Raw genomic sequence first — 115343 nt, 5'->3', positions numbered from 1 at the left:
CACTGCTGCGCAATACCACCCGATCGAGCGTCGTGCCCTTCCTTCGCCCGGCGGCCAGACCAAGGCCAACGCCAACGATGGTCGACACGAGCATGGCGACGAATGCCAGTTCCAATGTTGCCGGCAACTTGCTCAGCACGAGGTCGAAGGCGGGCTGGTGATAGATGTAGGACGTGCCGAAGTTTCCGCTCAGCACGTTTTTCAGGAACAGCCCGTATTGCTGCCAGATCGGCAGATCGAGGCCGAGTGCAATGGTTGCGCGCCTGATGTCCTCAGGCGTTGCAGTTTCGATGTTGACCACATTGAACACGGGATTGCCAACGCTGTGGATTCCGATGAACCCTATCAGCGACATGGCAAAGAGAAGCATCAAGGCTTGTAAAAGCCTCGACGTGGCGGAGGAGATAAGACCCATGGATATCACTCCGTCGCTGCGATCGTCTGCATGGCTGTCGTCCAGCCGCGGGGGTGAATCACATAGGATCCAACTTTCGCGCCATAACCGACGATGTGATGGAAATGATAAAGCGGGATGATCGGCTGATCCTTCATGACAAGCTCGGTTGCCTGTGCAAGCGCATCATCGCGCTTGCCGCCCTCTTCGATATCTTCCGCCGTCTCAAGCAGCGCATCAAAGGACGGATTGCGATAGCGACCGAAGTTCAATGCCCCTGTGCCGCGTTCCTTGTCAGGCGACGCGACGACGGCACGCAGGATGATGTCGACAGCCTCTCCTGAGGTGCCGCCGTACCAGGCAGCATATTCGCCGGCTGCCCGTTTCGTGTTGAACACCGAGAACGGGGAAGCCTGCGGCTGGACAGAAACGCCGATTCGCGCCCAGCTTTGCGCAACCGCCTGCAAGCTTTCCCCATCCCCCGGATAACGTCCGGCTGGTCCTGCCAGCACGACGTTGAAACCATTGGGGTAACCGGCCTTTGCCAGAATAGCTTTTGCAGCGTCGTAATCGGGCGCTTCCGCCTTCAAACTCTCCGAGGTGCCTGGCAGACCTTCAGGAAAAAACTGTGACGCGGGAGACCCGTATCCGGAGAGGATTTTCTCGACAATCACCTTGCGGTCGGTGGCAAGCGCGAGCGCTCGTCGGACATCGATGTTGCGGAACGGATTGGGGATTGCGGTCCCAGACTTGTCGGTGACGCCCGAGACATTTTGCTTCTCGACATCGAATTGCAGAAAGTTGATGCGAGCCGCACTCGTGCTGGCGACATCCGCGCCACGCTGTTTCAAGGCCGCGACGTCTCTTGCGGGAACAGAGTCTGCAACATCGACATCTCCGGTCGACAGCGCTGCGACACGAGCAGCCGGGCTTTCCATGACCCTGAAAGTGACCGCAGGCCATGCGGGGCGACCAGCCCAATGCTGATCGTTGCGTGTCAGGCGCAACATCTCTCCGGAACTCCAGCTTTCGAACTTGTAAGGCCCGCTACCGACCGATGCTCGCCCGGAGTTAAGCTCTTCAGTCGTCTGGAAACCGCTTGCGGGCCGATGCATGATGAAGACTGATGACATCAGCAACGGAAGGTTGGGGATACGCCCATCAGTTTCGATGACAACGGTGAGCGGATCTTTTGCGGATACCGCTTTGATGCCGGTCACGTAGGAACGGTAGCCTCCGCTCGGAGGTTGGAGATAGTTGCGGATGCGCTCGATGGAATAGACCACATCATCTGCGGTGAACGAAGACCCATCATGAAAGCGTACCCCTTCCCTCAGCTTGAACTCCCATCTTGTTTCCGCGGTCATGGACCAGGACACAGCAAGCCCCTCTTTCAGCGCGAGCTTCTCGTCCTGATAAACAAGGCGCTCGTAAATGTGCGAGAGGAGCGACGTGTTTTCGTTCAGGTTTGCGAAATGTGGATCAAGCGTCATCAACTTGTATGAAGTGGCGATCCGCAAATCCGACTGGGTCGGTGCCTGCGCCAGAGCTGCAGCCCCACTAAGGACCGCGAGCGACAAAATGGTTGCCCGAAGCGCGAATGGACGAAAAGCGTATGCGAGTTTCATGTGCTAGTTCCCTTTTTGTGGTTGGAGATGGACAGCCGGGACCAGCGCTGCGGTGGACCACAACGTCGGACGACGGCGAATTCTCTGAATCGTTCGCCCAGCGAAATCGGCGAGTTCGCTGGGCGTCTTCAGTTAAGTTCGGGTGTTATTGCCCGACACACTTCCCTATTGCGGAAGCTGCCCTAGTTATCGTCACAAGCTTCGTGAGGTTAGGCACTTCACGAGCGCGACCGCGATGTTCGTCTGCGAAGACACAGGAACGGAGGAATTCAGTGCCGGAAATGTCGAGCCTGGACACAAAAGGTCTTGAAATTAAATCTGTTATCGCGAAAGCAGACAAAGTTCTGCTATTGTCGGAATCAGCCATGATCCGAGCTCCATACCAGCTTGATTGCGGTTAGGTTGCCTCCGGTGCGGTAACACCGGACGCAGCCGCTTAATGAGTTAGTTTATACAAGGCAACTTACAGATGTGCAACCGAAATCATCATGGCATGGTGATATGAAGGGAATTCAGTGCAAGCTCGCGCGAGTTGCTTTGGGATGGGGTGTCATCGAACTTGCCAGCAAAGCAAAAGTCTCAACCCAGACGATAACCCGGCTAGAGAGAGGTGATCAGCTCCGACCGGCTACTCTCGAGAGTATACAAACAGTTTTAGAAGAGGCTGGAATTGAGTTTATCGACCAAAATGGCGGTGGCGTTGGGGTGCGGTTTAAGGACCCCACATGACAGCTTCCAAAAACTCACTGATTACGCTCGATCCGCGACACGCTATCGGTGATGTAGTAATAGCCGAACCATGACGATCTCACGAAATCCTTCATCGCCGTCCACGAAACCGTTTGGGATGGACCCGACCTTTTGGAAGCCTTGGTTTCGATAAAAATTCAATGCCGATCTGTTGTCTTCGCGAACGGCCAGCTCGATTTGTGAAATCTGCTCTGCTCCTGCGTATTTGAAGACCGCATCCAGGAGGCTCGTGGAAACGCCTGATCCCCTGAAGGATTTTCGAACGTAGACCATTCCAAGAACTGCCCGATGCCGCATCTTGGGTTGCTCAAATCGCTTCAGGCTCATCAGCCCGACGGGCTCGTTCGTATCGAACGCCACAAACATCGGTCTGTCCATTCGCTGTCGCCAGTCAACATCAGCGAACGCGCTCCACTCTTCGAAAGTGCTTGCGAAGGCATCCGGCTCTCTTTGGAGTGACTCAAGACGTATGCGACGGAAGTCCTCGATATCTGCCAGTGAAATCTGCCGGATCAGCAATGGCGCGACTGACATGCCGCCTCCTCCCTCAGACTAAGCCCACTCCCATTGCGGGGAGCGTGCTGTTATCTCCCCGTTTTCAAGATGCCTGCACATCTTCGTCCAGATCGGGTCGCCAGTGAAAAATGACAGGTCGCCGGCTGCCTCCTCCAATGTTTGTTCTCCATAGGCGGCTGCAACGGCTAGCCCATGTTCTGCATACTCTGTTTCCAGGAGGGGAAGGGCACTGGCAGGCTTCAGGACGCGATGGCTCCACATGCCGGCACGCCGGTCGTTACGCATCGACACCAACAGCGCACGATCATTTTCTGCGTCGAGAGAAGTTCCGACCAGATAGCGCATGAGAGGATAGTAGACTGTTTGTCGACTGCCGCCGAGCAATCTTACTCCAGGCAGTATCGACGTGACGAGCGCCATCATCATCAGATTTGGAACCAATCGTCGCTGGCGGAGCGCCCTTGCAATGGCTTCCGGGTTAAACGGAATGGTGAAGCCTGGCGCCGCGGACCCGAACAAAATGCCCTCATGGAGATGAAGAGGAACGATACGTCCGTCCAGAATTCCCCAGAAGAAGTCCGTGGTCCGCCTGATCCAGCCCGCCCAATGACCAGCATTCAGATCGACCATCTGACCAAGGATCTTTTCGGCGACCATGCCTTCGCCAATGAAGCGCCGGGAAAGCCACGAATCCGGATCCTCGAAATGATCAGCAATGAGATCGCCTACATCCATGTCATTGAATTGCAGCAATTGCAGAGAGAGCGGGAAGGATCGCCTCCAAAGGACCTGGTTCGCAGCCATGATGGCCTCGGCGGCTGTTGGAAAAGCGGCGTCAGGCAAGTGCTCCTTCAGCCACTCAGCCTGGTGGTTGGTGGAGGTCGCTTCGTCGGGCTCGAGCTTGATCTGGTAGGGCCCGTTACGGCCGCACAGGCTGGTTGAACTCATGCGTCTGCGGGACAACCCAAACACGTTCGCAAGCGCTCCCCCGGTATAGAGCCACCCGGGTCCCTTGTTCGCCGTCTCGATGAACTTTACGGTCGAGCAGCCAAAGTAAATGTGCCAGCGTCTACGATGACTGCTCAATCCGAGCGCGCTGAACAGATGCGTGTAAAAAGCTTCTGCATCCACCATCAAGAAGCAGTGCGGGCCGCTCTGTATGACGGGCAATTCCGAGATCTGCCTCGCAGCATCAAGCGCCTGGTCCTCACTCGCCCCGGACCGAAGCGCGACACTTTTGACAAGCGCCTGCAATCGGCCCATGGCGTCGTTGCGCACGGAGCATCGTCCTGTTTCAACCGTGTCGTAGGCTGCATGTGCGTAGTCAGTCAGCGGCCGCCGCCAGTACCCGGACAGCTCCGGCATCAAAAGCGTCATCGCTGCCCTGATCTGCGCAGCGGATACAAAAACCTCTCCTCTGGATGCGCGGTTCTTTGCCATGAACCCTCACGCTATCTTTCTGCCGCCCATGGTGGCGCACTTTGAGGCGAGCGCCATTGCCATCGGCAAGGAAGCTGTTCGTCTGCATGGTCGGTGAGTACCAGCGGCAGTTGCTCGTAAGAAAACTCATTCGGAATTGCTGGCGCAATCAGCAGCGCGATAAAATCCGTAAGCGAACGCCGCGAATTCGATGAGACGATGGTGTAGAAATTTCCACTGTTCCAGGTTGCCACGCTGTAGCGAAAACAAGCCTGCAATGCACGTGTGGTCGTTTCCATATCCACCTGGAAATCGACCATCGTGTTGAGGACTTCACGCCTTTTCTCGGCGATCTGGGCAGGTGCGAAAAACCGGGCTTTGAACGCCTCGTCTTTTTGACGCTCGCGCTTCGCGTACTCTTTCGGGTCGGGATGACGCAGTTTTTGGACCTGAACCAGTACACCGGTGGGCTTAACAACGCTTGCCACGAAACGGGTCTGATTATCTCGGTCATTCCCATACATTTGAAACGTCGTATCTTCGAGTAAGATGTCAAAGCCGTTGCGGAATGGCTCAAGGTCCCTATCGGAGGAATAGCGTTCGTCGGTGAGTTCAAAGAACGGGCCTTCGAAAAAGTGAGCATGTTCGCTGCCACGTTTTTCAAAAAAGCACACGCGGTTTCCGACCGTCGGACTGCAGTTGAGAGTTTTAATCCTTCCATCTCCAAGCTTTGCGAGCGATCGTGAAAGGCTTCCAGCCCCAGCGCCCAACGTGTACAAAGTCGCCGCTCTGTTCTCCCGAGCCCAGGCGTTCAGACAAAAACGAAATGACGCAGCCGCGATCCGGCATTCCTCTTCGAGACGGAATGGAATGCTGGCAAAATAATGGTTCTCAAACTTGCCCCACAGACGCCGATGAGTGTCCGCATAGGTCAGGCAATCGAGATCAAATTGCAGAAGATTGGGATCTGCGACGGGTGCTCCATACTCTGGTGCGCCCTCCAGCCCGCGCGATGTCTTCTCGAAGAAGTTCGTGAATTCGTTCAGTCGAGGTGCTCGTCGCCATGCGTCGATTATCGCGCTTTCGATCACTGCACTGTCCTCTCTTCTTACCGAAATGACATGCGCTATCCGTCGGCCGCATGCGTCAGCAACGCTTTGCAATCATACGGATCACGATAGTTGGTTCAGGAGAGATGACCTTCAGGGGCGAGTTTGTGCAATCTGTCAAATTTGCCAGATTGACAGATGCCAGAAGTGCCGGCCGTTTCGGATCCGCCCAATATTGGTTGTCCGCCGGACTTTAGGAGAATTCAGGCGAACAGAAAGGTGACGAATGACGGGGCTTAAATTTCGATGAGTTCGAAAAAGCTGGCTCTCGCAATCGCCTGGTAGGTTGTCGCAGCCCCCAACTTACGTCTCGCCGAGCCAAGATAGAGACGAACTGTCCGTTCAGACAATTGGAGAGCGAAAGCAATTCTCTTCGGTGTGATACCTCTCGCCAGAAGTTGGAGACACTCCTTTTCCCGCCTGGACAGGTCTCGGCAGGTTTGGGCATGCGCACCGGTCACTGTTTGGAACTGTTCATGCATGTAGTGCGACAAGAGCATGAGATCGTGTTTGGTCGACGTACGCAGATCGCTCCACTCTTGTCCGAAAACGGCCGAGGTGGCGGAGACAAGACTGCGCGACCCTGATGACCCGCGGACCGGAACCGTCATTCCACTCGGGCCGATCCCCATATCCAGGGCCTCATTGAAGAATTTCCGGGTGTGGTCAGAGGCCCGGTCGAGCGATGACCAATCCACGGGCTGAAAACCGGACCTGTAGATTTCGACAACGGGATCTATCCTGACGTAACGTCTCTCGATGTAGCGCGACGTCCACTCCTCAGGGTATGTGGTGCTGTATGACAGATAGCCTCGCCCCAGGGTCGACATTTCAACGGAGAGGAAAGTCAGATGAGAAAATCCGTAGACGTCGCGGATCCCGGCGATACGGCTCTCGAATTCGGGCTTGCTGTCGGCTTCGCGCAAAGCGGAAATTGACCATGACAGCTTCTGTAGCTGCGCCTCACCCATGCACCTGTCACCCTCGCGCGTTTCAGGTGCGCACCTCATGACATGACGCTCTCCCGATTTTCGATCTGGAGAACAGACACCTGTCGACGTCGCCTACGCAATTGTAGGATCCAACATAATCACCAATTTCGAGCGGCAACTCGAGATGCCAGTCAAGCTCACCTTGTGGACAGAGGTCAAATCTCCCACCGGCCACGCGCCTGCAGACCGGCAGAGTTTTGTAAATTACAACACGGCTACATTTCGCGCATTGGACTTCCCGGTCTTGCGATCCTGGCCGAGCTCGTAACTCACCTTGTCGCGCGGCCGGAGGGAGCCGCCATGTATCGGGTTCTCACAGGAAATGAATGTATAGATCTTGCGACAGAACGTGAACAACAGACGGGGCTGCCGAAGCAGCGCGATCCCGCTCTCGTTTGATGGCGTCCTGGCCTGAAGCTGGATCTTCCACGATCAACCCGTGAAGGGTCCGCTAGCGAGCTGCGGCCGCTTGGCTTCGCCGATGCGGTGATCGCGCCCATCCTCCGGCCTTTTGGGGAGCCATCGAGCGGGAATTGGCCTGCTCCTTATGGAGCCCTCTCACATGTCTCACGATCTCGCACTTGCACAAGCTCACGCCTTCCAGCTTTCCCGTGACCTCATGGTCCCGGTCGTCGTCTTCGAAGTCGACGGCGAGTACGGTGTCCTGCCCTCCGACGAGATCGACGCCAGCGACGACCTCGAGATTATTCATGAATTTCATCCTTGGGCGGCTCATTGAGCCGCCTTGCCGACCCGGCTGCCGCTTGCGAGCTGGCGGCCGCAAGGGAGGCTTCGCCGCGCCTGGGCTCGAAACTTGTCGAATCCTACAATTGCCAGACGCGCCCTTGCAGCCTTTGCTCTTCGCGGCGGGGCTGAAGCTGCCCCGCAAAATGCGGAAAGGAAACGACGAGAGGTCGGTCGCGCCGCGACCGGTAAGACGATGAAGCGAGAAGAGTTGGAGGCGCTGCGCGCCAGGGTCAGTTGCGAGGTCATACTTGAGTAGGCCGGTTTCGAAGTCGACATGAAGGAAAGCTCGCGTCGCGCGGTCAAGTACCGGCATGGCGGCGACATCATCATCGTGACGCATGACGGACGAGGTTGGTTCGATCCACGCAGTGACCGGAAAGGCGATGTTTTCGGTCTCGTCATGTTTCTGGACAAGATTGGCTTCCGGCCTGCCGCGGGGGTGGTTGCTTCACTGGTCGGTTTTCGACTTTCCCGCCCAGCATGGAAGTCTCCAGGGTCGTCGGGGCCGGTAAAAGATATTGGCGATCGCTGGCGTAACCGGCGCGCGCCATCACCCGCCTCCGGCGCCTGGCGCTATATGTGTTGGGCGCGCTGCATTCCAGCAGCTATCGTCCGGCAGGCCATCCGAGAGGATGTCCTGCGGGAAGGACCGTTTGGAAGCATGTGGGCGGTTCATCTTGACAGCCATCAGCGGGTGGTTGGCTGGGAAGAGCGAGGACCAGAATGGCGCGGGTTTTCCAGTGGTGGCTCCAAGGTTCTTTTCCGGCTCGGCCCGATCAATGCCAACCGCCTTTGTGTGACCGAGGCCGCCATCGACGCAATGAGCCTCGCAGCGATCGAGGGTTCGCGTGAGGGAACTCTCTATATCAGCACAGGTGGCGGGTGGTCTCCGGCGACAGACGCTGCGCTCTGCGAACTTGCGCTGCAGCGGGGAGGTACACTGGTCGCCGCAACGGATGCCAATTCGCAAGGGGACGTCTACGCAGAGCGATTGCGTGCGCTCGCCGTGGCGACTGGCTGCGACTGGCAGAGGCTGCGTCCGCCAGCCGAGGACTGGAACGAGGTCCTGAAAGCCAGGGAAAAGGAGAAACGGGAAGGAGGACGGAAAAAGGTGAGGCCTGCCGCATGCGTGCCAGCCGCATCAAGGGAGGCTCCGCCCGGCATCCGCCGGCCCTTGACCCGGCCGGGCACCGACGCAGCCAGGCGGGACGGGTCATGAAGGACTGAAGAGGATGGTGAGGTCGAAACGACATTACTGCCTTCGGTCCTCAAACCTAGAAAGGATCCAGCAGATGACCTCGATATCCCTGCCCCGCAAAGTGTTTCAGGGCGTTGCTAGGCGCGCCGACATGTTCCGCCTGTTCGACCGGCACGCCAAACGCTCCAATCGCTTCAACGGTGATCAGTCTGCCACCTATGCCGGCGAATGGTTCGAGATCGACGAGAGCTCCTACTCCTACATGCTCGACATCCTGCCGCCGCTCTGGATGCGTGGACCAGTCTTCGCGATGCGTGAGTTCATGACCGGTTCGGTGACCTCGGTATTCTATGAGGTTCCGATCGATGATACCGTCCGCTACTTCCACGCATATTGCGATCTCTCCGATCCGAACGCGGTCGAGGTGATGCGCTCCGCGATCCTCAATCGCGAAACCCGCCCTGTCCGGGCGATGAGTCGCGACGAACGCCTCGAGCATATCTGGAGCATCACCGCGGACGACTATCGCGGCTATGCAGGCAGCCGCTGGCCGAAGCCAATGCAGGGCCATCGCACGGTCATGATCTATGGTGGCAAGGAAGGCTCCTTCCTGAAGCTGCTTGAGATGCTCAGTGATGACGAGATCGCGGCAAAGCTGCCAGTGCATCTGCGCAACCTTCCCTCCACCCTGGCGGCCTGAGCCAGACCTCATCTTCGCAAACTCTACGCAGCAGCCGGTCAGCTTCGACCGGACGATGGCGCTCGTCCCTATTCCAAAGGAGACTTTCCCATGAGCAACGATCCCTTTACCTTCGATATGTTCGGCAGCTCTGCCCTGTCCTCCGGGCTCGGGCTTGGTGTGACCGCGTTTGGCGGCTTCTCTCCAGATGCTGCCAATGACGACGACCCGGATCCCATTCCGCCCGCACCACCACCTGCCCTCCCCGTCGCTGCCACCCCCGTGCGGCGAGCAGGGTCTCGGGCAAACTTCTATCTTGACGGCGACCGCGACCTGGGCGCCACCTGGAAGGATCGCGCCCGCGCGAATGTCGCGGCAATCCTAGTTGCCGATGGCATTGCCAAGCAGGACCGGCCGGCGACACCAAAGGAGCAGGCCCAGTTGATCCGCTTCACGGGCTTCGGCGCCAGCGAACTGGCGAACGGCATGTTTCGTCGGCCGGGCGCGGTCGATTTCCGTGAGGGCTGGGACAATCTCGGCTCTTCCCTCGAGACGGCGGTATCCGAGGCAGACTATGCGTCCCTCGCCCGCTGCACCCAATATGCGCATTTCACGCCCGAGTTCATCATCCGGGCGATCTGGGCCGGGATCGTAAAACTCGGCTGGCGCGGCGGCCGGGTGCTGGAGCCCGGAATTGGGATTGGCCTGTTTCCGGCTCTGATGCCTGAGCCCTATCGCGATGCTGCTTACATCACTGGTGTCGAACTCGACCCGGTCACGGCCCGCATTGTCGCCCTGCTTCAGCCGAAAGCTCGTATCATCAACGGCGACTTCGCCCGCACCGATCTGGCGCCGATCTACGATCTCGCCATCGGCAACCCGCCCTTCTCCGATCGCACTGTCCGATCGGACCTAGCTTATCGGTCGCTCGGTCTACGCCTACACGACTATTTCATTGCAAGGTCGATCGATCTCCTTAAGCCCGGCGCGCTGGCTGCCTTCGTGACCTCCCATGGCACGATGGACAAGGCAGACACGACGGCGCGCGAGCATATCGCGAAGTCCGCCGATCTGATCGCAGCAATCCGCATGCCAGAGGGGAGCTTTCGCCGCGACGCCGGTACGGATGTCGTGGTCGACATCCTGTTCTTCCGAAAGCGGATGGCCGGCGAGCCCGAAGGCGATCAGATGTGGCTCGATGTCGACGAGGTCCGACCGGCCACGGATGACGAAGGTGCGATCCGTGTGAACAGGTGGTTCGCCCGGCACCCGGATTTCGTGCTCGGCACCCACGCGTTAACCTCCGGGCCGTTCGGTGAGACCTATACGTGCCGGCCACGCGGTGACGATCTTGAAACCGCCCTCGCGGCTGCCATCGAGCTTTTGCCGGCCTACATCTATGACGGCGAGCCTACGCCCATCGACATCGATCTGGAGGACGAGCTCGCAGAGATCGTTGATCTGCAGCCGAAGGGCGGGCCTGTCCGCGAGGGCAGCTTCTTCCTCGACCGCTCCAAGGGCCTGATGCAAGTGCTCAACGGCGCGGCCGTGCCGGTTACTGTCCGCAAGGGCCGGTCGGGCGATGGGATTTCTGAGAAGCATATCCGGATCATCACCAAGCTGGTCCCGATCCGTGATGCCGTGCGCGACTTGCTGAAGGCGCAGGAAACCGACCGGCCATGGCGCGATCTTCAGGTCCGGCTGCGCATCGCCTGGTCGAGCTTCGTGCGTGATTTCGGGCCGGTCAACCACACCACCGTCTCGATCCATGAAGACGTGGAGACCGGCGAGGTCAAGGAGACCCACCGCCAGGCGAACCTGGCACCGTTTCGCGACGATCCGGATTGCTGGCTGGTCGCCTCGATCGAGGATTACGATCTGGAGACCGACACGGCAAAGCCTGGTCCAATCTTCTCCGAACGCATGATAGCGCCGCCTGCGGCGCCGACCATCACATCGCCGGCAGATGCGCTCGCCGTCGTGCTGAACGAACGCGGCCATGTCGATATCGACCATATCGCCGAGTTGCTCCATCGCGATGCCGCTGACGTGGTCGACGAGCTGGGCGAGGCCGTGTTCCACGATCCTGCCGATGGGTCCTGGAAAACGGCGGACGGATATCTCTCGGGTGCAGTGCGCACCAAGCTCGCGGTGGCGCAGGCCGCGGCCGAACTCGATTCGGCCTACGAGCGCAATGTCCGGGCTTTGACCGATGTGCAGCCGGCCGACCTTCGCCCCTCCGATATAACCGCGCGTCTCGGCGCGCCATGGATCCCGGCCGCCGATGTCGTCGCCTTCGTCAAAGAGAAGATGGACGCCGATATCCGCATCCACCATATGCCGGAACTTGGGTCATGGACGGTGGAGGCCCGGCAACTCGGCTACAGCGCCGCCGGCACATCGGAATGGGGCACAAGCCGCCGCCATGCCGGCGACTTGCTCGCCGATGCGCTCAACAGCCGTGTTCCCCAGATCTTTGACACCTTCAAGGATGTCGACGGAGAACGGCGGGTGCTTAATGTCGTCGATACCGAGGCCGCCCGCGAAAAACTGCAGAGGATCAAGCAAGCCTTCCAGGACTGGATCTGGACCAATCCCGATCGCACCGACAGGCTGGCCCGTGATTACAACGATCGTTTCAACAACATCGCTCCAAGGGCTTTCGATGGTTCTCACCTAAAACTACCCGGCGCCTCTGGCGCCTTCGTTCTTTATGGACACCAGAAACGCGGCATATGGCGGATCATCGCCGACGGGGCCACCTATCTCGCCCATGCCGTCGGTGCCGGCAAGACGATGACCATGGCCGCCGCGATCATGGAACAGCGCCGGCTCGGCTTGATCGCTAAGGCGATGCTGGTCGTACCCGGCCATTGCCTGGCGCAGGCTGCCCGGGAATTCCTGGCGCTCTACCCGAGCGCGCGGATCCTGGTCGCTGACGAGACGAATTTCACCAAGGACAAGCGTGCTCGCTTCCTGTCGCGGGCTGCGACCGCGACCTGGGATGCGATCATCATCACCCATTCGGCGTTTCGCTTCATCGCTGTCCCCTCTGCCTTCGAACAGCAGATGATCCAGGACGAGCTCCAACTCTATGAGGATCTGCTGACCAAGGTCGACAGCGAGGACCGCGTCTCGCGCAAGCGGCTCGAGCGGTTGAAGGAGGGATTGCAGGAACGGCTCGAAGGCCTCGCCACCCGCAAGGATGATTTGCTGACGATCTCGGAGATCGGCATTGACCAGATCGTCGTCGATGAGGCGCAGGAATTCCGCAAGCTCTCCTTCGCCACCAACATGTCGACGCTGAAGGGCATCGATCCCAACGGCTCGCAACGTGCTTGGGATCTCTATGTGAAGTCCCGCTATATCGAAACGAAGAACCCCGGCCGCGCGCTGGTTCTCGCGTCGGGCACGCCAATCACGAATACGGTAGGCGAGATGTTCTCGATCCAGCGCCTGCTTGGCCATGCGGCTCTTTCTGAACGCGGCCTGCACGAATTCGATGCTTGGGCATCCTGCTTTGGCGATACGACGACCGAACTCGAAATCCAGCCGTCTGGCAAATACAAGTCGGTCAGCCGCTTCGCCAGCTTCGTCAACGTGCCCGAACTGATCGCCATGTTCCGCTCCTTCGCCGATGTCGTCATGCCGGAGGATCTCCGGCAATATGTGAAGGTGCCCAACATCTCGACCAGGCGGCGTCAGATCCTGACGGCCAAGCCGACGGCGTTGTTCAAGAGCTATCAGCAGATGCTCGATGGACGGATCAAGGCGATCGAGAAGCGCGAGGGGCCGGCAAAGCCAGGTGACGACATTCTGCTTTCGGTGATCACCGATGGTCGCCATGCCGCGATCGACCTGCGCTTCGTGATGCCGGCGGCCGGGAACGAGGCAGATAACAAGCTCAATCTCCTCGTGCGCAATGCCCACCGGATATGGACGGAGACCGGCGAGGCCATCTATCGTCGCCCTGACGGCAAGGAGTTTGATCTGCCAGGCGCCGCCCAGATGATCTTCTCGGATCTCGGCACGATTAATGTCGAGAAAACCCGCGGCTTCTCGGCCTATCGCTTCATCCGAGACGAACTGATCCAGCTTGGCGTGCCCGCCGCGCAGATCGCGTTTATGCAGGACTATAAAAAGACCGAGGCCAAGCAGCGGTTGTTTGGCGATGTCAGGGCGGGCAAGGTCCGCTTCCTGATCGGATCGTCGGAGACCATGGGGACCGGCGTCAACGCTCAGCTACGGCTCAAAGCCCTCCACCATCTCGATGTGCCATGGCTGCCGTCGCAGATCGAACAGCGGGAAGGCCGGATCATTCGCCAGGGCAACCAGCACGACGAAGTCGATATCTTCGCCTATGCCACCGAGGGATCACTCGACGCCTCCATGTGGCAGAACAATGAGCGCAAAGCCCGCTTCATCGCCGCCGCGCTCTCCGGCGACACCTCGATCCGTCGGCTGGAGGACGTTGGCGAAGGGGCCGCGAACCAATTCGCCATGGCCAAGGCGATCGCATCCGGCGATGAGCGTTTGATGCAGAAGGCCGGTTTGGAGGCCGATATCGCTCGGCTCGAACGTCTGCGTGCCGCGCACGAGGACGACCAATACGCCGTCCGCCGGCAGATGCGCGACGCCGAGCGCGAGATCGAGGTCTCGACGCGGCGCATACGTGAGATCGGCGAGGACATCGCACGCCTCCGGCCGACCAACGGCGACGCCTTCACGATGGCGGTGCTCGGTCAGAACCATACCGAGCGCAAGGAAGCCGGTCGCGCACTGATGAAGGAGATCCTCACGCTGCTTCAGCTCCAGCAGGAGGGCGAGGTGCATCTGGCGACGATCGGCGGCTTCGATCTGGTCTATGAAGGGGAGCGTTTTGGCAAGGGCGATGGCTATCGTTTCGAGACGCTGCTCCAGCGCACTGGCGCCGACTATGAGGTCGATCTCTCCATCACCGTCACGCCGCTTGGCGCGATCTCGCGTCTGGAGCATGCGCTTGATGGTTTCGACGAGGAGCAGCGGCAATATCGCCGCCGATTGGACGAGGCCGGACGCCGGCTGAATTCGTATCAATGGCGCACTGGTGGCGCATTCCAGTTCGCTGACGAGCTTGGCGCGAAAAGGAAGCGGCTTCGCGAGATCGAGGAAGAACTGGCTGCTTCGGCCATTGCTGAAGCAGACCAGATCGCCGCATGACGAACGTAAGCCCAAGCGTGTCTTGCGGCTTAGTCCTGCTCCCGCCATAGCTTTCATCAGATGGCGGGGGCAAATACTTGAAATCCCTGACCCTCGATAGTATCTGAGGATCACTTCCCGTTCAGATGATGTCCTGCCACCGCTCTTGCGGTGGCTTTCGATGTCGTCCGGGATCAGTAAAAGGGCGCTCCCCTCGTGGGTTGAGCGCCCTTTTTGCGTTTCTGTATCCAGCCGAGGTTTTCACGTGCTGCTTTGGCCGCGGCGTGCGCGCGCCGATCTTTCAACAGAGAAGCGGAAGAGCAGGAGGAGAAAGGAACCGGTCGCCGATCTGTTCTCCTGCCGCCGCTGTCGCTCAACCGCCACCTGCGCCATCCCGGCCACTCGACCTTCGCAGGGCCCAAAAGCCCCGCTTGTTCTTCGCGACAGGGATGCTCGGTTGCAGTTGCGTCAGTCCGGCCGATCGGCGGGCCTGGAGGTGTCTTCGAGAAAAATGAAGACAGGAAGGGCTGGCAAGGCGCCGGTCCGGAATTCTCCTGAAAGGACTCATCCCATGCAGATCATGAAGGTTGACCCACGCGCTCTGAAGGAAAACCCCGACCGGATGCGCCAGTCGAAGTCGTCGCCGCAGGCGGACGCGTTGATGCTGGCGACGATCAAGGCCGTCGGCATTGTCCAGCCGCCGGTGGTTGCACCCGAAACGGATGGCGGAAACGGCTACATCATCGATGCCGGCCATCGCCGCGTCCGGCTCGCTATTGCCGCCGGTCTCGAAGAAATCGAGATCCTGGTTGTCGATGCGGCGAGCGATAACGGAGCGATGCGTTCGATGGTCGAGAACAGCGTTCGCGAGGCTCTTAACCCCGTCGACCAATGGCGCGGCATCGAACGGCTGGTTGCTCTCGGCTGGACCGAAGAAGCGATCGCGGTTGCTCTTGCCCTCCCCGTCCGCCAGATCCGCAAGCTGCGCCTGCTCGCCAATGTCCTGCCGGCCATGCTTGAACAGATGGCCCTTGGCGATATGCCGAACGAGCAACAGCTGCGCGTGATTGCGGCTGCCAGTCAAGTGGATCAGAAGGAGGTCTGGAAAGCCCACAAACCTAAGAGGGGTGACAACGCGCCCTGGTGGCAGGTTGCCAATGCGCTGACCAAGAAGCGTATGTATGCCAAAGATGCAAGCTTTGGCGATGATCTCGCTCAGGCCTATGGCGTTGAATGGGTCGAGGATCTCTTCGCGCCGGCCGACCAGGATGGCCGCTACACCACGAATGTCGAAGGGTTCCTCGGTGCCCAGCACGAGTGGATGACGAATAATCTGCCGAAGAAGGGCGGGATCGTCGAGGTCAACGGCTGGGGCCAGCCGGAACTGCCGAAGAAGGCCTCTCAGGTCTACGGCAAGCCGTCGAAGTCCGACCACACGGCGATCTATCTCGATCGCGACGGCAAGGTTCAGACGGTGCATTACCGCATGCCGGAGATGGCGAAGCCCAAGGGGATTGCTGGCGACGGACCGATCGCCGACGGCGGTACTGCTGATGCAATCATCGCGCCGAAGGCCCGGCCGGATGTGACCCAGAAGGGTCATGACATGATCGGCGATTTCCGCACCGATGCCCTGCACGATGCACTCGGCCGCGCGCCGATCGAGGACGATATGCTGATGGCGCTGATGGTGCTGGCCTTTGCCGGCCAGAATGTCCGCGTCGACTCCGGCGCGGATGGGACTTTTTACGGCGGCAAGCGCTTCTCGCGCCATGCGGTCGGACTGTTTGACGAGCATGGCAAGCTCGCCTTCGATCAAGACACCCTGAGGGTCGCGGTTCGCTCCGTGCTGATCGACGTTCTCTCTTGCCGCCGCGGCATGTCAAACAGCGGCATGATCGCGCGCATCGCCGGCGACGCGATCGGCGCCGACGAATTCCTGCCAAACATGGGTTCGGAAGACTTCCTCTTATGCCTGTCGCGCCAAGCGCTGGGAGCATCTTGCGCCGAAGCATCGCTACAGCCGCGGCAGAAGGTTCGGGAAACCCGAGCAGCGCTCGTCGAGCATTTTGCCAACGAGCATTTCGTTCACTCATCGGGCCGCTTCGCGCCGCCGGCCGATGAGCTGCTTGAATGGATAAGGGCGGGTGCTGCCACCGATGTCATCGTCGCTCGCTCACGCAACGATGAGGATGATGCCGACGACGTCAGTGAAGAGCAGGCAGGGCAGGTCGATGACGATGTCGGCCATGACGATCCGGAGCATGCTGGCGTCACACCCGAGGAAGAATACGACCACGACTTCGACCAGAGGGCAGCAGCATGACCGCCGCTTTCCCGGTTGCATCCACCCCCGATATTTCGGGGGTGGAGTTTGCCACCAGCGCGGACGGTCTACCCGTCGCCCGCATCGGTGACCTGGTCCTCGCCATGGTCACATCACCCAGCGGCTTTGCTTTTCTCACGAGCGCGGTCTTCGTTCGTCGGCCACTCGCTGAGCTGACGCGCGCCGACTTCATCGGGCACGATGGCCGCGTGGCCGACGAGACCGAGTTTCGGATGCGTGTTGTCGAGACGGCCGGGCACAAGCGTGATCTGGCTGCGCTGAATCGCGTGCAGACCCGCATGTCGGCGAGCACGCCTTGGGGGGCATCGCAGATGGCAGTCGTTTATTCCAATGGCGTCATCGCCTATAGCACGGCCGGCCACGGTGGTTTTCACCTCTCTGCCGACCGAAATGCCAAAATCCATCCGCTGCTGCGAAAGGACACACCATGGTACGAGGAAGATTGCGAATGGGCGATCGTGGCCTTCAGCTTTCCGGAGCTGTTCACCGGTTACGAGCGGTCCACTGCCGAGAAGACCATTCGCAATACCTGGCCGCATGCGTGGGAGGCAATCCACGGCTGCGAACTCGCCGAGGGCGAGAGTTGGGCCAAGGATCGCCGGGCTTTCGATGAATGTCATGCCGCGGACCACGTCGTCATATCAGCGATCTTCTCCGATCAGCACCCCGGCATGACCGAGGTCGTGGCAATCGTCGGCTGTGACCGAAGTGCTGCCAAGGATGAGCGTCGCTTCCTTGTACCGAGCGACGAGTATGCCGGGCGCGGTCAGTTCGGCTTTGTCATCGATCTCGCCCGTCATGCTGAGTATCATGGGCCGTCCTCCTTTATCGGCTGGCGAAGCCGAGGGAGCGTACCATGATTGACGTCCGCGCATCGATATCGCTGGCGAAAGCCGTCAGTGCACGGCGCGAAATCCTGCGCCATCTCGATTGTCTCACTCGGCAGATTGCGGTGCGTGCCGGACGGCAGGCGACGACGTTTGAGGTCCTGAGCCGGGCGCGTCGCCGATCCGGTCCTCGTCCCTTTATATCTGGAACTTGCGGAACCTCTTTGCCTTCGAACGACTGGGAGAACTCGACGCGGTCGCATGTAGACTGGCGGTTCGAGGGCAGCGCATCTGTGAGCTCGTGCATTGGGGCGATGCGCCTGTTCCATCTCGCGGGATAGGTCGGTCTGAGATCGGGTAGCTTGCCCGTCATTTTGACTTGGGGCTGACGTTCTCATGGGTGGCATACTTTGCCATATCGTCCGTTTACTGCTTGCATCTGATATCGGACCCGTGCCGGACTGCCCTTCTGTTTCGCTGCGGTCTGAACCGACGGCCGGTGGGTTCAAGGCCGCTTGCGCGCCGCGGGGCGGCCGCCCCAGCCTCCCTGCGCAAGGGCAGGCTCGCGGCCTCAAGCAGGTCAAAACCTGCTGGTCCGCAAACCTGCACTGCTGGCTCAGCCGGACCGGACCTGTGAAGCCACCCGTCCCTTGCCGGTTCTTGAGTGCCCGCATCGAAGGGCAGACCGGCACGGGCCGGAACCGCTTCGCCAGCCACGGAAGGAACAGACATGGCCAAGCCTACCACCCCCAATCGCCCCTACGCCAGATCGGCGCAATTTCGTCGCGGCACCTCCCTCGAAATGGTCCGCCACACCTGCCCCGACGCCATTCAGGCGCAAAAGATCGCCGAAAGCTTCGGCACGGCCATCGTCGACAGTGACGGCATCCGCAGCCTGCATGAACGGCTTATCGTCTCGACCGCTGACAGCCTCTCCGAAGGGCTCGGCGAGAAGGCCATGCAGATCCATCTGCAGCGCATCGTCGGAGCTTTTGTCGGATCGGCGCACGGCGCCGGACAATTCTACTCCCGCGCGGTCACCGAGGCGCGCGACGCAACCGCGAAGGCAGCAAATGATGCCCGTGACGAGGACCTAGACGGTCCGGTTGGCTATGACAGCGCCGCCCAGCGAAAGCGGGAATTCGCAGCCGACATGGGCATCCAAGCCCACGCGCTGCGGATGGCAGCCGAAGGCGCGGTGGCCGCCTACAAGCAGGTTGTCTGCGAAATCTGGAAGCCGTTCGACAGACCGGTCGAGAACCCGGGTACTTCGCTCGACCGCGAGGCGGCCGAAGCTCAGATGGCGGCCTTCGGGTGACAGCATCACTGGCGGGGGCGACCCCGCCCTTCTTCTTGCTCTTAGCCTGGCGCCCGCGTGCGCCGGCCTTTTCCAAGTGGAGAGGAAGCTTGGGACACGCCTGTCGCGGTCCGTCCCGTGCGGCGGTCCTGCAGGAGCCGGGCGCCCATGCAACGGCTTTGCCGTCCTCCACGCTGTTGCGGCCGTTCCGGTGCATGGTCTCGATCACCGGCCCCCGTCTCCGGACCTCCGTGACGGACCGCGGCGGGCGCGGTCTTGAGAAGAGGAGAATGAAGTCATGGTCAGGAAAACGGATAGCGATCGCATCGACATTTATACGCGCATTACCGACCGGATCGTTGAAGATCTCGAAAAGGGCGTCCGCCCCTGGATCAAGCCATGGAGCGTTGCCAACATTGATGGTCGGATCACTCGGCCAGTGCGCCATAACGGCCTGCCCTATTCCGGGCTGAACGTGCTCCTCCTCTGGTCGGAGCAGGTTTCGCGCGGCTTCTCCAACTCGATGTGGATGACCTTCAAGCAGGCGCTCGAACTGGGTGGCGTTGTGCGCAAGGGTGAAACGGGATCGATGGTTGTCTTTGCCAGTCGATTCACCAAGTCGGTTGTCGACGGAAAAGGCCATGACGTAGAGCGTGAAATCCCGTTCCTGAAGGCGTATTCGGTGTTCAACATCGAGCAAATTGATGGTTTGCCTGAGACCTGTTATGCCGCGCTGACTACGGTACTGGATCCTGTCGAGCGCATTGAAAGCGCCGATCGCTTCTTCAAAGCGACGGGCGCAGTCATCCGGCACGGCGGCAACCAGGCCTACTACTCGTCTGTCATGGACTATATCCAGATGCCGCCCATTGAGGTCTTCCGCGACGCCGCCGGATACGCAGCCGTCCTCAGCCACGAGGCGACGCACTGGACTGCGGCTAAACATCGTGTCGGCCGTGACCTGTCGCGTTACGCAAAGGACCGGACGGAACGCGCACGTGAAGAGCTCATCGCGGAGCTGGGCAGTTGCTTCCTTTGCGCTGACCTTGGCATCGCGCCGGAGCTCGAGCCTCGGCCAGATCATGCATCCTATCTGCAGTCATGGCTCTCGGTCCTTGCCAACGACAGGCGGGCTATCTTCCAGGCTGCGGCGCATGCGCAGCGTGCTGTGAGCTTCCTGCATTCCTTGCAACCGAAAGCTGATCTGCAGGCTGCGGCGTGACGGTCAGGCGCGGTCGGCACCACCTGTGGCGGCCGCGGTATCCTCATCATGTGGGTCCCGATCTTGCTGATCCGAGAGACCTTGAGCGATGTCAGCATCCAGCCTTCCCCATATCGACGGCTTTGGAGCGTCAGGTTTGGGTTTACGGGATGGTTTGCGCTCAATGATGAACGGCTTGGCCTGCTGACGCATTGATCCTCCAGATGGCGATTCGCGAGCTCAACCATATCGCACAGCCCATGGCGGACAAGCCTGCCAATGTTCATAGGGTGGTCGTTTCCCCCGGTCTACGTATGCACTGACGACGGCGCAGGTCCGGGGGTGGTGCTGGATGCCATTCGTGTCAGGGTAAATGCGGCGGGACGCCTTTGCCATATCCCTTCACGTCGGAGTTTCCGGCAGCCCATCTGCGGGCTCGATGAGGCATGTCTGACCGGAGACCGGCTGCGCCTCGATCGTCTTCCCGCAACGACAGTCTTCAGATTTCTTACCCCGGACCCCTTACGGCCTCCTCCTCGCCCACTAACAAATCTGCGACTTGCCGCCCTCCATTTCATTGCGGCCCCAATCGCCACCCCAACGCGCAGGCGCGCTGGGGACCCCGGCGGGGTGCGGTCCGATCGTCACCGGTCTGTTCGACAGCCATCGAGGCCGCGATGGGCGCGGCCCGAACAACGAAAGGAACATGACAATGGCTACCATCGGCACCTTCACCTCCATCGAAAACGGCTTTACCGGCTCCATTCGCACCCTCGCCCTCAACGTCAAGGCACGCATCGCCCGGGTGGAGTACCCATCCGACAAAGGCCCGCAGTTCCGCGTCTTCGCTGGAAGCGTTGAACTCGGCGCCGCCTGGCAGAAGACCTCCGAGCACGGCCGCGACTACCTCTCGGTCAAACTCGACGATCCGAGCTTCCCTGCCCCGATCTACGCAACGCTCACCGAGGTCGAAGGCGAGGATGGCCTCCAGCTCATCTGGTCGCGCCCGAACAGGGACTGATCAACACAACGAGGCTCCGCCACCGGCGGAGCCTCGATCAGCAGAAACAGCATTGCGGGAACGGGTGTATTTCGATCGTTTGGTAACGCCGATGGCTGCCAACCGCTTGTCCCCGGCCTCGCGGCTTCTGGATCGAACCATCAGGAAGCAGATATGCGAAATCCCGCTCGATTAACATCAATCTGGCAACTTCGGTCACGCTTTCGCGCACGGTGGTGGAATTTACTGTTGCGCGGACCGTCAGATCGCCGCAAAGGGTTGTTTTAATGAGACTTGTCGACTTACAAACCGTGATCGACGTCGATCAAGTCCGGAAATTGAAAGAACAGCCATGACGACACAGCTCTCTCTCCCGCGTGACCGAATTTCCGTGCTCCTGCTCGAAGGTGTCAGCCAGACCGCCGTGGATTACTTTTCGTCCTCCGGCTATACCAATCTCATCCATCTGCCCAAGGCACTCGATGCCAACGACCTCAAGCGCCATATCGCAGATGTCCACATCATCGGTATTCGTTCACGCACCCAATTGACCGAAGAGATTTTCGAGTCAGCCAAGAAGCTCATCGCCGTCGGCTGTTTTTCCGTCGGTACGAACCAGGTTGATCTCGACGCAGCACGGCGTCGCGGCATTCCTGTGTTTAACGCCCCTTACTCGAATACCCGCTCGGTTGCGGAACTGGTGATCGGTGAAATCATCATGCTGACGCGACAGATATTTCCGCGTTCAGCCTCCGCCCACCAGGGCGGCTGGGAGAAATCGGCAGCCGGAAGCCGCGAAGTTCGTGGCAAGACTCTCGGCATCGTTGGCTACGGCAATATCGGCTCGCAACTGAGTGCGCTTGCCGAAGGCATGGGCATGATTGTCCGTTATTTCGATCTTTCCGACAGGCTGCGCCGCGGCAATTCCGAATCGATGGACTCGCTGGGCGAACTGTTGGAGATCTCGGACTATGTCTCGATGCATGTTCCTGAGACGGCGTCGACCAACAACATGATCACCGAGACCGAACTGCGCCGCATGAAGAAGGGCGCCATCTTCATCAATAACTCGCGCGGCACGGTGGTCGATCTCGACGCACTTGCGACAGTTCTGAAGGATGGCCATCTGGCAGGTGCTGCCGTCGACGTGTTCCCCAAAGAACCCGCATCGAACAACGAACGTTTCGAAACGCCGCTGCAAGGTCTGAACAATGTGATTTTGACACCTCATATCGGTGGTTCTACCGAAGAGGCCCAGGAGCGCATCGGTGGGGAGGTTTCAAGAAAGCTCGTCGAATATTCCGACATCGGCTCGACAATGGGTGCCGTCAACTTCCCGCAGGTGCAACTGCCAGAACGTCCGAACGGTACGCGTTTCATTCACGTGCACGAAAACCGTCCTGGAATGCTTATCCGGCTGAATGAGGTCTTTTTCTCGCGCGGCCTCAATATCGTCGGTGAATTCCTTCAGACCCATGGTGACACGGGTTACGTTGTCATCGAAGCCGAGGGAACGTCCGAACACGCCAACGATGTTCTCCACGCTCTGCGCGAAATTCCCGGAACCATCCGCGCGCGATTGCTTTACTGAGGGATAAGCCCGATCGGTCTGCCTTTGGCAGGCCGCTCGCACCTAGCACCATGGTTCTCTGCGGCCGCTCCACGTGCGTGCAAGTCCTTCGAAGACGAGGATGTCGCCCAGACTGCGACCGTCGCGGACAAGAACCCGAAGCTTACGTCCGTATCGGTCTTGATCTCTGCCCGGCAGGGCATGCAGTTCGAACGGTCCGGCATTTATCAGGGCAATAAGCCGCTGCGTTGCGAGGACACCTCGTGCGCGTTCCGCTTCGCATCTTGGCTCGCTGATCTCGGGTGTATCGATATCGGCGATCCGGATCTTCTGACCGTTCCACCAGATCGTGTCGCCATCGACAACGCATGTCTTACGATTGTCGGCATCGCATTTTTGAACGATTTGCGTCAACCTGGGCTTGTCGTTGCTCGCGTTTGCATTTGTGGCAGCAACGACAAAACCGGTTGGAATGGCAATCGCTAGCGTCATCGAGACACGGTAGGTGTCGCACCATGCCCGGCCTGTGCCAGGCGTCCGAATTTTCATTCTGCACTCCGGTCGTTTTTCGCCATTACCTTAGTAACCGGGTTCTGATTTGAGCAACACCGTTGAATAACCGCGGCTTCTTTTTTGCCGAAGAAGGTCGAGGAAAAGTTCGACGGCGTCGTTCTCTGTTTCAAAATGATGGACAATCATCTGCCCCCTTGTTCCGATGCGACCCCATCTGCGTGTGAGCGAGGTTTGCCCGAACAGGTTTGGTTCGATAGACATTGCGTAAAAGCGGGCCATGTTCTTCGCCCGGTTGGTTCTTTCGACATAAAGCTGGTAGCGTTGAGTGACCATGTCTGCATGATCGCGCTTCACGGAATCCCCGTCCAACGAGTGTTTTGAATCGGTCGTGTCCGACCGATTCATTCTGGTGATGTGAGATTACGAACCGGCCTGTAAATCACCGCCCCCTGGACCGTTGGCTACCGATTAAATCGCCTGCCCTGCAGACGGTCTTTCATGTCCTTGCGTCTGAACCAGATTGCACGCCCGCACCGGAGCGGTGGATTGCCCGCTGTGAATACGATCTGTTCGTCTGAGCGCATTCGAAGAACCTCGTGGGGCAGGATGAGTGGCCGGGCTGCAAGTTGCTTCGATCTGGTTCTTGAAGAACCTCGGGATTGAGAGTTGCGACTGATGTGGTCGGTTTCGACTGTCGTCATACCGCAGCGTTTCGAGACGTATTCAGCAGTTTCGGGATCGTTGATGGCCGCGAAAGAAATCCAGCTGGCACTCTCAAACCATTTGCTGGAAGCATCGCGCCCACCATATGTTTCGCGAAGTTGTCCAATCGACTGATAGATCATGGTCAAGGTAATGCCGTATTTACGACCGGCGTCTCGAGCCGTCTCCAGAATGTGCATGTAGCCGAGCCTGGCGACCTCGTCGAGAAGAAACAGTGCGCGGCCTTCAATCGCGCCATCGCGATTGTAGATGGCATTGAGGAATGACCCGATCACGACGCGCGCCAACCCGGCATGTTTTTCAAGTGTCTTCAGGTCGATGTTGATGAATACGTCGGTCTTTCCCGTGGCAAGGTCACTTGCAGAGAAGGCTGAGCCCGACACGAGGGCGGCGTAGTTCGGGTAGGAAAGCCAGTGTGTCTCCTTGATCGCATTTGCATAGACACCGGAGAACGTTTCAGGGGTCATGTTGACGAACGCTGCCACGTTCTCCCTGACGAAATCCGACTGAGAGCTTTCGTAGATGTCGCGCAGTCGAAGCCGCAGTTTGGGTTCTGGTTCCGAGAGGTTGAGCCTGACCTGGCGGAGCGTCTGATATTCCCGAGGGGTTTGGCCGGAAAGGCAAACATCGGCAATCATTGCTGTCAGGAGCTGAAGACCGGATGCGCGGAAGAAGTCGTCGCGAACCCCGCTTACGCGACCGCTATCACTCATGATCCACGATGCGACCGCAGCTATGTCTTCCTCCCTCGTGCCGCCGTACTTGCCGACCCAGTCGAGTGCGTTGAAACCTGTCTCAGGTTGGCGCGGATCCAGGATGCTGACCCGCCGGCCTGCTTCTTCACGATGTTTCGAGACCATGGGTGCGACTTCGTTTGAGGGGTCAAGCACGATAAGCGGGCCTTCCCACTTCAACGCCGTTGGGATCGTCACCGACGTCGTCTTGTAACCGCCCGATCCGGCAAAGACGATGCCGTGCGACGATCCGAACGAGCCGTCGAAACAGAGGAGGGGTGGCTTGCCGCCTGCGCCCCATGTCTCTTTCATATCTGCACGGAAAGAAATGCCGGCAACACTGTCGCGGTCCACGCGATATCTCTCGCCGACCACGACGCCGCCCGTGTCTGGAAACAGGCTGGAAGCTTCGGCAAGTTTCATCCAGTCGGCATCGCCATACACGGCACGTTTTCCGATGATTCGTTTTGGTGAGGAACGCGCAAAGGCGTGGTTCCCGACCATCCCCACGCGTGTCGCAAAGCAGCCCGCCATGAACGCGGCGGCCGCGCCAATCATGATCGATGAATCCAGGTAGGTTATTGTCGATCTTCCCGCTGGCAGCCGGGAGGAGAGCTCTGCAAGGCGCACGCCTTCCCGGATGAAAGCTGTCAGGACGATCGCGACGTTTCCGATTGCAACACCAACACCTGCGACGCGGATGCTTGCCGATCCCGCCGACGCAAATAAAAAGATGATGCCGAGTGCCGCAGCCGCCACGTAAGGTGCTGCACGCCCTGCCCTTCCCAAAGCAAACTTTGCTGCCTCAGTCTTCCCCAACCCGGCAAGCCATGTCTCGATGCCTGTCATGGCAAATACGGTCGCGCTCATCATGGCAACGGGCAGGATGATGAGAACGATCCTATTCGCGTTCATGACCGAACGCCTCTAACCCGATCGCTGTCAACCTTGCACGCTCGCTGTCATCGGATTTCAGCCGCTCTCGCACTTCGATCAGCGCACCAAGCAGAAGCGCGCGGTTCTCGAAACGAAGGCCTGCCTTGACGATCAGGCCCCCCAGTTCGATTTTCTCTCGGGTGTCTTTCTTCCGCGCGTCCGTGGCTGCTTTCCTGATCATACGCTCAATCCCCGCCAATGCTGCCCGAAGCCGCGCTAGTCTTGACCGTCTCGGCTTGCCCGCTGCTCGATCCGCGGTGCGCCGATCCTTTCCGTTCGAGCCTGCCATGCCTGGCTTCGCGAAAGCTTCTAGCCAGATCCTCGAAGGCCGCCAGAAGGTCTGAGTCTTCGATTTCGATCTCAGCGATACCCGCGCGAAGCGCAATGCGTCCGATGCGCTCTGCTTGCCTTGTTTCAGCTTGCTTGAGCTGTTCCTGGAGTTTTGCGATTTCTTCGCGAATTCTGGAGGAAGGCTTTTTCATTCCGCATGTCCCCTCTGCTGAACGTCGATACTGCAAGCAGAGGTTTCCAGATTGGTGCGCGTGGCGCACTACGGTTAATCCTACAATCGCCAAGGGCGACGCTCTGGTCGATGATCCCGACCGTTCCGAAGGAGCGGATCCGAAGGGCGCAATTATACGTCGCTGATGCGACGCTTTGCTTCTCGGCCCTGGCGGGGCCTTCCGCTCCTGACGAACACCTTGGTTTCGTTGCGTTGAAGGAGCTCGTCCGGTAATGGCCGTCCCGCATTTCTCAGTCAGCATCGTTGCACGCGGCTCTGGCCGCAGCGCCGTGCTGTCGGCGGCCTATCGGCATTGCGCCAAGATGGACTATGAGCGGGAAGCCCGCACGATCGACTACACCCGAAAGCAAGGTCTGCTGCACGAAGAGTTTGTGATACCCGCCGACGCACCGGAATGGCTCCGGTCCATGGTTGCCGACCGGTCGGCGTCCGGCGCGTCAGAGGCGTTCTGGAACAAGGTCGAGGCGTTCGAGAAACGCTCCGATGCGCAGCTCGCCAAGGATGTCACCATCGCCTTGCCGATTGAGCTTTCAGCCGCGCAGAATATCGAACTGGCCAGGGACTTTGTTGCGGTGCATATCACGGCTCAGGGCATGGTTGCCGATTGGGTCTTCCACGACCCGCCTGGCAATCCGCACATCCACCTTATGACCTCGTTGCGACCGCTGACCGAGGGCGGCTTCGGGTCGAAGAAGGTGGCGGTCACCGGCCCTGACGGCAACGTGCTGCGCAACGAAAGCGGCAGGATCGTTTATGAGCTATGGGCCGGTGGGATCGGTGACTTCAATGCGTTTCGAGACGGCTGGTTCGCCTGCCAGAACCGGCATCTGGCCCTTGCCGGTCTCGATATCAGGATCGATGGCCGGTCCTTCGAGAAGCAGGGCATCGATCTGACACCGACCATCCATCTCGGCGTCGGCACGAAGGCGATCGAGAGGAAAGCTGAGGGCGGGGAGCAGAAAGCCGCACTCGAACGGCTGGAGCTGCAGGAAGAGCGGCGGGCGGAGAATGCTCGTCGGATCCAACGCAATCCGGAGCTGGTGCTCGACGTGATCACGCGGGAAAAAAGCGTGTTCGACGAACGCGATGTCGCGAAGATCCTCCATCGCTATATCGACGATGCGGGCCTCTTCCAAAGCTTGATGGCACGCATCCTGCAGAACCCGGAAACCCTTCGGCTTGACCGCGAACGGATGGACTTCGTGACCGGGGTCCGGACGCCGTCAAAGTACACGACACGCGAGCTGATCCGTCTCGAGGCTGGGATGGCCAACCGGGCGATCTGGCTCTCGCAACGGTCGTCGCATGGCGTCAGGCAGCCGGTGCTTGAGGCGACGTTTGCGCGCCATGAGCGGCTGTCGGACGAGCAGAAGGCCGCCATCGAACATGTCGCCGGCGGTGAGCGGATCGCTGCGGTTATAGGCCGTGCAGGCGCCGGCAAGACGACGATGATGAAAGCCGCCCGCGAGGTGTGGGAGGCGGCCGGCTATCGTGTCGTCGGCGGGGCACTTGCCGGCAAGGCGGCCGAGGGCCTGGAGAGGCAAGCCGGTATCGTCTCGCGCACGCTTTCGTCCTGGGAACTCCGCTGGAACCAGGGCCGCGGGCAGCTCGACGACAAGACGGTGTTCGTGCTGGACGAGGCCGGCATGGTGTCGTCTCGCCAGCTTGCCCTGTTCGTTGATGCGGTGACGAAGACCGGCGCCAAGCTTGTCCTGATCGGAGATCCCGATCAACTACAGCCGATTGAGGCAGGTGCGGCATTCCGGGCGATTGCCGATCGCGTCGGTTACGCTGAGCTGGAGACGATTTATCGCCAGAAAGATCAGTGGATGCGTGATGCCTCTCTCAATCTGGCGCGCGGAAACGTTGCGTCCGCGCTGAATGCCTATGAGCAGGCTGGGTTGGTGCAAGCTCACTGGACACGGCAGGACGCGATTGAAGGTCTGATCGAGAGCTGGAACCAGGATTTTGATCCGGACAAGACCACCCTCATGCTCGCTCACCGTCGTCGTGACGTCCGTGAGCTGAATGAACTGGCGCGGGCGAAGCTGGTGGAACGCGGCATTATCGGAGAGGGCTTCGCGTTCAAGACCGAGGATGGTCAACGTCACTTTGCCCCCGGCGACCAGATCGTCTTCCTGAAAAACGAGGGCAGCCTCGGCGTCAAGAACGGCATGCTGGCCAAAGTCGTTGAAGCGGCACCTGGTCGCATCGTGGCCGAGATCGGCGACGGGGAGAACCGCACACAGGTCATCGTCGAACAGCGGTTCTACGCCAATGTCGATCATGGTTATGCGACCACGATCCACAAGTCCCAGGGCGCTACCGTCGACCGTGCAAAAATCCTCGCATCAAGCACGCTCGATCGTCATCTGACCTATGTCGCGATGACGCGACATCGCGACGTAGCAGAGCTCCATGTCGGCATGGAAGAGTTCACCAATCGGCGCGGTGGTATTCTGGTCGAGCATGGTGTGGCGCCCTACGAACACAAGCCCGGGAACCGCGACAGCTATTTCGTGACCCTCGAGCATCGGGACGGACAGCAGCGCACCATCTGGGGCGTCGATCTCAAACGTGCCATTGAGGTCGCTCAGCTCAGCATCGGTGATCGCATCGGTCTGAAGCACGATGGATCGGAGACCGTCACATTGCCGGATGGCACGACGGCCGAGCGTAACACCTGGAAGGTCACGCCCATCAGGGAATTGGCAATGGAGCGGCTGACTGAGCGGCTTGCGCGCGATGGGTCAAAGGAGACGACCCTCGACTATGCACATGCATCGTCCTATCGCGCCGCGCTGCAGTTTGCTGAGGCGCGTGGCCTGCATCTGATGAATGTTGCGCGTACGATATCCAGAGACCGGCTCGCGTGGACGGTCCGGCAGAAGCAGCGACTGATCGACCTCACCGCACGGCTCAAGGCACTCGGCGCAAAGCTCGGCCTCGCCCGAGGCCGTACCGACATCTTCATTCCGAACATAGCCAAGGAGGAAAAGCCCATGGTGGCCGGAATTACCAACTTCCCGAAGTCCATGGATCAGGCAGTCGAGGACAGGATCGCTACCGACCCTGCTTTGAAGAAGCAGTGGGAGGAGGTGTCCATGCGCTTCCATCATGTTTTTTCCAACCCCGAAGCTGCCTTCAGGGCCGTCGACGTTGATACCATGTTGCGGGATCAGGAGACTGCCGCGAAGACAATTGCAAGGATGGCTGCTGAGCCCGAAGCCTTCGGCACTCTCAAGGGCAAAACCGGCCTGCTCGCAAGTCGTGCTGACAAGTCCGACAGGGATCGGTCGCTCAACAATGTCGCGCCGCTCGCCGACAGCATCAGCGATTATCTTCGTCAGCGTGGCGAAGCTGAACGCCGCAACCACGCACAGGAGCTTGCCGTTCGTGAGAAGGCCGCTCTGGAGATCCCCGCCCTGTCTGCCAATGCGAAGAACGTTCTCGAACGCGTGCGGGATGCCATCGACCGAAACGATCTGCCATCGGGTCTCGAATATGCGCTTGCCGATAAGATGGTGAAGGCCGAACTCGAAGGTTTCGCTAAGGCGGTTACGGAGCGTTTTGGAGAGAGGACCTTCCTGCCACTTGTTGCGAAAGACGCCAATGGCGAGGCTTTCCAGCGCGTCACTTCAGGCATGAATGCCGCGCAGAAAAGCGAGGTGCAACAAGCCTGGAATACGATGCGGACGGTGCAGCAGTTGTCGGCCCATGAGAGCAGTGTGACGGCCCTCAAGGAGGCTGAAGCGCTGCGTCAGACGAAGTCTCAGGGGCTCACCTTGAAATGAATGTGCGTCATCGACACAGAGTGCTACAGCGCATGAAACGACGCGTCTGGTTCTATCGGATAGGCAGCGTCAGTCTCTTTACGCTTGGCTGCATTATGCTGCTCGGAGGTGCTGGCTTTCGGGTCAATCTGACGCCGAGCGAGCCTATCGGGATTTGGCGGATCGTCGAACCTGATCGTCCGATCGTCGGTGGCGATCTGGTCTTCATTTGTCCACCGGTAACCGACGCAATCCGTGTGGCGCGCGCGCGTGGGTATCTGCGCTTCGGCCTCTGCGCCGGCCGCGTCGCGCCACTGATCAAGACGGTCGTGGCAACATCCGGACAGGCGATCGAGATAGCTGATGACGTTCGCATCGATGGTCGGCCGCTGCCTCACTCCCGCGTTGCATCGGTGGACGGCCAGGGGCGCGAGATGGTGCAATACGACGGGGGCGTCGTTCCGCCTGGCACGGTTTTTCTCCATTCCAAATTTCCAGGGTCTTTCGACAGCCGATATTTCGGCCCTATGCCAAACGATGGTGTTCTCGGACTGGCACAGGAGGTCTGGACCTATGAGCCGTAAGCTCTTGCGAACGGGCGTTCTCGTCGCACTGGCAATCAGTGCCGGATCAATAGGCTGGAGCGGCCATGTACTCCTTCTTCCCGCAGCTGCGGCCTTCCCTATGCTTTGGTCACTGGCGCTGACGCGTTTGCAGGCGGGTGCTGTCTCTGCCGCATACTTCCTCGCCGCGTCACGTGGACTGCCGCAGGGCGTGGCGAACTTCTATTCATCGGATATCTGGCCCGGTCTTCTGCTGTGGTTGGTTGCCTCATCCGCGTTCGTGGCGGTCCATTCCGCACTCTGGACGGATCGCGGGGGATGGCAGAAGCCCGTTCGATACATCACTGCTTGCGTTGTCTTGGCTATCCCGCCCTTCGGCATCCTTGGATGGGCAAATCCAATCACCGCCGCGGGCGTCGTGTTCCCGGGTGGGGGATGGTTGGGTTTAGCAGCGATGGCAGCCGGCCTTGGCCTCATGACGACTTGGCATCGACCGGCTGCAGCCATAGCCGTGACAGGCTTATGGCTCTGGTCCGCCGCTGAGTGGACAGAAGCGGTTTTACCTGCGTCGTGGTTCGGTGTCGACCTCGAAATGAGTGCGTCCATGGGACGCGAGATGGGTCTCGGGCGGCAACGGCACCTGATCAATGTCGCCCGAGCTCACCCGCCCGGCGCGACAGTCGTATTGCCGGAAAGCGCCCTTGGCTTCTGGACACCGACGCTTGGCCGCGCGTGGCAGCAAGCTCTTGCCGGTACGGGCCTCACCGTCATCGCAGGAGCGGCCATCATCGACAGCCAAGGCTATGACAATGTGCTCTTGAAGATGTCGGCTGGAGGGAACGATGTTCTCTATCGGGAAAGGATGCCGGTCCCCGGATCGATGTGGCAGCCGTGGCAAGGCTGGTTTGGCGATCGAAGCGGTGCCCGGGCACACTTCTTCGCAAATCCTGTCGTCGAGGTCGGTAACTGGAGAGTTGCGCCGCTCATCTGCTACGAGCAACTCCTCCTCTGGCCGGTCTTGCAGTCGGCCTTCCATCAACCCGATGCCATCGTCGCTGTCGGGAACGGCTGGTGGACCGAGGGCACATCGATCATCGACATTCAGCGGGCGAGCAGTGAGGCTTGGGCCCGCCTGTTCGACCTGCCACTCGTCATCTCGTTCAACACTTAACGTTTGGAGCTCGCATGCTGGATGCCGCGCTGATCAAAGAATGTGCTGATCCATCGTTGAAGCCGGCCATCGTCGAACAATTCGTGCAGGCAGTCGGGTCGGAGGATCCGCTTGCGATCACGGTGAAATCGGGCGGTCGACTGATCCTCGTTCCCAAGCCGAATACACCAGAGGAAGCAATTGCGATCGTTCGCGAGAACATTGGCGGCTCGGTCGTGCGGGTTGGCCTGACCCAGATCCCGGCGGGCATTGGCCTGAAGGACGCGTCGGAACTGAAGGTTGATCTGGTCGCCCCCTGCATGAATCTGCGCATGGGCACGACGATGTTTGCAAAGATCCTTCGCATCGTCGCGAAATGGTATGGAAACCCGACGAGCGAGGAGGTCTTTCCCCAGCTCTTCGACGATGCTGTCCATGCGTGGCAGACCGGACAGTTCGAGGGTGAGAATGTGTTTCAGGCAGCAGATCCGGGAGGCGCGGTCGTGCAAAAATCAGTGGTTGCGGTCGATGAAGCGGGAGAGCATCGAGAAGCCAGCGCCACTTCCCAGGAAAAAGAAGAGCCGTTGAAGCCTGACGATGCCGGAATCCGTATAGATCTGACAAGGATCGGCGGCCAGAAATAGTGTCCAGACCGAATTGCGGCCTGGAGCCTGGCCGCTTTTATCTCAGGCCGTCGGGAGAGAATAGCGGGTTAAAATCGCCTCGTCGTCCTCGATGCTGATCTCGATGACTTCGTTGAGAAGTTCATCGCCGGCGGCGATCTCCTGCAAGATGAGTTCGAACAGGTCTCGCTGTAGCGCTGGAACGACTTGAGGCACAATGATGATCAGACCGGCATGGACGTCTTGCCTGCCGTAGAGCTTTCGAAAATCACGCGCGTTGTTGGTGACGAAGGTGTAATCCTCCGCGACGATGCGTGGCATCAGATCCCAGTCTTTTTCGCCACTCAAACCAAGCCAATTTACATGGAAGCCATCGTGGCCGTTATCCTGGGCAACGGCCACAAGTGATGTGTGCAGGCATTCATCGATCAGGAACTTCACGGTATCAGCTGCCAGACGATTTGTTCGCGGCCTTCCGCAGTGATAGCCGCTTTGACGATTTCACGGCTGCGCCAAGCTCGGAAAGCTTGCGAGGCCGACCCCGTGCGGGGTGAGCGGCAGTCCAGATTTCTGCGAGCTCTACCATACGCAGGGTGAGCGAAGGATACCCCTCGACAATCTCCTCGGTGGTCGCGCCCTGGGCCTTCATGGCGGCAATCGCTCTGACTGGAACGCGGGTCTTGCTGAAGACCGGCTCGCCGCCGATGACACCCTTCACGGATTCTATAACCCGCTCCGCTTCCCGAAGCGCCTCCGCACGCGCAGCAAGCTGCTCGCGCGCACGAGCAACATCGACGATCAGATAATCGTCCGCTCGCACAGTATCGGCATCAGGATTCTGGTCGATAGTGTCGAAGAGCCGCTGACGGCGTTCGGCCGACAGGATCGAGCCGACCCCATACCACAGCTTGAGACGCAGCAGGTCGTCGTCGGACAGTGCTCGTCCATCCTCTTCGGACAACCGACGGGCGATGATCCGTTTGTCGATTGCATTGTGCACCGACTTCACGGCAATTTCGCTGACAGCGGCTGCTTCTGCAGGCGTATAGGCACGCGACATTTGAACCATAATCATTCTCCTTGGAGAGAATATATAGTGCCATCAATTCGCTTTGTTAAGGGGGCGATTGGTGAATTGCGATGGGAACTGATCGAGTGACACCGTCCTGTCCGCTGCAAAGTCCGATGACGCTCAACTGTTTCAACGCCTCGGGATAGATGGAGCATTGAGGTCCTTGCCCCGCAGAGACGCCTCATACCTGTGCTGTCAAAGTCCCGCGACCGGGAGTGGCTTGGGAGCCGGTGGCCGCCAGAGTGACATGAGTAGACAAAGCGGCGTTTCAAGGTGGAAGGCAATTGCGAAGCGCTTGAGAGCGCATATCACGCGATCGTTGAGATATTCAGACCTTTCATCAGCACCTTATGACCTCTCAATCTGGAACGTAAGCGGGGTTGATCACACCAATTCAACCGTGCGTCAGATTGGCCGTTCTGGTAGCTTCAACCCAAAACCCATCATTCGGATTTCATTTTTCCCGATTGCGCAAAAGTTCACTTGGATCGATATCAAGCGCAGCTGAAATCTTTCCCAGAACTGTCACCGTCGCAGATTTGTCAGCCCTTTCGATCGCTCCGATGTAGCGTGCACTCACCCCCGCCAAGTCCGCGAGTTCTTCCTGCGTCATGTGCCGCTCATGGCGGATCCTACGCAGATTGATCGCCATGGTCTCCTTGAGATCCATGCTCCAGCGGAACCTCAATCGGAACGATCGTTCTAGGAACTATAGTTCCTATTCGTCACTCGAGGTGTTATTAGTGCTCTGCTGCTGGCCGGAACCACATTCGGATGCGCGAGTTTCCACGACAGGGCGTGGCCAAAGAGCCAGACGAACTGGCTGATTTGTCATATGTCTCCATTCTGATATACGAGCACGGGAGACTAGGAGGGTGGTGCCGCTTTGTGTGAAAAAGGCTTGGTGAGCGATGAAACGATCGAGATATCTCGACTCGAGGAGATGGCGGTGTCGGCAATAAAGGAGCATAGGGCATTGCTCGCCGCCGACCAGGATGTCTATGATGAATGGATCCGCGCAAGCGAGGATCCATCAGTTCCCTCTTTCATCGCGCAGTCACTACAGGACGAGTATCTCGCCCGTCAGAAAATATCCGAGGCTCAGCAAAAAAAGCTTTCAGATTTGATCGACAGACTGGGCTTCGTACCTGCGGTGATCGACGACAGGACCTCAAAGTAGACCACGATCTTTGGCGTTGCCAATCAATTGGGATACGGTTCTCGCATTGAGCTTCTCTCGTGCGCTGTCGAGATAATGCTGAACAGTCCGGGCGTTGATACCTGTCAGCATTGAGGTCTCTGGGGTATTTTTTCCTTTCGCAGCCCAAACGAGGCAAATGTGCTCTCTTGGGGAAAGCATGCGCTTCGGCGCTACTATGGTTTTTCGGGCAACGATCTTCAGGCTGTAGTGAACTGCGAGCACTGCCCGAACAGCTCGCTCTGGGTCGAGCGAAGACGAGATAACAACGTTTTTTCGCGATGATGCCAAAGTCAACATCATCATCGAACCGAAACTTCCTTCAATGGGAATAGTCACTCCACAGCGAATATCATGATCGATAGCTTCATCTCTGAACCGCCTAAGCTTCGATGAGCCGCTGGTGGGCCAATCATCGGCCGTCCATGTGAACAATTCTCGCCTGCGTTTCGCTTCGGTGACGACAGGATCTAGTCTGGAATAATCACCCGCAAGATATGTGTCCTGCCAGGCTGCCGGATAGGAATTGAATGTTTTGATTTCCAACCCTTCCGTCTGCAGATATGCGAAGCGTTCGTACCCGCTCGACCTCGCAAATGCTTTCACTGCGTTTTTGACCGTATGTTCGTCAGGTGCTGTGTCCAGCACGTCAATCAATGAGCGAAGGTTTTCGTCCAAGAGGTAACTCCTATCTTTTTACCCGCGCCATCGAAATATTTTATGGGACTGATACTTGAACGCGACCTATCTGATCCTGGACGGAGCGGGTTTGGACATCGGATGATGAACGTTGCTAGCATTGGCCAATTGTGATGCTACACATCGTCTAGGTTGCTGCAAAGCATAAAATGCCAGAATAACATACAAAGTTGCTACTTTTGGATGTATTCCGACGGGAAGATGACGTCCTGATCGACCAACACGTTGAACCTGTAGCCTGGCCGGATCCTGATGGTCGGTTGGACATTCAGGTTCTTCGAGATTGTTTGTTCGGCTACACGACCGAAGCTCTCCCCGAAGTTCCGCCGTGCAGCATCTGAAGCCGTGTCCTGGGTGGCGAGTGTGGAGCTCTGAGGCAGCGACATGTCGATCCCCGTGCCGATGATGGCAACGAGTGCGGCAGAGCCGAACATGCGCCAAAGGTGGCGATCAACCCTGTCCTTGAAGCCGCCATACCCCTCGGCATCCGTCCCGGACATGCCGCCGATCTGAAGTGTCGAACCGTTAGGGAAGATCAGGTCTGTCCAGACGACTAGCACGCGCTCCTGCCCGAACGACACCTTGGAATCGTAACGACCAAACAGCTTCGCTCCCTGAGGGATAAGCAACCGATACCCGGTGGCGCTGTCATAGACATTCTGGCTAACCTGTGCGGAAATCCTGCCTGGAAGATCCGAGTTCAAGCCGGTGATCATCGTGGCAGGGATGACTGATCCTCGCTTCAACTCGTAAGGCGAGAGCTGCGGGACGACCTGGTTCGGCAGATAACCAAGATCCTTGATGTCCTGATTGAAAAAGTTTTCCTTCGAGGTCTGACCGTTCTGATCGACGTTCTGACCGAGCAGTCCGGACTTCATCGCAGCACTGTACAGATCGGATGCATTGTTCGTCGTGGCATTCAGCGGTTGATGGGCGTCAGTCCCTTTCGCGGAAGCGTTCTTCTGCACCTCAGAGACGTCCACCTTGAGCGGGGAATCGAGCGCCGTCGCCCGCGCCTGTAGACTCGCCATTCTCTGACGCTGCGCCTCGCGAAGGATCTGCTCGTCCTGTTCCCGCTTCAGCCGCGCCTTCCACTCGGCCTCCGGCTCGAGTTGCGATCGCCGTTCCGTCTGCACCTCATTCTGCCGCTCCACAACCGGTTCTCTCACTGGCTCGCGCTCAACAACGACGGGCGTCGGCTGGAACACTTCGCGTTGTTCCGGCTCGCCTATGATCCCGTCCGAAACGCCCCGTTTCAGCTGATCGCCGAATGTGGTCGCCGGTGACGCGGAGGTGGTGTCGAGTTCGTTTCCACGGTTGAAGGAAAGACCGCGCCATGACAGGCCGACGATCACGACTCCGAAGAACAGAACGATGATGACGATCGCGACGATGATCGGCAGGCGATTGAGGCGTCGCATACTCTGTTGATCGTCTGCATTGCCCACTGTGCCGAGCTGAAGTGATTGAACCATGTTCTACCCTTCCCTCAGTTACGCTGCATGATCGAAAGCGGACTGGCGGGCGTCGCGCCCGCTGACGTCGCGGTGTAGGCCCGGCCGAGCGCGATGGCCGACGTGCCAATCCGTGCCAGAACCTGCCCATCAAAGCTATCGATCGACCAAGCAACCTCGACCGGCTTCTGATCCTTGCCGACTTTTCCATCGGCGATGACCGTGTAGCCCCATCCCTTCAGCGCGGCCTCGAGAGCGGCGGCGTATTCTGAGGTGTCCTTATCCATCTTGAGGATCGTGGTGCCGGCCGGGCCAACCTGTTCCGCAAGCCGGCTTGCCATGTCGCTGGCAATTGCGCTTGCGGTGGCGCCAGTGACGGCAATCGGTGTGGAACTGGTGGTCAGCGTCTCATCTCCTGTCTGGCAACCCGAAAGCATGGCAGTGATGATGACGGCGGCGAGGGTCTTCCTCATTGGTCAGCCTCCCCGCCGGATCGTGATCTTCTGCTGGCGCCAGCCGACCCCGGAAACGAGCACGGCCTTGTCGACCGCATAATCGACGATCATCATGTCGTTCTTCATCCGATAATTGACGATGCGGTTCTGGCCACCGCTGACGACGAACAGCACCGGAGCGTCCTGGCCGGAGATGGACCGGGGAAACTGGATGTAGGTCTTGGCACCGTCGGAATAGACGCGCTTCGGCCGCCATGAGGCGCCGCCACTGACCGAATAGGAGAAGTTCAGCTTGTCCGGAGCAGTTCCGGGAAGGCCTCCGGTCTCAAGCCGGGCATTGATATCGGCCAGTTTGGTCGACACATCCTCCGGGTATTCGAAGCCGATCCGGGCCATGTACTGACTGGGATGGGATTTGAGCTGGATATGATAGGTTCGCCTCGAGGTCGTGATGACCATAGACGTGACGAGGCCTGCCTCGGACGGCTTCACGATCAGGTGGATAGTCTGGCCTCCGGTCGCCCCCGATGTCGCGGGCTCGACCTTCCAGCGGACCGTGTCACCGACAAGCACATCACGGACGATTTCGCCGCCCTGCAGCTCGATGTCGCAAACCTGAAGCGGTGAGCAGACAACCGAGGGCTGGGTCTCGCCGAACAGAAAGATCACCTTTCCCTCTGGACCGGTCGTCACCAGACCAGGCGTCCCGCGCCATTTCCGCGAGATGCTGGTTCCCTTCACCTCATTCGATGTCATGCTCTGCGCAACTGCGCAGTCCGCAAGGACGAGCCCGGCCATGCAGCCGACGGCCGCGATCAATCCTGTTCTATGCATATGAATTCCCCTGCCCTAAAGCTGTGCGGTCCAGTCGAAGTCCTGGACATAAAGACCAATCGGGTTGAGGCGGATGATCGCCTCGTCCTGTGGTGCGGTCAGCGCGACGGTCGCGATGCCGCGAAACCGGCGCGTGCCGGTTTCTTTGCCCTTGCGGTCGCGTTCGTATTCGGTCCAGTCGATCTGGTAGGTCTGATTGGAGAGTGCAACGATGTTGTTGACCTCGATGGCGACGGTCGACGTCTTGGCCTTCTCGAACGGCGAGTTGCCACGGAACCAGGCATTGATTTTCTGAGTCGAGGGGTCGGACGTCCGGAGAAGTGCGTAAGTTCGGTCGATATATTGCTTTTGCACCACCGCATCCGGTGTGATCGATTTCAGGCTCGTGATGAAGTTCCCGAGTGTCGCACGAACCACGCGGGCATCGGCATACTCGATCTGCTGGGGGAAGCCTGCCGTCATCGAGGTCCCGAGCTTGTCGACCTCGACGATGTAGGGCACCAGCTTGACCTGCGTGCTGAGATACATGGCATAGGTGAAGCCGATCACGGCCATCGACAATCCAAGAATGCCGACGATCCGCCATGCGCGCGCGGCCTGGACATAGGATCCATATCGTTCCGTCCATTCTTGCCGCGCGGCAAGGTAAGGGCTGTCGGGCGGCCGGTTTGCTACCATCGCTTTTTGCCTTCCTGTTGATTACTTGCCGTTTCGTTCTGGCGGCGTTTTCGGTCCGCTTTGTCCAGTGGGGCTCTGATCGAGCTTGGCGTTGGCGAGGCCCATAATTGAGCCGGCATAGGCTCCGGGTGAACCGATGGCCTTCTCCTTGGCAGCCGAGCCGGCTGCTTTTCCGGCTGATCCGACCCCGGCGCCCATGCCTCGCAGCGCAGCCCCCGCGACCGAGGATCCGGCGGCCCGGGCAGATTGGGCTGCCAATGCTCCGGCTCTGACGGCGCCCGCGGTTAGAGAAGCTGCTCCAAGTGCAAATGACGCGGCCTGCCCACCGTGACGGATGGTTTCCATTCCTCCTGTAACCGAAGCCCCCTGAACGACGCCTTGGATGATATTTGGCACGTACATGGCGATAATGAAGATCACGACCGCGACCCCGGCGATCGCCAATGCGGTCTGGAATTGGTCCCCGACGTCGGGCCGGTTGGCTAGGCCGATCAAGACCTCGGAACCGATCCGGGAAATCATGACCAGTGCCATGAGCTTCATGCCGACCGAGAACGCATAGATCAGGTAGCGGATTGCGAAGTCCTTGGTGAAGGACGAGCCTCCCAATCCGAGCATGATCATTCCCGCGAGCAGACCGAGATACATCTCGACCATCACAGATACGAAAATCGCGGCGACGAGTGAGAACGCGATCACCGTCACGACCATCGCAAACGCCGCCGAAATTGCGAGCGCGTTGTCCTCGAACAGCCCGAATTGCACTTTCTCCGACATCTTTGTCGCAACAGCCAAACCTGCGTTGAACACATCCGCTGGTGACGCTGTGCCTCCACCAGCACCGATCTGGAACAAGCTGTCGACGACCGCCTTCGCGAATGTCGGACCCTGCGCGAGAACGAATGCGAAGAAGCCAACGAACATGATGCGCCGGACAAGTTCAGCAAACCAGCTGTCGAGTGACGCGGCCTGGAGCGCCAGCCAGACGGCAGCAATACCGATTTCGATCCCTGCGAGGATCCAGAACAGGGATCTCGCCGCATCCATGACGGTGGTCTCCCACCCCTTGGCGGCAGTGGTGATCTCGTTTTGGAGGGCTGTCAGGATTGATCCTTCCTGCGCCATCGCGGGCTGGAACGACACGATGATGAATGCGATGAGCACCGCAATCCCCCTGATCTGTTTGAGCTCAGAGGTCATGCGGCTACCACTCAATCTTCATCTTCTCACCGCCGGATGTTGAGGGTGCAGTTGATTTAAAGAATTCCTCACGGCGTGCCTGCGCGAGATCCTTGTCCGTCTGCTCGGTCTGAAGCCACGTCCCCATCATCGTCATCTGCTGGGAAACGAGGCCGCGCAGCTTTTGCATCTGGGAAACCTGCTGGGCAGCGATCTGGTGTCCGACCTGGAGGGCCTTCATCTGGCCGTCGGCCGCCTCCGACATTGATCGCAGCGAACTCATCGTGCCCTCCTCCGTATCGAACTGATCCGCTGTAAGGCTCGCTGCCTTCAGCGTACTGCCGATCGTGTCCCGGTTCGTGTCCGACCAGAACTGGTAGGTGCTCGAGAAGGTCGCAGCATTGGGCAGATTGGTTTTCAGGTCCGTATAGCTCTTGAATCGCTGCTGAAGGACGTCGTCGGCATTGCCCATTGAGAACGAGATGCTTTGTCCCTGATCGACAACGCTGCGCAGACGGTTGAGATCGCTCTCGACCTGGCCCCAGATATGATCAGGGAGCTGCGCCGTGTTCTGCAGCATGTTTTCGTAGATCTTCAGTTGGTTCTGAATCTGTTCCGCCAGTTGCGTGATCTGAGTCAGCTGGTTGTCGACCTGCAGGCCAGAGCTTTTGAGAAGATCGATGAGCTGCGCATTGTTGGCAAGCTGCGTCCATTCGGTGGCAGCACCCGTTGCAGATCCAGCATGTGCGGGAGCAACTGGGTGCAGCGCGATTGCCACGGTCATTGTTGCGACGATCCAGTTACTGTACTTTGAGGTGCGACGTGGCATCGTGAACTCCTCTCGATTGAAGCCAATGGCTAGGCCAGTCCTGGCCGTGTTCAGCCTTCAGCGCGCGTATCCGCTTCAGGTCTTCCTTTCCGGATGCGCCGACGAAGCTCAGCGCCACCGGCCCGAGCGACATGTCGAAGAGCCGCCGCCCGTCTGGCGTGGCGACGTAATATTCGCGCTTAGGAATGGCGCTCGAGACGATCTCGATCTGGCGCTCGTTGAACCCGATCCGCTCGTAGAACTCGCGCGTGCCCGGTTCGCGCGCGGCGCCATTGGGCAAGCAGATCTTGGTCGGGCAGGATTCTTTCAGCACGTCGATAATGCCGGAGCGCTCGGCGTCGGAGATGGATTGCGTCGCCAAAACAACAGCGCAATTGGCCTTGCGGAGAACCTTCAGCCACTCCCGGATCTTGTCGCGAAACACCGGATGCCCGAGCATCAGCCAGGCCTCATCGAGGAGGATCAGGCTCGGAGAGCCGTCGAGCCGCTTCTCGATCCGGTGGAAGAGATAAGTGAGGACGGGCACCAGGTTACGTTCGCCCATATTCATCAGCTGCTCGATCTCGAAGCACTGGAACGCTCGAAGCGTGAGGCCGTCCTCTTCCGCGTCGAGAAGCTGACCCATCGGGCCATCGACGGTATAGTGATGGAGCGCATCCTTGATCTCGCGCATCTGCACGCCGCTGACAAAGTCCGACAATGACTTTCCGGGCGCTGTCGCCATCAGCCCGACCTGGCGCGATATGGCATTGCGATGGTCGGGCGTGATGGTGACGCCCTGCAGGGCAACGAGCATTTCGATCCACTCCGTCGCCCAGGCACGATCGCCATCTGTCGAAAGATCGCGTAGTGGGCAGAATGCCAGGGCCCTTCCCTCCCCGTTCTGGTCGTTGCCGATCTCATAGTGATCGCCGCCGGCCGCAAGCGTCAAAGGGAGGAGAGAGTTGCCCTTGTCGAAGGCAAAGATCTGGGCGAACTCGTAACGGCGGAATTGCGCGGCGATCAGCGCGAGAAGCGTCGATTTACCGGAGCCCGTTGGCCCGAAAATCAGGGTATGGCCGACGTCGTTGACATGGAGGTTGAGGCGGAACGGGGTCGATCCCGAAGCCACCTGCATCAGTGGCGGCGAGTTCGACGGATAGAACGGGCAAGGCGCCACCGGATTGCCCGACCATACCGAGTTTAACGGAACGAGGTCCGCCAGATTGCTCGTATTGATCAGCGGCTCGCGGATGTTGGCGTACCAGTTTCCGGGCAGGCTGCCGAGAAACGCATCTGTCGCGTTCAGCGTCTCGATGCGAGCCCCGAAGCCTTCGGCCTGGACCAGCCGGCGGATAGCTTCGGCCTTATCCTGAAGCGCTTCACGGTCCAAATCGAATAGAATGATAACCGGGGTGTAGTAGCCGTAGGCGACAAGCTGCGACGAAGCCTGAGCGATGGCGTCCTCGGTTTCGGCGACCATCGTCATGGCATCCTGATCGACCGACCTGCTCTGGGTCTGGAAAAGCTGGTCGAAGAATGGCCGAACCTTCTGCTGCCATTTCTTCCGGGTCCTTTCGAGCTTCTCACGCGCCTCTTCCGCATCCAGGAAGATGAACCGTGATGACCACCGATAAGTCAGCGGCATCAGATCGAGATTGTTGAGAATACCGGGCCAGCTTTCTGCCGGCAGCCCATCGATAGCGACGACAGCGAGGAACCGGTTCTCGACCTTCGGTGTCAGGCCATGCTCCAGCTCTGCTGTTGCCAGCCAGTCAAGATACATCGGGACCTCGGGCAAGCGAACGGGATGGCTTTCACCGGTAATGCAAAATCGAACGAACTGCAGGAGATCGTCGTATCGCGCGATGCGCGCCCCTCCCCTCTCGCGGACCTCGCGGGTCTGCATACGCGCGATCGACAGCGTATTGGCCAAGTACTGCTCGATTTCCCGGATCGCGTTTCGAAACACGAGCAGGACAGTGTCGGCGTAGGATTTCTTCCGGCTCTCCTCGTCCGAATAGATATATTTGTTGAGCGCCGTCTTCTTCGGCTCGAGCGGCCGGTAGGTTAGAATGATGGCGTGCTTGCTCTCGAAATGCCCCTGCTCGCGCCCGAAGTGGATCCGGCGCTCGGCATCGATCGCGTGGGTGACAGGGTCCGGGAAATGGCACTGGTCCGGCGTGGGATAGTCGACCGTCGGGACCCGGATCGCCTCGACCTGGATCATCCACCCCGTCCCTAGACGCGACAGGATCGCGTTGATCTGCCGGGAGAGCTCGTTGCGTTCCAGGTCGGTGGCGCTTTCGGAGTCCGGACCTGCGAAGTACCAGCCCGCCATCAGGCTGCCGTCCTTCAGGAGCAGGACGCCGTTGTCCACCAACCCTGCATAGGGAACGAGGTCAGCAAATGAAGGGCCGGTTGCGCGGAAACGTTTGAGGGCAGCCATCAGGACACCTCTAGTATGTTCGCCACGGAGCGGCCGTTGGCCGGTAGTAGGACTTGTAGGAAACGTGACGGGCATAAACCTGCCGCATCAGCGGATCGGACTTGGCCATCATGCGAAGAACGCCAACGATGACGATCCAGACGGCAATGCCAAAGAGCGCAGAGTAGACGGTCAGTACGACGAAAATCAGAATTACGGCCGCAAGCCCGGTGATCAGCACCAATTCGCGGTCGGCGCCCATCAGGAGGTTCGGCCGTGACAGCGCGCGATGAATGCGATTGTGGTGGAGGCTCACGTTGCCCCCTCCCCTTCTGGGTTCGAATTGAGCAGCGTGTTCTGTTCTGTTGGTAGGCCGATCGAAGCGCCGGTGGCTCCGAACAGACCGACGATGGTCGTGGCACCAAGCAGAATGCCGGCGACCAGGACGACGTACATCAGCCTGCGGGCGAAATCGTTGAGCTCGCCACCGAAAATTAGCATGCCGCCGGCAATTGCCACGGCGGCCAGTGCTATATAGCCCGCCACCGGACCAGTGATGGATTCCTGAATTTGTTCGAGTGGTCCCTCCCATGGAAGACTTCCGCCGGAACTGGCAAAAGCGGGCGTGTCTAACGTAAGAGCAATGAGAACGGTGAAATTCGCGATCGCTAAAGGCAATCTTTTACGCGACATCGCGTGCCTCCTGTTCTTCCGTGAGCTGGTCCGATTGGATTTCATATTCGCCGTTGGCGAAACGATCGACATTGATGACGTCGCGCACGCGACGACCCCGTGCGGTTCGTTCGACTGACACGACAAGATCCACTGCCTCCCCGATCACTTCGCGCATCGGCAATTGGCTGACTTCTGCGGTTAGTTGCTCCAGGCGCCGCAAGGCAGATGTCGCCGTATTGGCGTGGACCGTTGTGACGCCACCCGGGTGCCCAGTATTCCATGCCTTGAGCAGGGTTAGCGCTGCGCCGTCGCGTACCTCGCCGACCACGATGCGGTCCGGTCGAAGGCGCATGGTGCTTTTCAACAATCGGCCCATATCGACGGTATCGCTGGTACGCATGAGTACGACGTTTGCGCTGGCGCAACGGATTTCCGCCGTGTCTTCAAGTATGATTATGCGGTCGTCGGGTGCCTGGTTGTTGATTTCTGCGATTATGGCATTGGCAAGTGTCGTCTTACCCGTTCCCGTTCCGCCGGATACGACGATGTTCAGGCGTGAATTGATCGCGCTTCGGATTTTAGCGGCCTGGATCTGCGTCATTACCCCTTGGCCAATATAATCTTCCAGAGGGATTAAGCGGGATGCCCGGCGTCGGATTGAAAAAATCGGCCTTGTCACTACTGGGGGAAGAAGGCCTTCGAATCGATGTCCGCCTATTGGCAGTTCACCAGAAATAATCGGATGATTAAGGTCCACTTCCGATCGCAGCGCGTGCGCGACAGTGCCAATCACTACCTCAGCTGAAGTTGAAGACATTTCACCAACCGCCGAAATCCCTTGCCCAAGATGCTCGACGAAGAGCTTCCCGTCCGGATTGAGCATGATCTCGACGACGCTGTTGTCATCGAGTGCGGCGCAAAGCTGGTCACCGAACGCCTCCTGTAGTTTTCTTACGAGCCTTGAATGTGAAGGAAGCTGGACCACGGTCTACTCCTGTTGAAAAATCATCGGTGACAGCGAGCGATCGAAGATCGGTAGCTTGAAGGCCTAAGCCTTGCGAAAACGCCAGGATCTGTCGGAAGCGTTCCCGCAACGGCAGTTGTGACCCCGATTCTCGATGGGTGGCCAATGCGCTGCAGAGGCCAGCCAATTCGAGACAGAATGCGTTCGAAACGCAGATCAGTGACTGTTACGATCTCGGAGTAGCCATTGACGACGGACCATTCGATGATCCCGGAAAACATCGCCAATGTCGTTTCGTGGATGACGTTGGAGCCCCTTCCCTCCTCGATCCTCGTATCGACGCAAAAGCGCGAACTTTCGATCATGGCAGGGTGGTAGTGGAGCTTTCCGTCCGGAAGAAGTGATGGGAAAACGTCGGCGACCATTGTTGCGCCCGTGGCCGGAAGTAGCCGGGCACATCCTATGACTTTTTCCTCGCCCAGCACGGCAAGGATATACGTTGGCCCGAGATCATCGAACCGATCCCTTTCTGCTCCGCCACGGACTTCAACTTCCCAACCCAGGCGACCCGCAAAGATGTGCGCTCTCAGCTTGTGCTGCTCAATTAAGAGTTTTTTGTCGATGTCGCTCTGAGGTTTCGAGATTGCCCTGATATCCATGAAGTTCCCCTTGTTTTTATTGACGATGAAATCAGCACAGATCAGAAGGGCGTGGCAGTTGGTGAATCCTACAAATCCGGATTTGTGATGAGTCGCGCGAACTCTGCCGACTCGGTCATGGGCGCCTGGTTCCGGGAGCATTTGCATGTGCACTTGACCCTAGAACAAACTGCGCACGGTCTGACTTGTTAGTGTCGCTAAGTATCTGGTGAATATGATGTAATGGCGCAAACTTTCCGATGGTCGCGGAGGTCTTACTCTCCCTTCATTAGGCTTTTGTTAACTCTAAACAACTGGACGTCAGGCTAGAATCATGTTGTATCTTGGCGGATATGGGTCGGCAAAACGGCGATTGCCCGCCAAGAGGGAATGATGGCGATAGCAGGACAGGCAAAAGTAACGGACGGTCAGAAGGAAGATGCGGGCGCAAAGATCATGCGCCACGCCGGACTTCTGTCGCAGCAATTGCAGCAGCTTCGCACGCGCATGTATCCTCCAAAGTCGGAGAAAAGCCTGAGGCCTTTCCTGACCAACGAAGTCTCGAAGCTGACTTCCATACCCGATTCTACACTGAAGCTCATGTCGAGCGAAGGAAGAGGACCGGTTCCAGGACGACTGGAAAACAATCACCGTGTTTATACGCTTGCCCAGATCAACGAGTTGCGTGAGCTTTTTGCGGAGCAGAAGCCGGCCGAAGCGTTGAGGTTTCTCCCGCGCCGTCGTGCAGGTGAGCATCTTCAGGTCGTTTCTATCGCCAACTTCAAGGGCGGCAGCGCCAAGACGACGACCTGCGTTCACCTTGCGCATTATCTAGCGTTGCAGGGATATCGTGTCCTTGCGCTCGACCTTGATCCTCAAGCATCCCTTTCTGCGCTTTTCGGAGCACAGCCGGAATTCGATGTTGGCGCCAACGAAACGATTTATGCCGCTTTGCGCTATGATGACGCCGGCCGGAGACCGATCCGAGAGATCATTCGCAAGACCTATTTTGATGGTATCGATCTTATTCCGGGTAATCTCGAGGTCATGGAGTACGAGCACGACACGCCACGTGTTCTGGCCGAGAAATCGAACTCGGGACCGATCTTTTTCGAGCGACTGAAGATTGCGCTCGCTGAGGTCGAGGCGGATTATGATGTCGTTATCCTCGATACGCCTCCTTCACTTGGTTTCCTGACGCTGAGCGCGATGTATGCTGCGACCAGCATGATCATTACCGTTCATCCCGCGATGCTCGATGTCGCGTCAATGAGCCAGTTTCTGTTGATGATGGGTGATCTGATTGGCGTGCTGAATGAAAGCGGCGCTCAGCTTGATCAGGACTTCATCCGCTATCTCGTGACACGCCACGATCCAAACGACGCGCCGCAGTCACAGGTCGTCGCCATGATGCGCCACTTGTTTGGCTCAGACGTGCTTTTGCCGACCTCCATCGAGAGCACTGCGGTGGAGGCCGCAGGACTTGCGAAGCGGTCGATCTACGAGCTTGAAATGGGACAGATCGGACGAGACACGCATAAGCGGGCGCGCGAGGCGGTTGACGCTGTGAACGAGGCTATCGTCAAGTTGATCAACAGCAGCTGGGGGCGCACATGAGCAAGTCATCGAACAAGTCGATCGTTGCCAATTTCGGCCTCCTGTCTGCGGAGCTGGAAAACAAGCTCTCGACAGACACTCCCTCCGCAACAGTGACACCACCATCTGGCCGCGTTGGCGCTGGTGTTGTCGGTGCTGCACACAGGGCAATCGACGATATCAAGTCTGAACGTGACCGGTTGAAAGCGCTTGTCGAGGCAGGTGGAGGGGCTATCAGGGAACTTGACCCTTCCAAGATCGATCCATCGCCCTATCCTGATCGTCTGCCGGACGACGACGGCTCACGGTTTGAGGTCTTCCGCAACTCGGTCAAAGCGGAAGGCCAGAAGGTTCCGATACAGGTCCGCAAGTCTCCCTCGTCTCCTGATCGCTGGCAGGTCGTTTATGGTCATCGCCGTCTCCAGGCGGCCAAGGATCTGGGGATTCCGGTCAAGGCGATCGAGGTCGAGATTTCGGATCTTGATCTGGTGATTGCTCAAGGCATCGAAAACGCCAATCGACAGGATCTTTCCTGGATCGAGCGGGCACTCTTTGCGCGCCGGATGGATGAAGCTGGCATCAAGGCGCGTGACATCTATGCTGCCCTGTCCATCGACGGTGCGGAGCTTGCGCGGATGAGAACAGTCTATCGCACCGTACCGTCTGACATGATCGAGGCGATCGGCAGGGCACCGAAGGTTGGCCGCCTTCGTTGGGCCGATCTCGCCAAGGCGGTTTCCGACAATCCCAATGAAATGGATCGGCTTCGCGCTGTCCTTTCAAGCGCGGCAGAGAAGCGCTTCGGATCCGACCAGAGGTTTCTTGCGGTGCTGAACGGCCTGAAATCCAAGAACGCGGTGAAAAATAAGGGCAATGCGATCACGGGTGTGACGGGCGAATCGCTTGGACGTTTCACGATCTCTTCGAAAGATATCCGCATTTTGGCCGAAACACCCGATGGCGCAGAATTCTTGAAATTCGTCGAAAGGGAACTGCCGGCGCTGGCCGAGCGGTTCAGCCGTGAGCGATCAGAGCATTAAAAAACCGACACGACACGGTCGTCCAGGTCGATTTTAAGGAAGGGAAACGAGGAAAAGAAAAAGGCCCCCGAAACGTTGCCGTCATGGAAGCCTCTCTCGATGTGTGAGAACTTGAGAATCGCATTTCCATGAATCCTAGTCAAGAGTTTTTGGCACCGCTTTGGTGAGCGTTTTTCTTTTGCCTTTTTGAAAAGGCGGTATCAATGGAAGGTGGACAAGTAACGACGCCCTTTGGGCGGCGACCGGTGACGCTTGCGCTTGTGAAACGGCAGATTGCCACGACCAAGATCAAGGATGGTGCATCGGCTGACAAATGGAAAGTGTTCCGGGATGCATCGGAGGCACGCGAAGTTCTGGGGCTGCAGGACCGCAGCCTTGCTGTGCTCGATGCACTTTTGAGCTTCTATCCGGAGAATGAGTTGAGACAAGACGCCCAACTCGTGGTGTTTCCGTCTAATATTCAATTGTCGATCCGGGCTCACGGTATCGCGGGCGCAACCTTGCGACGTCATCTGGCACTCCTGGTGGACGCAGGACTGATCGTACGCAAGGACAGTGCGAACGGCAAACGATACGCGCGCAAGGACGAGGCTGGCTCTATTGAGCATGCATTTGGCTTTGATATTTCGCCGATGTTGATGCGCGCGGAAGAGCTGGCATGCTTGGCTCAACAGGTTGCAGCGGATAGGATCGCTTTTCGCAGGGCTAAGGAGAATCTGACGATATGCCGGCGCGATGTCCGGAAACTGATTACCGCGGCAGTAGAAGAGGGAGTGCCGGGGGACTGGGGTGCAATCGAACTGCGTTATCTCGATATTGTGCGCAGGATTCCGCGCTCTCCGGCTCTTAACGACCTGACTGCGTTGGGACAACAGATGGAGCTTCTGATGCAAGATATCGTCAAACTCCTGAATCGCGGCGATTTTTCATCAAAAATGAACACCAATGATGCCCATTTTGAGCATCACATACAGAATTCAAATACCAACCACCCTAATGAACTTGAACCTGGCTCTCGAAAAGAGCAGGGCGAAAAGTCGAGGGTTGAAAGGCAGCCTAAGCATGTGCCGATCAAGTCATTTCCGTTGAATGTCGTTCTGCGGGCATGCCCAGACATCACGAACTACGGACCTGAAGGCGAAATTCGGAACTGGCGCGAGCTCATGACGGCCGCGGTTGTCGTGCGATCAATGCTGGGGGTCAGCGCATCGGCCTATCAGGAGGCTTGTGAGGTGATGGGGCCGGAAAATGCTGCCGTTACGATTGCATGTATCCTGGAAAAAGGCGGCCATATCAACTCACCAGGTGGATATCTCCGTGATCTGACTAATCGAGCAAAACGTGGCGAATTTTCTCTCGGGCCCGTGCTTATGGCGTTGCTGCGCGGTGCCGGCCACCCAGTGAAAGAGGCTGTGTAGATGAATTTGAATGCTAGTTGTGAGGTTTCGTGTGATAAATGGCCTGAATATCCTGTCGATGACGGGCATGCGTTCGGGACGGGGCTTGTTTGATGCCTCGCTCGTGAAACAGTCCGATATGAACGTCATGATGCGTAATCTCACCCTCCCCTTCCCTCTAGGTCCGGTTGGCTCCTAGCGTTCAGCTTTGCAAAGATTTCCTGTCACTCGGTTTCTTCAACTGATCTTCCACTTGTTCAAATCTCAAGGAGCGCGCCTTGGAACATGTTTCGAGGAAAAATATGCGAGTGCGCAGATCACGATGTAGGTGTTCATTGAGTGGTCTGGCTTAACCGCGGTGGTTTCGATAATCCGCGGAATGGACGACCATCAGAAGGTCGTCCTGCTATTCGACCCCAACAAAGGCTCTTTCTCGTTCTTGACGTTCTACGATTATTCCACACCTTGAATACACTCGGATTGCGCGCTCAATGTAGCGTGAGAACTCTTGCACCGATGCGAGGAAGTTTCAGCGCTGAGAACCCCTGCCCCTATAGCAGAGCGATAGCCTCGGTTCCGATATCCATTCCGAGACGGCCACGATCATAAATACCAATCGCCATCGAAGCATGGCGAGCCAGATTGCTATCTGTGAACATCGGCATGTTCAATCTCGGAAACGCAATCGGTGCAGGGGTTGGCGGTGCAGCCGTCGCGGCAGGTTTCGGTCTGACCTCCTCAAACTTCGTGGGTGCAATTGCGTCGTCTGTTGCGCTGGGTTTGGCTGTGAAAGCCGGGATAAGTACTGGTTGAGAAGCATCGGCGATACCTGCGGTTGGTGTTTTGAATCATAGAGTATCCAGATGTAACTCATAATAAACCCGCATCTTTCATCAGGATAACAACAATTCCTGTGGTTCTTCTGGTGCTAGGAATGAGAAGGTGTCAGCCGTCAAGTTGTCGTGGCCGGCCTTACCTTTGAAGCCTTGTGCTTGGTTCGGTGGAGTTTTATTCGAGACACTCAAATGAACAAAATCGAGTACCAGTCCGGGGAACAAATCGGCCAAAAATTCCGTTGCCCTTCACGATTATTTCCTCTGGAGAAAAGTCATGAAACGCAAGCTGTTTTTAAGTGTGGTTCTCGGCGTTACCCTCACGGCGGCAGTCGCAGATGCGCGGACGCAATTGCATCTTTACGGTACTGTCCCGGTGACGGGTAATAACGTACTCGAGAGTGCCTATCGAGCAGCATTCGATAGATGCAGCTCTTACGCGTACCCATCATACGACCGGTTTGGGCAGTATGGAGGCGCGTACAGATCGCCCGCGATGAGCCGTTGCATGTCCCGGATGGGCTTCATCCAGGAAAATGGTGAGACATTCGCTTACCCCGTGCGAAAGGCAGCATACCTCCCCCGGTAACAATGTTTTCCAAACTGGTTATTGGAAAACTGGTCTTGGAGTTTCGATCTCAGGATTAACCCTGTAGGTCGAAATAATCTACGTTGGTTCCGCGTCGTGTGTCCTTGTCGCGCCATTTTTTGTTAGCCGGTACTTTGCCGCCAACTGTCCAGTTTTCGACGACGACATTCAGAGCCATCGCACGTGAAATTGCGTCAAGTAATACGCTCATCGTACTATCGACACTCCGTGAGGAGAACGCCGTGATGCGAAACCTATTGCGAGATCTTCTGGAGAACGAAGAGTCTCTTCCGGTCCAGCAGTTAACGGTTCCCAAGGACGATTGCCCAGGATGAAAGGCGCAAAGGTCCAGAGGTATCGGGAGATACTCGCCGAAAGCCAGTATGTCTTGAAGCAGAACGAAGGCAGCATTGTTCTCGAACAATTCGGACAAACATCGCGCGAATCAAGGATAAGGCCATCGATTCGTTACCAGTAAATCACGGCGGCATCGATGGGTGCTATCGACAGGCTCCAGGGGCCGTCTCCAAAGTGGGTACCTTGATTTAACTCGTTTAGCAGTCCAGTCCTTACAGAGCTATCGCCAATTTCCGGTGTGCAACGTTTCAACCTCGGGAATCGGAGCGTAGGTTTCGAACGCGGGAACCGCCTGTCAGTTCGAGGATATCTTCGGGTCAGTCACGTACCGCAACGGTATCAGAGTTCTCGGCAACTGAGCAGAACTCGCAAAAGATTCTGGATGTCAGCAATATGTAAATTCCCCCAGCCTTCCCGCTCAGAGCTAGGGGTGAAGCATTGCGCACCCTAACTGGGGTTCTTGATGCTTCTTGTTATGATGACAACGGTTCGTGGTATCCTGCTGGTGGCGATGGGGTGGGTTTGATCCCGGTTTCAACCGGGATTTTTGGGGATGATGAGAGAAAATTCTGTCAGGTGACAGAGTTTTATGCGCTGCACCTCCACTGCTCGTGGACCAGCGGTGTCCCCTACCTGTTTGACCCTTCTCCAGCCCATTGGAACTGGTCGAAAAACAGTTTGGGAGTCGCCTAGAGTCCGCCCTCATCTTTGCTCGCGTAGAGGCGTTTGGCTTAGAGCCTTTCGGTGTGGTGCACCGGGAATGGGGAATGCGTGTATGGCCTCCATCGAATGATCATTGCCCGCATTTGCCTGTTAGGCTGTGTAAGGTTTGAGCTGCACAGCTCCGGCGTGAGCTTTTAGGTGGGCGAGGCTGTTCAAAAATATCTGTCAGCTGACAGATTTTTTCGCAAAGAAGAACGAACCTTGCGCATGGAGGTGCGCTCCTGAACGATTTAAGGTGGCCCCTTTCGGGTTGTCCTCCCTCCCCGTCGCAGACCTATCTGTAAGCCCGTCGAAGATTGTTGAAATCTGGGTCCACCTTTGCATCTGGGTACAGCGATGTTCTTGCCAATATCCTAGCTGGCTGCGCGAATGATCACGACCGTCTTATTTGTTGAACTTGAAGTGCTTTTGGTCACCCGTGCCTCACCACTCAGTTCTGCGTACTTCAGCCGGAAAAACTCTGTCAGCTGACAGAGTTTTAAGTGTATGCGGTCTTCGCGGATTCTGATGTGCTTTGGTCTGGGTCGCGTGGCATTCTATCCTTCCTGCCCTATACGTGATGCTGAAATGCAGTATCCCAGCAAGCCCTTGCTTCAGGTGAGTTATCCTAAGGATGCTATGCCGTGAGAACTGATCAAACTGGAAAATCGCGATGCAGGGGGCTGACGTCAGTGAACGAGCAACGCTTTCTCCGAAAATCTTCGCCGGCATTATCGAGGTTTTCACAGTCTCACGGACGATGAACAACGAACATCAACATCAACATCAACATCAACATCAACAGCAACGCCTCGGCGCCGACCAGATCAGCGAATTGTCCGTCGCGGCCTTCCGACAATGCGTGAAGTTAAGTGAGATCGGAGATCAGCGGCCGTAGAGTGTTACCACCGAAGCAACAGGTGACTGGCGGTTGAGAGAGACATAGGAGTTACGTCGTTTTGAAGCGAGAAGACTCCTTTACCGGGATTTTTGACGGTTTGGCCAGGTCTGCCTCCGTTTCCAGGTTGAGATAGATGGAAGGTCGTTTCCGATATCGATTGGCGTAGCCGTCGTGCCGACCTGGCGAGGACCAAGCAGCGCGCGGCGGGGCTATCATCAATTAGATAAGGGAGTCATTCATCGACGCAACGTTCAATCATCCTTTCACTGATGGATTAGCATTTCAGAAGTCCAGGGATGATTCCGCTCATTGTAATTGTCGAGCGGCTCTGCCGCGATGGGGCGTGGCGTTATTATAGTCACTTGCGGCTTGCTGAACGGGCCGGTGGCGTGACTGCTCCATTGCTTCGGGGAGGGGAACGCCACGATTAGCCGCTTCGGTCAGATGGCCGGACCGCAGTCCTCGTGCAGAGAAACCTTCTGGATTAAATCCGGCGATAGGCGAAGGGGTGCGGGGTTCGCGTAGACGGAGTCAATCATGGCGTTCGCGGTCTTGACCGGATCGCCATTGTTGGGAACCAGACCTTGCGCGAAAGCGCGACGGAAGTATCCGACCGCATAGCCGACACCAATTCCAGAGCGGATCATATCCCATGCCGCCTCTGGGTCATCGAAAACATGTCGTACCTTAGGCTGGTGACGGATCATTTTTCCGTCAAACGGGCTACGAAAACGCCAGCTTTCGACCTCTGGCTTTTTGAAGCGATGCTTACTCGGCCATTCGCGGTGTTCTTGTCAGCCGATAAACGTTTATCCCACGGTGCTGGTTCGGCACCTTGGATCATAACGTATGAAATGATTTCCGTTATCGATCACGAAATAAATGGAAGATCGAATGGTTGCGTTTTCACCCACTGCGTTCGCTGAGTTCTTGACCTCCAAAGATGACAAGGCCGTCATCGTGATGAATCTTTTAAGGTTTGATCCCGATGGCGGTCGCGAGAGGCATCTCGTATATCTGACATTGGCTGAACCGATACTGGCTCGCTTTGGAACAAAGATTTTGTTTCGTGGCGACGGTCTACCCATCCTGACTGGCAGCGAAATCCGAAAGTGGGACCCGGTATTGCTCGTGCAGTCTCCGGGGAGAGTTGCGTTTAAAGCGATGGTTGACGATGCAGAGTACCAGCACGCGTTCGAAGTCGGTGCATCGGCACTCGCGGACATTGTCCTGCAGTCGCTGACCATGGCTGATGATCTAATTTGATGCCTCGCGTCGGCCAGAGAACGACGTTTGGGCCACAGGAAGATTACTGTGTGGCCAGAAACCAGATTGAAACCGTCGGAGACGTCCGTTTTGGGCTGATGTCAGTCATTTTCGGTAGAATGGCTTTTGAGACCAGGCGTTCTTCAACTTTCATTCTTGGGGTGCACCCTGCGATCTGCAGCAATCGATCGTGGCCAGCCGATAGTCCGCCCGGGAGTTCTCGATCGCGCAGACACCTGACAAGATGCTCATCAGCGAAACCGCTTGGCAAAAGGCCGTGGATCGCGAAGCCGTCATTCGGCCCATCGATTTCGTTAAGAAGCTGAGCGTCCCAACCGAACCGGAAGCACTGGCTGTGATACATAGGCCGGCGTAGGTTTTGCGCGTATTGGCGGAACTGGCGGCTTCAACATAGCCCCGCGCGCGATCAGCAAGACCTGCAAGATGAGTTGGCGTCTGATCCTGGCCGACGAGAGAGGGGGAGGGGGCTATCGCCCGACACCTCCGGCGCGGAAACACCATGCCCAGCCGCCGTGCCGAGAGACGGCGCTGGGTCTCCTCGACGTGAATTTCGGTGTTTTGCTCGATGAATTGGGTTATTTCTCGATAATGAACACAACGTCCGATAATGCGATTATCAGACATTTAGAGAAAAGGTGCCGAGGAGATAAGCTGGCCTACACACTGTACTCATCAACCGATATTTGGCTATCGGTCAAGTAATAGGCGACCTGCGGCAGAGAGCGACATTACCGTCACACCGTTCGTAAGGGGGAAGGACTCTTGACCGGGATAGATAACGATCCGCCTTTGCGGCTGCAAATCCTCGCAGGCAAGATAAAACCCCTTTTCAAGTTTCGGGGTAAGGCTTCGCTTGATCTCTATCGCCCATGGCTTTTCGCCTGGAGGGGTCAGCAGGAGATCGATTTCGGCTCCGGCAGCTGTACGGTAGAAGTTGGCCGTTGTGCCATCTGGCGAGGACGCGATCAGTGTTTCGATCACGAAGCCTTCCCAACTGGAGCCGACAATTGGATGACCAAGTAATTGTTCAGCGCTTCCAAGCCCAAGCAGCGCATGGGCAATGCCGCTGTCCCTGACATAGACTTTGGGTGATTTGACCAACCGCTTGCCGACATTGGCATGCCAGGGTTCGAGACGGCGCACCAATAACAGGTCGACAAGAAGATCGAGGTAAGAAGCGACGGTTTTGCCATCTACCCCCAGCGAACGGGCGAGTTCGGCTGCGTTGAGAAGACCAGACTGGTGATGTGCCAGCATGGTCCAGAACCGCCTCAACGTCTCGGCGGGAATGCGCGGCCCGAGAAGCGGGATATCGCGTTCGAGATAGGTGCGAATGAAATCCTGCCGCCAGCGCATACTTGCACGGTCGCTGGAAGCGAGGAAACTGTCGGGAAATCCCCCCCGCAGCCAAAGCCTCTCGAGCGCGTCTTCCGGCACTTCCAGCCCGTCGACGGGCTGCATTTTAAGATAGGCAATGCGGCCAGCCAGTGTTTCTCCGGATTGTTTGAGGAGGTCGATCGAAGCCGAGCCAAGCAACAGAAACTGACCAGTGCGCCGTCCGGCACGGCGATGGCGATCGATCAAGCCCCGCAGAATCTGGAACACGTTTGGCAGACGATGAACTTCGTCAAGGATGACCAGCTTGTCATCATGGCTTGCAAGATAGAGTTCTGGTTCCACTAGTTTGGCCCGATCCGCCTCCGACTCCAGATCGAGATAAATCGAAGGCCGGTTTTCGCCAATATTGATTGCTAGCGTTGTTTTGCCGACCTGGCGGGGCCCCAACAGAGCAACAGCGGGACTTTCGTCTACCAGATGTCGGAGTTCGGTTTCAATTCTTCGTTCAATCATCCTTGCATTTATGGAGTTGTATTCCGCAATTGCAAGGAAAAAAATCAATTATGTTAGGAGTCGGGTTGCTCGACCGCTTCGCCGTACAGCGTTGTTATAGTAGCTCGAAGCCTGCTGCACGGATCGATGGCGTGATTGCTCCATCGCCTCTGGGAGCGGGATGCCGCGGTTTGCCGCCTCGGTCAAATACCCTGACCGCAACCCGTGCGCGGAGAACTCCCTTGGCTCCAGCCCGGCCATTTTGGCTCGCTGCTTGAGAATGGCATTGATCGACTGCGGGTCGAGCGCCCGCTTCGAAACGGTATTCCACTTGCCAATCCCCCGAAACACGCTGCCCTTTTCAATAGCTGCGGCTGCCATCCAGGCATTGAGCGCCTCCACCGGCTGGCCCGTCAGGTAGACGATCTCATCTTGTTCGCCCGTGGTTGTTTTCGTCCGGCCGAGATGAATGGCGAGCGAGGGGAGGGGAGGGCCGTCTTCCACCTCGATCGGCTGCTCAATTGTCAATTGCTCGACACGAAGGCCGGCAATCTCGCTGCGTCGACGACCACCCGAGGCGAAGGCTACCATCAGTATCGCCCGATCGCGGATGTCGCGCAGGCTGTTATCCGCGCAGGTCACCAGCAACTTTTGAAGGATATCGCCTGTGACCGCCTTTGCGCTTTTACGACGGCGCGTCCGGGGAACGGCACGAACAGCCAACCGGATCGCCTGTTTGAGGGCAGGGGAGGCAAAAGCGCCGTTGAGACCGCGCCATTTGGTGAGTGTCGACCAACTGGCCAACCTGCGCCGCACCGTGTCGGGCGCGTGCGGACCGGTGGATTTCAGGAAACCCTGGCGCCGGAGATTATCGTCGACATTATCAGGCATGCCATGATCGGGGTCGTTCGCCCGCTTTTCCGGATCCCAGAGATGATGAGCGACGAATTTGAGTAGCAGCGCCTCGGGCGCCGGCCAGGGCAGAGACTGTCCGGTCGCAGCCAGGCCCCAGGCTTCAAGATAGGCGCGGTCGGAGGTCAGCGCTCTTAGCGTATTGTCGCCCATTCCCTGGTTGACGAGATGGCGCAGCGTTTCGACGTCCTTATCGGTCAACAGCTCAGCGAGCTCGTCGCGGCGCTCGAGCGGCAGGACGGCGGCGATGGTGTCGAGTTCTTCGGCGCGGCGCTCGACGGCGTCCAACGATTTCCTGGTCATGGGCGCTCCAAAAGACGGATTCATGCGGCCCTGATGACCGGCGTTTAGCAGCGATTTTCAGTGATTTGCGCCGTGAAATCAACAACCATCGATAAGGGATACTTATCGATGGTTTTAACACCAACTAGCAATCATGCCATGTGGCGAACTGCAATATTCAGATAGCGTTCCTTTAAAAGATCGTTTACTATAATATCAATGGCTTACGATCTCGCGAAAATCAGCATTTCGGCTCTGATGCGGCCGGCTTTCGACGCCGGCATCGCCCTGACCCGGCTCGACGAGCGTATTGCCCGCTCGCCCGTCGGCGCCGGCTTTCTCGAGCGGCAAAATTTCGCCGACGCCTGCGCTTCACTCTGGATCGACGGCGAACTCGTCCACCTCGAAGACCTCGTCCTCCATGACGCCTTGCGCGATACCCGCACCCCAACCCACGAACTCACCATCGCCCGTGACGTACTGCGCACTCGTCGGCGCATTGCTGGGCAGTCACCGGACTGGGCGCTGTCCGCCGATGGTATCCGAACCTTGCGACAAACGTCGGACACCGGTGCGGGCGGCGCCGAAGCTGTGGCGCCGGCCGGTGTCATCAGGCCGGCGGTCGCCATTGATCGGGAAGGGGAGGGGGATGACGATGGTGATGAAGCCAAAGATCTCCACGGCGTCGACTTTGCGGCCATCGATGCTGTGCTCGCCCGATCGGAGGCGGCGATCGAGCAGGCAAAGCGTCCCGGGCGTGCTGATACCCGAGAACGAGATCCTCTGGTCTATGATCTCGACTGGGACGAGGATGCCCGGCTCGACGAATGGCGCGGCGTGCTGCGGCAGGCCGAAGACCTGCCGGCAGTGCTGCAGGCGATCATCGCCCTCGATGCCTGGAACGAACTGTCCGTGCTGCAGCATGCGCCCTGGCTCGGCCGTCTGTTTGCCGCCTCGATCCTGCGTCAGGCAGGCATCACCACGCAAAACCATCTGGCCGCCATTAATCTAGGCCTCAAAACCATTCCCGTCGATCGGCGCCGCAGTCGCGATCGCGAGACGCGGTTGCTCGCCATCGCCCACGGATTTCTTACGGCCGCCGAGATCGGCATGAAAGAACATGACCGGCTTGTGTTGGCGCGCACACTGATGGAGCGGAAACTAGAGGGGCGCCGAACGTCTTCAAAACTGCCAGAGCTCGTCGAACTGGTGATGGCAAAGCCATTGGTGTCGGCAAAAATGGTGGCGAAGACGCTTGAGGTGACGCCGCAGGCGGCGCGGCGGATCGTTTTGGAACTCGGTTTGCGCGAGATGACGGGGAGGGGGAGGTTTCGGGCGTGGGGAATCATCTGAAATTTCCGTTGCATGCGCAGCGGTGTCCACGTCTAGCGCTTATGGAGCGTAACATGAACCGTTCTCGGGAAGTGCCTTCCCTGAACTACTGGTAGGGGCGCGTTAGTGGCCGCAAGTCTCCGGAGCATCTTGAGATTGGAATGAACAGCGAAAGAAATGGGGAGGACCCTTTCGCCTATTCGTCTGTGCCATGGAGTATGTAGACGGAGAATTCACAGCGTTGGTAACATGAGGGCTTAGTCCTCTTGGGAGTCGCATGCCTGTGTCCGACCGATATGATTTTGCTAACTTGTCACCGATCGAGTTCGAGGGATTATGCGCTGACCTCGTGGCGGCGGAAACCGGACTTCGTTTTGAGACGTTTTCCGAAGGTGCTGACGGCGGGGCCGATGGCCGTCACGGCAGAGCCGAAGGCGACATTATTCTCCAGGCAAAGCACTACAAGAACAGCACTTGGTCAGACCTCCAGAAGGCGGTAGGGATAGAGAGGAAAAATGTCGCAAACCTGAATCCGTCAGAATATTACCTCCTTACGTCACAACCCCTCACGCCGACTAGAAAGGCAAGGCTGGTGGCGCTTCTCGACCACCCATCAGTTGACACCTCGCGAGTTTGGGGGCGTACAGAGTTGAACGCGTTCCTCAGAAAGCACTCCGCGGTAGAGAAGCGGAATATCAAGCTTTGGCTATCCAGTACCGCGGTTCTTGAACGGCTGCTCAAGAGCGATATAGCGGTGTTTACAGAGGCGACGGCGGAAGAGATCGAGCGGATTCTCAAAGTCTTCGTTGTCAATCCAAGCCTCATCAGGTCGGCCGAAATTCTCAAGGCAACTCACTGCTTGATCATCTCTGGACCTCCCGGCGTCGGGAAGACAACCCTTGCTCAAGTTCTGGCAGCAGAATACAGCGACGAGGGCTGGGAGCTCATTTCGGTCGCCAGCATTGACAACGCTTTTCGCGCCTTTCGAAGAGAATCGCAGCAGGTCTTCGTTTTCGACGACTTCCTAGGGAAAATTCGGCTCGATCCCACATCACTGGCACGTGACGAGGGGCAGATTGCGCGGTTCATGTCCATGGTTCATCGGGATAAGTCGAAGAGGTTTATCCTCACGACCCGTGCATATATCTTCAATGCTGCGCGGGAACTATCCGAAGTTCTCGACGACAAGAAGGTCGAGCTTTCTGAGATGATACTAAATCTCGCAGCTTACACACGCGAACTTAAGGCGCGGATTTTATATAATCATCTTTATCACTCAGAGATCGATCCATCGTCAATCTATGCGCTTTTAGAGGGTGAAACGGTGCGCCAGATTGTGGATCATCGCAACTACATGCCCCGAATTATCCAATGGATGACGGACGAGCTTATGCAGCGGCATGTGCCGGCATCCGACTATCCAAGGGCGTTTCTCGACACTCTCGCCAACCCTGATAAAATTTGGGAAAAAGCATTCAGGAAACACATTAGCAGGAGGGCGCAAGTCCTCCTACATTGCATGTTCTTCTCTGAACAGGACAGATATTCGAACAGTGGCGTCCGTCTCGACACCTTATGTGGGTTCTTCAATCGCGCGATCGTAGAGTTTGGTATTGTCAGGAATGAAGAGCTACGAGACGTGCTTTTTGAGGAAACGTTGCGCGAGGTAAAGTCCTCTTTCGTCGTGATTGAGAACGCCAAGGCGAACTTCGTAAATCCTTCGGTTCAAGACTACCTTTCTCGCGAATCCTCAGATGCAACAGTCGCCTCCACGCTCGCCCGATCGGTGCCAACGGTCGATGGTGCTCTGTCAATATGGAGAAAGCTCGATCCGCGGACGCCGGACATTGTTCGGCGCCAAGTCGCTGCATCGCTGTTGGAAACGTTGTCCGGCTCGACTATCTCCGGCAAGCTCGCCCTTCACGAACTCGCTGAGTTCGTCGGTGTTCTTGTTCTTAAAACGGATCGTAGCGATATCTGCAGGCAGGTTCGTGAGCAGGGTCTCGATGGGCTTTTCTGGACTGTCATGGCTAAGCTCCCGGAGCTTGTAAGCCGTCTGGAGACTGGTGTTTACAGCCATCTACCCCATGCTAGAGCCTATGGCAGGTATCTTCGGCTGGAGTTGCATCGCTATGTATGCGCCGACCAAGAATACCCGATGGAGATTGAGGAGGTATCCGAGCTCGCCTCGAGCCTGATAGCGTCATCGGTTGAAATGTCGGATGAATTCTATCGTAATTTTCGCGACGTAGCGGAAGTTGCGGGGGATGCTTTAGAATTGAGTTCCATTGGCAGGGAAGAAGACATCGAGCAAGTAGTCGGAGAGTGGCTTGATCATTTTGATATGATCGAGCGTCTGACCCCGACATCAGCTTTCTACTGGAAGCGGAGAGAATTCGAGGAGAGACTCGCTTCGATCCAGCAAATGGAGGAGTACCGGCAGCAGATTGAGGACAGAAGAGGGCCTGGGTTCCGCTCGCATTCGTCCAGTCAATTGCGGCTGACCTACCCGAGCGGATTTTCTAATGACGATCTCCGCGCGATGTTTTCCTCCTTAAAGAGAGATAGCTGATAGCTAATGGGGTATTTAGCTTAGCGTTGGGCCCCCTACTTCGTGATAATGCCTCTACACCGGCGGACTAACCTCCAAGAAAGCCGTATTGATGGAGAAGAAGTCGAACGATTTGTGGGGTTATAGTATGGACTTGTCGAGAAACGAGTGCCTGGTCAGGGTGTGCTTGGATATGTTCGGCGCTTTGCACGTCATAGTAATTGAGCGCGATTTCTGCTGGCCATGGAAATCTAGTGTCAAACGGCACTTCTGCGTACGGATTGAAGTAGACTTGTAGCCCATCCAGATGGGTTTCGCGATGAAACGACGAGTGCTGGATGCGCATGTCCGCCCCGCCAATCTGATCTTCGCTTTCGCGCCGGTCCGTAACCAAGTAGTTCATCGGGCCGAGCTGAAAGCGGTGCTTTCCAATCTGCCAGATTTTCGAATTAGGCTCTACATCGTGCTTGTTGATCAGGCGATACCGCGTAGATCGGACAAGCTTTTCGATTCTGCTTTCGACGACGGCTTTCCCGAAAGTTCCGACAGTCGAGAAAAAGACGGCGCTAATCTCTTTGCAAGAATCATTCGTGAAGATTCCCATTTCGACAGGTGCTCCTGAAGGCTTCAGGAGTGCGCTGATCTTGCTCTGTTTTCCAAGGTCTGGTCCTTCGAGTATCGGTGGCGCCAAGCCAAAAAGGACCATGTTAATGAGCTCGTTGTTTTGGAAGAGCGAGAGTTCGCTATCGAAGGGGGCGATGGCGATCACAAACGGCCGCCCTCGCACGTGGCTCATGGAGGAATACGGGTGCTGCTTTTCTTCGCTTCCGCGGTAAAGATCTAACTTGTCCCTGATTTTCCCAGCAAGCTTCAACGCACCTCGGGTTTTGAAGTCTTGCTCGTTGAAGGGCTTCACTGAGGGGGCTGGGGCCGTCGCAGGCATATCGGAAATAACGGCTTCGATGTTGAATTCGTAATTTCCTGGCCCTCTTACGAAGAAGTCCGGTGCAGATTTCGAAAAATCGACGCTGCATCCCAAATCGATCAGCGCCCTGTTGAGATAGAGTTCCCACATTGCCGAGTTGAAAGTCGTTTGGAACTCATTGATGAATTTGTCACTTTCGCCCTTCCGATTGAGCAAGCCGGTTGCCCAGGCCTGAATAACAGGCTGGACTTTCATGTAGCCAGCATCGGCGGAGATTGCTCGAAAGTGCGCATGGAGCCTTTCACTTCGGAAACGCGGGTCAAACAAATCCATTATTCAGATGCCATTCGTGTCTAAGAGGCGCGTTTTTCGCGGGTGGTGCCTAATTGAAGCTGATTAATATGCTCCGCGGTCCAGCCGACGAAGAAACAGCCTTGCGGTCACCAAATTTATCTGAAGTCTGAACGTCGCATCCTCTTCTTCGGACAACCCAGGGTGCCCACCGTGCGGATGCATTCGGCTCAGGAGTGCTTGGAGAAACGGAGACTTTTTGCCGTCTGGTGTCCACTCATTGTAGTCTGCCAAGAGAAACGGTGGCTTGACGCCTCCGCCTAGAAAATCTCGCATCTGCCGGCTGTCAAACGTCGGATCGCAACCCGATTGGACGGCAATCTCATTGAAATAGCTCTCAAGGAAGTTACGAAGCTCGCCATTGGCGCCTGACCACTCGCCTCTTTGGAAGGCAGACATTGCCCGAGCCAAATGGCCCTCAGCGGTGCCGAGGTTGTGCTTTTTTAGAAGTTGGACAACTTCGTTCTCTGCCTCCCGCATATTCAGCTCGGGTGCATCGGCTGGTAACATCCTTACGAGGGTCGCTGGTGCCTTCGAGGTTCGTCTACCCCACACGTCTTCGTCATCGTTAGGTTCGACGATTTCAAAACCGTCGAACCTGAGACCTGCCTTCAGCTTTTGCCAAGGCGGCGTGTCCTTTTTCGTCGACCAGTTCACAAGCGCTTGTTCGATAATTGCACGCTCCAAGCTCACTTGGCCGGCTTCCGTATAGACCGGCGGTCCGTCTTCGATTGCGGCCTTGGAAAGGCTGACTACCCTTGCAGGTTTGCTCGCTCCTCCGCCTCGGTCCTCGATCCCCCACTGCATTTCGAGAACGTCGATGTCGCTGTGGGAATAACTATCCGAAATGACCTCCGCAGCGGCAACCACTGTCATCCGATTGAATTCGCCCATTGGTGTTTTACCCCCAGTCAAAATTATGAAGCAAGATCATCGAACTTGCGGACAAACGCGGCTTGAAGATCGGTGTCGTTGAGTAGATCACGACCGTAGTCATTGATGTAGTCTATGATCTGGGCTTGGAGCGTATTTCGAAAAACTATCTTCCGAGTACAATCGACGCCCATCCGACCTGATGAGTGAATGATCCAGCCCCCCTTCGTCCGTGCCTCATGCAATAGTGCACAACGGACCTGCCGATAAAACTCGATGGCATCCTCATGCTTAAACAAAGCATTAAAGGGCGCTGTTGTGGACAGAAAGGTTGCGAATAGGTCGCCGCTCAAGTTGTACTCATAAGGAGGGATAGGGTTCTTGTGACGGTAGATCAGGCCGCCTCGACAAGCAGCAAGAAATTCCAGTAAGGCGCACTGGATGGATACAATGCTAAACCCTTCCCCCTCCCAGCTTCCTTTGTCCTTAAGGACACGGATCGGCTTCAGATATCGGCTCTCCAGCCGCCTGAAGAAGAATTCGTCAAACGCCTTGTCCCAAGGGCTCGTGACATCCCCGACAACTAACGTTCCTGAAATCAGCCGCCAGTCGGCCGCACTTCTGTTAGGCGCCAACAGGATTTCTCGCTGTGCTTGCACTCCAATCATTCTTGACTGTCTCCAATGGGGCCAGAGCAGGAGCAGTCCGAAATCGTACGCTAAGTGAATTTCCGCATATTTTCCACGACTTACGATCTCTGCCGAAAATGAACTTTACGACGAACCCAAGCTTAAGATAAGTTTCTTTTAATAAAAACAACCAAAAAATTAGATGTTTAGATGCCGTGAAATTTCGCCAGAGATCGTGCCTCCAGCGATTCCGGCGCCATTCTCCAACTCGATAGTCGCATGGACACTTCGCAATGCGACTGGCAAGCAGGCGGAAGAACAGTGGACGACATCGAAAGGTATTTGTAGCCGAACTGATTATACATTAATTTCAACCGAAAATGGCGTATGTTTACATCGGACGTTTTTCTGAATGCCTACTGTGACGCTTCCCAAACCAGCAAAGAGCTCGGCCGCGGGGCAATACCTCGGGTTCTCAATCCAGCAAGTTCGCTTGTGCCACTATCTTCTGGCAGAGGACGATGATCACCAGGTAAGCCTTGAACTAATCGATGACACGGGCGTTCACCGCCCCGATGGAACTGTGTTGTTCGAACAGGCCAAAAGTTCAATCTCCGGAAATCCTGCCGCGAACAAAGCCGAAGATCTTTGGAAAACGTTGGCGAACTGGGCGGAGACCTGTAAAGATCTGAAGATAGATCCCGCGACTTCGCGCTTCCATTACTATGTCTCCAAAGGCAAGCCAGGCTCGGTGGTAATTGACATGGCTAACGCTGCAGATGCAGCTGAGAGCCAGAAGGTGTTCGCTACGATTGCGGCATTTCATACCACCTTGGAGGAGGATGTCGGATGCGAACCTCAGGTCAAGAGATTCCTGAGTGCGGGCAATCATGCTTGCTGCGCGATTATCGAACGGTTTTCGTTCGAAAGCCAGGATGACCCGGTCGATGCCATCCGGAGCCATCTGAGAGTATTTCCGAAAGACGCCATTGACGATTTGTGCGCAGCGGCAATAGGGCAGGCTCGCGACAAAGTCGATGATCTGATTCGCAATAAACAGTCGCCAGCAATCAATGCGTCGGACTTTCGGAAAAGGTTCTGGGCGTTCGTTCATAGGCATAGTTTCGCAAACGTTCTCAACTCGGCGATTGACGCCCCCGATCCGCAAGAAATCGAAGCGGCGATAATCGGGGCACCACTGTTCGTTCGGCAGTTGAATGCCATTGAGGCGAGGCAAGCGTTGATCGCGATGGCGGTGAGCGACTACATGAGAACTACTGCCGACAAAGTTAAGTGGGCGAACGACGCGATCGTTTACGAAGACAGTTTCGCAGAGCTAGACACTGAGCTTGTTCGTCGACACAGTTTTGTTTCCGATGAAATCGACGATCTGGAACCGAACCTGCTTGCGCCCGATCGGGGACGCAGGATTTATCGCGAGTGCTCCAAGACAAGCATGCCGTTAGAAGGCCGGACGCTGCCGCCTTACTTTATTGCCGGATCATTCAACTGCTTGGCGCAAAGTCTGCGACTGGGATGGCATTCCGATTATTTAACTATGTTCGCTCCCGAGTAAGTCAGTATGGTTTCCGATATTCGCCATCAGTCGGGCGCTGAACCCGTCCGAATTCCGCAGTTTGATCCAATTGCTCTCGTGCAGAACCCCGCTTTCGGGGCTCATTTGCTTTGGAGTTTCGGCCGCGGTTACCACGAAGAGAAAATCGGGCAATATCCGATTATGCAGAGTTATTTCCTCGTTCTTCCGCTGGTTTTGCATGCCCAATCTTTAGCTGAGATCAAGTCGACCCAAACCGCGTCCGGCCTGAGCAAGTTCGTTGCAAAGCTCGCGCAGCAACGCGAACGGCTTATAGCCGTCCATGACAGGACGCTCCGTATGCGAGAATTGACGTTCCAATCTCTAGGTATCGGGATCTCATCAAAAATCCTTCACGTCGACTACGATACCGCGCAGATCAGGGCAAATTCACTTTCGCTGCCCCGGCCGCCAGAGCGACTGAAGTTTCACATTTCCAGTGCCGAAAAGCTCGGCCGGTGGACGGCTCGCCTGTCGCCAGGTCACATGTTTCAAATATTGCAGGTGAATGTCTGATGCATTTCCAGATTCTCAAACTCGTCCTTTGGCCCAAAAACGGCGCAGAACCTCGCGTCGTCGAGTTCGAGCCGGGCATGGTGAATGTGATAAGCGGTTCCTCGAAAACGGGTAAGTCAGCTGTCATTCCTATCATCGACTACTGCCTTGCTTCTAGCAAATGCAGCATCCCTGTCGGAACGATCCGTACCGCATGCTCATGGTTCGGCGTCGTGATCCAAACGCTTGAAGGAGAAAAGCTGCTCGCTCGACGTGAGCCAGGCGAGGCTCGCCAGACAGGAGACATGTATCTTGCCGAAGGTGATAGTGTCGACATTCCGATAGCCGCCCCCCAGCGCAATACGACTGCGGACAATGTGAAGCGAAAACTCGACGCGCTTTCTGGGCTTTCTCAGCTTGGGATGGACCCAAGTTCCGAGTCTGGATTTCAAGCACGAGTTGGTTTCCGTGACTTGCTCGCGTTCACTTTTCAACCGCAGTACATTGTCGCAAATCCGATGGTACTCTTTTTTTCAGCGGATACGAATGAGCATAGGGAAAAACTCAAGGCTGTTTTCCCCTATGTCATGGGGGCCCTCACGCCAGAGATGCTCTTGGCAAAGTGGGAGATTGATCGGCTGTTGCGCGAGGTGCGGAGAAAGCAATCCGCCCTGGACGCTGTCAGAAAGGCGGTCAATGTCTGGCAAGTCGAGACGCAGGCGTGGGTGCGACGCGCAATCGAACTTGGTCTACTGCCCGCATCAACCCCAATACCGGACCAATGGCCTGACGTAGTGGATTTGTTGCGAAGAGCTTCCGAGACCGATACGCGCCAGTCTTTCACTACGCTTGAATCCATCGATGGTACCTTGGATCGCCTTCTAGAACTACGGCAAGCGGAGAGCGATTCTGCGGCTCTACTGAGCGAGAAACGTCAAGCTTACAACGAGTTGCAACGTTTGCTCGACAGCAGTGAATCTTATGGAGATGCGATTCTTATTCAGCGTGATCGGCTAAACATTTCCGGCTGGATGCGAGAGCGTGCAGAACAATCGACCGATCCGATAGTCGCTGTGGGTTCAGTTGGTCGGAGCCGACTAGACGCACTCGCGCAAGCTTTGGCCGGCATTGAGATTGAGATGAGGTCGCACCCGAGCGTATCACATACGTTTGAGAAAGAACGTATTCGCCTGAGAGCGGATGTCGAGATCGCCATATCGGATTTGACGGCCATTCGTCAGGAAATCACCTTACTCGAGGAGAGGTCCAAGGAAGTCAAAGGAGCCTTGTTTCTTCAAGATCAGATCGAGCGGTTCGTCGGTGGTTTGCAACAAGCCCTGTCCTCAATGGATCGGTCGCAGGAGGGTTCTGAACTGGCCGACGAGGTCGGTCGCTTACACGAGGAAATTGCGTTGCTTCGGAAGATCTATTCCGAGCGCGAAGTTGAACGCAAACTTCAAAATGCACTGCAAATCGTGCAGACAATTGTCTCGACTATTCTGCCCACGCTTGACGCAGAGTGGCCAGAAGCTCCTGTACAATTGCTGCCCGAAGATCTGACAATCAAGGTCGTTCATACCGATCGCTCAGATTACCTTTGGGAGATAGGTAGTGGGGCGAACTGGCTCGCGTACCATGTCGCCGTAACTCTCGGCCTACACCGCTTCTTTCTAGCCTCCCCTCACGCAGTACCCGGCTTGATCATTTATGATCAGCCAAGCCAAGTTTACTTCCCGCGAGGGTTTGTTGATGGTGAGGACAGCGTGACGGGACGCGGCAGAGACAAAGATATCGCTGCAGTTAGATCCGTATTTGAAGCAATCGGTAATGAAGTTGTGCGCGCAAAGGGGCGGCTCCAAGCTATTGTGCTTGACCATGCATCTACAGATGTCTGGGGCGGGTTGAAGGGCGTGACCCTTACGGAAGAATGGCGCGACGGCGTCAAATTAGTGCCGATCGATTGGTTGGATGGAACCAGATAATTTATGACAGCCGCTTGCGCCGCGAAATGACGGGACGAACCAAGGCATTGGAGATGTTCGGTCAGTAGGTCGGCGCTTTTCTATCGATCGGTCGATATTCAACGCAACCCAAACAATCGGTGCCCAAATCGTAGGCTGGCCGCGAACTCCGTGGGTGCCTTGCACTTCAGTCGGTAAGGCAGCCATATCGGAATGGCTTCGAGCCGATCGCGTCATAGATATTGATCCCCGGCTCGTTCCCCTCGACCACGATCCAACCGAAACGGCCACATCCGTTTCGACGGCGATTCTTGCCAGATCTTTCAGCAATTGCTTGCCGTCACCTCATGCTCGGCTTTTCGTAAATTGAACCTTGCCTGGTTTACCGGAGCCGACAAGTTGAGGTTACCTGTGCGACCTCCTCCATGCTCGAAGCCTACTTTTTCTTCGTCAACATCGCGAGCAGATTTCCGACGATCCGTTCCTGCATGTCACTGACCGAAGTGTCGTATGTTCTTGCCAGTGCCTCCACGCAGGTCAATGCGTCCCACGGTCGCGCAGCGCCGCCTTTGCCCTCTGTGAAGGGACCATCTGTCTCGGTCAGCATCCGCTCAATTGGGATGACTCTAAACAACGCGTTTGCCTTAGAGCTCCGAAGCATCCGAGCGTTGATGGAGAAGTAGCACCCCATCTCGACTGCTCGCCGGGCTTCGGCGAGTGTGCCCGTGAACCAGTGCATGACCATGGTGTTGTCTTCCAGGTCGAGGTGTTCCTCCGCCATATCCAAAACAGTCGAGGTTGCCCTGACGGCATGAATGGAAAGAACCTTCCCGCCCTGCTTGGAGCACCCTTTCAGGATGCGCTCGAACACGCGCGTCTGCTCGGGCAGCGACTTGTAGTATTGAGGTCCAGCGTCCAATCCGACCTCGCCGACATAGCTACTCTGGTCGAGGAGCCCCTCCCACATCGCAATGTCCGACCCATGGCTATGGACGAGTTGGGGATGGAGGCCTAGGGCCGCCCTCACATGCTTCGTCTTCGAGGCGAGCTCGTGGTTCCTCGGCCAAGCACGGGGTGTCGTCGTCACGGCAAGAGTATAGATCTCCTTCGAATCGCACTCTCTGACGAGGGCCTCGAAGTCAGGGTAGAGATCGAGGTGGCAATGGAAATCAACCAGCTTAGCCATTTCCGGCCTTCGATGAGTATGTCGTCACGCCCTCGGCTTTCATGAATTCCGCGACCTCCGTCATTCCCCTGAGATACAGGTCTGCGTAGTCATCGATCTTGTCCGTGTCCTCGAACAACGGCCCGGTCTTGTAGATGTAGGCCTTGGCCCGCGACGGGTTCTCGGCCAGCATTCCGGTCGCGAACTCGAAACCGCGGAACTGTTCACCGGTCTTCTTGGTGCTGTCGAATTCCATCGTGGGAAGGTCATCCGTCCTGTACGGTGTCGGATCGGGGCCCAGCACCTCCTCGGCTCGTTTAAACGCCGCGCGGCGGATGATGCAAGGGAGGCAATGGCCGCAATGGGGTTTTCCTCCACCATGGTAACGGTCGTGCGCGGGGTGTGCGCAGGATAGGGAGATGCTGGCGACCTCCTTAAGAAAGGCTCCATCCTGGCACTCCACGATCATCTCGCCCTTGGTCTTGTTCCAATATGGATTCTGAACCGTGCCGGGGACATTGAGTTTTCGCAGCAGTTCGTTCCAGCGCCGGAAATAGTAGGGGTGCGTGGTCCTGGTGCTGTTGCTGCCGAGCCGGGTTGGGTCGAGGGGGACGTTGAGAGATATCAGCCCGTTCTCCGGCACGATGATCGGGAACGGTGCGCGCAAAGCTGACCCCGCGAATGCGGCCAGGCCTATGAAAAGAAACGATCGGCCGCGGGTCGAGTTCTCGCTCTCGATATCATGGAAACCGCTTTCGATCCGCGGGTTGCCAAACGCGAGACGCTTGACATCTTGCTTGTCAAAACGCTGCTTGACGTGGTCGAAAAGATCGCCCTGTGGCTTGCTGATGGAACCATCCGCGCGGTGGCTGACGAACAGGACGTTCTCGCGCCCGGTCTTCAAGCGATCGATAGCTCCGATGAGGCTGTCGAGACCGCCGGAAAACAGTGAAATGCCCTTGAAGCCGGGCTGAAGGAGAGTCGCCTGGTCCGGCAGTCCTGTGGCCACCTTCTCCGGCCATCGCCGGAAATCGACGGACCACAAGTCGCCCGTCAGAAACCTCAACATCGCCTCGAGCGTATGCTTCGTGCCTTGCCACAAGGCGACGTCATGAACGGGAAGATAAAGCCCGATCTCTCTTGTCCACCCGTCCTGGCTCGTCTGAATCCGATTGATCCGAGTGTCGGCCAGATACACCAGCGCCGACAGGAAAAGGATTTCGAGACCCACCGTGGACGGGACGGCGTCTAGGCCTTTCATCTGGCTGATAGCTTCGTCGATGGATAGTCCGAGCTTGAGGTCGGGACGGAGGATGTCGAAATCCAGAACCAGCTCGTCACCGCGCGGTGCGGGGGAGAAGCTATCGAGGGTGCCGAGCTTCGGGGAAAGGATATAACGGGTCACTGTTCGTCATCCTTCTCATCATAGTTGCCGAAGGACGCGTGTGCCTCCTCGTAGATCATGTCGATTTGGGATCGGACCTGATCCTGGCGGAGAACACCGCCGATCTCTGCCATGGCATCCTTCACGCGCCCTGACACCCAGTCCTGGAACAGTCGCTGCAGTTCGCGGGCCGACAGGCCAGTTTCCGGAAGGGTGATCATGTCGTTGCCGATGGCGTTCTCGATGCGCTTCGTCACGGTGTTCGCGATAAAACGCTCCAGGATGAAGTTGATGGTCTCCGCGTCGGGGCGTTCGAGCCGACCCTTCATGCCATCCGGAATCTCGCAGATGGCATCGATGTACGCGTTGCGCGCATAAGCTTCGTCCAGATCGCCGCCAGGCTCGCAGATATAGTCGACGAGCGCAAAGAAGATCTCCTCGGTGGTCCGGTTGGCGAGGCTCTCGAGGTTCAGCCGCCGCAGTTCCTGCCGGATGTCCGATCCTTCGGCGCCGGCGCCGAGCAGGAACGAGGCCAGCTTGGAGGCGGCGCGCCGGTCTGGCGCAGCTCGGGCGGTCGCAACACGGGAGCCTCCGGACGCCGTCTTCACATAGGATCGGGCGGCCTTGGCGAAACCACGCGATCTGTCATCACTGGTGGATGCCTTGGCCGCTGCGTTGAGAAGGCGGCGACCGCCCCGGTATCTGTTCTTGTTCGGCGATGGTGCCGCTGGCTGCGCGGACGGCGTGGCGGAGGGGCCGGAGCCGGGGGAAGCAGGGGACTGTTTTCCAGCACCACCCGCTGCCGTCCCGCCTTCTCCACCGCCCAGCCACGATGGAAGCAGCGGATTGTTACCTTTGCCGCCTCCGAATGGGGTGGAAGTACCCATTATTTACCCGCCTTGAGCTTGTGGGCTTGGCTCGCGAATCCTTTGAGGGCTGGGTTCGGTGACTTGCTCCACTTATCAAGCACGGCGACGAGCCGCGCCTGACCCGCGGCCGATTTCACGGCGGCATCATGTCCGCTCACAATCCATCCGGAGATCTTGGAAGGCTGCAGTTCCTCGAGAAGATCCAGATATCGGGACTCGAAATGCTGAAGAGCCTCGACGAACGTCACGATGCCTTCGAACAGCGGTGGCTTGGTCATCAGGTCGGGAGCGGAGAGTAGTCTCAGCCGTGCTTCATCGTAAACCTTGCCGCTCTCGGTCGGGCTGAGGGCCCTCAAGTCCTTACTGATCGACTTCGCGGAGAACGAACCCTCGTTCAGCTTTACGACGATCTCGAGGAGATGCGGGTCGAGCAGGGCTGCAGAGGTGGTGTGGTTCTTCACGTCGTTGATGACGAAGAGGTAGGGCTTGAGAGAGACGTCGGCCAGAGCGGGTAGCGTGTCGGCCCATCGGCGGATCTTCGCGTCGGCGGTCCACTGGAGGACGTCTCCCGTCGCCATTGGAGCCAAGGCAGCTTTTGCCTCCTGCTCATCTGCCGCCGGTTCGTCCCTGGCGCCGAGGACTGCTTGCTCGAGTTCTCCGAGGCTGGGGCTTCTTCCGTCCAGCGACGAGGCGACTTCACGCGCGATCAGATTGAACATCGTTTCCGGCAGGAAATATTCCGCGAGCATGATCTTTGCGAGGACGGCCTGATCGATCGCGTCCCCGAACCCTCGGGCTTCCGATACCTGCAGCCGAAGACTCAGCGCGTTCACGAAACGCTTCACGTGCCTGGGGTTGCCGCTCGTGCCCGTGGCGAGGACCGGAGCGATCTGGTGGACAGTAATGACCGCACTCTTGATCTGCTCGTCGTAACGGTCTTCAAGCGCCTTCCGCACGTCGGCCTCGGAGATCGATTTCTGCTCCCAAGGTTTCGACATGTAGTCAGTCGCCGCCTTCAACAAGTTCTCGAATCCTTTCGACGTCTCCCCGATGATCGAACCGACGACGAGCAACGTCAGGTAGGTACGCGTCTCCGCGTGACCCATGGACGGAATTCTGAATGGGACCTGGATCAGCTTCTCGAGGTAGGCACGGGGGTATTCGGCGGCGACTTCACCCTCGGGAAGATTGGGGAAATGCTTCGTGACCGCGTACTTGATCATGTTTTCGTCAGCACCGATGACGAAAGCCGTGTTCGGCAGCATGACGAAGAGGCGGATGGCTTCTAGTGTTTCGATGGCAGTTTCGGGCAGGCAACGATCCAGGTCATCGACCAGGACTACCAGCTTCTTGATACCAGCCGCCGCTATCAAATCCTTGAACGCGGCACGGAAGGCGCGGATTTCATTGGGGACGGAGGGTGACTCCCCTTTCTCCTTCCAGTATCCCTTCGCCTCCTCAACGACTGCCTCCGCATTCTCTTTTGTGAGCATTTCGGCCGGCGCGCCGAACTTGGATCCGACGAAGCCGACGATGTCGGAAATCTGGTCAGGGGAGGGCATGCCGGTTAGCATGTTGAATGCGAGGCCGCCCGTGCGCTTCGCTACCTTCAGCCATTCTATCCGCTTGAGGATGTTTCTGACCTGATCAACCGCTTTCGTAGCAAGCGAACGGTTCTCGATCAGGTCGTGCACGATCCCTTCGATGAGGGCTATTTTGGCATCCTCGAAACCCTGGAACTGCCATCCGTTGTAACGGATCACCAGCGTATCCTTCCCCTGGTCGGGGAAACGGGCGGCGATCATTTCCAGCACTGAGGACTTTCCCGCGCCCCAGTAGCCATGGACACCGATTGTGATCGGGCGGTCATCACTGCGGGTGATGAGGTTTATAACTGTCTTTGCGATCGCCTCGTTGCGGAGCAGGTCAACTTTCGTTTCATGATCCGGAATGTATCCCAGATGTCTTTCATGCTCTGCTTTGGTCATGCAACCTTCGTCCACCACTTCTTTAGTGCCGATCGTATAGGTTGATGATGTCATTAGTTTTTTCGTGGGATCAAGATCCGAAAGCATTATGCCAGCGATTATTCCGTTCTTTATTAGACTATAACGAACAAGCGGCTGATTTTATTGAACAAGACAGTCACCAGGCAGGCTGTAAATTGCGGGTGGCCGATCCAGATCTGTTCAAGACCTTAGAGGATATCAATTCCGGTGTATAGGACGAGTCAAAAGCGAACTCGTCAGCCCCTGCGCGCCGCTAATACCTAGGGCGGACCCTTTGTATCACTCGCGGAGTGTCTTGATCATGGACTGCGTGTCAGGAATGGACGGGCGGTGAGGGAGGCTGCTGCCAACTGCGTGTCCTCAAGATTTTTGCTGCTTTGACGGGAATATTAGGTAGATATTAATCATCTTTTTTCATGCTTTGATAATCATCACACCCTCTCTTCTCGGGGTCGCCATGCCAAAGCGTCAAGCCCTTCGCCAACTTCTGCCGTCCTATCAACGCCTGCTTTTGTCCACCGCACCGCTCGTTCTGGCCTTCGCGGCGGTACCGGTTTCGGTGACGGCGGCTGACTGGACGGGCGGTGCGGGCAATAACGATTGGCTTGATGCCGGCAACTGGAGTTCCAACGCCGTTCCGGATTTTTCGGCCGATGTTGTTATCGCGCCGGGCACCGTGAACCTTTCAGGCGCCGGTACCGCTAACTCTGTCTCCGTGGAAGCTACCAGCACATTAACAGTGACAGGTGGGGCTTCAACTCTGACCACTACCGAAACACGGGTAGTCGACGGCACGCTCAATGTCACCGGCGGGGCCAGTGTCACCAATTCCAGCGGCGTGGTGGATGGCGTCGCCCTTGTCTCGGGCACAGATGGTTCTGGCAACGCGTCAACCTGGACGAGCAATGATTATTTCGGGGTAGGCGACAGCGGCGATGGGGACTTGCAACTGCTTTTCGGCGGCAAACTCATCGTTAATGCCGATACCTATATCGGTGGCACCAACGAGGGTAAGGTCTTGGTGTCCGGCGACGGCTCATCCTGGGAAAATGCAGGCCGCATCACCGTCAGCAACGGCATCCTGAGAATTGAAGATCGCGGACAAGTGTCCAGCGGACTTGCCACTATCGGAGACACCGACACAAGTTCCGCTACTGTTTCCGGCACCTCCTCTAGCTGGAGCATTTCCGACCAGCTCACTGTCGGCAGTTACGCCAGTGGCACATTGAGAATTGAGAATGGTGCGACGGTATCCAGCCAGCAGGGATATGTTGGCGCCGGTGCTGTGGGTGTCGGAAGCGTAACCGTTACTGGTGCCGGATCCAGCTGGTCCATCGGCGATTATAATCTCAATTTGGGCAACTACGGCCTGGGCGACATGACGATTGAAGATGGCGCAAGCGTTTATGTGCGCGATGGTGTCTGGCTTGGCATTTCCTCAGCGAGCGCAGTCGGCACCTTGGATATAAACGGCACGGTTGGCGCGCGCGGCGTGCTGGAGACCAATTTTGTTCGCGGCGGCATGGGCACAGCCAATGTCACCTTGGATGGCGGCATCATCAGGGCCATCGAAAACAAGACTGAGTTTTTTGTCGATTTTGCCGGTCGGCAGGTGCTGCTTGGCAGCAATGACGCTTTCTTTGACACCAACGGTTACAACATCGGCGTTGCTCCCGAACTCACCGGTATCGGTGGCTTGACCAAACAGGGCGCGGGCACCCTGACGCTGACAGGCGCAAACACCTATAGCGGCAACACCACAATTGAGGACGGCACGCTGCGGCTGGGCAACAATGGCACGACGGGCAGCATTGTTGGTGATGTCGCCAATAATGGTATCTTGGCCTTTAACCGCTCTGATGTCGTGACATTCGGTGGCACGATAAGTGGGTCCGGCGGCGTGCGGCAGGTGGGTTCCGGCCAGACAATTCTCACTGCCAACAATTCAGCATTGCTTGGCGTATCAGGCGTTTATGATGGCATATTGTCGGTCAACAACACGCTCGGCGGCACCATGGAGGTGCATGGCGGCCGTCTTCAGGGTATCGGGCAGGTGGGCACCACAACCAACTTTGCCGGCGGTACCATTGCACCGGGCAACTCCATCGGCACATTGACGGTTGCGGGGGACTATATCGGAAACGGCGGCACGTTGGAAATTGAAACCGTGCTGGGCGACGATACGTCTTCTACCGACCATTTGATTATCACGGGGAACACATCTGGCACCACCAATGTGCGTGTCATCAATGTTGGTGGCACCGGTGATCAGACAGTAGAAGGCATTAAGATCATCGACGTCGGCGGCACCTCCGCCGGCACATTTTCGTTGCTCGGCAGTTATGTCTTTGAGGGTGATCAGGCTGTCGTCGCCGGTGCTTATGCCTACCGGCTGTATCAGGGCGGTGTCAGCACCCCAGCAGACGGTGACTGGTATCTGCGCTCGGCCCTGTTGTCGTCAGGCACGCCGCTTTATCAAGCCGGTGCACCGGTTTACGAGGCCTATTCCTCCGTGCTGCAGCGCTTCAATTCGCTGGATACGCTGCAACAGCGTGTCGGAAGCCGTGTCTGGAGCGTCAGTGGCGACAATAGCGCCAATACCGGGCAGGGTCCTGCTGGTGGTGATTACGGCATCTGGGGCCGCATTGTCGGCCAGCATGATCGCCTGTCACCGCATTCCTCCACTACAGGTGCAGACTACACCGTTGATACCTGGCAGCTACAGGCCGGGACCGACTTTGAACTCATGTCATCAACGGGTGGAAATCTGGTTGGCGGCTTGTCCGTGCGTTACGGCACCATCGATGGTGACATCACCTCGGCATACGGCAACGGCACCATCAGCAGCAATGGTTACGGCCTTGGCAGCACGTTGACCTGGTATGGCAATGGCGGCTTTTATGTCGATGGTCAGCTTAACCTCACCTGGTTTGACAATGACCTCAACTCCACCACTGCAGCCACCCGGCTTGCTTCGGGCATTAATGGTTTTGGTTATGCGCTGGGTGTCGAGGCAGGCCAGCAGATTCCGATCGGTCCCGGCTGGAGCCTCACCCCGCAGGCGCAGCTCAGCTTTTCCGGCTTGTCCTACCGACACTTTACCGATGTCTTTGGTGCAAAAGTGTCCCTTGGGCGTGACAATGATTTGAAACTGCGCTTAGGCCTGTCATCGGATTATGAATACAGCTGGACGGCCGAGGCCGGTGCGCTCAACCGTCTTCAGGTATATGGCATTGCCAACCTTTTTTACGACCTGTCGCCTGATGCGAGAACGGATGTCGCTGGCGTGTCATTCCGTAACTCGCAGGAACGTCTCTGGGGAGGCCTTGGCCTAGGTGGCACCTATACCTGGGACAATGAAAGATACGCCGTACACGGGCAGGCGGGCATCAACACCAGTCTTGCTGATCTATCCGGCAATACCAGCTTCAATGGCACGATTGGGTTCACGGTGAAGTTTTAGAGAACGATCGGAGCCATGTGAGATCACCTAGACCACCTTCTATAGTCAGGGAGGAGAAGGCGCGAACGGGTTGGTAGCCGAGATCAACCAAGCCTTGCCCGTGGTGCGCCAGGTTTACCCGATATTTACAAGAGCCGTGTTATCGCAACCTTGAAGGGTGCGATATAGGTGCGTAGGGCGTGCACCATGGGCGGTCAGATATGAGTTATCAAGACGTCATAGGCCTGTTGAATACGGGCATGTCTGCACTGTTTTGCATATCGATGTTCGTGCTCTGGCACCACCACAGGCATCTTACCTATATTGCTATCTTCGCTCTTTCATATTCGGTAAGAGCACTGTGTTTCGTCATATTCTATTTTGCCTTTTCGCTTGGGGATCCGCTACTACGGTTGCTGGCCAACGTATTCTTGATGTCCTCAATGGTATTACTGTCCATTGGACTGTCCATCCGGCGCGCACAACGACCACGATATCTCGCTGTCTTGAGTATCGCCGCACTCGCATTGAGCGCTCTCTATTATCATCAGTTTGTAGAGCAAAGCCTGCTTATGCGAGTTATTTTCCTGAACGGTGGGCTCGCGGCGGTTGGTCTTGTGATGCTGTTTGATGTAGCAAAGGCTCCGGATCGCACTCCGGTCGAGCAGGTACTTTTCGGGTTGATTGTAATTTCGTGTGGAGGCTTTCTTCTCCGCCCTCTTTTCTTGCTTGCTTCGGGTAATGTAGAGGGAGGGTTTGAAGGAGCTTATTGGCTCGTTGTCTCTATATCGGACGCACTTATTTGTGCAATGACAGCGGTAGGTATATTCGCGGTGATTGCGAGTGACGTGTTGGACAGCATCAAGTCGGATGCGCAAATCGATGCGTTGTCAGGCTTATTCAATCGCCGTGGCTTCGAGCCGCGTGCACTCAATGCGGTAGCACGGCAGTCCGCGGATGCCCGGGTTTCTGTGATCGTGAGCGACCTCGATCACTTTAAGTCAATCAATGACCGGTTCGGACACAGCGGTGGAGACCGCGTCATTCGAGCTTTCTCCGAAATTCTCAAGGGTAACGCTCCCAACGATGCCATCGTCGGCCGCTTGGGCGGTGAAGAGTTCGCGATCTTGCTCGCGCCGGGCCAGACCGCTGCTGCTCCGGCTTTAGCTGAGGTCGTCCGGCTCGCCTTCAAAGAAATATCGCCCGGCATCCTTTCAAACGAATTAACTCCAACGGCAAGCTTTGGGGTCGCGGTAGCGCACAAAGGTGAGGACTTAGTTGCCTTGATGGATCGTGCCGATCGCGCACTTTACCAAGCAAAAAGCGATGGGCGCGATTGCATTAGACAGGCGGAGTAAAGGGGCCTTTACTAAAGGCGTCGAAAGCATTCTATGAGCGGAAATCGTCCGATCTGCGCTAAGTCAGCAAGTAGCTGAACTAATGTGTCAGCGGTTCGTATCCGTTCAAGATCTAGATTGCTTGAGAGATAAATCTGAACAACCTGGCACACATATATTCATTGCCTAACAGCTCGGAGAAAGAACGACACCCCCAGTCTTGGCTGTCGTCCTCTCTCGACTGCGCTGCTTGCCTCGTTGCCTAGAAACCGTCCGCTTTGCAAAGAGGTCACTGGACGACTAGCGCAGGTTTAGGGGAGGTCACGCAGCGGTGTCTGACTGTCTGAATTTCGCGGATCGGGTTAGGCTTTCTGGCCTGCAGCTTCCAGGATAAGCTCCGCGACCTCGTCCGGGTGCGAGATCAGCGAGAGATGGCTGGCTTTCAATTCGATTGCCTTTGCGTCCATGCGTTTGGCGAGAAAGCGCTGCAGGTCCGGGTTGATCGTGCGGTCCTCGCTCGACACCGCGTAATAGCTGGGCTTGTGGCGCCAAGCGGCTTCGATAACTTTGCCTGAGAGTAGCGCCTTCTGGAACGGATACTGCGTTGCATACAGCACCTTCGCGCGGGCCGTTGGAATGTCGCCGGCGAAGTCCTCGAGGAATGCCTTCTCGCTAAGTCTCCCTTCCTCACCGTCGAAAACGATCCCGGCAGAAGCGGGGGGAGTAGGGAAGGTTTTTGCCAAAGCGCCAAAATCCTCGTTTGCGTCGGGTGCACGGGCGGCGACGTACACGAGAGCCGACACATTAGGATGCATGCCGGCCTGAGTTACAATCATTCCCCCAAATGAGTGCCCTACCAATACTGTTGGCCCATCCTGCCGCGCCAGTACTCGCTCCGCAGCAGCAACCGATTCCGAGAGAGTAGTCAGAGGGTTCTGCACGGATGTGATGTTCAAGCCCTCGGGCTGCAGCCTCGATATCACTTCGCTCCAGCAGGAACCATCTGCGAATAGCCCATGGACGAAGACAACGTTACGGGCCTTTTCTGGGTGGCCGGCCGCCGATGCGGCCATGCCTTTGGTTGAAAGCATTGATGCTGCCGCGCCGGCAAGCATAGCAGTGGAAAATGTGCGCCTGTTCATGATCATTCCGGACTTCCTTTCATCGTAAAGCACATGCTTCGGAGGAGTCTTTCGTTGGGAATTCCCCAATCTTACATCGTCACGACTATGTGATCGGCGCGTAAATTCGAATAAATTCGCGATAGGTCGTAACAATGGGTTTCGTCCAACCGAAAGCATGGGTGCATGGACACACGGGAAGACAGATGGGCGAAAGCGATGCGCGCGGAACGCACTGGAGATAGCGCTGCCTACGAGGCGTTTCTCAGGGCTTTCGCCGCTTCGGTGCGGCGGATCGTCGAGGCGCATTTGCGATATATGGGTTTCAGTCTTTACGAGGCAGAGGATGTCGTCCAGGAAGTGCTCATAGCAGTGCATTCCCGTCGCCACCAATGGGATACGAAGCGGTCTCTGCTTCCGTGGCTGAACGCAATTACGCGCTACAAGATCATTGATGCCAGCCGGCGCTTGGGCCGTGACGCACGCACGCGCGTTGATTTGACCGAGGAGCAGTGGGCCGGCTTGTTCTCATTTGAGGTGTTCGATCCTGAACGCAATCCGGCAGATGTTGAAAAACTAATCTCCGCCTTGCCCCCTGGCGAACAGGCAGCTGTCCGAGCCATCGGGCTTGAGGGTGCCTCTACCAAAGAGGCCGCTGCGCGAATCGGTTCCACCGAGGGAGCGGTGCGCGTCGCTTTCCATCGCTCGTTGAAGAAACTGATGGCGGCAACACAGAGAAGAGGCCCCGGGCATGAATGACAATCGACAACCAACGGACGATCTTATTCGAGGGCTTGCAGCGCAAGCTGGTAAAGGCGCGTCACTTTCGCTCCGTCTCTCGATCGTCCTACCTGTCGCGCTGGTCTTTTCGATCCTGGCAGCGACTGGTGTCGTTGTGATGATCGCCGGACCTCGCTCCGACCTCATGCAGATACTCCCGACATGGACGTTCCTGTTCAAGGTCATCGGCATGGTTCTTGTAGCTGCCGGCGGGTTTCATCTTGTTTGGACAGTGGTCCAGCCGAGCCAGGTGCCTCGCACGGTTATCTTTCTTGCTCCGGCACTGGCCTTCCTGCTTACCGGAGCTCTGTTCGATCGGAGCGGCTTTCCCTTGCTTGGGGTTCACACCTACTCGGTGCTAAATTGTGCGGGTACTATCATCATGGCTTCCATCCCGGCGCTCGCCGCTATTCTTTCTGCGATGCGGGCCGGAACGCCCACGCGGCTCAGCCAGGCAGGCGCTATTGCAGGTTTCCTTGCAGGTTCCGTTGGTGGTCTCGCCTATACCATCGCCTGCCTCAACAATGGCGCTGCCTTTGTGGCGGTATGGTATTCGATCGCCATTGCATGTGTAGCGGCACTGGGAGCGTCAATCGGGCCCAAACTGTTGAGGTGGTAGCAAAATCAGTTTGGTAATAGGCTATTCTCCCTTCAAAGCAATGGGATACAGTCAGTCATCTGGCTGCGGACCCAAGTGCCAATCTGAAGCGATCTCATGTCTCGGGCAGAACATCTAAAATCGACAGGCCAGACCGGCGCCCGGGTTCGAGAAAAAATCATCGTCGCTTCGTTCCATTACAGAGCAAGAAATGAGCAATTCCTCACGCAGTGCAGCCGTCCCTTCACGGATGATTCAGGCCCCACAGTCCATCAGCGTCGAAGCACAAGCGGCACTGTCGCGCCTGGTCGACAAGGACGGCAGCCCTATGAATGCGCGGTTCGAAATGCCGTCCCCAGAGGATTTTTCAGGCTGGATGATGATGAAAGCCGCAGTAGATGCGCATTACGCCGCCGCGGCCAAAGATCTTGCCGGGAGTTTGCAGTCCACAGTCAAGACAATTGTAGTCGAACAAGCAACGATCCATGTCGCGACGCCGCACGGAGCATTTCATGAGCGTGGCGCACTCATCGACCTGCATGGCGGCGCATTGGTGTTCGGAGGCGGTGAGGCCTGTCGCGTCAGTGCGCGACGCCAAGCTCACCAGCACGCCGTGCGATGCTACGGCGTCGATTACCGGATGCCGCCTGAGCATCCCTATCCGGCCGCTCTTGATGACTGCTTAGCCACGTACCGTCATGTCTTGAGAGGTCACTCCCCCGACAAGGTAATCATCCTGGGGAGATCGGCAGGCGGCAATCTCGCGACTGCCATGCTGCTGCGGGCAAGAGATGAAGGCATGCCAATGCCTGGCAGATTAGTCTTGCTCTCGCCACAGGTTGACCTCACCGAATCCGGTGACAGCTTCCAGACCAACCAGATGATTGATCTCGTTCTGCCCCGCCCGCTACGATCAAACAACCTGCTCTACGCCGGTGGTGCCGATCTCTCCAATCCCTATCTATCGCCGCTCTTCGGCGATTTGGCGGGCTTTCCGCCGACATTCCTGCAGACCGGCACGCGTGACCTGTTCCTGTCAAACACGGTGAGGATGCATCGAGCCTTGCGAAAAGCTGGCGTGGAAACCGAATTGCACGTCTTCGAAGCTATGCCCCATGGTGGCTTCATGGGTGGGACGCCGATATGATGTCATGCGCGACGTCCTCTGTTTTCATTCTGTCGCGACCGTGGACAAGAACGGTTGCCCCTTCCTTCGCGAGGCCTCTGGCCACACCCTCGCCAATCCCCTTGCTGCTTCCCGTGACCAGCGCAACCTTGTTTTGGAGTTGTAAGTCCATGATATTTGATCCGTCTTACCGTCTCCAGCAGATATGAGGTTCGTCGATGAAGCAGGCAATTACGCACTTTATAGTGCCTGTCGAGGACAGGGCGACGTGCCTCGGAGCCGACGGTTCTGTCTCTCATGTCAGCAGGGTGCTTCGGATGATCACAGGACGTTGGAAACTGCCGATCCTTTTCCGATTGTTCGCCGAACCATCATTGCGGGCATCGCAGTTCATGAGAGACATACCTGGGATATCCCAGAAGATGCTAACGCAACATCTCAGGGAGCTGGAAATTGACGGCCTCATAATCCGGCACGACTTTCAAGAGCAGCCTCCTCGTGTCGAATACTCGCTGAGTTCGGCAGGCCGCGGGCTTATGCCGATTTTGATGGCCGTCAGGGAATTCTCTCGGGATTATCCCGTCGATCGGCGTCGCTAACTAAGTTGGGCACCGACGCTTGGCGCATCATCCCGAAAATATCGCTTGTATTGTGGACCGAATGGTTCCATATATTTGCCATGGTCAAGCGCAATCAAATATCCGCGTCCGTCGGTCGCCCTCGAGAATTCGAACTCGATGAAGTGGTTCGAAAAGCAATGCACATATTTTGGGATCGTGGATATCACGATGCATCCCTTCCCGACTTGCTTGAGGGCATGGAACTTTCCAGAGGCAGCTTTTATAAGGCTTTCGTCGACAAGAGAGGCGTCTATCTGCGCGCCCTCGACGCTTACATCGAGGACGCCGTTCGCTCGGTCGGTGAAACACTGCATTCCAATCCGTCGCCTAAAGCCGCAATTTTAGAAGCTTTTTCTCAACAAGTGGATCAAACATCGGGAACGGACGGTTTGCGTGGATGTTTTGTCGTCTTTGCAGCTGTCGAAATGCTTCCGGAGGATAAAGAGGTCGCACCACGTATTTCCCGGCTGTTCAGACGTCTGCAAGATCTTTATGCGGCGGCGATCATAAGAGGCCAGGCCTTGGGCGAGATCGATCCCGGGCTGGATGAACGAACGCTCGCGAGGTTCCTCGTGTGCCAGATCCAGGGTATGCGGGTCCTGGCGAAGGCAGGAGCAGATCGCGCGGAGACAAGGGCCATGGTCGACCTGGCACTGAAGGCGCTTGGCTGACCCTATTTTGGAACCAATTAGTTCCAATTTATGATATTGCAAACCGTCGATCGATTTTTTGGTCGCTTGGAGAGACTTATGAGAGACACCAGCAATCCCGATGATAAACTCGATCCACGTCGATGGATGGCGCTGGTCATTCTTTTGACCGGTGCCTTTTTGCCGCCGCTCGACTTCTTCATCGTCAATGTGGCGCTGCCCTCGATCCGGGAGGATTTCAGGGCTTCTGCATCAACGATGCAGCTGATTATCTCCGGTTACGCTACCACTTACGCTGTGATGCTGATCACTGGGGGAAGGCTTGGAGATCTTTATGGTCGACGAAATGTCTTTCTGGCTGGAATGGTCGGTTTTGCAGCCGCGTCTGCCTTATGCGGGTTTGCCTGGTCTCCAGCCGCGCTGATCGTCGGCCGTATTCTTCAGGGGTTTGCAGCGGCAATTATGGCACCGCAAGCCTTAGCTTCCATCAATGCAATTTTCCCAGACCACGAAAAATCAAAAGCCCTCAGCTTTTATGCCCTGACATTCGGGGTGGCATCGATGGTTGGTCTGTTTCTCGGTGGTGCGTTGATTGCGCTTGATATCCTTGGTCTTGGATGGAGAGCCATCTTCCTCATCAACCTGCCGGTTATCGCGGTCGCTGCGCCGTCGGCCTTCATCATGTTGCGGGAAACCCGATCTGAGCGCCCAAGCAAATTGGACCTTGGCGGAGCATTGTTGATCGCGATTGCGCTATCTGCGCTGATTGCGCCGCTGATCGAGGGGCGGGAGCAGGGGTGGCCGATCTGGCTAATCCTGATGCTTGTCATGTCCCTCCCGTTTTTCCTCCTGTTCTGGCGGCATGAGAAACACCTGGAGTCGACGGGGAGAGATCCGATTCTTGCACCTAGCCTGCTGCAAAACCGTGGACTAATGCGCGGGCTGCTGGCTGCATTGTTCTTCTACTCGCTTGCGGCCTTCTGGCTGATATTCTCGGTCTATCAGCAGGGTGGCCTTGGTCTGACGCCTTTCGAGGCCGGGCTGGCGATCCTTCCTGCGGCCGTCGGCTTCGTCCTTGGTCCGTTCGCAAGTGAGCGCATCCTCCGCGTCTTCGGAAGATTTTCCGCCGGCGCCGGCATGGTGCTGCAAGCTGCAGGGTTGTTTGGAACGGCGGCCTTGATTTCGAATGGCCTTCCACACTTCCTTTTTGCTGCGCTTTTTCTTATCGGTGCGGGGCAGGGGATCGCCCTTCCAAACCTGGTGAAGAGCATCGTGCAAAGGGTGGACCGGGCGCAGTCAGGATTGGCCTCTGGTCTGGTCAATTCGATGTTTCAGATTGGCGGTGCGTTGGCAGCCGCAATCGTTGGCGGGTTGTTCTTCTCGATCTTGGGGCCGGCCACAGACGTTCAATCCATTGGCCGAGCATACAGCGTTGCAGCCGGTGCAATTGCCATTTGTCTTCTCATTGCGGGATGGCTTTCCGTCAGCCTTACATCGACCCAACCGTTGCGTCGATGAGCGGCGCATCATCAGCCGATCGCGCGGAAACGGCGTGAAACTCCCGAGCAAAACAGAGACATACAGAGGTACTCTCCATGAACAACATCTCCACACTACCTCTTTCCGGCAAGCGCGCGCTGGTCACCGGTGCGGCACGCGGTATCGGTGCGGCAATTGCGCTAAAACTGGCCGAGGATGGTGCCGACGTTGCGATCACCTATGAGAAGTCGGTCGAGAAAGCGGAAGCTCTCGTTGCCAAGATCCGCGCCATGGGTCGAAATGCGATCGCCATCCATGCCGATGCCGCGAGCAAAGCAGCCGCGATGGCTACCGTCGAACAAACTGTCGCTGAGCTCGGCGGCCTTGATATTCTGGTCAATAATGCCGGTGTCCTTTTCGCAGGTGATTTCGCCACGCAGCCACTGGAGGAGATTGATCTTCAGCTGAACGTCAATGTTCGCGGTGTCTTTCTGATCACTCAGGCAGCGCTGAAATATATTCCCAACGGAGGTCGCGTCATCAGTACCGGCAGCAATGCGGGTCTGGCTGTGCCGTTCGCGGGGATCGCGGTCTATGCCGCGACCAAGTCTGCGCTGGAAAGCTTCACGCGCGGCCTCGCACGTGAGTTGGGCTCTCGGGAAATTACGGTCAATCTGGTTCGACCAGGTCCGATTGATACTGACATGAACCCTGCCGATGGCGCGCTCGCAGCCGCTATCCTGCCAAACCTCTCGATTGCTCGATACGGTAAAACCAGTGAAGTCGCAGAGGCCGTCGCCTTTCTCGCGGGGCCCGGTGCAGCCTACATTACCGGCTCAGGCATTCTCGTCGACGGCGGCATCAGTGCCTGAGCATTGAGACGAGGCGGTGCCTCGCCGCTCCACCCTGTAGCTACTAGCGCGGAATAAGGGCGCGCATGGGCCGCCGCGGAGTTCCCTCCGCTGCACTGTGCGCGTATGTTCGGCGAAGCGGACGGCGGCCCTTATTCAGGCATTTCTCCACTCCATTGGTGGTTTTCCTGACGTTGCAATCGTGCTTGGGGTAGCGAATATGCGTGCCCCGGTTTCTGCTCAAGCGGCCGTTGAGCGGTAACAGACCTAACGCATGAACATGGTGAGACATTTGAAGACCATCGGCATACTTGGCGGAATGTCCGCGACATCAACCCAGATTTATTACCGAGAACTCTGCAGGCTTACCCGCGATAGCCTGGGAGGACTTCATTCTCCTGAGCTTCTCATACGGTCTGTCGACTTCGACGAAATCGAAAAGTTGCAGGCATCCTCCGATTGGGACGCGGCGGGCCGAATCCTCAATGAACATGCTATCGCGCTGCAGCGCGGAGGTGCCGACCTCCTCATCCTGGCGACGAATACCATGCACAAGGTGGCGGACAACATCGTGGGCGGGGTGTCGATCCCGTTCGTGCACATCGCGGACGCGACTGCAACCGCTATCCTCGACCGCGGTTTCCGGAGACCGGGTTTGATGGCAACGGCCTTCACCATGGAGCAGACCTTCTACACCGACCGCCTCATCGCTCAGGGGCTGTCGCCAACGATCCCTGAAGCGGATGATCGAACAGAAACCCATCGTATTATCTATGAAGAGCTGTCCCGCGACATCGTTCGCGAGGAGAGCCGCTTGACCTATGAAGGGATTGCGCAGCGTCTGGTCGACAAAGGCTGCGACTGTCTTATCCTCGGCTGTACCGAGGTGGGTATGCTGTTAAACCAGGATAACGTAGGCGTTCCCGTCTTCGACACGACCCTCATTCATTGCAAAGCCGCCCTTCAAGCCGCTTTACAATGACATGTTGTGTTCTGACGGTCGATCGATCGTGATAACGGTGAGGGGCAATGGTCAAACCTGTTCGCCCAGGTGATGCCGGACCCACTTCGCTTCTTCCGATGCGGTACGCCCGAAATGCCGTCTGAAGTCGCGGCTGAATTGCGCCGGGCTGACATAGCCCACTGACGCCGCCACCTCCGCAATTGTTGCAGTCTGGCGGGCGATCATCAGTCTCGCTTCATGGAGCCGCATCGCCTTCACATATTGCATCGGACTTGAGCCGGTCAGGTTCTTGAAATGGACGTGATAGGAAGGAACGCTCATACCCAAGTCTCTCGCAAGATCCGCGACGGCGATTTCACTGCTGTAGTTCTCCCGCAGCCATGCCACGCTCTGAAGCAGTTTTCCGGACGTCCCTTTTCGCTGAAGGGCCGCGATAACCGCGCTACCTTGCGAGCCAACCATCACGCGGTAATGCAGTTCACGCAGAATAGAGCTCCCGAGCACGGCGACATCGACCGGGTTGCCGAGCGCCGTCAGTAAGCGAAGCAGGACGTCTTCGATATCGCTGTCCATTCTGCTCGAGAGCAGCCCTCTCGGTTTGGCGTCTGCGGGACCTGCGAGTTCTTCCACCTGCAGAGCGATCTCCGTCGCCATCTGCATATCGAACTCCAGATAGACGGCAAGCAATGGCCGCTGTGGACTTGCCTTTGAAGTCATTCGGAATGGAACCGGTACCGAGACAGCGAGATAATGATCCTCGTCATAAAGGTAGACGTCGCCTTCGAGGATTCCGTATTTGCTTCCCTGTAATACGAAGACCGCCCCCGGCTTATAGAGAACCGGGACGTCATCGAGCACCGCCTCGGTGCGAAGGATACGGACACAACTGATCGCAGTCTGATTGTAGCCGAGGCGAGGAGCCAGTTGCCCGGCCACGGCGACGAGCCGGTCATGGGCGACGGACTGATTTTCAGAAATCATAGGATTAGGCAAAACAATTAGAGGATCCGCAATCGAGTTCAGTTGGCGTTGAGATTATCTGTCATCCACGGTTAATCAAGGAGTTTTAGAAATGTCGAGCAAAACGTTTTTCATAACAGGGGCGAATTCGGGCTTCGGATTGGCGATCGCCACTGCCGCAATCGAAGCCGGTCACACCGTCATCGGGACCGTCCGCTCCGAAGCCTCGCGCGAAACGCTGGCAAAGAGCCTCCCGGAACTGCGCCCGGTCCTTTGCGACGTCACCGATTTCGACCGCATCCCTGACGTCGTCCAGCAAGCGGAGGACGAACACGGGCCAGTCGACGTGCTGATCAACAATGCCGGATACGGTCACGAGGGCGTGCTCGAGGAATCGCCACTTGAAGAGATGCGACGTCAGTTTGACGTGAACGTGTTCGGCGCCGTGGCTGTGGCCAAGGCATTTCTTCCGAGGTTCCGTGAGCGCCGCCGTGGTTTTATCGTGAACGTCACGTCGATGGGCGGTATGATCACCATGCCCGGCATCGCATATTACTGCGGCAGCAAGTTCGCGTTTCAGGGCATTTCCGAGGTCATGCGCTCGGAAATGGCGCCGTTTGGAGTTCACGTGACAACGCTTTGCCCTGGCTCGTTCCGGACAGACTGGGCCGGGCGTTCCATGGTCCGCACAGACAGGTCGATTGCAGATTACGACAGCCTGTTCGATCCGATCCGCGAGGCGCGTCAGGCAGTGAGCGGCAAGCAGCTCGGAGATCCACAAAAGCTCGCCTCCGCGGTGCTGACCCTCGTCGAGTCCGACAATCCTCCACCACAACTTCTCCTCGGTAGCGATGCCTTGAAGCATGTGACGGCACGTATCGAGCGTCTGCAACAGGAAATCGAAGCATGGAAGGATGTGACCGTCTCCACGGACGGCTGACACAAAACCAACATTTGCTATTGACCATCTGCCTACTAGAAGGTAGATAGACTGCATGAGCAATCTTTCGACAACCTCGGACGACATTCTGACGTCCACCCGAAACCTTCTGATAAGCGGCGGCTACAATAGCTTCAGCTATGCTGATATCTCGGAGATTGTTGGCATCCGCAAGGCAAGCATCCATCATCATTTTCCGAGCAAGGTCGATCTGGTGCGTGAGCTGGTTAAGCGGTATCGAGAGGATGGCCAGGCAAGCGTGGCAGTCCTTGAGCAGAAGGTTCCGAACGCTCTGGACATCCTCAAGACTTATGCAAACCACTGGGCTGCATGCATCGAGGATGCCAGCAGACCCTATTGTGTCTGTGCTATGCTTGCCAGTGAGCTGCCTTCCCTCCCGACGGAAGTCGCAACGGAGGTGACGAACTTTTTTCGTTTCATCTCCTCATGGCTGACTTCGGTCATGGAACGCGGTGCCAAGCAAGGCGAACTGAGTCTTACCAGTGCGCCGCATGTTGAAGCCGAAACATTTCTGGCCACCGTATACGGGGCAATGCTTTCGGCGAGAGCCTACGGGAAACCGGAGGTCTTCTCAACGATACTCGAACCCGCCCTCAATCGTCTCATGCCCACAGTCTCACACTAATCCTGCGTGGCGTGGCTACCCGGGTCAATCGCGCCCATCGAAACTACCAACTAGTAGGAAGATAAAAATGAGAAATGTTTTTCCAGCTCTGGCCTTCGCGCTAGCCAGCATCCTTTCCGCAACTGTTGTTTCCGCACCTGCATCTGCCGAAGATAAGAAAGCCGCGCCGATCCATGTACGAGGCAGCATCGTCGACTACGAGGGGTCAACGCTGAAAGTGAAGACCCGCGACGGTGAGACCGTCGACGTCGTCCTTGCCAAAGACTGGAAGATCGCTGGCGTTGCCAACGCAAAGGTCACCGATATCAAGCCGGGCGATTTCGTGGGCATCGCATCCTTGCCAAAGGGCGATGGCGGCGATGGAGCGCTTGAGGTCCTAATTTTCCCGCCGGAAATGAAAGGCACAGGCGAGGGGAGCTATGGTTGGGATTTGAAGCCCGACAGCAGCATGACCAATGCGACGGTCGCCGATGCCGTAACGGGTGTAGATGGCCGGACCGTCACCGTCACCTATCATGGGAAGGAAAAGAAGATCGCCATTCCGGATGGGACACCTGTCGTCACCATCGCTGGAGCCACCAAGGATGATCTCGTCCCCGGCGCCGTAGTCTTCATCACCGCTGAAAAGGCTGCAACCGGCCCCATCGCCCATCAGGTGGTCGTCGGCAAGAATGGCGTGGTTCCCCCGATGTGAAGACCCCGCCGTCACTGGCCGGAGCAGCCGCCATACTGCTTCGGCCGGCGACTACAGATCGACGCTGCTTGGTCTGCCGCCGCTAAATGCACCGATGAAAGACGTTGAGATGAGCGTAGACCCTTCCAATGATAATGTCCGAAATCCCCGGACGATCTCTATTCGCCGCCACTCTGTCGTGACACGGCTCACGCACTGGCTGAACGTGCTCTGCCTGAGTTTCCTTCTTTTGAGCGGATTGCAGATCTTCAACGCCCACCCCGAGCTATACTGGGGACATTATGGCGCCGACGGCGATCCTGCCGTCTTGACGATTGGCGCCGATGACAAAGGCGGCGAACCACGCGGTTTTGTTCGCATTGCAGGCCTGGAACTACCTACCACGGGCGTCCTCGGCGTGTCGAATGTTGATGGCGGACAAGTCTCACGCGCTTTTCCCTCCTGGGCAACCATCCCTTCATTCCAGGATCTTGCAGCCGGACGTCGCTGGCATTTCTTCTTCGCCTGGCTGTTTGCGATCAACGGCATTGTCTATCTCGGCTTCAGCGTGCTGAGCGGACATTTCCGCAAGGACCTTGCGCCAAAGCCCCATGAGCTCTCGCCAAGCCACCTCGGCCGCGAAGTCCTCGATCATGCTCGGCTGCGCTTTCCGAAAGGGGAGGAGGCCAAACACTATAATTCGCTTCAAAAGCTCACCTATCTGGCGGTCATTGTCGTTCTGCTGCCGCTGATGGTCGCCACGGGTTTGGCAATGTCACCCGGGATTGACGCCGCTTTCCCCGTACTCATTGAGATTTTCGGTGGACGCCAGTCCGCGCGTACCGTCCATTTCATCACAGCGTCGGCGCTGGTCATCTTCGTTGTCGTGCATGTGGCAATGGTGGTCCTGTCCGGGACCTGGAACAATATTCGCTCGATGATCACCGGACGCTATGTGATTCATCACAAGGCCACAATCATGAGAACGCTTCTCACCCGACGCCGCTTCCTCATCGGCGGCACACTCGGCGCCAGCGCCCTGACCCTTTCCGGGTGTGACCTGCTGGACCAGAACGCCGACGTCGCCGATGTCCTGCGCTCAGCCGAGCACCTGACCATGAAGGCACAGAGACTGCTTCAGGGGCGGGATGCGCTGGCGCGTGAGTTTGACGAAAAGGACATTTCTCCCTCCTTCCGTGTGAACGGAACGAGTGCTCCCGATAGCGAGGAATATGCAGAACTGTTGGAAGGCAAGTTCGCAAACTGGCGACTGAAGATCGACGGTCTTGTTGATCGGCCTCAAGAGATTTCGCTCAAAGATCTGAAGGCGCTTCCTTCCCGCACCCAGATTACCCGCCATGATTGCGTCGAAGGCTGGAGTGCTATCGGTAAATGGAAAGGCGTCCCGCTCTCCCACTTGTTGCGTCTCACCGGGGTTAGGCCGACGGCGCGCTACGTCGTATTGCATTGTGCGGACGAACTCGAAAAGACGCTCGACGGAAGCGGCCGTTACTATGAGAGCATTGATCTCATCGATGCGGTCCATCCTCAAACCATCCTCGCCTACCAGATGAACGGCCAGGATCTCAGCGTCGGCCACGGCGCGCCCTTGCGCCTCAGGGTCGAGCGACAGCTCGGCTACAAACAGGCAAAATACATCATGCGCATCGAACTGGTCGACAGCTTCGCCGGGCTGTGGGGTGGGAACGGCGGCTATTGGGAAGACCGTGGCTACGAGTGGTACGCCGGCATCTGAGGCAATCGAGATGATGAACCACAGGAAAACAATCCATGAGCCGACGGAAGTCCGGAAAGTGATGCCGATTTCAGAAATTGCGCCTTCACGACAAATCGAAATCAACCAAGCGAGTTCCATCCTCTCCGATCCTGACGGCCGATGGGCTGCCGGGCGGGAGGAGGCGATCAGCGATGCCTTCGGAAAGGCATGGGCATCAAGGGTGCCCACGGCGGCGGGACGACGGTTTCTTCTCGCGACGGCCAGGACCTCGATAGTCCCGAAATGTCAGCCGGGAAACTCTCTGACAAAAGCGATCAGACCCGCCGTGCTGAATGGGAGAGAACACCCACTTGAGCGAGCATTTCGTCTTCATCTGATGACGCTCGCGCGAACCACTAATCAACCAGTTTAGAAAGTGACAGAAAACAATGTCGAACAACCAGATCTCCCGTGCCGCGCGCGGCAACGACCAGTGGCTCAAGCAGTATTACTTTACCAGAGCGGCCTTCTCAGTGCTTTGGGTCGCGGCTGCGTTGACTGCCGGACGACATTCCTTTGCGGTGGCTGCCGCACTGCTGATCATTTATCCCGCTTGGGATGCAATCGCCAACGTTATCGATGCCACCAGGAGTGGTGGTCTTGCCGCCAATCGGAGCCAAGCGATCAACGTCGCAGCGAGCTCGGTTATGACGATAGCCGTAATCCTGGCGTTGACAATGAACATGAACTGGGTTCTCGGCGCCTTCGGTCTATGGGCTATCTTCTCAGGGCTGTTGCAGCTTGGAACTGCTGTGCGGCGCCGAAAAACGAATGGGGGTCAGTGGGCGATGATTTTGAGCGGAGGCCAATCCTCTGTGGTCGGTGCTCTCTTCATCTTTCAGGCGCAAATGCCTCAGGAGCCTTCTATCGCCACGGTTGCGGGCTACGCTGGCGTCGGAGCATTCTACTTCCTGGTTTCGGCAATTTGGCTGACGATCGCCCTGTTACGTCGCAGTATGCATCCCATCTCATAAGCTCTACCTCGCGCCTATGAAACGACTTGGAAGATATTCAAATGATGACAGATGATGTGGCACAGCAACTCGCTTCCTACCGGAGGACCATCGACAATTTGGATTCAGCTCTCCTCTATATTCTGGCCGAACGCTTTCGCTGTACCGAGCATGTCGGCCACCTGAAAGCCGAACAGGCTTTGCCGGCGATCGATAATGAGCGAGAGCGACGCCAATTGGATCGAGTGATGAGTATCGCCAATGAGGTTGGCCTCAGTCGCCACTTCGTCGAAGGGCTGATGACAATGATCGTGGGCGCTGTGGTGGAGCGGCACAGAGAGATTGCGGCCAGCAAGTAAATTGTCTGTCGCGGCTGTCCTACCGCGGCCGTGGATCGGCGGGAAAATCGATCTTCTTCGCGCGGCTTACCATGCAGGGGCATTTGTGATGTGGTCCGAGACGGTCGAGATAAACGCCCGAAGACGCTGAAGACGTCGCAGGTCCCGATGATATCCCATCCAGATGTCTCGCGCGGGCGGGAGCTTGGGTAGTTCAAGTCTGCGGATACCCGGGATTTGGTTGCCCACTGCGCGGGGCAGGACTGCGATCCCAACACCCTGCCTGCACATTCGCCCCTGGACGTTTCGGTTGTTTGATCGCAGCACGGGTCGCGCGTTCGGAAAACTCTCGGAGAGCCAGGCTATGTCGGGGAATTGCCCTGTCGAAGTGTCGTGGGTGATCAGACGGAAACCAGTCCCGTCGCCGAATTTAGGGTCGGGCGACTCCTCGGCGATGTAGACGCCGTATTCGAGCCTAAAGAGCCGCCGTTGAATAACATCGGCAGTGTCGAACGGAACGATGCGAAAGGCAACGTCGGCCTCCCTCTGGGCGAGGTTGAACAGGCGAGTGCCGGTCAGGATCTCGACGTCTACATTGGGGTAGACTTTCGAGAAATCCGCCACGATGGGAGGCAGGACATAAGCCCCGAACCAGTCTGCCGATGAGATGCGCAGATTGCCTTTGAGATTTTGCTCCTGCCCGGCGAGTCGGCGCTCCATTGCAAGGGCGCCTTCTTCCATCTGCTCTGCCAGGGCGATGATCCCATGGCCCTCCTCGGTCAGCACGAGACCGTCCGCGGTCCGCTGGAAGAGCGTATGGCCGATGGCATCCTCAAGGGCACGAAGCCGCCTGCCGACGGTCGGATGGCTTGTATGAAGAGCACGCGCAGCGCCGCCGAGCGTGCCGGACCGCGCAATCGCAAGGAAGATTTTTACGTCACTCCACTCCATGGCCATGCCCTTACAAAAGTGAACAGTGAAAATACAAAACTGTCACTTCCAGTACAAATATAAACATCTAGATTCAAGTCATCTTCTGAATACACGCGGAGAAACGTCATGAAAACATGGTTCATCACAGGCTGCTCGAGCGGCTTCGGACAACGTCTCGCACTCGCTGCGGCACAGCGGGGCGATCAGGTTGTCGCGACTGCACGCAACCTCAACTTGATCAAAGAAATGGCTCGGCCATTCGACGGCCGCATGATCGCCTTGCCGCTCGACGTGACGGATGCGGCGGCGGCCAATACCGCGGTCGCAAAGGCCGTCGAGACATTTGGCGGTTTTGATGTGCTGGTGAACAATGCCGGCTACGGACTGTTTGGTGCGCTCGAGGAAGGCACGCCCGAAGAATATCGACCGATGTTCGAGGTGAACGTTTTCGGTCTTATCGAAACCACCAGAGCAGCGCTGCCGACCTTGCGACGTTCGGGCGGAATGATCGTCAATATGTCGTCCGGCGCAGGGATCGCGGGCAGCGGCGGGGCAGCATACTACAATGCAGCCAAGTTTGCGGTTGAAGGGGTTTCCGAGGCTCTCGCGGGTGAGCTGAAGCCGTTCGGCGTCCGCGTGCTGATCGTCGAGCCGGGGCCGTTCCGCACTGACTTCCTTGGACGCTCGATAACGATGGCGGCCAAGGAAATGCCGGAGTATGCCGCAAGTTCGCGCAGACATTATCGTGAAACCAACAACGGCAATCAAGCAGGCGATCCCGACAAGGCGGTTACAGTGATCTTGCAGGCGGTCGACGCCAATAACGCCCCGCTTCATCTGCCGCTTGGGCCCGTCGCGCATTCAATCGCCGAACGAAAGCTGGCTTCTTTCCGCAGCGATATCGACGCTTGGCGAGACATCTCGGTCGCCACCGATTTCGATCAGGCCTGAGCTGGCGCTAGCTCTGTTTAACATCAACATCGACGGGAAAGAGTTATGATCCCAACACTGGAAGATTTTACCCAGCAACTGGTGCCGGTGAACGGCATCAAGATCAATGCCGTCACGGGCGGCTCTGGCCCCCCGCTCCTTCTGCTTCACGGTTGGCCGGAAACTTGGTGGGAGTGGCACGACGTCATGCCGCTGCTGGCCGAACAGTTCAGCGTGGTGGCGATTGATCTACGCGGCGCAGGCTTTTCCGACTGCCCGCTTGACGGCTACGATAAGGCGACGATGGCGCGCGACGCGCACGAGGTCATGATCGCCCTTGGGCATGAACGCTACGCCGTATGCGGCCATGACATCGGCGGAATGGTGGCGCTTCCGCAGGCCGCTATCTATCGAGATGCCGTTACTCACCTTGCCGTCCTCGATGTTCCGCTTCCTGGCTGGAGTGAGTGGGAGGCTACGACGGCAAAGATCTGGCACTTCGCGTTCCATGCTAATCGGGATCTGCCGGAACGCCTGATTTATGGCCGCGAACATGACTATGTTTCGGCCTTCATGGCGGAGCGGTTTTACAATCACAGCACCTTTAATCCTGAAGACATCGTCATCTACGCGAAAGCAATGGCACTTCCTGGTCGCACGCGCGGTGGCATGGAATGGTACCGCACACTGACCGCCGACCATGCGGCCGCGCTCGAATACAAAAAACAACCGCTCCGAATTCCGGTTTTAGGTCTCGGCGGGGAGCAGCGTTTTGGTGCTCATATGGTCCCAATGCTCAAGGAGTTCGCCACAGATGTAACGGGCGGCTCGATTGCCCGCTGCAGTCATTATGTGGCGGACGAGCGCCCGGATGAAGTGGCCGCTGCTCTCATCGATTTCCTCAAGGCCAAGTGAACTCTGCGATCCGGGCAAATTGAGCCCTAACACGTTCATCGATTCAACAAGAAAGGAAACTGTCATGACTGCACCTCAAATTCGTGGCGTCAATCACATCGGCATCACAGTGCCCGATATCGAGGCAGCAAAATCATTCCTGGTGGAAGCCTTTGGCGGCCAGGTGATCTACCAATCGTTCGGGCCGCAGGATCCGGCCAGGGAGGGACCCGAGTTCGAGCGGGCCACTGGTGCCTACCCGGGAACGGTTGTGCGTGCGCAGGCGATGGTCAAGATCGGATCCGGGCCTGACATCGAGCTCTTCGAAATGCACGGCCCCAAACAAGCGCAGCCGGTTACACCGAGCGACTTCGGCATTACGCATTTCGGTGTCTATACCCACGACATCGACGCATCGGTAGAGCGCTTTGAGAAGGCGGGCGGAACAGCCCTCACGGCACCACGCGCTATTCCCTACGCAACCGAAAAAGGTCCTGGAAACAAGGTCTGCTATTGCCGCACGCCGTGGGGCACGATGATTGAGTTTATCACCACGCCTGATCGCATGGCCTATCGTGACCAGACGGATCTGCGCAGATGGCAGGACGAGGAATGAGCGTGAGCTTTGATACCTCGTTATCTCGCCGCAGCCTTCTGTCGCTTTCGGCGATGGCTGCGGCCTCGGCCGTGGCAGGTTGCACGTCAACCTCCGGAGCCGGCCGGATGCTGGATCCGCAGCCGACGCGCCTCCTGGATCGGGTTCGCCCTGTGCAGATTGCGGCCGCGCCGACAGATTCCGAACTTGCGGTCATTTACGGCCCCATTGAAGATGGTGGTTTCCTGATACCAGCGGTTCCCTACAAACAGATTGATCCGCGCTATTACCGTCAACAGGTCATTGATCCGACTGGGGAAGCGCCTGGCACCGTCGTCGTCGATACCCCCTCACGCTTTCTCTATCTCGTCCAGCCGGGTGGGACCGCGATGCGGTATGGTGTCGGGATCGGGCGCGATGGCTTTGCCTGGCAGGGCAACGGCATCATTCAGTGGCGTCAGAAATGGCCGCGTTGGAAGCCGCCGAACGAGATGGTCGCCCGCCAGCCGGAATTGGCCAAATATTCGATCGAGAATGGCGGCATGGAGCCGGGCCTGAAAAATCCGCTCGGTGCACGAGCGCTCTACATCTTCTCCGGTGGCCACGACACACTCTATCGTCTGCACGGCAATCCGCAATGGCGCTCGATTGGCAAGGCAGTTTCGTCCGGCTGTGTGCGCCTGCTCAACCAGGACATTATCGACCTCTATGAACGCGTCCCGCTCAAGGCTCCAATTGTCGTCAAGCAGTAAGCGCAAGCGATCATGTCCATCCCTCCCTGGACCAGGGAAGACAGGTCCTTCAGCGCTTTCAAAGCCTCCGCAATTCCACGCACAGAACTCAAGGAACTACCGACCATGTCCAACTTCAGTAAAGCGGCCGTTGGCCTCATTGCAGCGCTTTTGTCTTCTGCTGTCCTAACTGCCCCAGCCTTAGCGGACGCGCGCAACATCGTGCTTGTCCATGGCGCGCTCGTGGATGGTTCGGGCTGGCGCGGCGTTTATGACATCCTGACCCGCGACGGCTATCATGTCAGCATCGTCCAGCAGCCACTGACAAGCCTGGATCAGGACGTTGCAGCCACGAAGAGCGTGCTTGATCAGCAGGACGGGGACGTCGTTCTCGTCGGCCACAGCTATGGGGGCACGATCATCACGGCAGCAGGTGATGATCCCAAGGTCAAGGCCCTAGTCTATGTTGCGGCACTGCAGCCAGAAAAGGGCGAAAGCACCGCACAACTGCTCCAATCGATGCCGTCACCCACCAACGATATCAAGCCGACAAAGGATGGCTTCCTGCTTATCGACCCGGCAAAGTTCGCGGCTGATTTCGGGGCGGATCTACCCAAAGAGCAGGGCGAGTTTATGGCCCGGTCTCAGATGCCCGTCGCCGTCGCGGCCACCAGTGCGCCGGTGTCTATTGCCGCTTGGCACGACAAGCCAAGCTACGGGATTGTTGCGAAGGATGACATGACGATCAATCCGGACCTTGAGCGCTGGATGTACAAGCGCGCCGGTTCGACGGTGACAGAGGTAGAAGGCAGCCACGCTATCTACATCTCGCAGGCGGCTGCGGTCGCAAAGGTTATCGAGGAAGCAGCCAAAGCTGCCAAGTAGCGGCGGTATGCATTCTGCAAAAGTCGTTTGTCTTGATGAACTTGCTAGCTGGGTCACATCCGGGGGCGTGACCCAGCTATTTTGAGACACGTAACTGCGCCCGGGAAAGAGCCGTGCCGGCGAGCGAAGTAAAGGACTGTCCGACATCGCTGGCCGTTTGTACTTTTTCATCCAACGGCGCTTGAAAATTCGCGACGCTTGTATCAGTGCCGCTAGCAACCAGCAAAGATTGCGAGGACCACTATGGATCGAGAGATCATTATACCCGACGAGATGCAGGAGATCGTCAGCCGAGCAGGCTATGCTCCCGCGGTTAAAGTCGGAGACACAATCTACGTCGTCGGCCAAGTTGGGCGGACCAAGGATCTCAACATCATTCACGATCCTTTAGAGCAATTCAGAGCTATGTGGGACAATTTACGAGTTGTCCTCGAAGCCGCTCATTGCACGTTCGATGACATTGTGGAAATGACAAGCTATCATGTCGAAATGTCCAAGCACATGGACGTGTTTCGGACTGTCAAAAACGAGGTTTTCCCGAAGGGAACCTATGCGTGGAGCCGGATAGGCGTCTCTGAGCTCGCGCACCAAGGACTCCTCGCTGAGGTGAAATGTGTTGCCGTAAAACGATGATGGACCCATGTGTCGCGACCGACCTTTCCGCGCTGAGGATAAAAGTTACAGCAGCTTAGTGTATCGGAGCGGCGGGTATTGGTTCGAATCCTTTCAAGAGTGAAGAATTCAGTGGCGATCCAGGTTGCTGGATCGCCACATTTTGCCAGCGCTAGAGCGCCTTCGCCGCCTTCTCAATCACGTCCGCAACCTCTTCGGGATGCGAGGCGAAGACGGCATGGCTGGATTTGATCTCGGTCACGCTGCTGCTGGCACGTTTCGCCATCTCACGTTCCAGTTCAGGATTAATGGATCTGTCTTCGGTCGCAACAATGGACCAGCTGCGTTTCGTCTTCCAAGCGGGGTTCTCTATCTTGGCCGAGAAGGCTTCTTTCGAGGCGAAGACCTGCGACCTTGCCAGAAACGCGGCGTCGTCTTTAGGCAGGTCCGCGGCGAAGTCGTTCGCGAATGCGGCGGGGTCGAGATAGAGATACTTTCCGTCCTTCGTCTCGCGGATATTCATGCCGCCAGCAGGCTTCGAACTTGCGAGGCTGAGGAGGCTTTCACCTTGGTCCGGCTGAAAGGCCGCGACATACACGAGACCAGCGACAACGGGATTGTGGCCAGCTTCGGTAATCACCATGCCGCCATAGCTGTGACCGACGAGAAGCGCCGGGCCGTCCTGCAGATCGAGCACCCGGTTGGTGGCTGCGATATCGTCGGCGAGCGACGTCATCGGCTGTTGCACGATCGTGACATTGAAACCGCGCTTGACGAGAATATCGGACGCCTTGCGCCAGCCGGAACCGTCGGCAAGTGCGCCATGGACGATGACGATGTTTTTGACTTCCGCGGCCTGCGCCGAAAAGGCGATGATGCTGGTGGCGAAGGCGAGTGCGAGGATCGAGATGGTATGTCGGTTCATGCGTTTTACTCCTGTTGTCGTGGGGGGTGAGCAGAGAGGGGCTCAGCCGAAGGTGAAGGCGTAGGCTTCGACGCCTGAATCGAGGAACCGGATTTCAAATGTCCGTTCCTCCACGTCGCCGGACTGGCGAACGAGTTGGTAGAGCTTTGTGGAGGTTATGGTGCCGTGGCCGTCAGCATCAGTATCCGCGCCATGATTGAACCCGGGTGCCTTTCCGTTGATCGTCACCTGGAAGCGAACAGGTTTGCCGGCAGCGCCGGGTCCGAGGACGAGATGCAGGTCGCGGGCGCTGAAGCGATAGACGATGCTGCCGTCCGGCTGGTCCAGCACGGCGCGTTCGGCGCCGACCGTCCAGGTTCCGGAGAGGCCCCATTCATTCAGGCCCGGCTGCGTGACAGAATATGCGTTGGCGGCGTCGTCACGCAGGCCTTCCGGAGAGACGAAGCCCACGGCCCGTTTGTAGCCGAGATAGCTCTCGCCGGAGCGGATGTTCCTGAGGTCGGGGCTCGCCTCGGCACCCTTGGCATCGGGCGTCACGATTGTGGTCGTCGCCATCTCGTTGCCAGCTTCGCGCAACAGATCCTGGATCGCCTGCTCGGTCTGGCGGTAGTTGCCTTCGCCGAAATGATGATAGCGAATCTGTCCCTTTGCATCGATCAGGTAGTGTGCCGGCCAGTAGCTATTCTCGAAAGCGCGCCAGATCTTGTAGTCGTTGTCGATCGCAACAGGATAACCGATCCTGAAATCCTCGATCGCCTTTTTGACGTTGTCGATCTTCTTCTCGAAGGCGAATTCCGGGGCGTGCACGCCGATCACGACGAGACCCTGATCCTTGTATTTTTCAGCCCAGGCGCGGACGTAGGGCACGGTTCGGATGCAGTTGATGCAGGAATAGGTCCAGAAATCGACAAGGACGACCTTGCCGCGAAGCTGTTCCGTCGTCAGCGGCGACGAGTTCAGCCACTCGACAGCGCCATTCAACGACGGCGCGCGACCCTCCACAGGAAGGTTGCTCCGGAACGACCGATCTGGATCGATGACGGCAGTCGTGACGTCGTTGCTCACCATCCCGGCGGATTTTTCAGCGGTTGGCTTCTCGTGCAGTTGGTCAAGGACGACCTGCTCGAATTTGGCCGCGCTGGCATAGGAAAGACGCGCGAGGAGGCCGGTGTCGAGACCAAGGGCAATAACGGCAACGCCAACCAGAACCGCGGCTCCCAGCACCTGTCGAATACGTTCACTGATGCCGAGCGACCGTTTCATGCCGGCGAAGATCCTGCCTCCGACAAGAAGGGCAATGGCAAGCGATGTTGCGGCACCAGCAGCATAGGCGATGAGCAGAAACGTCGTCTGGAGGTTGGCGCCATTTAGGGCCGCACCCGTCAGCAGAAGGCCGAGGATTGGCCCGGCGCAGGGCGCCCAAAGGAGCCCCGTTGCAACGCCGAGGATAAACGAGCTTGCGGCGGTCGGCACGGAGCCAGGCCTGCCCGAGGCATTCAACAACCTGTTGCCGAAATCGACGACGGGTTGGGTGATGATGCTCGCAACGCGTGGCGACAAAAGGCTGACCCCGAAGACGGTGAGCAGCAGGATCGCAGCGAGACGACCGTATTCATTGGCGTGGATTGCCCAACTCCCGCCGACTGCTGCGAGCGTTGCGACCAATGCGAACGTGACGCTCATGCCAATCAGCATGGGCAGCGTGCTTCGGAGAAAAGGCTGTCCCGCGCGGGCAAAGACGAAGGGGAGAATGGGAAGGATGCACGGGCTGAGGATGGTCAGCGCCCCTCCGAGATAGGCAATGATGAGAAGTGTCATCGTCGTTTCCTTGAAACCGGTTGGTCGGGTTCTGGACGGCGATGAGGCTCGACCAGCAACATGGCCAATCTGGTCGGAGCGACGTATCCCGGATGTGTCGGGCTTCCATAGGAAATGTACCGCAGTGTAGGACCCGGCCTATCCACGACAGAGTGTTACAATCCGCTGGCGCGCCGGGGCCAGCAGGTGGTGCGAATTGTATCAGACTGTATCGAAGGCGCCGGAGGCTACGTCCGCATTCAATTCCGGGCTTGACGGGACACATGCGAGATACGTGCAGTCGGCTTTCTTTACATCAAGATCAATCGATATGGAGAGAACGATGTCCCCTCAATTTAACCACCAGCGCCGCCGATTCTTCGGTATCGCCGCCATGACCGTGGCTGCCACCCAATTGGGCATGAATACGATCGCCAATGCCCAGACGCGCGCTGCGTCCCTCGCCTCGGTCAAGGCAGGAGGGCACACTTCGTTCGCAGCACTCAAGCAGATCAAGGCAGGCGTACTCGATATCGGATATGCGGAAGCTGGCCCGGCCGATGGTCCCGTTGTCCTGCTCGTTCACGGCTGGCCATACGACATCCATAGCTATGTCGATGTCGCACCGATCCTTGCCGATGCCGGTTACCGCGTGCTTATTCCTTATCTGCGTGGTTACGGCACGACGCGCTTCCTTTCGGACGAGACCCCGCGAAACGGCCAGCAGGCGGCGCTGGCTGCCGACATGATCGCCTTCATGGATGCACTCGGTATCGAAAAGGCGATCCTGGGCGGATATGACTGGGGTGCGCGCACCGTCAACATCATGGCGGCTCTCTGGCCGGATCGCTGCCAGGCGATGGTGTCCGTCAGTGGCTATCTCATCGGCAGCCAGGCTGCAAACAGTAAGCCGCTTCCGCCCGCCGCGGAACTCTCCTGGTGGTACCAATTCTATTTCGCCACCGAGCGGGGACGGCTCGGCTACGCCGCCAACACGCACGAGTTTGCAAAGCTCATCTGGCGGACGGCATCGCCCACTTGGACATTCGACGATGCGACTTTCAATCGTTCGGCCACGGCCTTCGACAATCCGGACCACGTGGCGATCACCATCCATAATTATCGCTGGCGGCTTGGCGTCGAAGAAGGCGAGCAGAAGTACGATGGCTTTGAGAAGCAGCTCGCGAAGGGACCGGTCATCACCATTCCCACGATCACCATGGAAGGTGATGCCAATGGTGCGCCCCATCCGCAGCCATCGGCCTATGCAGCCAAGTTCTCGGGGAGATACGAGCACCGCGATGTACCGGGCATCGGACATAACTTGCCGCAGGAGGCGCCAGAGGCATTCGCTCAAGCTATACTTGATGTAGCAAAATTCTGATTGCGGGACTGCTGCAAGAAACTACTTTATTTGCAACATCCGAGACGAAACTGTGTCGCTCGGGTTGGGCGCTTGAAAGGCACGAGATGGAGCATGTGGACCATATTCTGATTGTCGATGACGATCGCGAAATCCGCGAACTTGTGTCGAGCTATCTGAAAAAGAACGGCCTCCGGACGACGGTTGCCGCCGATGGTCGGCAGATGCGCAGTTTCCTGGAGGCCAGCACCGTTGACCTCATCGTCCTGGACGTGATGATGCCGGGCGATGATGGCCTGGTGTTGTGCCGGGAACTGCGCGCCGGCAAGCACAAGGCAACGCCGGTTATCATGCTGACGGCCCGTGACGATGAGATGGACCGGATCATCGGGTTGGAAATGGGCGCCGACGACTATCTGCCGAAGCCGTTTGCGGCGCGAGAACTCCTTGCCCGTATCAAGGCAGTGCTGCGGCGCACGCGTATGCTGCCGCCCAATCTGCAGATCAGCGAGGCCGGCCAACTGCTGACCTTCGGTGACTGGCGGCTCGACACCGTCGGTCGGCATCTTCTGGACCGGGACGGAACGGAAATAGCCCTGAGTGGCGCCGAATACCGGCTGCTGCGGGTATTCATAGATCATCCGCAACGCGTGCTCAATCGTGACCAGATCCTGAACCTGACGCAGGGCCGCGATGCCGAACTGTTCGACCGTTCGATCGACCTTCTGGTCAGCCGCCTTCGCCAACGGCTTGGTGATGATGCGCGCGAACCGACCTACATCAAAACGGTGCGGGCCGAAGGCTATGTGTTTTCTGTCCCGGTCGAAATCTCGGTACCCAGGACATGAGTATGGGCGACAAGTCTCTTTCTGGCTGGTGGCCAGGCACCCTTCGCTCGCGATTGTTCCTGATCCTGTTTGCGGGACTGACGGTCGCCTATGGCTTGTCCTTCAGCATTCTCTTTGCCGAGCGCTACATGTCGGCCAAGGCCGTCATGCTCGGAACGTTGGAAAGCGATCTGGCGACGTCGCTCGCTGTTCTCGACCGTCTTCCCGCCAACGAGCGACCCGATTGGCTCGATCGCCTGAGCCGAGGAAGCTACCGCCTTGTACTCGGCCCAGGACTTCCCGGTGTCCCGGATTTGTCAGGGCGCGGTGCAGAGATTGCTGACCGGATAGGGCAGGCGGCTGGCAACAGGTTTCCGATCCGCGTCGAAGCGATTCCGGGCGACCATATGCGGCTACAGGGGCACCTGACGCTGTCGGACGGTTCGCCGCTGACCATCGATGTCACCCCACGCGGGGTAATGCCCTTGGCCGAATGGCTGCCGTATGTCTTCGCGGCACAGATGCTTCTGCTCATCCTCTGCACCTGGTTTGCGGTGCGTTTGGCAATTCGTCCGCTGGGCGCGCTCGCCGCCGCTGCTGATGCACTCGATCCCGGCAGACAAGGTTCTCCCCTGAACGAAGATGGTCCGAGCGAGGTTGCCCACGCGGCACGCGCCTTCAACGCCATGCGTGATCGTATCGCGCACTACCTGGAAGAACGTGTGCAGATTCTCGCAGCAATCTCCCATGACCTGCAGACGCCGATCACGCGCATGCGGTTGCGCGCCGACATGGCGGACGATAGTCCCGAAAAGGACAAGCTGGTCAGCGATCTGCGCGAAATCGAGCGGCTGGTGCAGGACGGAATTGCCTATGCGCGCAGTTCGCACGGCAATGGCGAAAAAAATGCGCGCATCGACCTTGCGTCGTTCATCGATAGCATCGCCTACGACTACCAAGACGTCGGAAAGACGGTTTCGGTAATTGGCATCGTTCAGGGGACTGCCCTGACCAAGCCGCATGCATTGCGACGTATCCTGAGCAATTTCATCGATAACGCGCTCAAGTTTGCCGGTGCTGCTGAGATGAGTGTCGAACGATCGGGCGAGGGAAACATCGTCATTACGGTCACCGACGATGGACCAGGCATTCCCGACGACAAGCTGGAGGCCGCCATGCAACCTTTCTACCGCGTTGAGACTTCGCGCAATCGGGACACAGGAGGCACAGGGCTTGGGCTGGCGATCGCCCACCAGCTCGCCGTCTCGATCGGTGGTACGGTGCGGATCTACAACCGCGATGGCGGCGGGCTTGCCGCGGAAATAGCGCTGCCCTGAAGAGGATCGGGGCGCAGCCTCTACGCTGCGATACAATTCCACCATTTTTCGAAAACATGCCGGATACGTGGATGCGGGAAAACACATCCGTCAATGACGTCGCGCTCTGCGACCGAACGAACGAAGGAGTGTTCCATGACCAAGATCGAAAAAGTGCTCTACACTGCCAAGACCCATACCACCGGCGGACGCGACGGTGCGGCATTGAGTGACGATGCGCAGCTCAATGTGAAGCTTTCGCCTCCGGGCAGCGGCAAGCCCGGTACAAATCCCGAGCAGTTGTTCGCGGCTGGCTGGTCAGCCTGCTTCATCGGCGCGCTGGGCATTGCCGCTGCCAAACGCAGGATCCGATTGCCGGCAGAGACCACCATCGACGCGGAAATCGATCTCGGCATGGCAGGAGACGCTTATGGCCTCCAGGCGCGCTTGAACATCAGCCTCCCGGGCTTGGAACCCGAACTGGCGCGTGTGCTTATCGATGAAGCCCATGGTACCTGCCCCTATTCGAAGGCCACGCGTGGCAATATCGCGGTCGAGCTGAGGCTTGCCTGAGCATTATAGCAACGTCATGGATTTTATCATGAAGCGTCTGATCATCGGTTTATTGGTGCTTGCAGTTTTTGCAGCACCCTGCATCTATGATGTGTTGTCGCCGGAACCGTCGCCCCTTACGGCTGGCGCTCTGGCGGTTGGTTTTCTGGGGTAACCTTCCCGGGAAAAGGGGAGGGAGCGGCTTTAGGTGAGTCGCTCCCTTGTGCTGGCGGCTTGAACGCCAACGTATCGGCCTTGAGAAGAAGGTAGTCCAGCATCGATTTCAGGCTCGGATCGCAAAGGTCGGCCGGCATTAGAAGGCCTGTCGAATTGGTTTCATCCTGGCTGATCAATCCGTCACTGTCGTGGTCCATACGTTCGCTTTAGTCGACGGTTGGCTTTCCCTGCTCATCGGTGGCGATATCGGGTTTCAGGATCTCGTTGAAAGTCTTGAATTCATCAGAGGTGAGTTTTCCGCCTCCGTCCCTGTCGAATTTTTCAAACGCGTTGTTGAGCATCTGCGACAGGGGGCTGGCATTGTTGGTTGTCGTCACGATTCCTTGTCTCCGGTCAGTTGGATTTCGGTGTCATGGCAGTCTGGAAAATGGTCCACCTTCTTTCGAAGACGCGATGGAATTCGGTTTCATCGGGAGTGTCCCGCAAGCCAAGGCGAATGCGATTGATGGCGCCTTCCAGCAGATCGATAAGGACACCGCATACTTCGGATGCGTCGCCTGCTACGACGGCGCTGTGTGCTCGGCGGTTCCATTCCTCCGTCACTGTTGATCCTGGATGAACCGACCAATCATCTCGACATCGAATCCATCGAGACGGTCGAAGCGGCGCTGAGGGCCTATGACGGCGCGCTTGTGATCGTCAGCCACGACGACGCCTTCCTCGAAAATGTTGGGATGGACACCTACGTTGAGCAACCCGCCCGCAAATGTGACAGCGGTACGGGTGTCAATGGCCGTGGTCTGTCGGCTCTGCACCGCCCAGCCGATAACCCGGCGAGAATAGAGGTCGATGGTTCGATTCGTTTCAAGAGCGAGACGAGGAGGCTCGGTCCAGATGCAACCTGGTATGGGGATCTGAGCCGAGCATCTCATTCGATCTTATGCTGCTTCCCAAACCTGATTGAGAATCTTGGCAGCCAGTGCGGCTTTGTCTTGCGGCAAGAAGCGACCGTAGTGCTGCTGGACGACATCTGGCGTATCCTGAATTGCGTAGCTGGCCTGCTCGTAGGATCCGGTCTGCTTCAAAATATGCGTCGCGAGAATGTCCCGCAGGTTATGCGGTCCATGCGGCAGGAGGCCCTTGATCGCACCCCGCCCGGTATAGGGATTATAGATGCCGTAACGTTGGATGACAGTCCGCCACGCCTCGTAGAATGTGGTCGAATTGTAAGAAGCATCAATGCTGGTCGTTTTCACCGTCTTGACGAATAGCGTTTGGGGATCTTTCGCACCGCCGAGCAGAACTCCACGATGCCTGTCGATATACGCGTCGAGGTATTTGTAGAGATCAAGAAGGTCCGGCAGTATCAGCCGAAACGGTTTCTGTCCGAAGAAGGAAGAGCCAGAGTTTTTGAAGGCGACCGATGGGATAAGCACCTCCCAGCCATGGTCGCGATCACTCCAACGTAGCTCACCACATTTCATGTCCTCAAGCCGGCGTTCCGATGTCGGATAGTGTCCACGCGGGCAGACGCGTAACTGGCGAAGGTTCTTTTGTCTGAGCCCAAGGTGCAGGCCAAGCCGAAGCAACAGGAATGATCTGACGGCCTCGGCGGCCGGTCGTGGATATCTGTTCTCGTCCGGCATACGTTTCACGATCTCGTCCGTGATCTTGCGATATTCCGCTAATGGACTGTCCGCTTCAAGTACACACATGATCGGTTCAAATGGATCGCGATGCACACGCATCACTCGCTGGATCTCCTTGGAACGGTTCGCGGCATGTCGGTGAAACGCATCACAGGCACCATGCCAGTCGCGAGCCGCGAAATCGATTTCTTCCTGCTCAATCAAGCCCACGATCGGCCTGACGTTCTTAAGCAGTTCCGGGTGTTGCCGGATCCAGCCGACATCCGCGCGAGATAGGGCTTGGGCGACCATGAGCATGTCTTCTTCCCATTTGGTGTAAAAGCCACGTCGTTGTTCCCGCCACTGCAGATACCAGTCCCAGACTCCTGGGAAGATGAGGAGGCCAAAGCTCAGTTGGCTGAGTGGTACACCGCAGCCCTTCACGGCACTACCTGGTGAAGCCGCTAGTGCGCCGAACATCAATCCGAGGTGCTCGATCTTCTGAGAGGCCGTTTCCTCGCCCCAGACGCCGTTTCGTTGGAAACCAATCGCGGTCAGTGTTGAGGTTTTGAAACGGATGAGGTCAGCCATTTCCATTGCAAGCCTTGGCGGCGCGTCGACAACGCCGGACAGTAGATCTGGATCGTCTAAATCTGCCGCGAGGTTTGAATTAGCCCCGGCCATTGAGGCCAATGGTCGAGAGGGCAAGGCACTGCCACCATAGGTGACGCCAGGAAAGCGAATGGCATAGCGTTGCTTGCTGGCAGCCGCCTGGTATCGACGATATTCGGTCGATCCGGAAATTATCACACGGCGCACCCAATCCAGGATTTCTTCACGTTTGGTGAAGGGAAGGCTCCTGAAATCATCCGGCAGATGCAACGAGATCCTGCGCCGCTCAGCCGGGCTCATATCTCCGAGCTCGTGACCATAAAGCGAGCGCGCCTGATGCGGCAGTTTCTCTTTGAAATATCCCTCGGGAAGTCGGTAGCGTCGCTCGATGCGGCGCAGGATGTCGAAACTCGTTACAGATCGTGGCACACGCTCGCCCTGGATCCAGGATAGCAGCGTCTTGTTGTCAAAGGTCTCATTCAGATGAACAACGGCGCGATAGAGCTGCCAGTAGGTGTCGCCGAACCGCCGCATATGATAGATCAATGCGTCCTGAAAGCTCACCGGATCTTCAGTCGCGTCAAATAGTGCGTCTGGGAACGGGCTGATCGGTTTTGGCGCAGGGCTGCGCTGTGTCGACCCGAACCGGGCAAAGGTGCCATCTGTCGCCGCGCTTTGCGCCTTTCCGGTCGAGGATGCGGAAGCCGCTTTCTTGGCGGGAACGATTTTGGTAGGGCGAGCCTTTGACTTTGGTGGCCGTCGCTCTTCGGCTGCCGGTGGTGCGCCGAGCCATCGGATGATGGCATCCAGAGCAGGCCGGAGCTGCTTTTTCAGCTCTACCGTCAACTCGGCTTCGATCCCACACGCCTTACCGATAGTCGTCCAGTCGATATGGCCGTTCAGAAGCGGTGGCGATTTCCGGTAGATTATCAAACTGGAAAGATAAGGCCTTATATTCTCCAACACTAGCCTGGATGCGACCGGAGCGATACGAAGCTCGCAGAATTCCGAAATTTTTCGCTGAAAATGACGTGATGAAATGTCGTGTTTAGTCATGCTCATTCCGTTTCTCTCGACTACCAGTGCCGAGGGCGAGCGGAAATAGGGGGCGTCCGTTAACAAAGTATGTTTAGGGCAAGAGGTTACCCGTCTATCGCTGCGTCTTGAATGGAGAGCCGCAGTTTGGGGTGCTGAGCGATAGACGAACTTGCAATAGCTCAAATATAGCGATAATTATGAGTTATAGAGAGAGATTCTATAACTCATGAAATGGAACTGGCAAAACACGGATTGGCCAAACTTCAGGTACGACACCGCAAGCCTGGTCCCTTTGGAGCAGAGATTCTTGCAGTCCGCCGGCGAGGTTATCGGTGCTGTCCGGCATTTCAACGAGGACGACAGCAACCAACTTCGCATCGAGTTGCTGAGTGACGAAGCGGTCAAGACCTCAGAGATTGAGGGTGAATATCTGGACCGCGTGAGCGTCCAGTCGTCACTCCGCCGACAGTTCGGGCTAAACACTGATGACAGACAGATCCGCCCCCAGGAGCGGGGGATCGCCGAGATGATGGCGGATGTCTATCGGAGTTGGCACAGGCCGCTGCGTCATGAGGGTCTGTTCCACTGGCATTCAATGTTGATGGCCGGGAACCGATATATTGAAACGGTTGGTGCTTACCGCACACATGAAGACGCCATGCAGATCGTGTCAGGTCGATTGGATAAGCCGACAATCCACTTCGAGGCTCCCCCGTCTCGCCAGGTTTCCGGTGAGATGGAGACTTTCATCGCATGGTTCAATCAATCTGGGCCAAATGGTCAAACGTCGCTTCAAGCTTTGACGCGTGCAGCAGTAGGCCATCTTTATTTTGAAAGCATACATCCATTTGAGGATGGCAACGGTCGAATTGGGCGCGCGCTCGCTGAGAAATCCCTGGCCCAAAACATAGGGCAGCCAAGTCTCATTTCTCTCGCCTTCACAATCGAAAAGAGCCGGAAAGCATACTACTCAGAGCTTGAGCGGAACCAGCGCACGCTTGATATCACCGACTGGATCATTTTCTTTTCAGAAACGATCCTCGATGCTCAACAGGCGACGCTTGAGCGTATAGATTTCTTTATTCAGAAAGCAAAGTTCTATGATCGTTTTCGAGACCAGTTGAACGAGCGGCAGGAAAAGGTAGTCGCGCGCATCTTCAAGGAAGGCACGGCAGGCTTCAAGGGGGGGCTAAGTGCCGAAAACTACATTTCGATCACAGGTACATCTCGGGCTACAGCAACACGCGACCTTCAGCAGCTTGTGGAGATCGGTGCACTGACGCGTACGGGCGAACGTCGGCATACCCGGTACTCCCTGTCACTACAGAAATAAAGTGCTGCAAGGCAAATGAACTAGGTGAACGGCTGTTCGTATCCGTTCAAGGCGGTGAAGGCCGTTTTGCGTGCCCCTTTCGAAACTTCTGCTGATGGCGCCACTGATAACTGACCGGCTCCAGTAGCACGATTTCTACGGCTAGCCGGGGATGGGCGCCACCTCCATAGCGAACGAGCGGCTGGAACTTTCGGTCACCCAGTGTATTCTGACGGTATGAAACTCAATATCTCAATCATAACGATTTTAGGCGCCGTGTTGGCAGCGTGCAGCCCTGTTGGACCCTCAGGCAATCCGTCTGTACCTCAGCCAGTTAAACCCGTCGAAATTGACCGATACGTAGGTCACTGGTTCGAGCTGGCCCGCTATGAGAACCAGTTCGAGCGCGATTGCGAGGCCGTTACTGCTGACTACTCACTTCGCAAGGATGGTATGGTCCACGTGCTCAATACCTGCAGAGAAGGCGCAATAAACGGTAAGCGCAAAGAATCCAAAGGCAGGGCTAAAATTGTCACGGACAGCGGCAACGCCAAGCTTAAAGTATCGTTTTTCGGCCCCTTTTACGGGGATTACTGGATACTTGATCGCGCCGCAGATTATTCTTGGTCGATAGTGGGAGAACCTTCGGGGCGATATCTATGGATCCTGACGCGGACACCCAAACCCACGAAAACGACCCGTAGCATGCTTGTCGAGAAAGCGAAGGCGCTCGGCTACGATGTCGACATGCTGCGGTGGACACAGCATTAGACGGTCGATTGCTGCCGATTTGCCGCTGGGATCCCCATCTGGAAGCGCTTGATAGCATTTCGCTTTCGGGTGAGCTGGTCAACGGCAGCCGGCCAGGATTGATTTCGCAAAATTTAACGCAGTATCGCAGCGACCATTGTCGCGGCGAAAGACAGGAACATAACGCAGCCGACGATGATCGTGATGAGCGCATGCGCTGAAATATCAGTGCCAGCAGCACCTCCGATAACACCAGGCCATGCTACGCGGGATCCCGCCATCTCGAACTCGACAGCGTACGAGCGCAGCTGAAGCCTTTCTACAGCGCCACGGGTCGCCCCTCGATTGATCCCGAGCTTATGATGCGAATGCTGATCATCGGCTACTCCATGTCCGCTCGGAACGCCGACTGTGCGAGGAGGTCCATCTTAATCTCGCCCATCGCTGGTTCTGCCGCCTCGGTCTGGACGGCAAGGTCCCGGATCACTCCAGCTTCTCCAAGAGCCGCAACGGCCGGTTCCGGCAAAGCGACATCCTGCGACATATGTTTGATAGTGGTGGCGCGCTGCCTTGCGCAAGGACTGGTGGGCGCGGAAGGATTTGCCGTCGGTGCCAGCTTGATTGCGGCAGATGCCAACAAGCAACGTTCTGTCCTAAAAGCGAAATGGGAAGCCAGAGAAGACGCCGTCCGATCCGGCCGCTCAATGGAGCGGTGCCCACAAAGGCCATGCCTTCTTCGCCTATGGCACCAATTACCTGATCGATACAGGCCACGGGGTCATTCTGGACGTGGAAGCGACACGGGCAATCCGCCAAGCGGAGGCAGAGCATCCCGCACGATTCTGGACAGAACGGAGGACCGGTTCGGCTTGCGGCCTGATTACGTCGCAGCCGATAGTGCCTATGGTTCTGCCAACAATCTCGCATGGCCAGTCAAGGAGCGAAGGATTGCGCCACATATCCCGGTATGCGACACCCAGATCGTGTATTAAGGCCGAGGGGACCGGGCTTTATCGAGCCAGCAAGAAGGACTGTGATTATTGTGACCTGAAGCCTCGATGCTGCTCGAACATGCCTATTCGCAAAATGCCGCGTGATCTCAACGAGGATGCACGCGATGTCGCCAGAGCGATTGCCAAGACACCGGAATATGAGCAGTCACGGCATCATCGAAAGAAGGTCGAAATGCTCTTCGCTCACCTCAAGCGCATTCTGCGGATGGCACGTTTGCGGCTTCGAGGACCATGTGGCGCGAGAGACGAATTCCTGCTTGTTGCAAGAGCACAGAACCTGAGGAGGCTGGCCAAACTCAGGCCTCAGGTGCCGCCATGCGGTCCCATCGCCGCCTAAGGGCGGCATCTACCTACACGCTCTGCGCCTAGGCGCAGGGCAGATCGTTGCATAGTTCAGCGTCCGAAAGGACAAGGAGGGCGTCTGAGCGTATAATCAGTCGAGTTTTTCAACGACATCCGCCAAAAGGAGACATTCCCAATGAACAGGCATTCGGGTGATGTGGGCCGCTTGCCGCCGTCATGTCCTACAGGCCGAAGGCTCGAAAAACTGACACTGGTGGCGCTGTAGTTCACCATAAGTCGAAACTTCGAGTAGTTTGCTTTGGAAGTGCAAAGAGCGCGGCCAATAAGGACGTCACCAGCCCAAGAATGAACGCTGCAATTTCGCAAAGCGGCGGCAGGAACAGGCCGTTGAACAAGAACGCCACCGTGCCGCCTGACAAAGATACCAGAAACAAATGCTTTGCGCATCGCCTTAATCTTAAAGTTGCGTAGACGACCGCCAGCATGAGAGACGGTACGCCGAAAAAAACCAACGCACACAAAGAGACCCAAAGGGTTATTCCTACGTAGGTTGGGAGCCAATAGTACCATTCAAGGGTTCCGATGAACTTTGGCAGGTCGAGAAAAAGTATGACTGCGCTGATGATTGGCGCAGGAATGATGGGGCATGATGTGAAGCGAACAATAACTTTTATCGTCGGGTAATTCATAAAATTCGCTGCCGAGGCTGTGAGGCGAACCACACCGGATTCGCCGGATATCGTTTAGGTTATGCGGGCAAGGCTGGTGCGTCCAGCTCAGCGTATACTGCTCTTCGGTTTCTCTGGACCGAACGGGATCATGGCAGGATCGCGCTATGAGCGGACATTCACTGCGATTGTCACGACAATTTCACTAAAGTGTCGAGAAAGGCGCGGACAGCGGGGTTGGAGCGTCGGCTCTCTGGCCACAGCGCTGTGATATTGTGCCGGTCCACCGCATAATCGGCCAGAACCGGCACAAGCGCTCCACGGCTCACCCAGGCGCTGGCCATGAAACCGGTTGCCATTCCGATGCCGGCACCCGCTGCGATCGTCGAAAGCACGGCTCCGCTCGCGTCAACGATAATGCCAGAGTACGGCACGATCTCCACCTCCCTGCCCCCGACGCGGAAAGGCCAGCGGAATAGCTGGCCGCTACTTTGGTAGCGCAGGTTAACAGTCTCGTGCTCTTCCAATTGGTCCGGATGGGCCGGCGGGTTGCGCCCAGCTAGATATTCAGGCGAGGCATAGCAGCATAGCCGATGCGGCAGAAGGCGCCGCGAGAGCAGGCGCGAATCTGAGAGATCGCCGATCCGGACCGCGAGATCAATGCCACCTTCGATGAGATCAACCATATGATCGCTCAAACGCAGATCGATGTTCACCTTTGGATAGAGCCTACGAAAGCGGGGAAGCACCGGCGCTACTACGTGCAGGCCGATCGGCAAAGACGCCGCAATCCGCAATGTGCCGGCGGGCTCGGTGCGCGCTGCTTTTGCCGCCTGCTCGATCTCTTCGGCGTCGTGCAGCAGCCTGCTGCCTTTGCCGGCAGGATCAGTACGGTGGGCAAGCCGATCTCAATTCTGGTCAACAGCGCCGGAATCATGGCGACGCCGCTTGCCCGAGATGAGGCGGGGCACGAGAGCCAGTTTGCCACCAACCATCTCGGCCATTTCCGATTGGTTGCAGGTCTGTGGCCGGCACTGGTCAAGGCTAGCAACGCGCGAGTTGTCTCGGTGTCGTCGCGCGGCCATCAAATCGGTCCGGTCGATTTCGAGGACATTGATTTCCAAGTGGAAGGCCTATGGCCAGGCAAAGACGGCAAATGCTTTGTTCGCTCTAGAACTTGATCGCCGCGGAGCCGCGCTTGGCGTGCGGGCATTTTCGTTGCACCCCGGCGTCATCCTGACCGATCTCGCCCGCCATATCAGCGAAGACGAGATCAATTCTTTCGATCTCTATGACGAGAATGGCAATCGTCGGGTCGATCCATCGCGCGACCTCAAGACCCCGGAACAGGGGCAGCAACGAGTGTCTGGGCAGCAACGTGGCCCGCGACGGTATCGGCGGCGTCTACTGCGAAGATTGCGAAGTCGCCCTGCCGCAGACGGAGACGGATGGGATCAGAGGTGTGGCCCCTTGGGCCATGGATCCACAGGCTGCTAAACGGCTCTGGCTGCTTTCTGAGCATTTGACCGGCTTGTCAGTGGGTGATCGTCGAGGATGAGCGCATGTCGGCACACGAGCGCTTTGCGGTCGCCAGGCGAGGCCTTGGGGCTGCCGAAGTCCGGCGCCATCCTGGTCAGTCTTTATCACGCAGTGGTGCAACATTGGCTTACCTTCACAAACCTACTGATGTGGTCGATCCGGACAATGTCTTTCGTCTCTAGGAGATGGCGATGCGGATGGTCGCATCGCCGCTGTAGGACGGACACCCTGTCGGACCTTGGCGGTCCGGCAGGGAGATGCCTATGCGTTCTGCTACTTGCGCGATTAGGCCTTGGCCGCCACCGGAAGACGGAATGGTGCGCCCAAACGGTTGAAGGCGTTCATCGCGGCGATCGTAATCGTCAGATCGACGAGGTCCTTCGGGTCGAAGGCGGCTGAGGCGGCTGCATAGGCCTCGTCGGACGCGTGGGTCTGGCTGACGTTCGTCACTTCCTCGGCCCACGCGAGGGCGGCCCGTTCCTGTTCGTTGAACAGATGAGGCACCTCGTCCCACACGGGAACCAGCGTGATCTTGTCCACGGACATCGTCTTGCGCAGATCGCGGCTGTGCAGGTCGATGCAGTGGGCGCAGCCGTTGATCTGCGACACGCGCAGGAAGACGAGGTGAATCAGCTCCTGCGGAAGGTTCGTCTTCGTCGTCACATAGTGGTGGACACCATAGAGCGCCTTTGCTCCGTCGGGCGCCACTTCAGACCAGTTCATGCGGGACATGTTCATCTTTCCTTTCTTGAAGACACGGTTCTCCGGTCGCCGGAGGAGCCGTCGTTGCAAAACTTGGGAGTTAGGAGGTCAGATTGGTGCCGTCAGCCTAGGGCTTGCGCGGCGTCGTGAGGACGGTGTCGTCTGTGTCGACGACGAAGACGGCAAGCAGCTTCGCCGGCTCGGTCTTGCTGGCATTGGCGCTGACATCGTGGCGGTCGCCCGGCAGCTCGGTGAAGTTCTGGCCAGCGGTAAAGGTCTTCGTCTCGCCGCCGTTCACGGCGCTCTGGATCGCTCCTTCAATAACCGTGGCGTAGATCAGCGCAGATTTCGCATGCGTATGGGCGGAGCTGTAGCCGCCGGGCCCGTACTCGACGAGGACGCCCTTGACGCTCTTGCCTGGAACGTCAGGCAGGGGGTGCTCGTAGACCAGCGTCACCTTCGCGTCCTTCGTATCGTAGGCGAGCCCTGTCTTCCCGACGTCATGAGCGAAGGTCGTGGTCACGGAGACCGCTAGTGCGGCAGAGACATAGAGGATGGTCTTCATGATGTTTTCCCTTGTCTATGCCCTGAGCCATTCGGCTAGCGTGATCCGGCCCTTGACGTAGTCTCCGCCAGGAACGAGCGAGCCT

106 protein-coding genes and 8 pseudogenes (2 of these 114 only partly in view) are annotated in these 115343 nt (G+C 57.4%); 59 read left to right on the top strand and 55 right to left on the bottom strand.

Annotated elements, in window-relative coordinates:
• A protein-coding gene (locus N7578_RS23505; RefSeq protein ID WP_311112733.1) for an ABC transporter permease crosses the window boundary here: on the bottom strand, window positions 1-415 show its start. Its footprint begins 563 nt before the window's first position; 415 of the gene's 978 nt are visible here — the first part of the coding sequence; the start codon lies at window positions 413-415; its stop codon lies beyond the left edge, outside the window.
• A 5-nt stretch (window positions 416-420) separates the two neighbouring features.
• On the bottom strand, window positions 421-2022 hold the full coding sequence (locus N7578_RS23500) for an ABC transporter substrate-binding protein (RefSeq protein WP_311112732.1): 1602 nt from the start codon (window positions 2020-2022) through the stop codon (window positions 421-423).
• A gap of 501 nt (window positions 2023-2523) precedes the next feature.
• On the opposite strand from N7578_RS23500, the gene N7578_RS23495 reads away from it, so the two are divergent.
• Window positions 2524-2751 carry a helix-turn-helix transcriptional regulator gene (locus N7578_RS23495; RefSeq protein WP_311112731.1) on the top strand — a complete coding sequence of 76 codons (228 nt, stop codon included), beginning with the start codon at window positions 2524-2526 and terminating at the stop codon, window positions 2749-2751.
• Window positions 2752-2793: 42 nt separating this feature from the next.
• Here the strand turns inward: N7578_RS23495 and N7578_RS23490 are convergent, their stop codons facing one another.
• The 5 genes and pseudogenes from N7578_RS23490 to N7578_RS23470 all read right to left on the bottom strand — a co-directional run.
• Window positions 2794-3306: a GNAT family N-acetyltransferase gene (locus tag N7578_RS23490; RefSeq protein ID WP_311112730.1), complete on the bottom strand. Its 513-nt coding sequence runs from the start codon at window positions 3304-3306 to the stop codon at window positions 2794-2796.
• A gap of 18 nt (window positions 3307-3324) precedes the next feature.
• Window positions 3325-4728, bottom strand: a complete 1404-nt coding sequence (locus N7578_RS23485; RefSeq protein ID WP_311112729.1) for a hypothetical protein — start codon at window positions 4726-4728, stop codon at window positions 3325-3327.
• Between the two features lie 11 nt (window positions 4729-4739).
• Window positions 4740-5798 carry a class I SAM-dependent methyltransferase gene (locus tag N7578_RS23480; RefSeq protein ID WP_311112728.1) on the bottom strand — a complete coding sequence of 353 codons (1059 nt, stop codon included), beginning with the start codon at window positions 5796-5798 and terminating at the stop codon, window positions 4740-4742.
• Between the two features lie 254 nt (window positions 5799-6052).
• Window positions 6053-6787 carry a LuxR family transcriptional regulator gene (locus N7578_RS23475; RefSeq protein WP_311112727.1) on the bottom strand — a complete coding sequence of 245 codons (735 nt, stop codon included), beginning with the start codon at window positions 6785-6787 and terminating at the stop codon, window positions 6053-6055.
• 225 nt (window positions 6788-7012) lie between these two features.
• Window positions 7013-7108, bottom strand: a pseudogene (locus tag N7578_RS23470) (cold-shock protein); the annotation flags it as partial.
• A gap of 262 nt (window positions 7109-7370) precedes the next feature.
• Between N7578_RS23470 and N7578_RS23465 the strand changes: the two are divergent.
• The 8 genes from N7578_RS23465 to N7578_RS23430 all read left to right on the top strand — a co-directional run bounded on the left by N7578_RS23465 (window position 7371) and on the right by N7578_RS23430 (window position 20303).
• Window positions 7371-7547, top strand: coding sequence for a hypothetical protein (locus N7578_RS23465; protein WP_311112726.1), 177 nt, complete (start codon window positions 7371-7373; stop codon window positions 7545-7547).
• A 282-nt stretch (window positions 7548-7829) separates the two neighbouring features.
• Entirely contained in the window at window positions 7830-8774 is a 945-nt protein-coding gene (locus tag N7578_RS23460) for a DUF3991 and toprim domain-containing protein (protein WP_311112725.1), read from the top strand.
• A 73-nt stretch (window positions 8775-8847) separates the two neighbouring features.
• On the top strand, window positions 8848-9453 hold the full coding sequence (locus N7578_RS23455; protein ID WP_311112724.1) for a DUF1419 domain-containing protein: 606 nt from the start codon (window positions 8848-8850) through the stop codon (window positions 9451-9453).
• Window positions 9454-9543: 90 nt separating this feature from the next.
• Window positions 9544-14631, top strand: a complete 5088-nt coding sequence (locus tag N7578_RS23450) for a DEAD/DEAH box helicase family protein (RefSeq protein WP_311112723.1) — start codon at window positions 9544-9546, stop codon at window positions 14629-14631.
• Between the two features lie 550 nt (window positions 14632-15181).
• Window positions 15182-16936 (top strand): ParB N-terminal domain-containing protein, encoded by a 1755-nt coding sequence (locus tag N7578_RS23445; protein ID WP_311112722.1) that lies wholly within the window; start codon window positions 15182-15184, stop codon window positions 16934-16936.
• A complete protein-coding gene (locus N7578_RS23440) occupies window positions 16933-17817 on the top strand; it encodes a DUF7007 domain-containing protein (protein WP_311112721.1) in 885 nt (294 codons plus the stop codon). The genes N7578_RS23445 and N7578_RS23440 overlap by 4 nt, the downstream gene beginning before the upstream one ends.
• 697 nt (window positions 17818-18514) lie before the next feature.
• Window positions 18515-19102 (top strand): hypothetical protein, encoded by a 588-nt coding sequence (locus N7578_RS23435; RefSeq protein ID WP_311112720.1) that lies wholly within the window; start codon window positions 18515-18517, stop codon window positions 19100-19102.
• A 277-nt stretch (window positions 19103-19379) separates the two neighbouring features.
• On the top strand, window positions 19380-20303 hold the full coding sequence (locus tag N7578_RS23430; protein WP_311112719.1) for a zincin-like metallopeptidase domain-containing protein: 924 nt from the start codon (window positions 19380-19382) through the stop codon (window positions 20301-20303).
• Between the two features lie 3 nt (window positions 20304-20306).
• Here the strand turns inward: N7578_RS23430 and N7578_RS23425 are convergent, their stop codons facing one another.
• On the bottom strand, window positions 20307-20495 hold the full coding sequence (locus tag N7578_RS23425) for a hypothetical protein (protein ID WP_311112718.1): 189 nt from the start codon (window positions 20493-20495) through the stop codon (window positions 20307-20309).
• Between the two features lie 499 nt (window positions 20496-20994).
• On the opposite strand from N7578_RS23425, the gene N7578_RS23420 reads away from it, so the two are divergent.
• Window positions 20995-21303 (top strand): DUF736 domain-containing protein, encoded by a 309-nt coding sequence (locus tag N7578_RS23420; RefSeq protein WP_311112717.1) that lies wholly within the window; start codon window positions 20995-20997, stop codon window positions 21301-21303.
• Between the two features lie 331 nt (window positions 21304-21634).
• A complete protein-coding gene (gene serA, locus N7578_RS23415; protein WP_311112716.1) occupies window positions 21635-22873 on the top strand; it encodes a phosphoglycerate dehydrogenase in 1239 nt (412 codons plus the stop codon).
• A gap of 42 nt (window positions 22874-22915) precedes the next feature.
• Here the strand turns inward: serA and N7578_RS23410 are convergent, their stop codons facing one another.
• The 5 genes from N7578_RS23410 to traC all read right to left on the bottom strand — a co-directional run bounded on the left by N7578_RS23410 (window position 22916) and on the right by traC (window position 26240).
• Window positions 22916-23401, bottom strand: coding sequence for a thermonuclease family protein (locus N7578_RS23410; protein ID WP_311112715.1), 486 nt, complete (start codon window positions 23399-23401; stop codon window positions 22916-22918).
• A gap of 30 nt (window positions 23402-23431) precedes the next feature.
• Window positions 23432-23698 carry a WGR domain-containing protein gene (locus N7578_RS23405; RefSeq protein ID WP_311112773.1) on the bottom strand — a complete coding sequence of 89 codons (267 nt, stop codon included), beginning with the start codon at window positions 23696-23698 and terminating at the stop codon, window positions 23432-23434.
• Window positions 23699-23826: 128 nt separating this feature from the next.
• Window positions 23827-25737 carry a Ti-type conjugative transfer system protein TraG gene (traG, locus tag N7578_RS23400; RefSeq protein WP_311112714.1) on the bottom strand — a complete coding sequence of 637 codons (1911 nt, stop codon included), beginning with the start codon at window positions 25735-25737 and terminating at the stop codon, window positions 23827-23829.
• Window positions 25724-25939: a type IV conjugative transfer system coupling protein TraD gene (gene traD, locus N7578_RS23395; protein ID WP_311112713.1), complete on the bottom strand. Its 216-nt coding sequence runs from the start codon at window positions 25937-25939 to the stop codon at window positions 25724-25726. Before traD ends, traG begins: the two co-directional genes overlap by 14 nt.
• A gap of 4 nt (window positions 25940-25943) precedes the next feature.
• Window positions 25944-26240 (bottom strand): conjugal transfer protein TraC, encoded by a 297-nt coding sequence (gene traC / locus N7578_RS23390; RefSeq protein WP_311112712.1) that lies wholly within the window; start codon window positions 26238-26240, stop codon window positions 25944-25946.
• Window positions 26241-26493: 253 nt separating this feature from the next.
• Between traC and traA the strand changes: the two genes are divergently transcribed.
• From traA to N7578_RS23370, 4 genes are read left to right on the top strand one after another with little or no spacing between them, the layout of a single operon-like run.
• Entirely contained in the window at window positions 26494-30075 is a 3582-nt protein-coding gene (traA, locus tag N7578_RS23385; RefSeq protein ID WP_311112711.1) for a Ti-type conjugative transfer relaxase TraA, read from the top strand.
• Window positions 30076-30107: 32 nt separating this feature from the next.
• Complete coding sequence (traF, locus tag N7578_RS23380) at window positions 30108-30638, top strand: conjugative transfer signal peptidase TraF (protein ID WP_422646745.1); 531 nt, start codon at window positions 30108-30110, stop codon at window positions 30636-30638.
• The gene (locus N7578_RS23375; protein WP_311112710.1) at window positions 30628-31788 is read left to right on the top strand and encodes a conjugal transfer protein TraB; all 1161 of its coding nucleotides are present in this window, start codon (window positions 30628-30630) and stop codon (window positions 31786-31788) included. The genes traF and N7578_RS23375 overlap by 11 nt, the downstream gene beginning before the upstream one ends.
• 14 nt (window positions 31789-31802) lie before the next feature.
• Window positions 31803-32411, top strand: coding sequence for a TraH family protein (locus N7578_RS23370; RefSeq protein ID WP_311112771.1), 609 nt, complete (start codon window positions 31803-31805; stop codon window positions 32409-32411).
• A 42-nt stretch (window positions 32412-32453) separates the two neighbouring features.
• Here N7578_RS23370 and N7578_RS23365 read toward each other — a convergent pair whose 3' ends face one another.
• The 3 genes from N7578_RS23365 to N7578_RS23355 all read right to left on the bottom strand — a co-directional run bounded on the left by N7578_RS23365 (window position 32454) and on the right by N7578_RS23355 (window position 34132).
• On the bottom strand, window positions 32454-32831 hold the full coding sequence (locus tag N7578_RS23365) for a DUF5615 family PIN-like protein (RefSeq protein ID WP_311112709.1): 378 nt from the start codon (window positions 32829-32831) through the stop codon (window positions 32454-32456).
• A 4-nt stretch (window positions 32832-32835) separates the two neighbouring features.
• Window positions 32836-33459: a DUF433 domain-containing protein gene (locus N7578_RS23360; protein ID WP_311112708.1), complete on the bottom strand. Its 624-nt coding sequence runs from the start codon at window positions 33457-33459 to the stop codon at window positions 32836-32838.
• 457 nt (window positions 33460-33916) lie between these two features.
• Entirely contained in the window at window positions 33917-34132 is a 216-nt protein-coding gene (locus tag N7578_RS23355) for a helix-turn-helix transcriptional regulator (RefSeq protein WP_311112707.1), read from the bottom strand.
• A 234-nt stretch (window positions 34133-34366) separates the two neighbouring features.
• Between N7578_RS23355 and N7578_RS23350 the strand changes: the two genes are divergently transcribed.
• Entirely contained in the window at window positions 34367-34642 is a 276-nt protein-coding gene (locus N7578_RS23350; RefSeq protein WP_311112706.1) for a transcriptional repressor TraM, read from the top strand.
• Here the strand turns inward: N7578_RS23350 and N7578_RS23345 are convergent.
• The 12 genes from N7578_RS23345 to traI form a co-directional block, all read right to left on the bottom strand.
• Entirely contained in the window at window positions 34634-35338 is a 705-nt protein-coding gene (locus N7578_RS23345; RefSeq protein WP_311112705.1) for an autoinducer binding domain-containing protein, read from the bottom strand. The two genes, N7578_RS23350 and N7578_RS23345, sit on opposite strands and share 9 nt — an antisense overlap.
• A 194-nt stretch (window positions 35339-35532) precedes the next feature.
• Window positions 35533-36834: an IncP-type conjugal transfer protein TrbI gene (gene trbI / locus N7578_RS23340; protein ID WP_311112704.1), complete on the bottom strand. Its 1302-nt coding sequence runs from the start codon at window positions 36832-36834 to the stop codon at window positions 35533-35535.
• Window positions 36835-36848: 14 nt separating this feature from the next.
• Window positions 36849-37286 carry a conjugal transfer protein TrbH gene (gene trbH, locus N7578_RS23335; RefSeq protein ID WP_311112703.1) on the bottom strand — a complete coding sequence of 146 codons (438 nt, stop codon included), beginning with the start codon at window positions 37284-37286 and terminating at the stop codon, window positions 36849-36851.
• Between the two features lie 3 nt (window positions 37287-37289).
• Complete coding sequence (trbG, locus tag N7578_RS23330; protein WP_311112702.1) at window positions 37290-38102, bottom strand: P-type conjugative transfer protein TrbG; 813 nt, start codon at window positions 38100-38102, stop codon at window positions 37290-37292.
• Between the two features lie 15 nt (window positions 38103-38117).
• On the bottom strand, window positions 38118-38780 hold the full coding sequence (locus N7578_RS23325; RefSeq protein WP_311112701.1) for a conjugal transfer protein TrbF: 663 nt from the start codon (window positions 38778-38780) through the stop codon (window positions 38118-38120).
• A gap of 21 nt (window positions 38781-38801) precedes the next feature.
• Window positions 38802-39980 carry a P-type conjugative transfer protein TrbL gene (gene trbL, locus N7578_RS23320; RefSeq protein WP_311112700.1) on the bottom strand — a complete coding sequence of 393 codons (1179 nt, stop codon included), beginning with the start codon at window positions 39978-39980 and terminating at the stop codon, window positions 38802-38804.
• A 4-nt stretch (window positions 39981-39984) separates the two neighbouring features.
• Window positions 39985-40788: a P-type conjugative transfer protein TrbJ gene (trbJ, locus tag N7578_RS23315; protein WP_311112699.1), complete on the bottom strand. Its 804-nt coding sequence runs from the start codon at window positions 40786-40788 to the stop codon at window positions 39985-39987.
• Window positions 40760-43216, bottom strand: a complete 2457-nt coding sequence (locus N7578_RS23310; protein ID WP_311112698.1) for a conjugal transfer protein TrbE — start codon at window positions 43214-43216, stop codon at window positions 40760-40762. Before N7578_RS23310 ends, trbJ begins: the two co-directional genes overlap by 29 nt.
• A gap of 10 nt (window positions 43217-43226) precedes the next feature.
• Window positions 43227-43511, bottom strand: coding sequence for a conjugal transfer protein TrbD (locus tag N7578_RS23305; protein WP_311112697.1), 285 nt, complete (start codon window positions 43509-43511; stop codon window positions 43227-43229).
• Window positions 43508-43888, bottom strand: coding sequence for a TrbC/VirB2 family protein (locus N7578_RS23300; protein ID WP_311112696.1), 381 nt, complete (start codon window positions 43886-43888; stop codon window positions 43508-43510). The genes N7578_RS23305 and N7578_RS23300 overlap by 4 nt, the downstream gene beginning before the upstream one ends.
• On the bottom strand, window positions 43878-44855 hold the full coding sequence (trbB, locus tag N7578_RS23295; protein ID WP_311112695.1) for a P-type conjugative transfer ATPase TrbB: 978 nt from the start codon (window positions 44853-44855) through the stop codon (window positions 43878-43880). Before trbB ends, N7578_RS23300 begins: the two co-directional genes overlap by 11 nt.
• Before the next feature lie 20 nt (window positions 44856-44875).
• On the bottom strand, window positions 44876-45493 hold the full coding sequence (traI, locus tag N7578_RS23290; RefSeq protein ID WP_311112694.1) for an acyl-homoserine-lactone synthase TraI: 618 nt from the start codon (window positions 45491-45493) through the stop codon (window positions 44876-44878).
• Window positions 45494-45865: 372 nt separating this feature from the next.
• Here traI and repA point away from each other — a divergent pair, with 372 nt between their 5' ends.
• The 4 genes from repA (at window position 45866) to N7578_RS23270 (ending at window position 52884) form a co-directional block, all read left to right on the top strand.
• Entirely contained in the window at window positions 45866-47089 is a 1224-nt protein-coding gene (repA, locus tag N7578_RS23285; protein ID WP_311112693.1) for a plasmid partitioning protein RepA, read from the top strand.
• A complete protein-coding gene (repB, locus tag N7578_RS23280; RefSeq protein WP_311112692.1) occupies window positions 47086-48108 on the top strand; it encodes a plasmid partitioning protein RepB in 1023 nt (340 codons plus the stop codon). The genes repA and repB overlap by 4 nt, the downstream gene beginning before the upstream one ends.
• A gap of 203 nt (window positions 48109-48311) precedes the next feature.
• The gene (gene repC / locus N7578_RS23275) at window positions 48312-49526 is read left to right on the top strand and encodes a plasmid replication protein RepC (RefSeq protein WP_311112691.1); all 1215 of its coding nucleotides are present in this window, start codon (window positions 48312-48314) and stop codon (window positions 49524-49526) included.
• Window positions 49527-52659: 3133 nt separating this feature from the next.
• The gene (locus N7578_RS23270) at window positions 52660-52884 is read left to right on the top strand and encodes a hypothetical protein (protein ID WP_311112690.1); all 225 of its coding nucleotides are present in this window, start codon (window positions 52660-52662) and stop codon (window positions 52882-52884) included.
• A 309-nt stretch (window positions 52885-53193) separates the two neighbouring features.
• On the opposite strand, the pseudogene N7578_RS23265 reads toward N7578_RS23270, so the two are convergent.
• Both N7578_RS23265 and N7578_RS23260 read right to left on the bottom strand, forming a co-directional pair.
• Window positions 53194-53385 (bottom strand): annotated as a pseudogene (locus N7578_RS23265) (integrase); the annotation flags it as partial.
• The gene (locus tag N7578_RS23260; RefSeq protein WP_311112689.1) at window positions 53328-53594 is read right to left on the bottom strand and encodes a hypothetical protein; all 267 of its coding nucleotides are present in this window, start codon (window positions 53592-53594) and stop codon (window positions 53328-53330) included. The pseudogene N7578_RS23265 and the gene N7578_RS23260, both read right to left, overlap by 58 nt.
• A gap of 187 nt (window positions 53595-53781) precedes the next feature.
• Between N7578_RS23260 and N7578_RS23255 the strand changes: the two genes are divergently transcribed.
• Window positions 53782-54153, top strand: coding sequence for a hypothetical protein (locus tag N7578_RS23255; protein ID WP_311112688.1), 372 nt, complete (start codon window positions 53782-53784; stop codon window positions 54151-54153).
• Window positions 54154-54522: 369 nt separating this feature from the next.
• Here the strand turns inward: N7578_RS23255 and N7578_RS23250 are convergent.
• The 3 genes and pseudogenes from N7578_RS23250 to N7578_RS23240 all read right to left on the bottom strand — a co-directional run.
• Window positions 54523-54753, bottom strand: a pseudogene (locus N7578_RS23250) (integrase); the annotation flags it as partial.
• Window positions 54754-54861: 108 nt separating this feature from the next.
• On the bottom strand, window positions 54862-56025 hold the full coding sequence (locus N7578_RS23245) for an ATP-binding protein (RefSeq protein WP_311112687.1): 1164 nt from the start codon (window positions 56023-56025) through the stop codon (window positions 54862-54864).
• A 48-nt stretch (window positions 56026-56073) separates the two neighbouring features.
• On the bottom strand, window positions 56074-57219 hold the full coding sequence (locus N7578_RS23240; RefSeq protein WP_311112686.1) for a tyrosine-type recombinase/integrase: 1146 nt from the start codon (window positions 57217-57219) through the stop codon (window positions 56074-56076).
• A 189-nt stretch (window positions 57220-57408) separates the two neighbouring features.
• On the opposite strand from N7578_RS23240, the gene N7578_RS23235 reads away from it, so the two are divergent.
• A complete protein-coding gene (locus N7578_RS23235; protein WP_311112770.1) occupies window positions 57409-58551 on the top strand; it encodes an RHE_PE00001 family protein in 1143 nt (380 codons plus the stop codon).
• Window positions 58552-58807: 256 nt separating this feature from the next.
• Window positions 58808-61102, top strand: coding sequence for an ATP-binding protein (locus N7578_RS23230; RefSeq protein WP_311112685.1), 2295 nt, complete (start codon window positions 58808-58810; stop codon window positions 61100-61102).
• 67 nt (window positions 61103-61169) lie between these two features.
• Here N7578_RS23230 and N7578_RS23225 read toward each other — a convergent pair whose 3' ends face one another.
• From N7578_RS23225 to N7578_RS23215, 3 genes are all read right to left on the bottom strand, one after another.
• Window positions 61170-62339 carry a hypothetical protein gene (locus N7578_RS23225; protein WP_311112684.1) on the bottom strand — a complete coding sequence of 390 codons (1170 nt, stop codon included), beginning with the start codon at window positions 62337-62339 and terminating at the stop codon, window positions 61170-61172.
• A gap of 63 nt (window positions 62340-62402) precedes the next feature.
• Entirely contained in the window at window positions 62403-63251 is an 849-nt protein-coding gene (locus N7578_RS23220) for a hypothetical protein (RefSeq protein WP_311112683.1), read from the bottom strand.
• Between the two features lie 23 nt (window positions 63252-63274).
• Complete coding sequence (locus tag N7578_RS23215) at window positions 63275-63898, bottom strand: hypothetical protein (RefSeq protein WP_311112682.1); 624 nt, start codon at window positions 63896-63898, stop codon at window positions 63275-63277.
• A 373-nt stretch (window positions 63899-64271) separates the two neighbouring features.
• On the opposite strand from N7578_RS23215, the gene N7578_RS23210 reads away from it, so the two are divergent.
• Genes N7578_RS23210 through N7578_RS23200 form a run of 3 tightly spaced genes read left to right on the top strand, consistent with a single transcriptional unit; the run spans window position 64272 to window position 67930 of the window.
• Complete coding sequence (locus tag N7578_RS23210) at window positions 64272-65435, top strand: ABC-three component system protein (protein ID WP_311112681.1); 1164 nt, start codon at window positions 64272-64274, stop codon at window positions 65433-65435.
• Window positions 65436-65441: 6 nt separating this feature from the next.
• Window positions 65442-65969, top strand: coding sequence for a three component ABC system middle component (locus tag N7578_RS23205; RefSeq protein ID WP_311112680.1), 528 nt, complete (start codon window positions 65442-65444; stop codon window positions 65967-65969).
• Window positions 65969-67930, top strand: a complete 1962-nt coding sequence (locus N7578_RS23200) for a DUF3732 domain-containing protein (RefSeq protein ID WP_311112679.1) — start codon at window positions 65969-65971, stop codon at window positions 67928-67930. Before N7578_RS23205 ends, N7578_RS23200 begins: the two co-directional genes overlap by 1 nt.
• Before the next feature lie 415 nt (window positions 67931-68345).
• On the opposite strand, the gene qatD is transcribed toward N7578_RS23200, so the two are convergent.
• Genes qatD through qatA form a run of 4 tightly spaced genes read right to left on the bottom strand, consistent with a single transcriptional unit; the run spans window position 68346 to window position 73369 of the window.
• The gene (gene qatD, locus N7578_RS23195) at window positions 68346-69095 is read right to left on the bottom strand and encodes a Qat anti-phage system TatD family nuclease QatD (RefSeq protein WP_311112678.1); all 750 of its coding nucleotides are present in this window, start codon (window positions 69093-69095) and stop codon (window positions 68346-68348) included.
• The gene (gene qatC, locus N7578_RS23190) at window positions 69088-70479 is read right to left on the bottom strand and encodes a Qat anti-phage system QueC-like protein QatC (RefSeq protein ID WP_311112677.1); all 1392 of its coding nucleotides are present in this window, start codon (window positions 70477-70479) and stop codon (window positions 69088-69090) included. Before qatC ends, qatD begins: the two co-directional genes overlap by 8 nt.
• The gene (qatB, locus tag N7578_RS23185; protein WP_311112676.1) at window positions 70476-71345 is read right to left on the bottom strand and encodes a Qat anti-phage system associated protein QatB; all 870 of its coding nucleotides are present in this window, start codon (window positions 71343-71345) and stop codon (window positions 70476-70478) included. Before qatB ends, qatC begins: the two co-directional genes overlap by 4 nt.
• Window positions 71345-73369: a Qat anti-phage system ATPase QatA gene (gene qatA, locus N7578_RS23180; RefSeq protein ID WP_311112675.1), complete on the bottom strand. Its 2025-nt coding sequence runs from the start codon at window positions 73367-73369 to the stop codon at window positions 71345-71347. The genes qatB and qatA overlap by 1 nt, the downstream gene beginning before the upstream one ends.
• A 478-nt stretch (window positions 73370-73847) precedes the next feature.
• Here qatA and N7578_RS23175 point away from each other — a divergent pair, with 478 nt between their 5' ends.
• Together N7578_RS23175 and N7578_RS23170 are read left to right on the top strand one after the other, a co-directional pair.
• Entirely contained in the window at window positions 73848-76799 is a 2952-nt protein-coding gene (locus N7578_RS23175) for an autotransporter outer membrane beta-barrel domain-containing protein (RefSeq protein WP_311112674.1), read from the top strand.
• 200 nt (window positions 76800-76999) lie between these two features.
• Complete coding sequence (locus N7578_RS23170) at window positions 77000-78136, top strand: GGDEF domain-containing protein (RefSeq protein ID WP_311112673.1); 1137 nt, start codon at window positions 77000-77002, stop codon at window positions 78134-78136.
• 341 nt (window positions 78137-78477) lie between these two features.
• On the opposite strand, the gene N7578_RS23165 is transcribed toward N7578_RS23170, so the two are convergent.
• Window positions 78478-79263, bottom strand: coding sequence for an alpha/beta fold hydrolase (locus N7578_RS23165; protein ID WP_113327734.1), 786 nt, complete (start codon window positions 79261-79263; stop codon window positions 78478-78480).
• Window positions 79264-79455: 192 nt separating this feature from the next.
• Between N7578_RS23165 and N7578_RS23160 the strand changes: the two genes are divergently transcribed.
• The 3 genes from N7578_RS23160 (at window position 79456) to N7578_RS23150 (ending at window position 81761) form a co-directional block, all read left to right on the top strand.
• Window positions 79456-79995: a sigma-70 family RNA polymerase sigma factor gene (locus tag N7578_RS23160; protein ID WP_311112672.1), complete on the top strand. Its 540-nt coding sequence runs from the start codon at window positions 79456-79458 to the stop codon at window positions 79993-79995.
• A complete protein-coding gene (locus tag N7578_RS23155; RefSeq protein WP_311112671.1) occupies window positions 79988-80635 on the top strand; it encodes a DUF1109 domain-containing protein in 648 nt (215 codons plus the stop codon). Before N7578_RS23160 ends, N7578_RS23155 begins: the two co-directional genes overlap by 8 nt.
• 190 nt (window positions 80636-80825) lie before the next feature.
• Window positions 80826-81761: an alpha/beta hydrolase gene (locus tag N7578_RS23150; RefSeq protein ID WP_311112670.1), complete on the top strand. Its 936-nt coding sequence runs from the start codon at window positions 80826-80828 to the stop codon at window positions 81759-81761.
• On the opposite strand, the pseudogene N7578_RS23145 reads toward N7578_RS23150, so the two are convergent.
• Window positions 81751-81912 (bottom strand): annotated as a pseudogene (locus N7578_RS23145) (SDR family NAD(P)-dependent oxidoreductase); the annotation flags it as partial. The gene N7578_RS23150 and the pseudogene N7578_RS23145 sit on opposite strands and share 11 nt — an antisense overlap.
• Window positions 81913-81958: 46 nt before the next feature.
• On the opposite strand from N7578_RS23145, the gene N7578_RS23140 reads away from it, so the two are divergent.
• From N7578_RS23140 to N7578_RS23120, 5 genes are all read left to right on the top strand, one after another.
• Window positions 81959-82339, top strand: coding sequence for a winged helix-turn-helix transcriptional regulator (locus N7578_RS23140; protein ID WP_092937872.1), 381 nt, complete (start codon window positions 81959-81961; stop codon window positions 82337-82339).
• Window positions 82340-82497: 158 nt separating this feature from the next.
• Window positions 82498-83031 (top strand): TetR/AcrR family transcriptional regulator, encoded by a 534-nt coding sequence (locus N7578_RS23135; RefSeq protein ID WP_311112769.1) that lies wholly within the window; start codon window positions 82498-82500, stop codon window positions 83029-83031.
• 78 nt (window positions 83032-83109) lie between these two features.
• Complete coding sequence (locus N7578_RS23130) at window positions 83110-84528, top strand: MFS transporter (RefSeq protein WP_311112669.1); 1419 nt, start codon at window positions 83110-83112, stop codon at window positions 84526-84528.
• A gap of 77 nt (window positions 84529-84605) precedes the next feature.
• A complete protein-coding gene (locus tag N7578_RS23125) occupies window positions 84606-85361 on the top strand; it encodes an SDR family oxidoreductase (RefSeq protein ID WP_311112668.1) in 756 nt (251 codons plus the stop codon).
• A 271-nt stretch (window positions 85362-85632) separates the two neighbouring features.
• A complete protein-coding gene (locus tag N7578_RS23120; RefSeq protein WP_311112667.1) occupies window positions 85633-86322 on the top strand; it encodes an aspartate/glutamate racemase family protein in 690 nt (229 codons plus the stop codon).
• A gap of 51 nt (window positions 86323-86373) precedes the next feature.
• Here N7578_RS23120 and N7578_RS23115 read toward each other — a convergent pair whose 3' ends face one another.
• Complete coding sequence (locus N7578_RS23115) at window positions 86374-87285, bottom strand: AraC family transcriptional regulator (RefSeq protein ID WP_112963843.1); 912 nt, start codon at window positions 87283-87285, stop codon at window positions 86374-86376.
• A 91-nt stretch (window positions 87286-87376) separates the two neighbouring features.
• On the opposite strand from N7578_RS23115, the gene N7578_RS23110 reads away from it, so the two are divergent.
• The 7 genes and pseudogenes from N7578_RS23110 (at window position 87377) to N7578_RS23080 (ending at window position 92612) form a co-directional block, all read left to right on the top strand.
• Window positions 87377-88204: an oxidoreductase gene (locus tag N7578_RS23110; RefSeq protein WP_311112666.1), complete on the top strand. Its 828-nt coding sequence runs from the start codon at window positions 87377-87379 to the stop codon at window positions 88202-88204.
• 55 nt (window positions 88205-88259) lie between these two features.
• Entirely contained in the window at window positions 88260-88850 is a 591-nt protein-coding gene (locus N7578_RS23105; RefSeq protein WP_311112665.1) for a TetR/AcrR family transcriptional regulator, read from the top strand.
• Between the two features lie 67 nt (window positions 88851-88917).
• Window positions 88918-89544 carry a hypothetical protein gene (locus tag N7578_RS23100; protein ID WP_311112664.1) on the top strand — a complete coding sequence of 209 codons (627 nt, stop codon included), beginning with the start codon at window positions 88918-88920 and terminating at the stop codon, window positions 89542-89544.
• A 109-nt stretch (window positions 89545-89653) separates the two neighbouring features.
• Window positions 89654-90493: pseudogene (locus N7578_RS23095) on the top strand (cytochrome b/b6 domain-containing protein); the annotation flags it as partial.
• Between the two features lie 9 nt (window positions 90494-90502).
• Window positions 90503-91279 (top strand): molybdopterin-binding protein, encoded by a 777-nt coding sequence (locus tag N7578_RS23090; protein WP_220331295.1) that lies wholly within the window; start codon window positions 90503-90505, stop codon window positions 91277-91279.
• A 410-nt stretch (window positions 91280-91689) separates the two neighbouring features.
• On the top strand, window positions 91690-92274 hold the full coding sequence (locus tag N7578_RS23085; RefSeq protein ID WP_311112663.1) for a DUF308 domain-containing protein: 585 nt from the start codon (window positions 91690-91692) through the stop codon (window positions 92272-92274).
• A 41-nt stretch (window positions 92275-92315) separates the two neighbouring features.
• Window positions 92316-92612, top strand: coding sequence for a chorismate mutase (locus tag N7578_RS23080; RefSeq protein WP_110730692.1), 297 nt, complete (start codon window positions 92316-92318; stop codon window positions 92610-92612).
• A 66-nt stretch (window positions 92613-92678) separates the two neighbouring features.
• On the opposite strand, the gene N7578_RS23075 is transcribed toward N7578_RS23080, so the two are convergent.
• Window positions 92679-93542, bottom strand: a complete 864-nt coding sequence (locus N7578_RS23075; RefSeq protein WP_311112662.1) for a LysR family transcriptional regulator — start codon at window positions 93540-93542, stop codon at window positions 92679-92681.
• A 108-nt stretch (window positions 93543-93650) separates the two neighbouring features.
• On the opposite strand from N7578_RS23075, the gene N7578_RS23070 reads away from it, so the two are divergent.
• The 6 genes from N7578_RS23070 (at window position 93651) to N7578_RS23045 (ending at window position 98192) form a co-directional block, all read left to right on the top strand.
• Complete coding sequence (locus N7578_RS23070; protein ID WP_131607235.1) at window positions 93651-94475, top strand: oxidoreductase; 825 nt, start codon at window positions 93651-93653, stop codon at window positions 94473-94475.
• 45 nt (window positions 94476-94520) lie between these two features.
• The gene (locus N7578_RS23065) at window positions 94521-95369 is read left to right on the top strand and encodes an alpha/beta hydrolase (protein ID WP_311112661.1); all 849 of its coding nucleotides are present in this window, start codon (window positions 94521-94523) and stop codon (window positions 95367-95369) included.
• A gap of 64 nt (window positions 95370-95433) precedes the next feature.
• Entirely contained in the window at window positions 95434-95964 is a 531-nt protein-coding gene (locus N7578_RS23060; protein ID WP_311112660.1) for a VOC family protein, read from the top strand.
• Window positions 95961-96695 (top strand): L,D-transpeptidase, encoded by a 735-nt coding sequence (locus tag N7578_RS23055; protein ID WP_205928542.1) that lies wholly within the window; start codon window positions 95961-95963, stop codon window positions 96693-96695. Before N7578_RS23060 ends, N7578_RS23055 begins: the two co-directional genes overlap by 4 nt.
• 105 nt (window positions 96696-96800) lie before the next feature.
• Window positions 96801-97559 carry an alpha/beta fold hydrolase gene (locus N7578_RS23050; protein WP_142187407.1) on the top strand — a complete coding sequence of 253 codons (759 nt, stop codon included), beginning with the start codon at window positions 96801-96803 and terminating at the stop codon, window positions 97557-97559.
• Between the two features lie 243 nt (window positions 97560-97802).
• Window positions 97803-98192, top strand: coding sequence for a RidA family protein (locus N7578_RS23045; RefSeq protein ID WP_110730639.1), 390 nt, complete (start codon window positions 97803-97805; stop codon window positions 98190-98192).
• Between the two features lie 151 nt (window positions 98193-98343).
• Here N7578_RS23045 and N7578_RS23040 read toward each other — a convergent pair whose 3' ends face one another.
• Both N7578_RS23040 and N7578_RS23035 read right to left on the bottom strand, forming a co-directional pair.
• Window positions 98344-99096 (bottom strand): alpha/beta hydrolase, encoded by a 753-nt coding sequence (locus N7578_RS23040; RefSeq protein WP_311112659.1) that lies wholly within the window; start codon window positions 99094-99096, stop codon window positions 98344-98346.
• A gap of 42 nt (window positions 99097-99138) precedes the next feature.
• A complete protein-coding gene (locus tag N7578_RS23035; RefSeq protein WP_311112658.1) occupies window positions 99139-100914 on the bottom strand; it encodes a cytochrome c biogenesis protein DipZ in 1776 nt (591 codons plus the stop codon).
• Between the two features lie 322 nt (window positions 100915-101236).
• Between N7578_RS23035 and N7578_RS23030 the strand changes: the two genes are divergently transcribed.
• The 5 genes from N7578_RS23030 to N7578_RS23010 all read left to right on the top strand — a co-directional run bounded on the left by N7578_RS23030 (window position 101237) and on the right by N7578_RS23010 (window position 105126).
• A complete protein-coding gene (locus N7578_RS23030) occupies window positions 101237-102277 on the top strand; it encodes an alpha/beta hydrolase (protein ID WP_311112657.1) in 1041 nt (346 codons plus the stop codon).
• 86 nt (window positions 102278-102363) lie between these two features.
• Window positions 102364-103104, top strand: a complete 741-nt coding sequence (locus N7578_RS23025) for a response regulator (protein ID WP_176952185.1) — start codon at window positions 102364-102366, stop codon at window positions 103102-103104.
• A complete protein-coding gene (locus N7578_RS23020) occupies window positions 103101-104420 on the top strand; it encodes a sensor histidine kinase (protein WP_422646744.1) in 1320 nt (439 codons plus the stop codon). Before N7578_RS23025 ends, N7578_RS23020 begins: the two co-directional genes overlap by 4 nt.
• Window positions 104421-104555: 135 nt before the next feature.
• Complete coding sequence (locus N7578_RS23015) at window positions 104556-104972, top strand: organic hydroperoxide resistance protein (protein ID WP_311112655.1); 417 nt, start codon at window positions 104556-104558, stop codon at window positions 104970-104972.
• Window positions 104973-105000: 28 nt separating this feature from the next.
• On the top strand, window positions 105001-105126 hold the full coding sequence (locus N7578_RS23010) for a hypothetical protein (protein WP_311112654.1): 126 nt from the start codon (window positions 105001-105003) through the stop codon (window positions 105124-105126).
• Between the two features lie 208 nt (window positions 105127-105334).
• Here N7578_RS23010 and N7578_RS23005 read toward each other — a convergent pair whose 3' ends face one another.
• Window positions 105335-105505 carry a hypothetical protein gene (locus tag N7578_RS23005; protein WP_311112653.1) on the bottom strand — a complete coding sequence of 57 codons (171 nt, stop codon included), beginning with the start codon at window positions 105503-105505 and terminating at the stop codon, window positions 105335-105337.
• Window positions 105506-105521: 16 nt separating this feature from the next.
• Window positions 105522-105731, bottom strand: a complete 210-nt coding sequence (locus N7578_RS23000; RefSeq protein ID WP_422646750.1) for a hypothetical protein — start codon at window positions 105729-105731, stop codon at window positions 105522-105524.
• Here N7578_RS23000 and N7578_RS22995 point away from each other — a divergent pair.
• Window positions 105701-105880 (top strand): annotated as a pseudogene (locus N7578_RS22995) (ABC transporter ATP-binding protein); the annotation flags it as partial. The gene N7578_RS23000 and the pseudogene N7578_RS22995 overlap by 31 nt on opposite strands.
• A gap of 186 nt (window positions 105881-106066) precedes the next feature.
• On the opposite strand, the gene N7578_RS22990 reads toward N7578_RS22995, so the two are convergent.
• Window positions 106067-108424 (bottom strand): hypothetical protein, encoded by a 2358-nt coding sequence (locus tag N7578_RS22990; protein ID WP_311112768.1) that lies wholly within the window; start codon window positions 108422-108424, stop codon window positions 106067-106069.
• Between the two features lie 208 nt (window positions 108425-108632).
• Here N7578_RS22990 and N7578_RS22985 point away from each other — a divergent pair, with 208 nt between their 5' ends.
• From N7578_RS22985 to N7578_RS22975, 3 genes and pseudogenes are all read left to right on the top strand, one after another.
• A complete protein-coding gene (locus N7578_RS22985; RefSeq protein ID WP_311112652.1) occupies window positions 108633-109739 on the top strand; it encodes a Fic family protein in 1107 nt (368 codons plus the stop codon).
• Between the two features lie 216 nt (window positions 109740-109955).
• A complete protein-coding gene (locus tag N7578_RS22980; protein ID WP_311112651.1) occupies window positions 109956-110489 on the top strand; it encodes a lipocalin family protein in 534 nt (177 codons plus the stop codon).
• 254 nt (window positions 110490-110743) lie between these two features.
• Window positions 110744-111818 (top strand): annotated as a pseudogene (locus N7578_RS22975) (transposase); the annotation flags it as partial.
• A gap of 232 nt (window positions 111819-112050) precedes the next feature.
• Here N7578_RS22975 and N7578_RS22970 read toward each other — a convergent pair.
• Together N7578_RS22970 and N7578_RS22965 are read right to left on the bottom strand one after the other, a co-directional pair.
• Complete coding sequence (locus tag N7578_RS22970; protein ID WP_311112650.1) at window positions 112051-112473, bottom strand: hypothetical protein; 423 nt, start codon at window positions 112471-112473, stop codon at window positions 112051-112053.
• 170 nt (window positions 112474-112643) lie between these two features.
• Window positions 112644-113318: pseudogene (locus N7578_RS22965) on the bottom strand (substrate binding domain-containing protein); the annotation flags it as partial.
• Between N7578_RS22965 and N7578_RS22960 the strand changes: the two are divergent.
• Window positions 113214-113633: an SDR family NAD(P)-dependent oxidoreductase gene (locus N7578_RS22960; RefSeq protein WP_311112767.1), complete on the top strand. Its 420-nt coding sequence runs from the start codon at window positions 113214-113216 to the stop codon at window positions 113631-113633. The pseudogene N7578_RS22965 and the gene N7578_RS22960 sit on opposite strands and share 105 nt — an antisense overlap.
• On the opposite strand, the gene N7578_RS22955 is transcribed toward N7578_RS22960, so the two are convergent.
• The 4 genes from N7578_RS22955 to N7578_RS22940 form a co-directional block, all read right to left on the bottom strand.
• The gene (locus tag N7578_RS22955; RefSeq protein WP_311112649.1) at window positions 113623-113829 is read right to left on the bottom strand and encodes a hypothetical protein; all 207 of its coding nucleotides are present in this window, start codon (window positions 113827-113829) and stop codon (window positions 113623-113625) included. The genes N7578_RS22960 and N7578_RS22955 overlap by 11 nt on opposite strands.
• Window positions 113830-114276: 447 nt before the next feature.
• Entirely contained in the window at window positions 114277-114723 is a 447-nt protein-coding gene (locus tag N7578_RS22950; RefSeq protein ID WP_311112766.1) for a carboxymuconolactone decarboxylase family protein, read from the bottom strand.
• Between the two features lie 97 nt (window positions 114724-114820).
• Window positions 114821-115258 (bottom strand): cupin domain-containing protein, encoded by a 438-nt coding sequence (locus N7578_RS22945; protein WP_311112648.1) that lies wholly within the window; start codon window positions 115256-115258, stop codon window positions 114821-114823.
• A gap of 15 nt (window positions 115259-115273) precedes the next feature.
• Window positions 115274-115343 carry the 3' portion of an NAD(P)H-binding protein gene (locus N7578_RS22940; protein WP_311112647.1) on the bottom strand. The gene runs 683 nt beyond the window's last position, so only the last 70 of its 753 coding nucleotides appear in the window; its start codon lies off the right edge, out of view; it ends in the stop codon at window positions 115274-115276.

The organism is Agrobacterium tumefaciens (assembly GCF_031801495.1).
GTDB classification, from domain to species: domain Bacteria; phylum Pseudomonadota; class Alphaproteobacteria; order Rhizobiales; family Rhizobiaceae; genus Agrobacterium; species Agrobacterium tumefaciens_K.
This window is presented reverse-complemented; position numbering and strand designations above follow the sequence as displayed.

Bases quoted from the DNA above. Each gene is read 5' to 3' on its own strand.
- N7578_RS23440 (WP_311112721.1), top strand. From the start codon at position 16,933: ATGACCGCCGCTTTCCCGGTTGCATCCACCCCCGATATTTCGGGGGTG.
- N7578_RS23230 (WP_311112685.1), top strand. From the start codon at position 58,808: ATGCCTGTGTCCGACCGATATGATTTTGCTAACTTGTCACCGATCGAG.
- N7578_RS23065 (WP_311112661.1), top strand. From the start codon at position 94,521: ATGATCCCAACACTGGAAGATTTTACCCAGCAACTGGTGCCGGTGAAC.
- N7578_RS23140 (WP_092937872.1), top strand. From the start codon at position 81,959: ATGAAGCAGGCAATTACGCACTTTATAGTGCCTGTCGAGGACAGGGCG.
- N7578_RS23080 (WP_110730692.1), top strand. From the start codon at position 92,316: ATGATGACAGATGATGTGGCACAGCAACTCGCTTCCTACCGGAGGACC.
- N7578_RS23370 (WP_311112771.1), top strand. From the start codon at position 31,803: ATGCTGGATGCCGCGCTGATCAAAGAATGTGCTGATCCATCGTTGAAG.
- N7578_RS23420 (WP_311112717.1), top strand. From the start codon at position 20,995: ATGGCTACCATCGGCACCTTCACCTCCATCGAAAACGGCTTTACCGGC.
- N7578_RS23150 (WP_311112670.1), top strand. From the start codon at position 80,826: ATGAGCAATTCCTCACGCAGTGCAGCCGTCCCTTCACGGATGATTCAG.
- N7578_RS23360 (WP_311112708.1), bottom strand. From the start codon at position 33,459: ATGGTTCAAATGTCGCGTGCCTATACGCCTGCAGAAGCAGCCGCTGTC.
- N7578_RS22990 (WP_311112768.1), bottom strand. From the start codon at position 108,424: ATGACTAAACACGACATTTCATCACGTCATTTTCAGCGAAAAATTTCG.
- repC (WP_311112691.1), top strand. From the start codon at position 48,312: ATGGAAGGTGGACAAGTAACGACGCCCTTTGGGCGGCGACCGGTGACG.
- N7578_RS23375 (WP_311112710.1), top strand. From the start codon at position 30,628: ATGAGCCGTAAGCTCTTGCGAACGGGCGTTCTCGTCGCACTGGCAATC.
- N7578_RS23410 (WP_311112715.1), bottom strand. From the start codon at position 23,401: ATGAAAATTCGGACGCCTGGCACAGGCCGGGCATGGTGCGACACCTAC.
- N7578_RS23160 (WP_311112672.1), top strand. From the start codon at position 79,456: ATGCGCGCGGAACGCACTGGAGATAGCGCTGCCTACGAGGCGTTTCTC.
- N7578_RS23225 (WP_311112684.1), bottom strand. From the start codon at position 62,339: ATGGATTTGTTTGACCCGCGTTTCCGAAGTGAAAGGCTCCATGCGCAC.
- serA (WP_311112716.1), top strand. From the start codon at position 21,635: ATGACGACACAGCTCTCTCTCCCGCGTGACCGAATTTCCGTGCTCCTG.
- N7578_RS23215 (WP_311112682.1), bottom strand. From the start codon at position 63,898: ATGATTGGAGTGCAAGCACAGCGAGAAATCCTGTTGGCGCCTAACAGA.
- N7578_RS23425 (WP_311112718.1), bottom strand. From the start codon at position 20,495: ATGCGTCAGCAGGCCAAGCCGTTCATCATTGAGCGCAAACCATCCCGT.
- N7578_RS23035 (WP_311112658.1), bottom strand. From the start codon at position 100,914: ATGACACTTCTCATCATTGCCTATCTCGGAGGGGCGCTGACCATCCTC.
- N7578_RS23310 (WP_311112698.1), bottom strand. From the start codon at position 43,216: ATGGCTGCCCTCAAACGTTTCCGCGCAACCGGCCCTTCATTTGCTGAC.
- N7578_RS23460 (WP_311112725.1), top strand. From the start codon at position 7,830: ATGAAGGAAAGCTCGCGTCGCGCGGTCAAGTACCGGCATGGCGGCGAC.
- N7578_RS23135 (WP_311112769.1), top strand. From the start codon at position 82,498: ATGCACATATTTTGGGATCGTGGATATCACGATGCATCCCTTCCCGAC.
- N7578_RS22985 (WP_311112652.1), top strand. From the start codon at position 108,633: ATGAAATGGAACTGGCAAAACACGGATTGGCCAAACTTCAGGTACGAC.
- N7578_RS23200 (WP_311112679.1), top strand. From the start codon at position 65,969: ATGCATTTCCAGATTCTCAAACTCGTCCTTTGGCCCAAAAACGGCGCA.
- N7578_RS23010 (WP_311112654.1), top strand. From the start codon at position 105,001: ATGAAGCGTCTGATCATCGGTTTATTGGTGCTTGCAGTTTTTGCAGCA.
- N7578_RS23245 (WP_311112687.1), bottom strand. From the start codon at position 56,025: ATGATTGAACGAAGAATTGAAACCGAACTCCGACATCTGGTAGACGAA.
- traF (WP_422646745.1), top strand. From the start codon at position 30,108: ATGAAACGACGCGTCTGGTTCTATCGGATAGGCAGCGTCAGTCTCTTT.
- N7578_RS23040 (WP_311112659.1), bottom strand. From the start codon at position 99,096: ATGAACCGACATACCATCTCGATCCTCGCACTCGCCTTCGCCACCAGC.
- N7578_RS22950 (WP_311112766.1), bottom strand. From the start codon at position 114,723: ATGTCCCGCATGAACTGGTCTGAAGTGGCGCCCGACGGAGCAAAGGCG.
- repB (WP_311112692.1), top strand. From the start codon at position 47,086: ATGAGCAAGTCATCGAACAAGTCGATCGTTGCCAATTTCGGCCTCCTG.
- traA (WP_311112711.1), top strand. From the start codon at position 26,494: ATGGCCGTCCCGCATTTCTCAGTCAGCATCGTTGCACGCGGCTCTGGC.
- N7578_RS23475 (WP_311112727.1), bottom strand. From the start codon at position 6,787: ATGGGTGAGGCGCAGCTACAGAAGCTGTCATGGTCAATTTCCGCTTTG.
- N7578_RS23070 (WP_131607235.1), top strand. From the start codon at position 93,651: ATGAAAACATGGTTCATCACAGGCTGCTCGAGCGGCTTCGGACAACGT.
- qatA (WP_311112675.1), bottom strand. From the start codon at position 73,369: ATGACATCATCAACCTATACGATCGGCACTAAAGAAGTGGTGGACGAA.
- N7578_RS23060 (WP_311112660.1), top strand. From the start codon at position 95,434: ATGACTGCACCTCAAATTCGTGGCGTCAATCACATCGGCATCACAGTG.
- N7578_RS22980 (WP_311112651.1), top strand. From the start codon at position 109,956: ATGAAACTCAATATCTCAATCATAACGATTTTAGGCGCCGTGTTGGCA.
- N7578_RS23055 (WP_205928542.1), top strand. From the start codon at position 95,961: ATGAGCGTGAGCTTTGATACCTCGTTATCTCGCCGCAGCCTTCTGTCG.
- N7578_RS23050 (WP_142187407.1), top strand. From the start codon at position 96,801: ATGTCCAACTTCAGTAAAGCGGCCGTTGGCCTCATTGCAGCGCTTTTG.
- N7578_RS23490 (WP_311112730.1), bottom strand. From the start codon at position 3,306: ATGTCAGTCGCGCCATTGCTGATCCGGCAGATTTCACTGGCAGATATC.
- N7578_RS23270 (WP_311112690.1), top strand. From the start codon at position 52,660: ATGCAGGGGGCTGACGTCAGTGAACGAGCAACGCTTTCTCCGAAAATC.
- N7578_RS23130 (WP_311112669.1), top strand. From the start codon at position 83,110: ATGAGAGACACCAGCAATCCCGATGATAAACTCGATCCACGTCGATGG.
- N7578_RS23255 (WP_311112688.1), top strand. From the start codon at position 53,782: ATGGTTGCGTTTTCACCCACTGCGTTCGCTGAGTTCTTGACCTCCAAA.
- N7578_RS23015 (WP_311112655.1), top strand. From the start codon at position 104,556: ATGACCAAGATCGAAAAAGTGCTCTACACTGCCAAGACCCATACCACC.
- N7578_RS23045 (WP_110730639.1), top strand. From the start codon at position 97,803: ATGGATCGAGAGATCATTATACCCGACGAGATGCAGGAGATCGTCAGC.
- N7578_RS23220 (WP_311112683.1), bottom strand. From the start codon at position 63,251: ATGGGCGAATTCAATCGGATGACAGTGGTTGCCGCTGCGGAGGTCATT.
- N7578_RS23445 (WP_311112722.1), top strand. From the start codon at position 15,182: ATGCAGATCATGAAGGTTGACCCACGCGCTCTGAAGGAAAACCCCGAC.
- trbI (WP_311112704.1), bottom strand. From the start codon at position 36,834: ATGGTTCAATCACTTCAGCTCGGCACAGTGGGCAATGCAGACGATCAA.
- N7578_RS23465 (WP_311112726.1), top strand. From the start codon at position 7,371: ATGTCTCACGATCTCGCACTTGCACAAGCTCACGCCTTCCAGCTTTCC.
- N7578_RS23405 (WP_311112773.1), bottom strand. From the start codon at position 23,698: ATGGTCACTCAACGCTACCAGCTTTATGTCGAAAGAACCAACCGGGCG.
- trbG (WP_311112702.1), bottom strand. From the start codon at position 38,102: ATGCATAGAACAGGATTGATCGCGGCCGTCGGCTGCATGGCCGGGCTC.
- N7578_RS23020 (WP_422646744.1), top strand. From the start codon at position 103,101: ATGAGTATGGGCGACAAGTCTCTTTCTGGCTGGTGGCCAGGCACCCTT.
- N7578_RS23300 (WP_311112696.1), bottom strand. From the start codon at position 43,888: ATGTCGCGTAAAAGATTGCCTTTAGCGATCGCGAATTTCACCGTTCTC.
- N7578_RS23355 (WP_311112707.1), bottom strand. From the start codon at position 34,132: ATGGATCTCAAGGAGACCATGGCGATCAATCTGCGTAGGATCCGCCAT.
- N7578_RS23110 (WP_311112666.1), top strand. From the start codon at position 87,377: ATGTCGAGCAAAACGTTTTTCATAACAGGGGCGAATTCGGGCTTCGGA.
- N7578_RS23210 (WP_311112681.1), top strand. From the start codon at position 64,272: ATGCCTACTGTGACGCTTCCCAAACCAGCAAAGAGCTCGGCCGCGGGG.
- N7578_RS23500 (WP_311112732.1), bottom strand. From the start codon at position 2,022: ATGAAACTCGCATACGCTTTTCGTCCATTCGCGCTTCGGGCAACCATT.
- traD (WP_311112713.1), bottom strand. From the start codon at position 25,939: ATGATCAGGAAAGCAGCCACGGACGCGCGGAAGAAAGACACCCGAGAG.
- traI (WP_311112694.1), bottom strand. From the start codon at position 45,493: ATGGATATCAGGGCAATCTCGAAACCTCAGAGCGACATCGACAAAAAA.
- qatD (WP_311112678.1), bottom strand. From the start codon at position 69,095: ATGGCTAAGCTGGTTGATTTCCATTGCCACCTCGATCTCTACCCTGAC.
- N7578_RS23205 (WP_311112680.1), top strand. From the start codon at position 65,442: ATGGTTTCCGATATTCGCCATCAGTCGGGCGCTGAACCCGTCCGAATT.
- N7578_RS22945 (WP_311112648.1), bottom strand. From the start codon at position 115,258: ATGAAGACCATCCTCTATGTCTCTGCCGCACTAGCGGTCTCCGTGACC.
- trbH (WP_311112703.1), bottom strand. From the start codon at position 37,286: ATGAGGAAGACCCTCGCCGCCGTCATCATCACTGCCATGCTTTCGGGT.
- N7578_RS23115 (WP_112963843.1), bottom strand. From the start codon at position 87,285: ATGATTTCTGAAAATCAGTCCGTCGCCCATGACCGGCTCGTCGCCGTG.
- trbL (WP_311112700.1), bottom strand. From the start codon at position 39,980: ATGACCTCTGAGCTCAAACAGATCAGGGGGATTGCGGTGCTCATCGCA.
- N7578_RS23155 (WP_311112671.1), top strand. From the start codon at position 79,988: ATGAATGACAATCGACAACCAACGGACGATCTTATTCGAGGGCTTGCA.
- traC (WP_311112712.1), bottom strand. From the start codon at position 26,240: ATGAAAAAGCCTTCCTCCAGAATTCGCGAAGAAATCGCAAAACTCCAG.
- N7578_RS23030 (WP_311112657.1), top strand. From the start codon at position 101,237: ATGTCCCCTCAATTTAACCACCAGCGCCGCCGATTCTTCGGTATCGCC.
- N7578_RS23125 (WP_311112668.1), top strand. From the start codon at position 84,606: ATGAACAACATCTCCACACTACCTCTTTCCGGCAAGCGCGCGCTGGTC.
- N7578_RS23075 (WP_311112662.1), bottom strand. From the start codon at position 93,542: ATGGAGTGGAGTGACGTAAAAATCTTCCTTGCGATTGCGCGGTCCGGC.
- N7578_RS23325 (WP_311112701.1), bottom strand. From the start codon at position 38,780: ATGGTAGCAAACCGGCCGCCCGACAGCCCTTACCTTGCCGCGCGGCAA.
- N7578_RS23485 (WP_311112729.1), bottom strand. From the start codon at position 4,728: ATGGCAAAGAACCGCGCATCCAGAGGAGAGGTTTTTGTATCCGCTGCG.
- N7578_RS23450 (WP_311112723.1), top strand. From the start codon at position 9,544: ATGAGCAACGATCCCTTTACCTTCGATATGTTCGGCAGCTCTGCCCTG.
- N7578_RS23165 (WP_113327734.1), bottom strand. From the start codon at position 79,263: ATGATCATGAACAGGCGCACATTTTCCACTGCTATGCTTGCCGGCGCG.
- N7578_RS23170 (WP_311112673.1), top strand. From the start codon at position 77,000: ATGAGTTATCAAGACGTCATAGGCCTGTTGAATACGGGCATGTCTGCA.
- N7578_RS23495 (WP_311112731.1), top strand. From the start codon at position 2,524: ATGAAGGGAATTCAGTGCAAGCTCGCGCGAGTTGCTTTGGGATGGGGT.
- N7578_RS23085 (WP_311112663.1), top strand. From the start codon at position 91,690: ATGTCGAACAACCAGATCTCCCGTGCCGCGCGCGGCAACGACCAGTGG.
- qatB (WP_311112676.1), bottom strand. From the start codon at position 71,345: ATGGGTACTTCCACCCCATTCGGAGGCGGCAAAGGTAACAATCCGCTG.
- N7578_RS23100 (WP_311112664.1), top strand. From the start codon at position 88,918: ATGAGAAATGTTTTTCCAGCTCTGGCCTTCGCGCTAGCCAGCATCCTT.
- traG (WP_311112714.1), bottom strand. From the start codon at position 25,737: ATGAACGCGAATAGGATCGTTCTCATCATCCTGCCCGTTGCCATGATG.
- N7578_RS23430 (WP_311112719.1), top strand. From the start codon at position 19,380: ATGGTCAGGAAAACGGATAGCGATCGCATCGACATTTATACGCGCATT.
- N7578_RS23090 (WP_220331295.1), top strand. From the start codon at position 90,503: ATGAGAACGCTTCTCACCCGACGCCGCTTCCTCATCGGCGGCACACTC.
- N7578_RS23240 (WP_311112686.1), bottom strand. From the start codon at position 57,219: ATGACCAGGAAATCGTTGGACGCCGTCGAGCGCCGCGCCGAAGAACTC.
- N7578_RS23435 (WP_311112720.1), top strand. From the start codon at position 18,515: ATGGCCAAGCCTACCACCCCCAATCGCCCCTACGCCAGATCGGCGCAA.
- N7578_RS22970 (WP_311112650.1), bottom strand. From the start codon at position 112,473: ATGAATTACCCGACGATAAAAGTTATTGTTCGCTTCACATCATGCCCC.
- repA (WP_311112693.1), top strand. From the start codon at position 45,866: ATGGCGATAGCAGGACAGGCAAAAGTAACGGACGGTCAGAAGGAAGAT.
- N7578_RS23455 (WP_311112724.1), top strand. From the start codon at position 8,848: ATGACCTCGATATCCCTGCCCCGCAAAGTGTTTCAGGGCGTTGCTAGG.
- N7578_RS23105 (WP_311112665.1), top strand. From the start codon at position 88,260: ATGAGCAATCTTTCGACAACCTCGGACGACATTCTGACGTCCACCCGA.
- N7578_RS23260 (WP_311112689.1), bottom strand. From the start codon at position 53,594: ATGATCCGTCACCAGCCTAAGGTACGACATGTTTTCGATGACCCAGAG.
- N7578_RS23025 (WP_176952185.1), top strand. From the start codon at position 102,364: ATGGAGCATGTGGACCATATTCTGATTGTCGATGACGATCGCGAAATC.
- trbJ (WP_311112699.1), bottom strand. From the start codon at position 40,788: ATGCCACGTCGCACCTCAAAGTACAGTAACTGGATCGTCGCAACAATG.